The sequence below is a fragment of the Saprospiraceae bacterium genome (assembly GCA_016713025.1).
GTDB lineage: Bacteria > Bacteroidota > Bacteroidia > Chitinophagales > Saprospiraceae > OLB9.
The window spans coordinates 2,825,900-2,941,242 of sequence record JADJPZ010000004.1; the positions used below are offsets into that span (position 1 = coordinate 2,825,900).

Consider the following 115,343-nt stretch of genomic DNA (forward strand, 5'->3'; position numbering starts at 1 on the left):
TCTATTCTTTTTTACGCTAATTGACGCTGATTACGCTAATTATTCATTTTTAAAATTCGTGTAATTTGTGAAAATTCGCGTTTACTTTCTTTTTGGACGCTAATTAACGCTGATTACGCTAATTATTCATTTTTAAAATTCGTGTAATTTGTGAAAATTCGCGTTTACTTTCTTTTTGGACGCTAATTAACGCTGATTTCGCTAATTACTGGGCCGCTTATTTTTATACGCTAATTAACGCTGATTTCGCTAATTATTTTTTTTTAAAATTCGTGTAATTCGTGAAAATTCGCGTCTCTGATTTTTTTAGACGCTAATTGACGCTGATTACGCTAATTATTATTACCTGAATGAAGCAATGGATGGTTGGGCTATTTCTAGCTTAGGATCCTCGCTAAGCTAAATGGCGTTTCATCCTTGTCAAATGGCTTACTCCAGGCAAATAGTACGTCCGGACAAAAGTCTAGTTCGTTAGGCCAAACTAAGGTACCATAAGTATCTAATTTTACTTCTCCAAAAAATTTCTTATTTCTTAAACGATTTATCATTTTACTTTTCGGATACTCTTCAATAATTTTAGTTAAATCGACATAACGTACTTCATTATTGCTGAACAAACAATATATTATCTTTTTATCAGCATCAATTCTAATTATTTCCTTTATATTAACCATAATAAAATAATTATTTTAGAGGCGCAATTTTTTTCCACTTATCAGGAGATTCAGAAAGTTTTAAAAAATTTTCAATTAATTCATCTTCGTGAATGATCGCCCAAGCCTGTACCAATTTCAAGACTTTACCAGGTAAAAATCCATCCAGTACTTCTTTTTCATGTATGTCTACTATGGCTTTATATTCATTATATTCTACATGAAAATGTGGTGGGGCATGATCTTTAAAAAACATTTTTATAATAATCCCATAAAAGCGACTTATTTCTGGCATAAATACAAATATATTGGTTTTTATTAAATTTTTTATTCCTTTTGAGTCAAAATATTTCATAGAATGATTAAAATTCATTACATCTGCTTCATAAAGAAAAAACCATTCATTTTCAAGGGTGCCCAGCAGAGCTGGATGATAAGTTGAACGCATCCGTCGGGCTGGAGAAGCCGAAACCACTTTAGGGGACTCCCTTTTGCTACAACCTATAATCTACCATCCACCATCTCCTTAGGTAGCACCGCCTTGACATCAAAGACCACGGATCTGTTCTTTTTTATGCTCTCTAAAGGTAGAGACTCGAAAGTCTTGTGTGCCACTGCTAATATCACAGCGTCATATTTTGTATCAGGTAATTTACTGTACGATGAGATGCCATATTCATGCCTGACTTCTTCAGGATTGGCCCAAGGATCGTAGATATCAACGTTCAGGTTATAGGTCTTGAGTTCATGATAGATGTCAATCGCTTTGGTATTACGTATATCGGGACAATTCTCTTTGAAGGTAATACCCAGCATGAGGATATTGCTTCCTTTTACAGGAATTTCTTTTTTTACCATCAACTTGATGACTTCGGTAGCCACATGCTGGCCCATAGAGTCGTTCAGCCTTCGTCCGGCCAGGATAATTTCCGGGTGGTAACCTACCTCCTGGGCCTTCTGGGCCAGATAATATGGATCCACTCCGATACAGTGTCCGCCCACCAGGCCCGGTTTAAACGGGAGAAAGTTCCACTTGGTACCTGCCGCAGCTAGCACTTCATGGGTATCTATGCCCATACGATTAAATATTTTGCTCAGTTCATTGACAAAAGCGATATTTATATCCCGTTGACTGTTTTCGATCACTTTGGCAGCTTCAGCAACCTTGAGGGATGTCGCTTTGTAGGTCCCTGCGGTAATAACCGATTTATACAATTGGTCTACTAATTCGGCGGCTTCAGGCGTAGAGCCGGAAGTTACTTTGAGTATTTTAGATACGGTATGCTCTTTGTCACCGGGATTGATCCGTTCAGGGCTATACCCTACAAAAAAGTCTATATTAAATTTTAATCCGGATACACGTTCCAAAACAGGTACACACTCATCTTCCGTCACCCCGGGGTATACAGTAGATTCGTATATGACATAATCTCCCTTTTTGAGTACCTTACCTACGGATTCACTGGCTTTGTATAAGGGCGTGAGCACTGGTCTATTGTTTTTATCTGTAGGTGTAGGTACAGTAACCACAAAAGTATTGCACAAGGCTATATCGTTTAGTTCATCCGAAACATACAATCCGTCGTGATCAAAATCTAGTGATGATGCTAATACTTCATTTAATAAATCATCTTCCACTTCTAGTGTGGAATCCTTTCCACTTCTTAATTCCTGAATACGGTTTTTGTTGATATCAAATCCTACAGTTACGTATTTTTTGGCAAATTCTACGGCTAGTGGAAGTCCTACGTAGCCTAGACCAATGACTGCTATTTTGTGATTCATTTATTTTTATTAATTTTTAACGCTAATTTCGCTAATTTTATGTTTTGTAATTTGCGTAATCTGTGAAAATTTGCGTATTAAGTTGTTTTGTAATGATCAGAATTTATTACACGTTTATGCTCCAGAGATGAAGCACCAAAATTAATTATTAAACCTAGCGGACTTTTAGCAATAGAAATATAATTTAAAGTGATTGGGATAAAATCTTCGTGAATAAACTCGCATGCTTTTACTTCAAGAATTAAATCATCATACACTACAAAAGCTGCATAAAACTTATGTTTTAAAACAGTGTTTTTATATGCTACATTATACTCAACCTCACGACGAAAAGGAATTTTATTAAGTTTAAACTCATATTCCATTGCGTCTTTGTAAACAACTTCTCTTAGCCCACGACCCAAAATTCTATGAATTTCCAAACAAATACCGATAACTTTGTAACATTCGGTTTTATATATGAGCTCGTTTTTGTACATAAATTAGTTTTTCTATAATTCGAGTAATCTGCGAAAATTCGCGTTGAACTTCCATTAAGCCATTACCTTAATTTTTATAAAAATGAAAAGCCCTTTCCAATCCTTCTTTTAATTTTATCTTTCCTGAATATCCAAGAAGATTTTCAGCTTTCTCAATACTGGCCAGACTATGTGGTATGTCACCTGATCTATTTGGACCATGTATAGCATCTACCTTACACTGAGTCACAGCTTTGATATTTTGCCAAAGTTCATTCAAAGTGGTTCGTTCGCCACATGCGATGTTATATACTTGATTAATAGCAGCTCCATTATCTGTAAATAGACCTAAAATATTGGCTTCAACCGCATTGTCTACGTAGGTAAAGTCCCGGCTATTATTACCATCACCGTTAATAGTCGGACCTTTGCCTTCTATAGCAGCTTTAAAAAACAAAGGTATTACAGCTGCATAAGCACCATTGGGATCTTGTTTTGGCCCATAAACATTAAAATACCTTAAGCCGATGTATTCAAAATTAAAAGACCTGGCAAAAACATCAGCATAAAGTTCATTTACGTATTTAGTTACTGCATAAGGAGACAAAGGCTTACCTATAATATGTTCTACTTTGGGCAAGCCTTCACTGTCACCATAAGTAGATGACGAAACTGCAAAAACAACCCTTTTTACTCTGTTTTCAACTGCAGCATTAAAAATATGGAGTGTACCATCTACATTTACGGCATTAGTAGTTACAGGATCTTTGATGCTTCTTGGAACAGATCCCAAAGCTGCTTGGTGACTGATGAGATCGACCCCTTCTGTAGCTGTCAGACAAGCATCATAATCTCTGATATCACCTTCAAAAAACTCAAACTTAGGATGCCCAATAAACGCTTCGATATTTTTTTTAAAACCTGTTGCAAAATTGTCCATCACCCTGACCAACCCTACCCGTTCATCTTCTAACAGGGCTGCAACTAAATTGGATCCTATAAATCCGGCACCACCTGTGACTAAAATGTTTTGCATTTAATTTTTTATTATGGATTTAGGCAATTTGCCAAACGGCTGATTTATTGATTTGGTGAACTGTACAATTGGTACATTTTCTTTTTTACAACATTCATCTCAGCAGTTCCGCAGTTCTTTTAATGATCTGATTATCTGCTATTTTGAACATTTCAGCATCAGATCATTTGTAAGGCTTCGCCGCTGATAAGTCGCAAGGACTTGATCTATAATGTGTTAGAAATGATACCACTTTTGGACTGAAAACGAGTAGTAAAGTTACTCATTTTTGGGTGATGGTGTTTTTGGGGTAATTAACGCTATCTATGGTTTTAATTTGTGTATTCGTGAAAATTCCGTCTATCTTTACGCTTTGACGCTGATTACGCTAAATACTGGGCCGCTTATTTTTATATGCTAATTAACGCTGATTGCGCTAATTATGGATTTTTAAATTTGTGTAATTCGTGAATATTCGCGTTTACTTTCTTTTTGGACGCTAATTGACGCTGATTTCGCTAATTATTGGTTTATAAATGGTCTGAGTTTATTACTCTTTTGTACTCTAGGGATGGGCCGCCAAAATTAATTATCAATCCTAAAGGACTTTTTGCAATTGAGATATAATTTAAAGTAATTGGTATAAAGTCATCATGAATGAATTCGCAGGCTTTAACCTCTAAAATCAAGTTATTATGTACGACAAAGTCAGCATAAAAATTATGTTTTAAAATGATGTCTTTATATCCAACCTGAAACTCCTTTTCCCTTTCAAATGGAACTTGATGTTGCTTAAATTCATACTCCATAGCATCTTTATATACAACTTCTCTGAGTCCTCGTCCTAATACCCTATGTATTTCCATACAAATTCCAATAATGTTATAGCATTCATGCTTCATTATTAGGTCAGACTTCATCATAATATCATTTTTTTGGAGACGCTAATTAACGCTGATTACGCTAAAATTATTTATCTAAATGAAGAGTGGATGGCTGGGCTTATGGAAGCTTTGACGTGGTACATAATGAAGGGTAATTTATTATGCTACTTCATATTCTACTTTCAACGGAGATAGGTTAGACTTTGATGCATTGAGTACTTCAATGCCGATCAGCTCTCCGGTTGATGCAAAATCAAGGATAACACCATTTCTTTCGTCTGTATCTGCAATTGTCAATTCATTTAATTGTATGTACAGTATATCAGTCTCTTTATCATATTTAACTTTCATATCACAAGGTTAATAATATTTAGAAATTTTTGATGTACGATATAAGGTTTTAATTAGTCCGGGATTTCTGTTCCCATTAACAAATATTCTGATAAGAAATCTACTATCTTCATCTGTCACAAATATTTTTTGATAAACATATTGCTCATCTTCAAGCTTAATAACATCATCAGGATATTGTAAAGTTCCCAAAGCTTCATCCATTGATATATGTCTTAATAACATCTGATCATGAGCATGTTTTGAAAAAGTAAATTCTGTCATTAATAATTTTTTTCCTTTTAGTTAATGGATACTTCTTTTTTTAAATCTGAAGGGCCATAGTCACAACTTCCAATAATTTTCGAATTCTTTACCATTCTTTACCCCTTTGATATCAAAAAGCAACACTTCGCCATTGGATAATTGCACCAGATCAGCTTTACTTAAAAGCCTGTATTCTTTATGCCCAACAGCGATCACTACAGCGTCATATGTGCCTACAGGAGCATCGATCATAGAGATTCCATATTCGTGAGCCACCTCATTAGCGGACTCCACAAACCCGCATATTTGTACTTTAGTGGTTCAGGTTTGCCTATGCCTTTGAATGGGTTTTGTTCAATAGAATGTAACAAATTTGTAATTTTAAGAAGGATTGATTTATTATTCTACTCTTTCCAATACTTTATGTCAGACAGAACTTGTTGAGTATAAGCTATTTCCACAAATCTTCAGTTTTAATAAACTGAATCTTGCCTTCTTGTCCTTCCCGAATACTTTTGTCCAATTTATCAGCGAATTCTTTATTATAAGAATCTATTTCTTCCGATTCTATAGTATATGTTATTTTCATCTTCTTTAAGAGTTCTTTTAACAGATGTATGTCCTTAGAATTAGATTTTACAATTAAAGTTTCCAAATCGTTATTTTTATTTTGAATAAAATTATGAATTTTAAAATTTTGTTTTTAAAATGCTAAAGTTGGTTTCTAGTGCTTACTGCTAGGGTACATTTAAAGCCTCCCATCCACCATCTCCTTTGGCAACACCGCCTTGACATCAAAGACCACGGATTTGTTCTTTTTTATGCTCTCTATAGGTAGTGACTCAAAAGTCTTGTGTGCCACTGCCAAAATCACTGCGTCATATTTTGTATCAGGTAGTTTATTGTATGATGAGATTCCATATTCATGCCTGACTTCTTCAGGATTGGCCCACGGATCATAGATATCCACGTACAGGTTATAGGTCTTGAGTTCATGATAGATGTCTATGACCTTAGTATTGCGGATATCGGGATACTTCTTTAATGAGATATTCATTTTTTATCTCCTATGCTACTAAGCCAAAAGACGATAAAATTTATTCATGGAAAACAATTAATTCTGAATTTAATTCGATAAATGAATAGGTATTGAAATGATTCAGGATATTGACTAAGTTATCATTCAATAGAGTTAAAAGTTGATTATTGTCTAAATTCCCTGTTGATATGTAAAGTAATTTTTTTGGCTTGCCAGATACTATGTAGGAATTAATAAAATCTTTATCTTTAGTTACTACAATCCGATTTTGATTTTCTGCAAATCTGATAATCTCATGATCAGGTGTTCTATCTCTCTGAGGTAGTTGATTAACATGCATAACATCAAATCCCTTTTGCGAAAAATATTTAGATACTTTGTAGGAAATTTGGGCGTCAATCAAAAATTTCATTAGACCGCGTACTGAAAAGTTTTATATCTTACTATGTTATTAGCAAACATGATGCAGGCTAAAATATCTTCTTTTTCTAAAGACGGATAGTCATCAAGAATTTCTTGATAAGTCATCCCGCTTGATAACAATTCGAGAATTAACTCCACTGAATACCTCATGCCTCTGATAGTTGGTTTACCAAAACATATATTTGGATCAATGGTGATTCGATTTTTTTATATCTAAGGCCATATTTGCTGGACTTTACATGAATTAATAAACTCAATAACAATGATCTACAACGGTTTGTTTTTCAATCCGATTCGTAATGCGTTTGCTTTACCACTTATCAGTGCAATAATTTTTTTTATTCATTGGAATTCTCTTAAATCCGTCGTAACTTCCAAGCTCAGATGCAGTATCTTTAGGCTTCTTGCTTAAATTGTATGAGGGGCTCATTTTTATTATCCAGGATAGTGCTAAAAGCAGATCACTTATCCAAAATTTGTTGTGCTAATGCCACTAATTCTTGAATATCTATATCCGAAGATTCATTCAATAGCACATCATCATTAACAGGCTCGAATTCCAAAGCGCCCATACCTCGCTTTCCAATATAACAAAGTCTATCTATTGGGGTAATTTCTACGGTTTTACCTCTTATGGAAAACCACTCATCTATGACACTATTGCCATAATCATCTGGCAGAGCGTCTGCAATCAATCCCGGAAGTCCTTTAAATGTTTTTGATTTAAGATTTGAAAAAGAAAAAAACAGGGCTGCAACTAAATTGGATCCTATAAATCCTGCACCACCAGTGACTAAAATGTTTTGCATTTAATTTTTTATTATGGATTTAGGCAATTTGCCAAACGGCTGATTTATTGATTTGGTGAACTGTAAAATTGGTACATTTTCTTTTTTACAACATTCATCTCAGCAGTTCCGCAGTTCTTTTAATGATCTGATTATCTGCTATTTTGAACATTTCAGCATCAGATCATTTGTAAGGCTTCGCCGCTGATAAGTCGCAAGTACTTGATCTGTAATGGGTTAAAAAAGATACCACTTTTGGACTGAAAACGAGTAGTAAAGTTACTCGATCTTAAGAAGATTTTTTAAAATAATCAGGTTTTTTTTTACCACAAAGAGCAGGAGGGTTCTTTATGTGTTCATTTTCGGTATCGTTGTATAAACAGGTATTGAAGGTTTAATCTTCTTTTTTGATAAAACTCAGATAATTATCTGTATTCACCGTTTCGAACGCAGAATCGTATTCTTGCTTCCATGTTTTTGGAGCTGTTACAGTTTTATTATTAAATTTGAATTCATAAGCTTTTATTTCGGTATTTGATTCCTCTATGTAGTCTATCTCTGCACCGGTATATGTTCTCCAGAAGTATGTATTAGGATAAAATTGATGACAAGCATTGGTCTTCATTCTTTCAGAAATTAAGAAGTTTTCCCAAAGGCTGCCACTGTCGTTCCTACTTGATAAATCAAGAAAATTATTAAGCACAGCATTTCTAATACCTATATCATAGAAATAAATTTTGTCTTGTTTTGATATTTCTTTTGAAAGATTCTTACTAAAGCCCTGTAGTTTGAATATTACAAAACTTTGTTCTAGCTTTAGGATATAATCTTCGACGGTTTTTGCATTTAGGTTTAGGGCAATCGCCAGTTTATGAATGGATACTGTACTTCCTACCTGAAGTGCTAATAATTTTAGCAAATCATGCAGCTTTTTGTGGTGTCTTATTTCAGTAAGCATGAGTATATCACGATATAGATAGGAAGAACTCAATTCTCTGAGGACCTCTTGTTTGGTCTTCAAATCAGTTGCCTTATAGACTTCTGGATATAAGCCGTATCTTAGTATTGAACTCAATTTTTGTTTTAACTCAAAAGGGGTCAGATGATCTTCCACTAACTCTTCACAAGAGAATGGATATAGGGTAAATACCTTTTTTCTGCCAGTCAAGGGCTCTTGAAGTTTGTTGGCTAATTCAAATGAAGAGGATCCAGACAATATTATTTTTAAATGAGGATTTTTGTCGTACAATATTTTTATGGCTCTACCTATATGCTCTATGGTCTGAGCTTTGTCTACAAATAGGACTGAGCTGTTTCCTACCACCTCCATCATTCTGTCGTATGAAAGCTGGTTAAACGCATAGCTTACTTCAGCCTCTTCCCCATTAACTGAGACGTGCGAAAGTTTAGATTCAGAAATGATTTGCTTTATCAGGGTAGTTTTCCCTACTTGTCTCGCACCAAAAACAATGATTACCTTATTTGAATATAGTAATTCGTCTTTGATTTTGGACTTTAGCTTTCGATTTGTTAATGTCATGGAAAGTAAATACTTATTACTACTCAAAAATAGGACAATTCATTTGAAATACCAAAATTAACGTTAATATTCATAATAAATCACCAATATTTAGGCCAAAATACATACCAAAGTATAAAAATTATCTTTAAAATTTGTAACTTTTTTAATAAAACAAAAATTTAATTTTATCACCGTGGTTTTTGGTTTTACAACTAAGGACACTGAGCTTTTTTTACCACTAAGTGCACGAAGATTTTTTCTTTATCTTTTCAACGAATTTGACCATATTCTGAATTGTGTGCCATTTTTTGATTATACTCTATACTCTATACCCAACAGATATTATAACATCAAGATTGTATCATTGTAATTTTCTGTTGACAGATCTTCCTCCTTCGTTTCGAACTGTCAAGTAATCCTTGACGGTTGAATGTTCTTGCAGCTCTTCTTCTTGAAAAATATTGTTAATGTGTAAACTTTTATTTTGTTTTGTTGCACCAAACAATTCAGCCATCTGGGCCTGTGTGAGCCAAACAGTCTCATCTTCAACCCTTACTTCTATATGAAAGTCATCATGACTGTCCAATTGATATAAAACAATTTCACCTTTCAAAACTATTCGGGCTTTTCTTTAGATATGTAATAATGACGAATGATAAAATTCAAATGCCCTATCCAAACCTTCCTTCAATATAATTGCTCTCATGGCAATAGGTTTATTCCACTCTATGTCTGGATTATTTTTCCTGAATTCTCCCGGAACTTTATTTGATGCTTCTCCGATGATTTCAATCTTCCTTTCGACTGCATTCCTTAGCATGCTATTATTTGAAAATGTATTGAAATCAATCTTCATCATCAGTGGTAATTTTTTTTACGCTCCCAATGAAGCCAACGATATCACGTTTATTCCGTCCGGTCGGCGATAGCTCATGCCTGTTCCGGTAATGATGTTTAATGATTTTGGGAGTTCCATTTTAGTAGTGTCTATATTGATGGCAAATTTTTTTAAGTTTTCGGCGGCTGCCTCAATATAACCCACGCCGAGTTTTATTTCAAAAGCTGCGTAATCACCATTCCGTTTCTGTACAATAGCGTCAACCTCAAGCCCGTATGAATCAAGGTAATGAAAAACATGGGCATCATTTGCTTTGGCGTATACGTTTAACTCGTGTGTAGCCAATGATTCAAACAAAAATCCTGTATAATTTAAATCTCTCATTAAAGCTTCTTCGTCCAATCCTAATACTGCTGTAGCCAATGATGTATCACACAGGTGTCTTTTGGGAGCCTTGCGCAAGGAAGCTGCTGAGCGAATATGAGGATTGAATGCGGGTTGTTCATACAAAATCATTAAACGTGACAATGCGTCAAGATATTCGGCTATGGTATTTCGCGACAACTCATTTCTATCAGAAGTTTTAACATCTTGCTCCAATGTTTTGTTATCTACCAATGTTGCTGTGTTCCTTGCAATAGAACGCATTAAGCTACGCACTTTGCGTGGGTCGCGTTTTACCCCTGTCGCTCTGCTCATATCTGCTTCACAAAGTAAATCAATATAGCCGCAGTTCAGTTGGATGGCATTTTTTTGGCTTTGATTTAATAAAGTGGGCCATCCCCCTATCAGCATTTTATTTATAATGAATTCAAGCGAAACTCCTTCAGCGAAGAAGTCCGGCACAGTTCCTTGGAGCAATTCTGAGACCTTCACCAAGCCTGTAGAATAACCTAGTTCCTGCCAGGTCATCGTATCCATTTGGACAACCGTAAACCGCCCTGCACCACTATGCAATTTGACATCATCATTTGGATGGGCAGATCCTGTAAGAATGAATTGGCCCTTTGTTTTGCGATCGTCTACCTCGTGCCTGATATAATTCCAAATCTCAGGTTGTTCCTGCCATTCATCAATCAATCTTGGGGCATCACCTATCAATAAAAGCCTGGGATTTGTTGCCATAATAACCGGAACCTGTTTATCACGGTCCATTTCTAAAACGCTTTTTGCAAATTGCTTTGCTGTTAATGTTTTACCGCACGATTTTGGTCCTTTTATGAGCACCGCACCGGAAGCTGACATTTTGTCTATCAAATCCTTTTCTATGATTCGGTTTAAATATCCCATAATGGCCTATATCAATTCAGATCAAAGGTATGAATAAATTTTAGAATTGTGCATAATTTAGACAACTCATTGTGCGCATTTTAGAATATATATTGCGCATAATTTAGAATATTTATTGTGCAAAATTGAGAATTTTTCAATATTTTACTCTGCTCGTCGTAGCTCAAGGTCGAGTTGTCATGTATAAGGCGTCTTGCCAAAGCCATAATCTAATAAAACTGCAATAACTTTCTCGGATGAAGGTAGTTTTGTCATGATACCTTTATCTTCATCTCACCTATTATAGTTTTTCTGATGTTTTGCAAATCAAACCTTTCATTATTATCTTCAACATATATAAATCCAACGCTTCTTTTAAAGCTAAAGCGTCAAAAGAGTGGTAAATTCTCAACCCGCTGTTCACTCAATTCTGTGATATGATAACCATCCTTTTTTTTTACATCTTCCAATTAAATTTGGAAGCCCATGATCATAATCCCAAACTTTTGATAATCTCAATTACCCGCTGTTCACTCAATCCTGTGATATTTGAGATCATTGGAATCTTTATGTCATTTTTCACACAATTTCTTATGACATCAATAGTCTTTTGTTCGATACCTTGTTCGATGCCCTTTCCAATTCCTTTTTCGATTAGACGATCGTATGTACTCATAATTTTATCTTTTAAATTTGGAGTGATGCCTTCTGAAATTTCTAAAATATAACTTTCATCTACTTCTAAAACTTCCAAGATATAAACAAGCCTTAAACCTCCAACACCAACTCCCTTTTAGTTTCCTCCCATGATCATAATCCCAAACTTTTTATAATCTCAATTACCCGCTGTTCACTCAATCCTGTGATATTTGAGATCATTGGAATCTTTATGTCATTTTTGACACAATTTCTTATGACATCAATGGTTTTCTGTTCGATGCCTCGCTCGATACCTTGTTCGATACCTTGTTCGATGCCCTTTCCAATTCCTTTTTCAATTCCTTTTATTGTTTTTTAATTTGGAGTGAGCTTCGAATTTAAAAAAATTTTGGATTATTGGAATCTTGAGTCTTTTGAAATTTTGAAGCTTTTGTTGATACCTTGTTATGCCCTATTCCTTTTTCGATTAGACGATCGTATGTACTCATAATTTTATCTTTTAAATTTGGAGTGATGCCTTCTGAAATTTCTAAAATATAACTTTCGTCTACTTCTAAAACTTCCAAGACATAAACAATGATTGTGAAAAAAAAGTTCCTCTCCGTAGAGTCGGACAAGGTCGTTAATATCTTTTCTATTTCATTTTTAAGTAAGTTGGGATCGGTACTATGTCTTTGAACCATCAAGGCTGACCTTAAAAATACATTGGTTAACGATTCTAGACTATCAGAAGATAATCTGACCAAATCAATGTAAACCATATCATATGATGGTAAAAATGATTTTAAAATAGAAGGGAAACTCTTGAAATAATCATCCAACTGTCTTAATTTCCACCTGCCCTTTCCGTGGTAGTAAACAACAGGTAGGATAATTCGCTTGGGTTCCTTGTTTTTATATTGAAGTTTATATCCATTTGCTAGATAACCTAACACTTGAAAAACAGTCGCATCATCGCGTTTGCTTTTATGTTCGAGCAATACAGATACAAAACATTCTTCTTTGGTCTCATTGAGTTTAAATTTGAAGATGGAATCTGAAAACAACTCATTAAGATCTTCAGTGATATAACTTGCGCCAACATTTTCAAACGTATCAAAATCTACTAGGTCAATGACAGTGGCAGGCAAAAACTTCTTTAAAAAATCAGTTGCGACGGACCTATCTTCCATCATTGCCTTAAAGAATTTGTCGTGTTTGTTGTTTACTCCTTTTTTCAATGCTAAATTTTATGCATTTCTCTAAATTTATGGATGTATCCCATTTTGCACAGAAATCAATATAAAATTCATTTTGTCTCAATTGAAGATGACTTAGGAGTAATACGTAAACCTTTTTTACATTTTCTCAAACGAGACGTTTGTACTAACCCAAGCTTAATGAGGACGTTTACTGCGTACTACGCTGCTAATCTTATCTGGAGCAATTATGTTTTTTACAGATTGATAAATTCTGAATATGCTATTCCTGATTGTTTGCTTATGGACTTTAGTGTACCAATAGGTATTTGCTTTCGCGGAGCCGGCACGATGACTGTTTTTTCTCTATTTTTGTATTTTTGATGGCTACCTTTTTGACTTTTAAATACAAAGCCATAATCTAATAAAACTGAAATAACTTTCTCGGATGAAGGAAGTTTTGTCATGTAACCTTTATCTTCATCTCACCTATTATAGTTTCTGTGATGTTTTGCAAATCAAACCTTTCATTATTATCTTCAAAATATAAATCCAACGCTTCTTTTAGATTAGATTTAGCTTCATCAAGCGTTTTACCAAAACTAGATACTTCAACATTTAAACACCTGGAGACATAAAACTTCCCTTCTTTTGTAATGATATACTTTAACGTCTTCATTGTGTTGATTTTATTTTAAAAAAATATATGGTATGATACAGTGACATTACGGCAGCTGATTGCATTTAAGTAAACAAGCTTTAATGGTAGAGGTTCTTTTATTTTTAAAGAAAGTCTATTCCTTTACTTTGACTACCTATGATTCCTTCAAACAATAACTGCCCACTATTTACTTTGGACATGCTCTATCATAATGGTAATCAGTGGGCGGATACTCCCCTTTGGGCCTGCCCATATTAATCATGATTTTACATGTTCTTAGTTTTAAACTTAAAGTCAAGTAAATTAAATTACAATAATTTACTGTAAATTAACACTATAAATTTTGATTTTGTTTTAAATTATCTTGTTTGTAAACATTTAACCTCTTTTTTCATCAAAGTCAGGTAAACCTCTGACAAAAGCAAGTGATGAAGTCCAAAGTCTATGAATTTTGGACTTTTTAATGCCGGTGTTATGATCGGAAAATTTATTTTACAACCGCTCAAAGACCGGAAGATATATTTAGTCAATTTCAATTAAGACTTTGACGAATATCAGTATCATCTACAATTTCCAATAGTTTTCAAACTCCCTTCCATCCTTGACTCCTTTGATATCGAAAAGCAAAAGATCACCGTTGGACAGGTTTTGCAAAGCATCCTTTGTCAAACTTTTGTACTCCTGATGTCCTACCGCAAGTACTATGGCGTCATATTTTCCTTCAGGCGTATCAAGCATGGAGATACCATATTCATGGGCGACTTCGTTGGCCGAAGCCCATGGATCGACTAAGTGTACATTCAGAGAATACGACATGAGCTCCTTGATCAGGTCTACTACCTTACTGTTGCGGATATCGGCCACATCTTCTTTGAAGGTGATGCCCATGACCAGCACCTTGCATTGTCCGGGATTTTTACCTTTTTCTATCAGGGTCTGCACCACTCTTTTAGCGATAAAGTGCGGGATATAATCATTGACCCTTCGACCGGCAGCGATGACCTGTGGGTCAAGGCCCAATTGTTTTGCTTTGTGTAAAAGATAAAAGGGATCAACGCTGATACAATGTCCTCCCACCAGACCGGGTTGATACTTATGAAAATTCCATTTACTGCCGGCTGCTTCTATGACTTCATTGGTGTCTATATCCATCCTGTCAAAGATGATAGCCAGCTCATTCATAAGCGATATATTGATATCACGCTGTGTATTTTCAATCACTTTTGCAGCTTCAGCTACCTTTACAGATGATGCTCTGAATATACCTGCCTCCAGGATCGTGTCATACACTTCAGCTATGGTTTCTCTGGTTTCAACATCACACCCTGAGACAATTTTCAGGATTTTTGTGAGGGTCCGTACTTTATCTCCCGGAACGATACGCTCAGGACTATACCCGAATTTAAAGTCAATCCCACCTTTTAGTCCGCTTTCATGTTCCATCACAGGTACACAGTCTTCTTCGGTACAACCAGGATAGACGGTACTTTCATATACTACGATATCCCCTTTTTTCAGAGCCTTACCTACGCTGGCAGATGCTCCGAGCAGGGGTTTCAGGTTGGGGACTTTGTGTTCGTCGATGTCTGTAGGTACACCTATGATATGGAAATGGGCTTTTTTAAGATCTGCGGGATTGGTCGTAAACTCAATGTCGCATCCATCAAATGCACTGCCATCCAGCTCTTTGGACGGGTCGATACCTTGCTTCATAAGTGCTACCCGCTCTTCATTGATATCAAATCCGATCACCTTAAAATGTCTGGCAAACTCCAATGCCAATGGTAGTCCTACGTATCCAAGGCCGGTAACTGATATAAGTTTTGATTTGTTTTTTAATTCTGTAAGCATTTTTATTTGTTATTATGGTGTTGTCTTTTGTTAATCCAATCCCATTGATTGATTTCATTCAGGATTTATTTTACAACCCGATGAGTTATCTTTTTTACCACTAAGGTCACTAAGAATTTCACTAAGATCACTGAGGTTATTTAATATTACCACTAAGGTCACTAAGAATTTCACTAAGATCACTAAGTTTTTTTTCTCAGAGTGTACATAGTGGATACCTTTGTGTTTTCTGTGGTTAATTTTTTACCACTGAGATCACAAAGAAGTACACAGAGATCACTAAGTTTTTTTCTAAGTGTCCTAAGTGATTTTCTTTGTGTGGTTATTGGTTATTTTTTACCACGAAGGTCACTAAGAGATGCACTAAGGACACAAAAGCGTAACTCTAAGTGTACTTAGTGTTTATAATTAACAGCCTGACATTAATAATGTCCCAAAGCGGAGATAATCACCACCAGCCTTTCCGGCTCTTCGATAATTTCATAGATAATGCGGTCTTTTTTATTAATTCTTCTGCTCCAGAAACCGGATAGATTATATTTTAGTGGTTCGGGATTGCCTACGCCTGTTTTTGGATGATTTGAAAGTTCGAGCAAAATTTTTTCTATTCTTTTAATAGTCATCCGATCCCCGGATCTATATATTTTACGAAAGTGAATTTTTGCTTCTTCCTTAATGTCTACAAAATACTTTCCCATATATTTTGTGGATTTATCCTGGTAGATTTTCCTTCTTTTGCTTTCAAAACCATCTCTACAAACTCAGGATCATATGGGCTTTCATCCTTTTTTTCCTTTTCAGAAGATGTAATCTCATACTGCACATTTTGTTTATCGAGAAAATCCTTGATGATATTGCACTTTGACTTTTTAGCTTTTATGATGATGGTTTCCATGAGTTGAATTTGTCTTAAAATAAACGATATGCTTTGATAAATAGTTCAAAGTTTTTTTTTACCACTGAGGTCACTGAGAATTTCACTAAGATCACTAAGTTTTTTTCTCAGAGTACTTAGTGTCTGCCTTTGTGTACTTAGTGGTTAATCTTTTTTTTTACCACTGATGTCAATGAGAGATGCACTTAGAGCATTGATGGGTATTTCTTAGTGTACTTAGTGATTACCTTTGTGTACTTAGTGGTTATTTTTTCATTTTACCACTTAGGTCACTGAGAGATGCACTTAGAGCACTAAGGGGTATTTCTAAGTGTACTTATTGTTTAATCTTTTACATCCAAGGTTAGTCTTTCAGCTTTTCGAAATACCTATTCACTAATGGAATCAGGCCTTCTGATGTGATGTTCAAAACGTTGTAATTGATTAAGAGCCCTTTAGGTTTTTCCAGAATATTCATATAGCTTAATAATTGTGCCTGATCGATCGGAGTAAATCCATTGGTGGATTTATTTTCCACTAATATCACATCTTCTACCAAAATATCAAATCTCAGCCTGGTCTTGCACTCTATTCCCTTATATGTAGGTATGATATGTTGCTGGGAAACAACATGTAAGCCGTTATTCAAAAGTTCAAATATAAGACACTCTTCATATAAACTTTCCAACAAACCCGGGCCTACCTCTTTATGCACTTCAATGGCACATCCTATGATCTGGTAAGCTATTTGATTTACATATTTTTTTGTTAGTTCCATAGGAGATTTTTTTACCATTAATTTTATTTAACCATTTGTGTGACGCTTTAAAGTTATAGGTGTGTATAACATATTTCACTTTTGTGAAAAAAATTAACTTGCTACATTTGCCTATACTTACCCCCAACCCCTTAAAGGGGAGACCAGCACTAATATTGAAAGCATTGGCGTGGGTCGTCTCAAGCGTAGCTTGACAGGCTCTTTAGGGAATGAGGGTAGCGAGGGAATTTAAGTATTTGTGCAGTTTGTTATACACACACGTTATAGGTCACTGGGATTTTACCACTAAGTTCACAAAGAGATACACAGAGATCACTGAGGTTATTTAATATTACCACTAAGGTCACTAAGATTTTTTTAAGTGTCCTAAGTGATTTTCTTTGTGTGCTTAGTTGTTAATCTTTTACCACGCTTGTGAAGCTTCAGCGTTAAAGGTCACTAAGATTTTTTTGTTGTTGTCACGGTAACTTATTATGATGTGATATCAGGTCAAATCCTTAATGATCTTTTTTGCTAAGATTTCATTAATTTCATTGTGTCTAGGTACCGGTTGAGTAGTACCTTTTTGGGGATTGTGATAAATATCGTGTTTCGACCCATTTCGCAAAAGAATACACCTATTATTGTTCAAGATTTTTAATAAATCTTTGCGCTTCATATAATAATGAGTTCCTCCACTTTTTTAATTCCTATTATTTTACCTTCAGTAAACATTTTAAATAAATCCAGAAGATGTTCTTTTAAATCTTCTATGGAAACACCTTGTGTCCAATGGTCAGGATAATCATTTAAATATCCCAAATATTTTCCATCTGATTCTAACCAATAGGTAAAATTTACCTTATTCTTCATAAGTATGGTTTACAAAAGTTACTAAAAAGATAACATTAGGTATATGGAAATTGTTTGCATCAAAGTTTTATTCAACTAAAAGCACTAAGTAATTTTTCTCTGAGTATACTTAGTGGTTACCTTTGTGTGCTTAGTGGTTATTTTTTCATTTTACCACTTAGGTCACTGAGAGATGCACTTAGAGCACTAAGGGGTATTTCTGAGTGTACTTAGTGATTATCTTTGTGTCCTTGATGGTTAATTTTACTTTTATTGTTACCAGATCATTTACTTTTTGTTAGAAAATAGTCATTTATTTGTCTCACTATGCAGCTTCCGGTCGAGCCATCTCCATATAAATCATTGTTTTTGCAAATGGCTTTGGTTTTGATTTTATCTTTCAATTCACTAAGATCGTAAAACATCAATACATTGTCCTCGTCTTCGAGCGTTTCTGTCCATTCTGTTTCCTTCCTGATCGTGATACATTTTTTTCCAAGCCAGTATGCTTCCTTTTGCATTCCACCGCTGTCAGTGATCAACCCGTCAGCATAAAACAAATAACTCAGGTTATTAAAATATCCTTGCGGATCGATAAATCTGATATTGCTGTAACTATTTTCTGAAAGGTAATAGGTCTTCATAAAATTTCTGGTGCGGGGATGTATAGCAAATACAACTTTTTTATCCAGAGCACTCAATGTATTCAACACGTATACCAACCGATCTTTATCATCTGTATTGTATGGTCTGTGGAGTGTGGCATAATAATATGGTTCTGATACATTATCCACAGGTTTGAGCCAACCGGATTTTACTGATTTAATGACCAGATCTTTCATGATGTCGCCTACGATGCGCACATTTTCCCGGATGCCTTCTTTGTGCAGATTGTCTACAGCTAATTGAGATGGTACAAACAGTATGTCACTGACATGGTCTGTAAGCACCCGATTGATCTCCTCAGGCATCTCTTTATTAAATGATCTCAAGCCTGCTTCGATATGAAAAACAGGAATATGTAGTTTTGAAGCCACCAGAGCACCAGCCAGGGTAGAGTTGGTATCCCCATAAACCAATACTGCATCCGGGTTTTCGTCAAGCACAATTTTTTCGATCTCTATCATCATCTTACCTGTCTGCTCTCCATGGCTTCCACCACCCGATCTTAAGAGATAGTCAGGTTTCTTCATACCCAACTCAACAAAAAATACCTTACTCATGTTTTCATCATAATGCTGTCCTGTATGTACAGTCACAAGATGAAAGGTATCTTTCACTTCAGACTCAAACGCAAAGTGTTTGATAAACTGAGGGCGAGCCCCGATGATGGCGATTACTTTTTTCAAATTTTACTTGATTACGATACAATAATCATTTGCCTATAACCCAAATTTTTATTTTAGAGCCATAGATTACAGAAGTTATCATTGTCCGCCAAATTCATTTAATGTCCAAATCATCCAAAATACCGGCAAGTGTCTTTGTCAGGGATTTGCGGCTGAAGTTTTCAAAATTTGGCCTGGACGGTATATTTACATCAGGATTTTCGTATTTGGATTTAATATACTTTTTAATGTTTTCTTTGTCATAATGATTCAGAAAAATACTTCCGGGAGACTTTGATAAAATGTTTTTTACTTCAAAATTAGTTACTTCATCTCCTAAAGCCAGGATATCAGTCCCTGACCCCAGGTATTCAAAAAACTTACCTGTCAGCACCGGTGTACTTGACTCCAATGGCAATATCAGGATATGGGCAGATTGTTGTGCTTTGGTAATCTCGGCATGTGGTATGTAGGAGACAAATCTGATGTGATCAGCAATTGGAAATTGTGATAACTCTCTGACTTTGTCATCTCCTACTTTTCCGATCAGTCTTATCTCAAAATGTTTTAATAATCCTTCTGATTTCAATTCAACCACTGCTTCCCACAAAGCGCGGACATGCACGTAATTTAAAAGATTTCCCGTATGTACAAAGGTAAATATTTCATCTTTTAATATCTTATCCTGAAAATCATCTTCATCAAATCCATTGGTCAGTACTATACTTTCAACTCCCAATTTGCGGAATCCATCCTGCATGCCTTTTCCGACTACAAGTACCTGATCAGCATTTGAAAGCACTTCATGCTCCAGTGTTTTGTGTCTTTCCCTTGCATATGCAGTAAGATCGAGATCCTTGAAGTAGTATATCTCAGTCCAGGGATCTCTGAAATCAGCAATCCAGGGTATATGCAACTTATTTTTCAACCTCATTGCAATAAGATGTGCAGAATGTGGTGGCCCGGTAGAAATCACGGCTTGTACAGGGTTTTCTCTCAGATACTTTTTCAGAAATCGTACCGAAGGCCTGATCCAAAACATGCGGGCATCCGGGATAAAAACATTTGATCTGATCCACAATGCTATCCTGTCTTTCAAACTCCCCCTTTTTGACTGTTCGATGATACCAACCTGTACCCTATCTTCCTTATTCCTACCCGTAAATTTTTTATATAAACTGAACGGTTCGAAGATTGGCCTGCGTATCACTGTCACATCATCAGGTATATCCTTTGCTAAACTATGATCAAGTACAGGAAACTCCCCATCTGTCACGGTGTAAATGATTGGTTCCCAACCAAAAGATCTGAGATATTTTGTAAACTTCACCCAGCGTTGTACACCGGAACCTCCTGAAGGGGGCCAATAATAGGTGATGATTAGTACTTTTTTCATGACTGCGGGATGGTTTTTCGCCATTCATTGAGTGCTATGAGCCTCCAAACCATTTGGGCATTTGTGTTATCCCCCTTATCAAATTCATGGATTAAGTCATATACTTTATCAAGATTACAAAGATCTCCCAAATGTGTTAAATTTTCAGTTGCTAAAAGATGTTTTAATGGACCTCTTAACCATTTTATTTCGCCAGGGGTTACAAAACCTTTTTTATCTGTACGATGAGCTATTTTTTCCGGCAAAATACCTTTAAGTGCATCCCGTAGTATTTTTTTGGTAATCCCATCATCCAGTTTATAAGTATATGGCAAACTATAGGCCATTTCTACCAGGCGATGATCCAGAAAAGGTACTCTTGACTCAATGGAAAATGCCATAGAATTCCTATCCTCAAAATGAAGCAAAGAAGGTAGTGTATCCAGAAAAAGTGCATTTTGTGTAACACTATCTACGGGCACACCGTTATCAAAACTTTGCCATAGATCTTGCTCTACCTTATCTATTAAAACATTGGGATATTTGTCGGAAAATTCTTTACGTTTATACCCCTGCTCTCCCAAAATGTATTTTGCCCCACTTTTTCCCAGGATTACAAGTAATTCTTTAAAGCTCAGTCCTTGTGTCCTTTTATGATTTTTTAAGGTATTTAAAGCGGTTTTGAATTGTCTCTTTTTAAACAATTGGGCATAAATGCTATAATAAAAATGCAAATACCCCAATAAGTATTCATCTGAACCCTGGCCATCCATGACGACTTTAATCTTATGTTCACCAGCCAGTTGCATTAAAAAGTATTGGGATACGGGAGATGAACCCGGTAATGGAGCATCCTGGTGGTATAATATTTTTGAAAAAGCATGCTGAATATCAGCATCTGAAGGAGTGAAGTAATGAGGGTGTACATTATGATACGCTTCTAAGACCTCTTTGACCCATGGCCGTTCATCAACTGCATCTTGTCCTTCATAATAAATAGTAAAACTCTCTAAAGGAATGGGATCTATAGTGGACATAGTAGCCACAAGGGAAGAACTGTCTATTCCTCCACTCAAACAAGCCCCTACTTTAACATCCGATCGCAAATGGATTCTGACAGTCTCAAAAAATTGAGCTTTGAAAGCATCAACAGCCTGTTTGTAAGATAAGTTAAGTTCCTTTTTTTCCAAGACCCAATAGCTATCCAATGCTATAGTATTGTTATTGAAAATTAAATTATGAGCTGGTGGCAGGGCTTTTACCTGTTCGAAATAGGTTTCATCATGATAAGAAATCCAGCCCAAATTTAACCCCCTGAAGACTTGCTTTTTATTTAATGCAGGATTAAAAAAAGGCAAATCATAAAAGGCTTTTACTTCTGATGCAAAATAGAATTGTTCACCATGATGAATATAATAAAAAGGTTTGATGCCAAATCGATCGCGCGAACAAAAAAGTTGTCCCGAGTTTTTATTATATATGACAAATGCCCACATACCTACAAATCTGTCAACACATGTATCACCCCATTGTATGAAAGATTTCAGGATCACTTCAGTATCGCTGGCAGTGCGGAATTTGTGTCCTAAAGCTTGCAACTCATTACGAATTTCTACATAATTATATACTTCGCCGTTATATACCATCACCCATTGATCCACTACAAAAGGTTGATCTGCTTCAACAGACAGATCAATAATACTCAGTCGATTATGACCCAAACACACCTGATCATCGATATATGCACTACTGGCATCAGGTCCACGGTGACGGATACGCTGCAACATTTTGCTGCCTAATTCCTTTTTCACCGATGATATCAAAGAGCTATCAAAAAATCCTGCTATGCCACACATAATTTTCTATGATATGAAAAATTTGTTTATGAATAAAATAAAGTAGTTATTTCAATACTTATCGTAGTCGAATTTGGATAAAATTTAGGCTTGATTAAGCATTAAAATCATCATAACATTTTAATAGATTTGCTTCACTTATACCCCAATGATATCTATCCGAAACAATCCGCTTATTATTTTCAGCATAAAATTCAAACAAATTTTCGTTAATCAATTCTTGTATTTTTGATGCAAAATCTTCCGGGTCGTCATGAACGTATATCTTACCAGCATTATTTTCAAGAATAATTGGAATTAAAGAATCACAATTAGAGCAAACAACAGGCTTTCCTACATATAAATATTCAAATAATTTATTTGGAGAAGAATTATCAGTTTGTTTGTTTTTAACATGCGGCAATAACAAAATATCAGCTTCATTCAGTTTATTAAATACCAGATGAGAAGCAACCGGATCTTCAAATTCAATTTCCCTTCTAATTACGTCATCCTTTGTCAATGCCAGTTGTTTAAGCTTTGAAATATAATTTGGATTACCGGTACCTACAATTCTTAATTTAACTTTACTGTGTGGATTTCTTTTTCTAAAAATCTCATAGCCATTTATAACAATTTCAACACCTCTAATTTCGTCTATTCCTCCAAGATACATTAGACACAATTGTTCATCTTTTTGGTCATTTTGATTAGAATTCTGTAAATCAATGAAATTTAGGTCAAGATAGTTTGGAACAGTATATATACCAGTTTGTCGTGAAGAACCTGCTTCTATTCTTTTTTTCATAAATTCATTGACCACTATTACTTTATCCGCATTTAACACCTGTTCTGTTTCATATTTATCCCATTGTTCATTATTACTTAGCAGTTTGCCCAATTTTGTATTGGAATATCTAGCCGTTCTTAAATGGTCAGCCCAATTTTCATGCAAATCCAATATGTAATTTAGATGATATTTTTTAGACATATTCAGTCCAACTCTAGCTAATGGCAAATCATGAACATGAATATAGTGGAACGTCTCATTTTTGAGTATCTTATTTAGAAACTTAGTCCAAAATTGAAAATAAAAAGGGAACTTAAGACATCCTACGTGTGTCTTATGCATAAACTCAGAAATATTAATTCTGTTAATGATTATTTCTTTATAATTGTCTTTTAACGGCCTGTTTTGTTTTGTAAAACATGCAATAACGACCTGATAACCATTGTTTATCAAAGATTTAGCTTCCTTTTCTACACGTATATCGTGAGGAAATTCATGATCCAAAACCATTAAAATTTTTTTCATTAATGACAATCTGCATTTTTAAACCCTAAAATTCCATATCCATATAAGGTTGTCCAATTTGTAATCAATGGTTGTCCAAAACCAATATTTAGATACTCTTTATTTTGACTTAACAAATAATTACACAATTATATTAATAATAATAACCAGCCATTAATATTTTCCAAATATTTTCGGGTTCACGACTTTTGTTATTTTTTATAATCTTCTCTTTAATAAGTTTTTCTTCCGATGCATTTATCATCTCATCAAACATACTGGACTCAAACCATTTCTTTTGAGGTGGTTCGTAACCTACTTTGTCCTTTCTGTCCAAAACAATTACTGGTATTAAACCTCTCATAGATTCACGGATAAGCATTTTAGTTACCCCTCCCTTTATTTTGTATTGACTTGGCATTGAAAACATAAACTCTACAAGGTTATGATTTAGAAAAGGTAATCTTACCTCACGCGAAAATGCCATGGAGTTTCTGTCACAATATCGAAGTAAGTCTGGAAGTCCACTATTCAAGGTATTATATTTTAAATCTCTTGCTAAATCAAACATTACTTGATGTGGGTATGTCAGGGCATAATGGTTAGCAAAAAACTCAGTATTTAATAATGGGTTTTTCATAAAATACTTTACTAAGGAATAATTCTTTAATTTTAGGAAAGTGTCAGGATTTTTTGAAATCAATTTATCTAAAAAAGAATGATGATATTTAACACCTTTAAAAGCTTCGTGCATTTGCATTTCAAAAGCATATTTTGTCCTATCTTCACGAAACAATTGACCGTAATATTTTCTGTAATAATGTTCATATCCTCCACCAATCTCGTCTGCTCCCTGGCCATCTAAAAGTACAGTGACTTCGTGCTCCTTTGCCAGTTTCATGACTTCCCATTGTGCAAAAATACTAGCAGACCCAAATGGTTCCTCTTGGTGATAGCACATTTTTTCAAAATCATTCAAAAGTTTGTTCTCATCCGGCCATGTATAATAATCTTTGACTTTTGTGGCTTCCACTATTTGAGAAATATATTTGCCTTCATCTTTTTCAAAATTTGCAAATCTTGCTGAAAAAGTTTTTTGAATCTGACCTTCTTCTTTCAATCTATCGACTAAGACAACAATAGCTGAAGAATCCAAACCCCCAGACAAACTAGAACCCACAGGGACATCTGACCTTAGTCTTCTCTTAATGGACTGAGAAAATAATTCTAAAAATTGCTCTTTTGCATCATCAAAAGTAATATTGCTCTTTACGGATAAATCTATATCCCAATAGCATTTTTTTTCTAAATTTCCTTTTAAATCTATAGTCAAATAATGAGCTGACTCTAATGAAAATATCTCATTATAGAAAGTATGACCTGGATGATTAGGATTGCTAACTATATCATAATTGAGATAATAAAAAAGGTGATTCCGATTCACTGTTTTTGGTACACTTACTGCCCACAGGGCTTTCATTTCAGATGCAAAAACAAATCGGTCTCTACTTCTATAAAAATAGAAAGGCTTTTCGCCAAATCGGTCTCTGGCACAAAATAGCTTTTGCTCCATATCATCCCATATTGCAAAAGCAAACATACCATCCAAGTCTTGAAGGCAATTCTCTTTCTTCTCAGCATACAATGCCAGGAGTACTTCTGTGTCTGACTGGCTTTTAAAGATCTTTCCTTTACTTATAAGTTGATCTCTAAGTTCAATATAGTTGTAGATCTCACCATTAAAGACAATAGTAAATCGCTCATTTGCATAATGCATAGGCTGAGCTCCTGAAGGACTTAAATCAATAATCGCTAATCGCCTGTGGCCTAACCCAATTTGTTTACTGTTATGAAGCCAGATACCATCTCCGTCCGGACCACGATGCTGAATTGCATCAGTCATTTTTCTGACCTCCACCTCAGATGTTGGATGATTAAAAGATATTATGCCTGCAATACCACACATAAATTATAATTTACGATAAATCACATTTAAAAATCTCAAGAAGAATGATAAAGGCCTTCAAACTAACTCCCTAGTCAACTTATATTTGGTTAGCAAAAACAAAACTTTATAGATTAAAACATACTAATAACTAACTTCTATATATTTTAAGTAAATCCTTAACTAGCACTTTTACATCATGGAATTTTTCGACATAATTCCTACTTTGAATTCCGATTTCGTGCCTTAGTTCAGAATTACAAATTAATTCTATTATTTTTTCTTCTAACGTATCAGGATTGACATTTACAATTGGACAGTCTCTTGGCAAACCATTGTCATACACTTCATCCATTATGTAACATAAGGTTGGTTTTCAATTGGCCATTGCTTCTAACGCTGCCATTCCGAAAGAGCCACATATTATTTGATCAATAAATATATCACATTTTTTCATAATGTCAAGAACTTCTGTTCTTGGTTTATTATGTAACATGATAAAATCGAATTCAAACCGCATTTTTAATTTATCAATAATAGATGCAATAATTTGACTACCTTTTGCAATTGGTGCGGAAGGTGAATGAACGATTAAGGGCTTATTATTGAGTTTACTTGGAAATTTGGGAACAAAATCTCGTACATTAATTCTGTTATTAAAGCTAAAAATTTCAGGCAACAAATTATTATCTACATAAAGTTTCATTTCAGGATTCGCCAAAACTTTTGCTCCAATCTCAGAGAATTTTAATTGAACTATTTTTTTATTATTCCCTGACTCTTGTAATTTATACTCGTATCCTTCGTGAAACACTTTTGTATAATATGGATTTAAATTTAAAAGTAAATCAGGATTTCTTATTTCACTTCCAACAAATTCAATGAAGACTTTCTTATTTGAATTAACTATCCACTTTAAGTCCCTATATGATTTTAATCCAGGACATCCGACATAATGTAGGATGTCTGCCCAATCAATAAATTCTTTTAATTTCCTTCTGTATTGAATTTTTGTTTTTATTAACTTAATCGGATTTTTCCATGAATAAGTTCTGGGGAAATAATAAGTATTCTCATTTTTAGTTAAGTATATATGGTCCTGAAAAGTAAAGCATTTAGCTTCAACTCCATCAATTTGATTCATAGCTTGGGCAGTTATGGCTTGCATTGAAGCAACATTCACGGGTAGAAATAAAATTTTCATTTTTATCTTAATTTACGGGCAGGATTTCCTACCCAAGTCTCATTATCCGGAATGTTTTTTGTTACAATAGCACCCATACCTACAATTACATTATTCCCAATCATTAAACCATCTCGAAGTGACGAAGAAGGAGCTATCCAAGTATTAGCTCCGATTTTAGTGCTACCGCCTATCATTGAGTTAGCAATAATCATTGAATTTTCTCCAATTTCAACATTATGAGCGATATGAATTAAGTTATCTATTTTTACAAACTTCCTAATTATTGTATCCCCAATTGTCCCTCTATCTATGGTATTATTAGCACCAATTTCAACGAAATCCTCAATAATAACTCCTCCTATGTGAGGAAATTTTTCCCATTGATTCTGCTCATTTTTTTGATAACCAAAACCCTCTGACCCAATTGTTGTATTTGCTTGTATTGTGACATTTTCACCAATAACCACATTGTCATAAATATAACAATTCCCATGTATTTCTGTATTATCTCTTATTATACATTTCCCTATATAAGTATTTGGTCCAATAGAAACATTTGCACCTATATTTGCTTGAGGATTTATAACGGCCGTATTGTGAATATGTACTATTTTAGTCTCTATAAATAGTGCTTTCACGATTCTTAAAAATGCTAGCCTTGGATTTTCTACAAGAATGTAGTTTTTATCTTTTGGCACTAGACTGAAATCAACAGAAATATCACAAATAATAAAATTTGACATTGATGTTTTGATGATCTCTTCTTTATTAAGTTTTTGAGGGGAAACCCAAACTAAACTTTCAGAATTTGCTTCATGAATCGGTTTGACATTTGTAAAATAACTTTTTCCATTACCACATTTCAGTTTTAAAACAGAAACAATTTCCTTTATCGTTTCTAAAGTGTAGTGTTGTTTCATCACCAGTCTACATTTTTATAATTAAATGAAACTAAAAGATTTTCATAATTATTTAGATTGTTGATAGCTCTTCCATTACAACATCTTTGCACCTTTTCCCATGGACTCATAATATCCTCCGTCCACCACTCAGGATGAGTAAGCAAATGTAAATGTTTCGAATCCGATGTTATTATAACATCCATCATTCGTTTATAGCGCCAATATCCGTTACTGTCTGAACAATATTCCATTTCTTTAATAAAAAAATCTGAATATACATTAATAAGATTTGCATAAGATTCTTTTTTGCAACTCAATGTAAACGGATTTGTATTATGGAAAGAAAATGTCTTGATTTTTGAATTAAAAATCTGTTCCAAAAGCTGTTTTTCAAACATTAACTTTTTTTCAATATCTACTTCATTAATCACATTATGATATTTTACATCAAAATGAACCCCAATTTCATGTCCTAGAAGGAGTATTTGCTTTATAATATGAGTAATTGAATATTCCAACACATTATAAAATTCACTATTTAAATGTATGAAAAAAGTTGATTTTACTCCTTGATTAGCTTCTATCTGTGCTAATCTTAATGCCCTATGTGGTGAAAAATCAATATCATGCCTCCAAAATACACATTTTTCATTCTTATCAAAATCATGATAAAAAGAAAATTTGTATTTTTTCTTGGTTTCTTTTATTGTAACTACTCAGGTATAAAAGCATAAAAATAAAGTTGTAAAAATACAAAAAGAGTTATAACTTTGTACGACCAACCTTAAAGTATTGATATAGAACTTGATTTAAAATCAAGAAAATATCGAAAATTTATCTTCCATATTAGTTTTAGTTGAGCAGCTTCGCCAAGAATTGGTCGAGGTAAAAGAAGAATTACGTCTTACCAAAGAAGAATTACGTCTTACCAAAGAAGATAACGAAAAATTAAAGGCAAGGATAATAGAATTGAGTCATAAAAAGAATAGCTCAAACAGTTCACTTCCTCCTCAACGGATATACAAAGAACAACAAAAAGTCTCAGACAAAAAAGTGGCAAGAAAACAGGAGGCCAAACTGGTCACGAAGGAACTACATTAGAATTTCACTCTGAACCCGAGGTAATTGATCACATTGACCAGACGTGTCCAGTATGCGGAACAATTTATATCGATGTTCCAACATTGAAAGAAAGGCGACAAAGTCTTAGACATACCGCCCATTGCCATACAAACATATGAGCATAGGGTGTACGAAAGACGTTGTAGTTGTGGAGCTTGTTGTGTCAGTTCTTTTCCTGACCATGTAAAGAGTCCGATAAGTTATGGTCGAAACATTGAGACATTATGTGGATACTTTTCAGCCAGACAGTATGTGAGCGTATCCAGAATACGAGAGATGTTTGCAGACGTATTCAATCTAAACATCAGCGAAGGAACAATTGTCAATAAAATAAAGTCTTTGGCACAAAGATGTATGCCACAGTATGAAGAAATACAAAAGAGGTACAACAAAGTAGCTGTGTGGGAACAGATGAAACAGGAGGCAAGGTAAACGGTAAGTTGCGATGGTTGTGGGCATGGCAAACAAGATTAGTCACCTTTATAGTAGTTTCATCAAATAGAGGCTTTGAAACTATTGAGAAGTACTTTGGCGAAGGATTTGTTAATACTATATTGGTCCATGATTGCTGGAAGGCACACTTCATCATAGGGGCAAAAGGACGTCAGATATGCCTAAGCCATATACTTAGAGAATTACAATACTTTATTGAAAAGAGAAATAAATGGGCTTACGAGTTGACTAAATTAATATGGAAAGCCTTGGCTCTAAAAAAATAATGCTTACAAATGCTGAAGCCAACTATGAAACACAAATCAACCAAATTGAAAAAACACTAAACCACATACTGAATAAAGAGATACATTCCAAAGATAAAAAACTACATACTTTACAAAAAAGACTAAACAAACACCAACAATATCTACTTACTTTTCTAAAAGTAATGGAAGTACCACCAGACAACAACTTTAGCGAACAAGCCATCAGAAACGTAAAGGTAAAACTCAAGGTTAGCGGTCAGTTTAGGTCAGACCAAGGTGCTTCATATTATGCAGTCCTAAGATCAGTTATTGATACTGCTATAAAAAGAAATCTAAACGTTCTCCAAGTATTAGCTAATGCTTAACTTTGTACCTGAGTAGTTACCTTTTATTAAATCTATATAGTGATTAATAGTAAAATCAGAAAAATTATAGTATATAGAGTTCTCTGTTTTTTTCATGTTTTAATCTTATTAGTTTATTATAGTGGACAGAAAATATTCTGCGAAAAATTTGAATCATAATATATTGTAAATTAAATAATTATGATTGTAAATTTTCGCAATCAATTTTCTGTTTGGTATATTCTATCAACTCATTATTTTTTTAGTACAACTCTTGCTGGATTCCCGGTTAGTATTAAATTTTCTAAAATAACATCTTTAACAACGTTTGAACCAATACCAATAAGTGTTTTGGAAGCTATTGTAACACCATTTTTTATATTTGATCCAGCACCGATATAGCAAGATGAATTAACTATAACATTTCCTGCTATTAATACATTCCCACAAATGATACTCCCCTTTCCAATATAAGAATCATGGTGAATGGTTGTATTAGGTAATATCATAACATCATCTTCAATAATCACATCTGGAGATATAACAACATTTTGCATTATGAGAAGATTAGTGCCTAGTTTTACACTTTTAGATAGCTGGGCTGAGGGATGAATAATGTTAACAGATTGAAACGAATAGCTTTCTTTAAACTCCTTTATGACTTGCTCTCTTTTCAAAAAGCTCGTTGGACTGCCATGTACCAAGGAGATGTTTTTATTGGGTCCTAAATCTAGTTTTGAGATAATAGGGATCCCACAATAGGATTTACCAATATAGTTCTCATCATCACTAATAAAAGCGTCACAATACTGATTTTCATTGAAACAATCCAAGGCTTCTTTTCCAGTTCCACTGTATGGAAATATACAAATTGGTTGCTTCACAGTTATATTAAATTTGATTTTGGAAATATTCAGCGGTTTTTAAAATTCCTTCATCTAAATCAACTTTTGATTTAAAACCGAGTATTTGCCATGTTTTTTCAACACTTGGAATCCGAATGGCTATATCAGCAGAGAGAGGCGGTTCAAAAATAATTTTTGAATCTGATTTTAACACCCTGCAAACGGTTTGAGCCAAACCTAATATGGTAATCACTGCACGTGCATTACCCAAATTGAAGCTTTCCCCAATTGCTTTAGGGTCTTCAATACAGCGAATCAAACAATCTACAAAGTCATCTACATAACACCAAGCACGAATTTGATTGCCATCTCCATCTATTTTAATATCTTGATTTTGAAGTGCTCGTTTTATAAATATCTGCATAGCTCCCTCCCCCGTTTGACCAGGACCATACACATTAAAAGGTCGTACAGTTACTACGGGTAGTTTGTATTGACTATAATAGGCATGAGCCAAATGCTCTCCTGCAAGCTTACTTACAGCGTAGGTCCACCGTGCTTCACCAGCAGAGCCAGCCACTGTTGCGTCTGATTCAGAAGAACGAAATGCCATTGAGCCAAAAACTTCTGAAGTCGAAAAATCTACAAACCTGTCCTTAACATTATTAATCCTTGCCGCTTCTAATGCATTTGATGTACCGATCATATTTACACGCATTGTATGGACAGGATTCTTAATAACAGTATCAATACCTGCTATCCCTGCTGCGTGAATCACCACGTCTACCCCGGCCATACTTGTTTTGAGTAATTCAAAATCAAGAACATCTCCTTTTATAATCATGATGTTTGGATGATTTGCTATCGAACTACCTGTTAGTGTATCGCGGTGAAAATTATCGTAAACAACTATTTTATTATTCTCTACATAGTGTTTAATAAGGGTGTTGGCTATAAAACCAGCACCACCTGTAATAAATATTTTTTTGTTATAGATCATTTATTTTGAATTGATTAACTGTATGTATTATTCTATGAATTTGTTCTGCAGTTAGTTTTTCATATATTGGCAAAGCCAAACCTTGTGTAAATGCTTTGTACGCGTTTGGAAACTCTACTTCGCTATCGCAAATGTATTTATTTTTGAAGAAAGTTTGGGCTGGCATGCATTGGGCACCATAATTAACCCCAATGCCCTTGTCTTTAAAATATTTAATCGCATCCGCTTGATTTACTGCTTTATGAAGCAAAACATGAAAGGTTTGCCACGCATGGAATTTATTATTTCTGAAAGATGGCAACAAAACCAAAGGATTGGATATTTCTGCCATATATTTACGAGCAATTTCTTGCTTTTTTTCGATAATTGACTCGATTCTTTTCAACTGGTTACTCAATAAGGCAGCTTGAAAATCTGTCATACGATAATTAAAGCCCGCATAAATAAAGTCCATTTTACTTTCCTTGTTTTCCGAATCTATACCATGATTTCGCAATGCTCGCAATTTTGCTGCCAATACTGCATCGTTAGTAACTATTGCTCCACCTTCTCCTGATGTAATGGCTTTTCGCGGGTGAAAAGAAAAAGAACCGGCTATGCCTATGGTGCCAGCATATTTTTGATGCTCTTTAGCTCCTAAAGCACAAGCAGCATCCTCAATTAGAAAAAGTCCATGAGTATCACAAATAGATTTGATTTCGTGCATATCTGCAGCAAGGCCAAACTCATGAACTATCATTACAGCTTTGGTTGCAGGGCTTATTTTTCCTTTAATAAGGTTTTTATCAATATTAAAAGAATCACTTTCTATATCGACAAAAATAGGCTTGGCTCCAACTAATTCAATTACATTGGCTGTTGCCATATATGAAAAAGCAGGAATTATTACCTCATCTCCAGGCCCAATGCCCAAGGCTATTAAAATTAAGTGTAATGTAGCAGTCCCATTACTTACCATTATTGAGTGCTGAATACCAAGGTAGGTGGATAGTTGATGTTCCAGCTTCTCAACTTCTAAGCCCTGAACTAACATCCCAGAACGTAAAACCCTAATTACATTGGATATATCTTCTTCCTGAATATCTGGAGATGCTAGATGGATAAAATTATCATTTTTATTTTTTGTCACTTTTATTCAATTAATAAAATGAAGGGGCAAGTCAGTCTTAATGTATTTACTTTTTTAAAATTTAGCCCATATTTTTATTGATCTATTCAAATGGATGCTTCACCAACTCCAACTTACAAAACGGATGATAATCCCCAACTAACCCAAACGGTGCTTTAGTCCGTATATCATGTACGATCTCGATAGCTTGTCTGGAAGCATCAACCCTGTACCCTCCACCATTTAGGATATCCCGATAGGTATCTGTATGCAACTCCGTAAAGCCATCGCTAAACTCGATTTGTTCTCCTTCTACCTCCATGCTTCTGAATGTACGCTTACCAGTGGCACGAACACCATCTGGTATTGTATCGTAATTGATACTCAAAAACCATCTCACTCTTGCCCTCTCAAATTCAAGATATCCGGCTGCCCGGTCATGCGTGTGGATATGTACGACATTGTCCTTTACTTTTCCAAATACCCACCCTAACATATCAAAAAAATGTACTCCAATATTTGTAGCAATTCCGCCAGACTTGGCCACGTCACCTTCCAGGAAGTATAATACCAGTTGCCCCGTGATGTCTGATATGTCAGGTCAAATTCGAAAACCTTATCTTTTGGTGCAGCATCTACTTTTTTCTTCAGATCTATGATCGCGTTGTGCAATCTCAGCTGCAAAACTGTATAGATATTTTTACCTGTTTCTTTTTCCAGCTCCTGAAGCGCATCTATGTTCCAGGGGTTGAGTACGATCGGTTTTTCGCAAATCACATCAGCACCACTCCGCAAACCAAATCTCATGTGCGCATCATGAAGATAGTTTGGACTACAGATACTGACATAATCTACGGCTTCTCCCCTCCTTCTTAGTTTATCTACATGTCTGTCAAAACGCTCAAACTCTGTAAAAAATGCCGCATTAGGAAAATAACTGTCTATAATACCTACAGAGTCATTAGGGTCATATGCCGCTATTAGCTCATTTTTTGTATCTTTTATGGCCTTCATATGCCTTGGAGCAATATATCCTGCTGCCCCTATTAGTGCAAATTGTTTTGTCATTTTATATTATAATCGAGAAAAAAACCAAATAAAAATAAAGAAAATCAAACCACTTCAACTTTAGAATTCCATTTTATAAATCCTTTATACAGCGCAAAACCTAATAACAGGAGGATCAAAGCCGAGCATACAAGGCTTATTTTTTCTCCTGTGATGTATGATTGCGGTTTGAATTCAAAGGTTATGTTGTGTTTTCCGGCCGGAACTTTCATGCCGCGGAGGATGTAGTTGGCTCTGATATGCTCTACAGGTTTGCCATCGACATAAGCTTGCCATCCAAGGTCAGGACCATACCAAACTTCAGAAAAGACAGCAAACTGATCACTTTGTGTATCGGATTCATACTCCAGTTTATTTGGTGAGTATGTTTTCATTTGGATGGTTCCGTTTTTCTGGGGAACCATTCCGGATATGTAGTCTTTAAATTCCGTGTGGATAAAAGTCTGAGCTGAAGGATCAAAATTTTTCAATGAATCAATTTCAGCATTGGCATCAGACACAAGCTGGATTTTATCCACAAACCATGCATTGCCTGCAGCATCCTGATTTTGCTGGGCTACCGCCAGCCCATCCTGCCCTGCTGAGATAAAATACTTTGTATTCAGCATATTCAAAACCGCCATATTGTTTTGAGAGATATGTCTATCGATTATATCCTGATACCTTTGGAGTTTGGCAGCATGATATCCGCCTATGGTCTTATGAAAGTAGGATGAAGACGATGAATTGAAGGTGTTGATACTAACATCCAGAACTCTGTAACTTAAACTTTTGTCCTGCATGATTTGTAAATCCACTGGTCTTGGCTCAAATTGTTGGTTGTACGTGGATTTGTTTACAAAATCCTTTTTATCCAGATATCCTTTATCAATCTGATACAAATCCACCAATCCTAACACAGAAATGATAGCTATCAAGATTCCAGAAGTGAGCTTTTCTTTGATATACAACCACAAAGTACCGGCTGCCAACAAAATAAAAATCAAACTTCTGAAGGCTGAGCCGCTTGACATTTCTTCTCTCTGCGTTTTCAGTTGTTCAATGATTTGAGCATATTGTTCATCCCCGGGACTGCTATATTCAAAAAATGAACTGTTGGCTGCCCAAAGCAACAAAGATATACCACCCAGAATACCGGTTGCAATATATAATGGTTTAAGGTACTGAGACTTATCAGATGATTTTAATATTTCTGAAATAGCCAATACACCCAATAATGGAATAAATATGGCTGTAATGCTAAGTATGGAACTAGGTGCTCTGAATTTATTATACAATGGCATAAATTCAAAAAGAAAACTATTAAGGACAGCGAAGTTTTTTCCCAATGAAAGCAGCATAGTAATCACCACCACAATCAACAACCACCATTTTTCCGGCCCTTTGATTACGAACAATCCCAAGATAAATAAAAAAACTGCCACAACACCAAAGTAGGTTGGTCCACTGGTGAAAGGCAACGAACCAAAATAGGTTGGAAACTGAAATGGCTGGCGTTGACCTACGGCCTTGGCCAAATAGGATTTATTATCTAACCATTCTCCACTTCCTCCTCCGACAATTTTTGGAATAAAAGTTGCTATCAGGTCACCGTAACCATTGCTCCACTGCATGGCGTATTCCCATTCCAATCCTCCTTGTGAGTTGGCCTGATTATTTGTAACCTCTGTTTCAGCTTTTAATACCTGACCACCTCTCATAGTGCTTTTGGTATATTCATAAGCAGTCCACATTCGTGAAGCAGAAGCACCTACGGCTAGCACACCTATAGCCCCAAGAATGGCTAAAGATGTAATAAATCCTAAAATCTTTTTCTCCTGTACACTTTTGATAAATTCAATCAGTACAAGAATGCCTAAACATAGTCCCAGATAATATGTCATCTGTGGGTGATTGGCCAATATATTCATACCAAAACCTAGCCCAAAAACCGCACTACCTGCAATATAATACCTTTTAAATACGAGCAATACACCGGAAACTACCAACGGGCTGGTCATAATAGTCATTATTTTGGTATTATGACCTGCTTCATAAAGGATATAGTGGTTGGTACTAAAACCAAAAAGCAAAGCACCTAAAAGGCTAAGCCATGGATTTATACCCAGGAGCATCAATAACAAATAAAAACCAAGCATACCCACAATAAAGAAACCTGTGGGCTGATTGAAAAAAAGTGAAGTCACCGGCTGTATATACTGTATGAGGTTAGATTTAGCAGACAAGGAGATCATTGTGGTAGGCATCCCGGAAAACATAGAATTGGTCCAGAATGCTTCTTCACCAGTTTTCTTTTTGTACTCATTGGCCTCTCTTGCTGCACCGTCATATGAAACTATATCTCCTTGTCGCACCACCTTACCCTGAAACTGTGGTAGAAAATAACTTACACTTGCAGCAACGATGATCACCACAGGAATGATATAGGGTAATATTGATTTCAGATTTATCTTCATGGTAGCAAAATTGAATTATGTTTTAACTGATGACTTATATAAAAATCCTATATCTGTAAAATGTTGCAAATGTAGGTTATTTTGTATATAAAAAGTTATCAAATGATTAGATTTTTGAAATGGCTAAGTATATTTTTTGACTCTTTCAAACAAAATAGCTTAAATAAATTTTATTCACTTTTATTTAAAACCATTTTTTGCACCTGAGCATATGAATATATTGCACTTATTGCACCATCTTTCAGTTCATAAATCCTGTCGCACATTTCAAGAGTTGTAAACCTGTGAGCCACTATAATGATGGTTTTATCCAGTTTAGCCAGGTGATTGATGGTAGTAACGATGGCCTTTTCAGTCTCATGATCCAATGCAGATGTGGCCTCGTCAAAAAGTAAAATCTCTGCATCCTTGTACAACGCACGTGCTATACCAACTCTCTGTCTCTGACCTCCTGAAAGTTTGACTCCATTTTCACCCAAATAAATATCAATGCCTTCAGGGTGACTCTCTACTATTTCCGTCAACATCGCATCCGAGACTGCTTTTTTGAGTTTTATTTCATCAATTTCATTATCTGACTGCCCAAAGGCAATATTTTCTCTTAGTGTACCATTTCTGATGTAGACATTTTGTTGAACATATCCAATCATTTTTTGGAATGAAGCTTTATTATCTTCCCCAAGTTGAAGTGAATCCAGAAAAATTGATCCTTTATTTTCCTTTAAAAATCTAAGGAAAAGATGTAATATCGTGGTCTTGCCGGAACCGGATGACCCAATAAAACCTATAGTTTCCCCTTTATGTAAATGAAAGCTAATGTCTTTCAGGACCTCTACATCAGTGCCGGGGTAGGAAAACCCAATCCGATCAAAAACTATTTTTTCATTGAAATGCAAAGAATCAACAGTCTTGTAATGTTTTAACCTTCTTTTATTCAAAACCTTTAGCTCATCAATTACATAACTCACATTTTTTATTGCAAGTGCACTACCCATAATCCTGTTTATAGCAGGCAACATTCGGTAAGCTGCCAGGGCGAATACACTCATCAGTACTAAAATCTCGCTTGAATTTTCTCTGAAAAAATAAGCATATGCCAGCAAAACCATCAAGCCCAAACCGAGTACTATATCATTGAGTCTCTGATGGATTTTGGCAAATATCCCTTGCTGCAAAGCATCAATAGAGTTTAGTTTTTTAATTTGGTCGCTAAAATTTTCATAAAAAGATTGTTCTTTATTTGTCAGCACAACATCATTGTAAGCATTCATACTATCTATCAATACTGAAATAGCTTTGGGTGCGACTGTATTTCGTGCCTCACCCAGTGCCTTTGTTTTGTTTTTTGTCAACTGATATATGATAGCGAGTATTGGTAATGAAAAAATGATCAGAAAAACAATGGCTATCGGATTGTAAATGATTAGCGAAATAAAAATAAGCAATAAAACTACAATCTCCGTTGACATCAGCAATGTCTCCATCAGGTAAGAAGAAGCAAAATAATATGGGACAATGATAACATCATAATTTTTCTTTCCAGTATCCTGATCCGATATATAAAGATATCCCTGATCATAATAATGCTGAAACATCTTCTGACTCAATCTCAAAGAAATATTGAAAGAAAATCTGGATTGAATATATAGAATGATGAGACTGATGAAATTTTTAAAAAGAAAAAATATAAAAATAGAAATTGACAATATCAATAAAAAAGTGATCATATCACTTCCGCCTGTGAGATTATATAAAAATTCCAAATACCATTTTTCTTTAATAGAGTTAGTATCCATGATCACTTGCATAAGAATTGCCATTCCTCCTAATCCTGCAATATCAACAAAGGCATTTATCAGCATTAGCCCAAACATATATGTACTTCTCTTCTTTTGGTCATCATCCAAAATGTCTCTTATATTTTTCAGAGCGTTGAAGTATGGATTGTTGAGTATGTTCATGCAGTGTGTGTATTCCCGAATATTTTTAAAACTAAATATATTTGATATGCTATTACTTCAGTACCTTCAAAAGATATTCTCCATAGCCGCTTTTTACAAGCGGACCAGCTAGTTTGGACAACTGGTCTGAATCTATAAATTTCATACGCCACGCCACTTCTTCAATACAGCCGATCTTATATCCCTGTCTTTTTTCAATGACACGCACAAATTCTGATGCATCATGTAGTGAGTCAAAAGTGCCTGTGTCTAACCATGCGGTGCCGCGGTCCATAATCCCGACTGAGAGTAGGCCTTTCTCAAGATAATGCTGATTAACGGTAGTTATTTCATATTCACCTCTGGAAGATGGTTTGATATTTTTTGCAATATCCACGACCTTATTGTCATAATAATATAAACCGGGAACTGCATAATCTGATTTTGGTTCTTTGGGTTTTTCTTCTATGGAAAGTGCTTTTTTGTTTTCATCAAATTCTACAACACCATATCTCTCAGGGTCATTTACCGGATAAGCAAATACCTTTGCTCCGGATGTGATAGAGGCACTTTGCTGCAGCAATTTTGAAAGCCCTGAACCATAAAATATATTGTCCCCGAGTACTAAACACGAAGTATCATTTCCTATAAAATCTGCTCCTATTACAAATGCCTGTGCCAAGCCATTGGGTACTTCCTGAACTGCATACTCAAAGTTGCATCCCAGTTCAGCTCCATCGCCCAACAATCGGATGAAGCCCGGCTGGTCTTCAGGGGTCGTGATGATCAATATGTCACGGATACCTGAAAGCATAAGGATAGACATCGGATAATAGATCATAGGCTTATCGTAAATAGGCATGAGTTGCTTACTTATAGCCTTAGTTATGGGATAAAGCCTGGTGCCGGAGCCGCCGGCGAGGATGATACCTTTCATTTTATTTGTTGATTTGGTAAAATTGCTGATTTGATCATTTATTGATTTGAAATAATTGCTTATGTATTATTTTCCTTTTAAATATTCTATATCTGACTTATCCTTTGATCTGCCTACAGATATCTTATTTTGGATTAGTTGATTAATATGAATTACATTTATGCTTAAAGAATCATCAATTTTGAATCTGATAGCATTGTTTATTGCTTCAAAAATTGAGACGCCCTTTAATTTAGTTATAATATCTATTGCCATCGGCGGGCGACCATACTCAAATACATCAAAATTTTCAGTATCTAAAAACCTTTCTAAACTCATACCAAAAAGTGGCATGCCAAACTTAATAAATGCCCTTGTTATTTTTTTGTAGTTTTCTTCCGTAGGATTGACAAATAAATCCATATCTCCTGTAGTTCTATTATATCCATGAATAATAACTGAGTAACCACCTACCAACACATATTCAACTCTGCAATCTTCAAAGGCTTTCAGAAATTCCTGAAAATCACTGTTAAAAATATTACTCATCAGAAAATTTTCTGATACGAAAAGTTGTTCGGTCTATTTTATGTTCAGAAGAATATGGTAAATTATAACTCGAACAGGTCAAATACCAGGACGCACACAATCTTTCATACACTGTTTTAGTAAGCCAATATTCAACGTTTTGTCCTTTTTCGTCAAAATCAACTATTCGGAATGAGGTCCTGTCAAACTTTAAAAGTTCAGCCATTTTTACAACTTTATAGTTTAACCAAATTTAAACCATTCAACCGATATTTCTCTCCACTTTCCGGGCAGGTCGCTATATCGTTATCATCAAATGTCAATCTTTGACCAAACTCACTCATCCACCCCATTTGCCTGGCAGGGTTTCCTACTACCAGGGCATAATCAGGTACATGCTTAGTCACCACTGCACCTGCTCCTATAAAAGCATATTTGCCGATGTCATGACCACATACAATGGTAGCATTGGCCCCGATAGATGCACCTTTGCCTACATGGGTTTTTAGATATTCACTTTTGCGGTTGACCGCGCTGCGTGGATTGATCACATTGGTAAACACACACGAAGGACCCAGAAAAACATCATCATCGCACGTAACACCGGTATATATGGATACATTATTTTGTACCTTGACATTATCTCCCAATACAACTTCGGGAGAGATGACTACATTTTGGCCAATATTACAATTTTTACCCAAAGTACAATTAGGCATAATGTGGCTAAAATGCCATATTTTAGTACCTTCTCCTATGGTACATCCTTCATCAATATAAGAAGATTCGTGTGCAAAATAATTTTTCAAATCAGATATCTTTTTGAGAAAAACTAACAATAATTAAGCCATGGCATCCACCACAATCTTTCGGGCAATAAAAAACCCTGCAGCAAGCAAACATCCCAACAAACCACCTTTGATCAGTTCTATCAGCAAAGACATAGCATTTGGCTCAAGCGGTGGCAGTGGTTCATCTATGATGCTGATATCTGGAGTCCCTGATGCAAGTGAAAAATCCGCTGATTCTCTGTTTTTGGTAGCTTCCGCATACATGGTTTTCAGTTTTAGGATCTCAGTTTCAAGCAAACGCTTTTGAGTCAATAAATTCGGGTCTGTAAGATTTCTGTAAGAGTCATTGAATCTCGAAAGCTGAAACTCCTTGCTTCGCAATAATGCAAATATGGAGTCAGTTTTAGCTTCCACAAATTCAAAGGTATTTTGATTGCCTTTGGTGCTACTTTCAGTGTAATATTGCTTCAATTCAGTATAAACAAGGTTTGCAAATATGATGGAAAGCTCCTCGTCCACTGTAGTCGATGTAATGGTAAGAATCCCTGTATCTTCATTAAATCCATTGCTAAAAATGGGGTTTTTGACATTTTTGCCACCTACTACCTTTCCGTACAGCATTTTTAGTGCTGCCAGATCATCACCTTTGAAAGTGGAGATGTCACTTGATTTGAATTTAAATCCAGTCCAGTCCTTTTTCTTATTGGTCCACTCTTTGTCCAGATGGTACAATGTGATCAAATGATTGGCAATAAGGTCTTTTTTGCCTTGAAAAGTATCAAGTGGCACTTCTGTAAATAACACTTTTTGTATGATATTTCTGGATCTGGATAACTCTACGATTCTATCCAAATTGACTTTGCCACCTTTACCCAATCCAAAAGATCCCAAGATCCCACCTAATGCACCACCTCCTCCACTACCATCATTGAGAAGATAGGTCAACTGAGCAGTATAAGTCACTTCAGCTTTTTTGGCTTTGTACCCAAAGTAGGCCATCACAGGGATAGTCAGTGCTATAATCCACCATTTTTTTGCCCACAGCTCCCTCCAGAATTCCAAAAGCTTTTCTATGAGCTCTTTGAGTGTGATCTCATCGTCCTGATAAGTCATCGAATTTGTATTATTTTCCTGATTCACTTATATTTTACTTAAATATTTGTTCAACATCCAAAGAAAAACCATCTATAGCTTTGCTGAAAATCGTATCTCCACTGTAGTATGGCGCACTTCCAATATACTTTTCCTTATGTAACATATACATGATAATAAACTCATGCTCAGGATCTACAATCCAGTATTCCGGAATTCCTGCCTCCTGATAAATTTCAAATTTATCTTTCATTTCCCGGCGTGAATTGCCCGGAGACAATATTTCAATAACTAAATCCGGTGAACCAGCACATCCTTTTTCATCCAACATATCAGGATTACAAATAACACAAATATCGGGCTGCACTACAGTCATGATTTTACCATCCGGCAGTGATTTTGTTTTATTTCTGAATTTTCTGGAAATGTTTATGCCCTTTGAAACTGAAAGCCGGACATCAAAAGGCGCGGAAAACACATCGCAAGAAGAATTTGATAAAAAATTACCAATCCATCTATTCAATTTTCCTGAAATACGTTGATGCCTGGTATTTGGCGACGGCGACATTCTAAATATCCTACCCCTGAGCAATTCGACTCTCTCGTCCAACTGCCATTTCAGATAGTCAGCATAACTATATATGTCATTCATGTCTAATTGATTGATGTCCGTAATCATCATTTTACCAATATAAAAAATAAACTTCTCAACTTATAGTGGACAGAAAATATTCTGCGAAAAATTTAAATCATAATGTATTTCAAATAAAATAATTATGATTGTAAATTTTCGAAATCAATTTTCTGTCTGGTTTAAACGAATTATTCTCATATACAGTTCGTCAAAATAGAAATTTAGTTAGTATACATCTTTTCATAGTACTCCTGATAAGCCCCGGAAGTCACATGATCCAGCCACTCCTGATTATTAAGATACCAGTCTATGGTCTTAGCTATACCGGTTTCAAAAGTTTCCTCAGGCTTCCATCCCAACTCCTGCTCAATTTTGGAGGCATCAATAGCATATCTCAAATCATGACCTGCTCGATCGGTGACATAGGTGATGAGTTTCCGGCTTTCTCCATCCACTCTCCCCAATTTTTTGTCCATAGCATCACATAGATAATGAACGATTTCGATATTTTTCCACTCATTATGACCTCCTATATTGTAAGTTTCACCTGATACACCATTATGCAAAATAGTGTCAATAGCTCTGGCATGATCTTCTACATATAGCCAATCTCTCACATTTTCGCCTTTACCATATACCGGCAGTGGTTTCTTATGAATGATATTATGGAGCATTAACGGTATAAGTTTCTCAGGAAAGTGATTGGGCCCATAGTTATTGCTGCAATTGGAGATGACTACCGGCATATGATATGTATGAAAATAAGCCCTTACTAAATGGTCAGAAGAAGCTTTGGATGCAGAATAGGGAGAACGAGGGTCATATGGGGTATGCTCAGTAAACATTTCTGTCCCCATCTCCAAAGACCCATACACTTCGTCAGTACTGATATGATAAAATAATTTAGCATCGTAATTTCCTGCCCAATGTTTTTTAGCTACTTGCAGCAAATTGGCAGTACCTAAAATATTGGTTTTTAAAAATATCAAGGGATCTTTGATCGATCTGTCCACATGAGATTCAGCTGCAAGGTGGACGACGTGGGTGATATCATATTTTCTGAAAATATCACTGACCAACACTTCATCACCGATATCACCTCTGACAAAAGTATAGTTAGGCAAGTTTTCGACATCTCTAAGATTTTCGAGATTGCCGGCATAGGTCAGTGCGTCGAGATTAATGATTTTATAACCAGGATATTTATTTACTAGTAATCTGACTATGTGTGATCCGATGAAGCCGGCACCTCCTGTAATGAGGATATTCATATTCTATGGTTGATTTGCTTATTTGATAGAACTGCTGAATTGCATATTTGTTGATACCACAAAGGCTGCATATATTTGATGATCTGATTATTTGAGCACTTTGTTATAGCTTAATGGCTACGATTCAGTATATTCAAGCATGTAGCCCGCGCCATATTGCAAGTGAAAAAGTATTACGAAACAGGCTAGAAGCCTTATGATATCGCACCTTAGTGAGACACTAAGACAAATAAAATCAATAATGATCTTTACATGAAATGATGGTAATTTTTTCATCGTCAACTTTATATATCAGCCTATGTTCTTCATTGATGCGCCTAGACCAATATCCTTTTAAATGGTGTCTTAACGGTTCTGGTTTCCCAAGACCTTCAAAGGGAGATTTTCTGCAAAAATGTATTAATTCAATTATCTTTTTTAAAACTTTAAGATTATTTGTAGCCCAATATTCTAAATCATCAGCAGCATTTGGTTCATAAACTAGAACTCTTATATATCTTTAACTAATTCTTCATATTTAGTCAAATCAACATCAATCAACTCACCACCATCCTCTACCCTTCGTATGGCAGCTTCTATGTGTAAAGGCAGCTCTTCTATTGCTTCCACTTCTACATTAAGTCTGACTTTTTGTCCCTTAAAAGCAGCTCTTAGAGACTGGACAAATTTGTTGTCTATTTGACTGACGTGGTCGAATTGATAAGTTATGGTCATGATTTATACTTGATTTGAATAATTAAACTATTTTGATGGGGAAAAAGTTCCACACTTAAAATTAAGGCTGAGACTAAGGTTGAGATTATGGTAAAGGTTGATGAAGATATTTGAGATTAAGATTGTTTTGTCTGCTCTTCACGCTTCGTTATATCCGGTCTTATTTTTTATCCGTCTTTCCATCTTTCAACCATTTTAAAATGGTTCTGGCTTCCTCGAGCGTTGTTTTTTTTTGCTTTAGCTTTGAATATTTTCTGTTTTTCAGCCAAATCTTCAAATAGCTGACAGGGTTTTAATTTTTCTGTACTAATTTCAACCTATCTCCCTATACTATCATAATAAAATCCCAAATCCCTTGTCACTTGCACATCATAAATATTTCTACCATCAAAGATGACAGGAGCCCTCATGATTTGTTTCATCTTGTCAAAATCCGGTGTACGGAATTCGTTCCATTCGGTAACGATAGCCAATGCATCAACATCATGTATAGCATCGTATTCATTGGATGAAAATTCGATTTTATTACCAAATATTTGTTTGACATTGTCCATTGCTTCCGGATCGTAGGCTTTTACTTTGGCTCCTTTGTTGAGCAATCTGGATATGATGGTCAGTGCCGGTGCTTCTCTGATATCATCAGTATTTGGTTTAAATGCAAGGCCCCAGACACCAATGGTTTTCCCTGTCAGGTCGCCATTGAAATATTTCAGTATTTTGGAAGAAAGAATCTCCTTTTGTAACTCATTGACATGCATGACAGCTTTTAGTATCTTAAAATCGTATTCATTTTCTTGAGCCGTTTTGGCGAGTGCCTGTACGTCTTTTGGAAAACAAGATCCTCCATATCCTACACCCGGAAACAAAAATCTTTTGCCAATACGGCTATCAGAACCCATACCTTTACGCACCATGTCCACATCTGCACCTAATCGCTCGCAAAGATTGGCGATTTCATTCATAAAGGTGATGCGGGTAGCGAGATATGAATTGGCTGCATATTTTGTCATTTCTGCACTGCGCTCATCCATGAAGATGATAGGATTGCCCTGACGTACAAATGGTTCATAAAGGGCTGTCATAATTTTCTTAGCTTTATCTGATGACGTGCCTACCACTACCCGATCTGGTTTCATAAAGTCTTCCACAGCGACTCCTTCGCGAAGAAATTCGGGATTGGACACCACATCAAAGAGTGTATGATCCAATTTCTCACGTAAAACGGCTTCAACTCTTTCAGCTGTCCCTACCGGCACCGTACTTTTATCAACAATAACTTTGTAATCAGTGATGATTTCAGAAAGATCCTTCGCTACTTTCAATACAAAAGAAAGATCGGCTGACCCGTCTGCTCCCGGAGGTGTTGGTAGTGCCAGAAATATGATTTTAGCATCTTTGATACCATCTGCCAGATCAGTGGTAAAGTGAAGGCGGCCTGCCTTGGTATTGCGTTCAAAAAGTATCTCTAAACCTGGTTCGTAAATTGGTACATAACCATTTTTCATTTTTTCAACTTTGGTGGCGTCGATGTCCACACACGTCACATAATTTCCTGACTCGGCAAAACAAGTGCCCGATACGAGACCTACATATCCTGTCCCTACTACTGCTATTTTCATTTATTTATTGTATTTGTGGAGTTGTTATTTTTAAACTAGATGCTTGTGCTACAGTTACAATTATCAAAGTATAACTTATATTTAGCGTGGAAACTTTAACTAATTCTAGCTAAGTTCTATGGGGTTTCTTTTTTTAAAAATGATTTTTTCTTCTGCTTGCTTGAATTCAATATCAAATTCGTCAAAGACAACTTCTCTTCCTACTATCAATTCATTAAAACTACTATCCTGAAGCCAAGCTACTGGTGTTTGAATTTCATATTCATCAATTATAAAAGTTAATTTTCTTAATGCATATTTTAAAAGTCCACCACCAACACCACCTACTTCATTTAAAATTTCACCATCGGCAAGTTGCAATCCTAATAATTCTCCAGTTTGTTTTGCAATGCAACTTAAATCTGCACCTGAATCCACTAACATTGATTCAAAAATCTTATTGTCGCCAAAACTTAAACCAACAGAATAATCCGGTGACCATTCCTTTTTCCGAATTCCAAAAATCCTTACTGGCATAATCATTTTCATTTTATATGGCAATTCAGAAGGATGTACATATTTAACAACAAATTCATCTCTAGAAAATCCCTTTAATTCTAATTGGTTGATTAAAGCCTTTAGTGTTAATGCTACATCAATGATGCCATGTTTTGGAGAGAAGGCTACCCATTTTTCAACATGTTCATAAAATGCTGCCTTATTGGCATTTCTCCATGCATTGGCTTCCTTGGCATTCATAGATACTTCATTTTAAATTATTATAGAAAAATAAGGTATTTCTTAGAATTCTATATTCTTATAAACCTTTTCCATCGAAATCGAAATACCAATAGAAGATAATTTTACATCTCCCGTATCGCTAAAAGTAGTCTCTCTCCAAAGATGAGGTTCTTCCCTGAACCAAGTTTCTACTTCTTTGGTCTCTTGCCTGACCATTACATATTCCATAAAAGTAGGGATGTTTTTATAGGACATAAATTTATCATGTCTATCATACTTTTCAGTAGTAGGTGACAATACTTCTACTATGAGAATAGGGTTTAATAATATATCTTTTCTCCCATTCCAAAATTCAGGTTTCTGATAGACGATCAATGCATCGGGATATAATACTTGATTCAATTTTGGAATAAATACTTTTTGGTCACTAGAAATTACTTCAAAAGATAATTGATTAATTTCAAATGACTGACCAAAAGCAATGATAATATTTGCAGCTATTTTATTATGATTATAGGATGATCCGGGTATTTTTCTTATTTTTCCATTATAATATTCATGCTTTTCAGCCGATAAGGATTCCTTATCCAAGTATTTTTCGATACTAAGGTCACGACTTGATCTTCTGAATGGTTTTAAAATGGTCTCCATATGCAAGAATTTAAATTTAATTCAAAATTAATCCTTTTTGACTTCTTTTGCCAAAATTCCTCTGTGCTGTGTGTATAACATATTGCACAAATATTTAAATGGCCCGCTACCCTCATTCCCTAAAGAGCCTGTCAAGCTACGCTTGAGACGACCCGCGCCAATGCTTTCAATATTAGTGCTGGTCTCCCCTTCAGGGGTTGGGGGTAAGTATAGGCAAATGTAGCAAGATAATTTTTTTCACAAAAGTGCAATATGTTATACACACCTCTGTGCTTCCTTTATTGAACTTAGTTGGTATTTCTTTCTCTATGCGGTTATTTAAAAAACGCTTTGACTCTCTCACAAATAAACGTCAACTGATCTTCATCCATCTCCGTATGAATAGGCAATGAAATAACCTCTTTGCAAAGTGATTCTGTATTTTCCAGAAGTTCCAAACCATTGGATGATGCTTTAAAAGCTTCCTGTTTGTACAATGGTACGGGATAATAGATCATGTTTGGTATTTTTTGTTCATCCAGATAGGCTTTCAGAGCGTCACGTCTTCCATCTTTTACTTTTAATGTATATTGATGAAAAACATGTGTTGTGTATGAAGCTCTGAAGGGAGTTTCCAAGACATCAACATTTGCAAATGCGGTATCGTAATAATCTGCCACCTTAATTCTGGCATCACGGTAAGCATCCAAATGTGGCAACTTGGCGGACAATACAACCGCCTGAATGGAATCCAAACGACTATTACAACCTACCACATCATGATAATATCTTACCACCTGGCCATGATTAGCAATTTTATGAAGCAACGTACCCAATGCATCATCATTGGTCATAATGGCTCCACCATCACCATAACATCCAAGATTTTTGGAGGGATAAAAGGAGGTACACCCTATATGTCCTATAGTACCGGTTTTGACTTTACGACCATCACTAAAAGTATAATCAGCACCAATGGCCTGAGCATTGTCTTCTAGCACCCACAGTTTGTGGTGTTCTGCGATCTTCATGATAGCTTCCATTTCTGCAGACTGTCCATAAAGATGAACCGGTACTATGGCCTTTGTCTTAGATGTGATCGCTGAATTGATACCTTCAATATTGATATTAAAAGTATCTGGATCAACATCGACCATGACAGGTACAAGACCCAATAAAGCTATAACTTCTGCAGTTGCCACATAAGTAAAGGCAGGAACAATGACCTCATCACCCGGCTTGAGTCCTACTGCCATCATGGCTATTTGTAGTGCATCTGTTCCGTTGGCACATGGGATGACATGTTTTACATCCAAATAAGCCTCAAATTCCTTTTGGAATTTTTTAACTTGTGGCCCATTTATAAAAGCTGTAGTGTCCAGGACTTCTTGAATACCGCGATCCACTTCTTCTTTAATCTTTTGATATTGGGACTTTACGTCCACCATTTGTATATTCATTTTTAACCTTAATTTAATTGCTTATCTAACAATTCTTGTATCCGCTCTTTGACAAACTTATCACCTTGACAAATACGCAACCAAATTTATGCATGGCTACGCCGCTGATAAGTCGCAGGTACTTGATCAAAATATATAGTTCCTAACTATTATATACAACTGTAAATCAACCAATAAGCATTGCTTGTTTAACAGGTTTTAATATCTTTGGATCAATATTGATCCTAAATTGATAGGCTATCGATTTCAGTTCTATGAGAAAACTCTTTTTCCCTTCTTTTGCGATCAATCTTCCTTTTACGCCCGTAAGATGTCCGGATATGACCTCGACTTCATCACCTTCTTCGAATAAATCTGAATTTAATTCTTTGGCTTCGTCTACATATCCAGCAACTCTTTTCAGGAGTTCAATTTCGTGTTGAGGAATGGCTATTAAGTCCTTCCCTTGCTTCAAAAATTTGACCACATACTCAGTTTCAAGTGTAGGAACATATTGATCTTTTGTAATATGAACAAACACATAACAATTGATCATAGGAACCTCCAAATGCTTGATTTTCCTTGTATACCTTTTTGTTTTATTTATTATTGGCAGGTATGTAGCAATCTGCTTTTTATTTAAATGGTCTTGTACGTATTTTTCACATTTATACTTTGTATACACAGCAAACCATCTGAGCTCAATATCAGACAACTGATTTACAATACTATTCTTATCAACATTTCCCATTTTCATTTTCACCATTTCTTGTCAAGCCTCCCATAAAAGTAGTGAATTGCCATACTCCTTGTCCCAGTTATCATAAGAAAAATCATTCTCTGAAAGTACCTCATACTTTATGTTTCTGGTTATGTGGCTTTCTACTTTTTCTATAAGGTCCTTGAGATATTCCTGATTTAATTCACCAATAAACACTAATTCAATAATTTTATCATCCAGTCCCTGTGCAAATGCACCTGTGACATATACTCGTTTGACTTCACCCAATTTTTCAACAACCCTATCAATGATTTTATCAAAACCTATATATTTGAGCAGTATATTGTGCGTTTCCTTGTACAGTGGATGTTCAATATTAGCTCTGAAATATTTTTTATTTCCTTGTTGAAATGATGTCAGCATACCCGCCTTTTCAAATCTGTTGAGCTCAATCCTTATGGAATTGGTAGAATCACCAAATTCAGATTCCAGCCCTCTCAGATATGATGTGGCTTTGCTGTTGAGAAAAAACTTAAGAAGAAGTTTAATCCTTGTCTTAGATGATATTAACGTCTCAAGCATATTGAGTACAAAAATTACTCAAAGGTACAGATTTTTTCTGATGTTTAAAATGTTTTAAATAAAATTATATTTTGTTTTAATAATTTTGGGGAGCAAATCTGGAATTTATTCCTTAGAGACAATTTACCAACTCAAATAAGGAACATTGTAAGGATTTATGTTGTATCTTTGTTTATGATACTGCTCTGTCGCTTTAGTAAATCTAAAGAGGAAAGTCCGGACAACGTAGGGCACCACACCATCTAACGGATGGGAACATGCCAGGCATGGTACAGAAAGTGTCACAGAAAATAACCGCCCGGCTGTGCTGGGCAAGGGTGAAAATGTGAGGTAAAAGCTCACAGGTTCTTGCAGTAATGCAAGAATCGGATAAACCTTGTGGGTTGAAATGCCATGTATATCCTGGCCTTCTGCTGAAGAAGTCTGATTGGCACCGGTCAGAAGCCCTTTATGGGTAGTCAGGAGGGGTAGGCAGCTTAGATAAATGACAGAGGACACATTTTTTGTGTTACAGAATCCGGCTTACAGGTATCATTTTATTGGGAAGACCTTTTCAGATTCAATTGAATTGGTTTCCCTTTATTTTTCATTGATGCACTTAAAAACATAACCCGGAGGAATATTGACTGCTACAAAATAAGTTTGGACATTGCCGAAAATATTTTTATAAAGCCTTTTAATAGACCTTATATAATGCATCTGAATAAAAATACCCTCAGATTTTAATACCTTTTTGCATGAGTATAATATGGTCTTGGTAAGGTCATCCGGTAAAACTAAAAATGGAATAGCTGATATGATAATATCCGCATGGGTTATATTATTAAGTTTCAAATAGTATTCGATCTGCTCAGCGCTGTCGTTTATTACAATCACTCTGTCGTCTTTTATTTTATTGATCAAATCACAGAGCTCCGGATTTATTTCAAAAACCAAAAGCTTGGCTTTACCCGACATTTTCTCCATGATATATTGAGTAATCACCCCATCTCCCGCTCCTAGTTCGACAATATTCAGGTGATCCTCAGGTATAATAAAATGGGTCATTTTCCTGCACATTGCTTCACTGCTTCTGATGACCGTACCCATTTGCCTGAAGTTTTTTAGACTATGCCAAAGAAATCTGACCTTTTCCATTCTATTATCCTAAAAATATATGATAAGGACGCAATGTACAGATAAATTTTAAAATATCTCTCCCAAACAGATGTGTTCCAAATTTAACGGTCGAAATAATTTGTGCAATATTTATACTCAAATAAATTGGTTTGCGAAAAATTCATCTACTATTGTATTCATTTTGAGTATAATGGCGACAGAATTACTTGAAAAATAAATTCTCGTCGGTATAGATAGAAAGTTACATTTGATTCATCTTTGTGCCAAAATCGTAAATGGATGAAATTTCATTATTTAATCGTTATCTCAGTTATCAGTAGTTTCTGCACTCATGCTCAGTCTCCTTATATTCTTCGCGGCGACCAGGCCTATCACACATATGACAGAGCTGAGATCTTAAGACTATCTGATACTACCCTGATCAATGGTATCAACAATTATGATAGAAATCTGACAGTAGATTTCTTTAAAAACATATGGCAAAATGATGAACTTACAAAAAAAGACCGATATGATTTATTACATATTTTTTCCGATAATTTTGAATTTTTAGTTACGCAGGACTCCATCTTAATGCCCGATAGTCAAAACGAAGTCATTTTCAGAGAAGGTACAAATGAATCATTATCAAGTCATCAGCAAATAAATAAAAGTGTATTTGAGCAAAAGCCAATACTAAAGTATTTTTATAAAACTCCGGCAAATCTTCTGCAGCTGCATACACCATCTTTTGAGCTTATTTTGAATCCAGTCATGCAATTGTCATATCACCATCAGGTAAACAATGAAAATATTGTATTTCAAAATATAAGAGGGCTGGAAGCAAGAGCATACATTGATAAAAAGGTTTATTTTTATACACAATTATTGGAAACGCAAAGAAGTTTCCTTGATTATACAGAGTCTTGGATCAAAAAATATGGCACCATACCCGGACAGGGGTTTTGGAAAAATTACAATTCCGGTGTTATCTCCAATCTTAAAGGATACGACTATTTCAATGCCAGAGCTTATGTAGGTTTTAATCCTGTAAAAAGCATTAATATAGAGTTTGGTCATGGCAATCATTTTATTGGAAATGGTTACAGATCCCTTTTGTTATCAGATTTCAGCCATAATTATTTTTACCTTAAATTCAATACCAGAATTTGGAAATTTCATTATCAAAATATTTTTGCAGAAATGGCTCCTACATCTACCTTATTAAATCCTGGAGACAATTTATTACCTAAAAAATATACAGCTACACACTATCTGGCGTTTAAACCGAACAATAGATTTGAAGTAGGAATTTTTGAAACCGTGGTTTTTGCCAGAGAAAATCATTTTGAGTTCCAATATCTGAATCCTGTCATTTTATATAGGGCAGTCGAGCATTACTTAGATAGTCCTGACAATGTCATCCTTGGTCTTAATGCCAAATGGAATCCTTTGAAAGGCATTTCCATCTATGGTCAGTTTGTCATGGACGAATTTAAACTTTCTGAAGTCAAAAAACAATCCGGATGGTGGGCAAATAAATTTGGTGCTCAGATAGGATTGAAATATGTAAATGCACTTGGCATAGATCATCTTGATTTGCAGGTTGAATACAATGCGGTAAGGCCTTATACCTATGCACATAGAGATACCTTGATGTCTCTTTCTGATTACTCCGTAGCGAACTACAGTCATTCCAATCAGCCGCTGGCGCATCCTCTTGGAGCAAATTTCAGAGAGTTGCTTTGTATAGCCCGATATAAACCTTTCAATCGAATGTACATCCAAGCCAAAGCTTTGCTGACAACTTATGGAGCTGACAGATCTGGCGAAAACTGGGGTGGAAATATACTTGCACCACTGCAAACTATAGAGCAGGAATACGGTAATGTAATAGGTCAAGGTCTTAAAACCAAAGTAGCAGCACTAAATGTGGATGTCAGTTATGAACTTTTCCATAATTACTACATTGATTTACAAGGTATGTGGCGCAAAACTAAATCAGACATCACAACAGATCAACACTATATTGGTGGTGGATTTAGGGTAAACATAGCTAATATCCACTACGATTATTGATTTTATAGATATCATTTCTAAATAATCTTGGGTTTCCGTACCTTTGACCCACTTATGGCAAATTTAAAAAAAATAGCAGAAACCAGAGTTTTGGTTCTTGATGGAGCAATGGGCACCATGATCCAACGATACAAGCTTGAGGAATCTGATTATCGGGGTGAAAGATTCAGAAATCATCATTCAGACCTGAAGGGAAATAACGACCTATTATCTATCACGCGTCCCGACATCATTCTGGAAATCCATAAAGCGTATCTGGAGGCTGGAGCTGACATCATAGAGACCAACACTTTTAATGGTACCCGAATATCACAGTCAGACTATCATCTGGAAGAAGTCACTTATGAGATCAACTTTGAATCTGCAAAAATCGCCAAAAAAGCAGCCCTTGAATTTACTACCAAAAACCCGGATAAACCGAGATTTGTAGCGGGTGCTATGGGCCCAACCAATAAAACGGCTTCGATCTCTCCTGATGTCAACAACCCGGGTTACAGAGCGATCACATTCGACGAGCTTGTGACCAACTATTACGAACAAGCAAAAGGATTGATGGATGGAGGTACCGATATCCTGCTGGTAGAAACTGTATTTGATACTTTAAATTGTAAAGCAGCATTATTCGCTATTCAAAATCTAAAAGAAGAAAGAAACAGCAATATTCCTGTCATGGTATCCGGTACGATCACTGATGCTTCCGGCAGAACTCTAAGTGGTCAAACCGCAGATGCTTTTTATATATCTATAGCCCATGCTGATCTTTTTAGCGTAGGACTCAATTGTGCATTGGGAGCAAAAGAATTGCGCCCTCACCTTGAAGACTTAAGTGCGATTGCTGACTGTTTGGTCAGTGCCTATCCCAATGCTGGTCTTCCCAATGAATTAGGAGCCTATGATCAAAGTCCGGACGAAATGAAAGCATTTATCCAAGAGTTTGTGTCTTCAGGACTGGTCAATATCATAGGCGGATGTTGTGGCACTACACCTGATCATATCAGAGCTATGGCTGAAGCCGTACAAGGAATGCAACCCAGGTCCTTGTCACAGAGAAAAAAGCTGTCAGCCTATTCAGGCTTAGAACCATTGATCGTAAGAGACGACCTCAATTTTATCAATATAGGTGAAAGAACCAATGTCACAGGCTCCAGAAAATTTGCCAAACTTATAGCTGACAATAAATATAACGAAGCTCTGTCGGTGGCCTTGCAACAAGTAGAAAGTGGTGCTCAGATCATTGATGTCAATATGGATGAGGGGCTTTTGGATTCCAAAGAAGCGATGAAGACATTCCTAAATCTGGTGATGTCAGAACCTGATATCGCCAAAGTACCTGTGATGATAGACTCTTCCAAATTTGAAGTCATCGAGGCAGGACTGAAATGTGTACAAGGCAAATGCATCGTCAATTCCATCTCCATGAAGGAAGGAGAAACAGAATTTAGAAGGCAAGCAAACCTTTTGCGGAAGTACGGAGCAGCGACTGTAGTTATGGCTTTTGACGAGCAGGGACAAGCTGATACCATCGAAAGGAAAGTGGAAATTTGCAAGCGTGCGTATAAGATCCTGACTGAAGAAATTCATTTTCCTGCGGAGGATATCATTTTTGACCCTAACATCTTTGCTGTGGCTACGGGCATCAAAGAACATAACGAATATGCCATCAATTTTATAGAAGCTACCCGCCAGATCAAAGCAGCTTGTCCTGGAGTCAAAGTCAGTGGTGGTGTGAGCAATATCTCGTTTTCCTACAGGGGCAATGACAAAGTAAGAGAAGCGATGCACTCAGCATTTTTATACCATGCGATACAAGCTGGTATGGATATGGGTATTGTCAATGCCGGTATGATCGAAGTATATGAAGAAGTGGACAAAGAGTTGCTGACACTTGTAGAAGACGTACTGTTCAACAGAAACGAAAAGGCCACTGAAGAACTTACCAACTATGCAGAACGTGTAGCAGGCGGTGGCAAAGTCATCCAAAAAGATCTGAGATGGAGAGAAAGCAGTGTGGAAGAACGTCTGTCTCACGCATTAGTCAAAGGAATCACCGATTACATTGACGAAGATACAGAAGAAGCAAGACAAAAATATACGTCACCGCTGCAAGTGATAGAAGGTCCGCTGATGGATGGGATGAATGTAGTGGGAGATTTATTTGGAGCCGGAAAAATGTTTTTGCCGCAGGTAGTAAAGAGTGCACGCGTTATGAAAAAATCTGTGGCTTACCTTACACCATACATAGATGCTGAAAAAGCCCTATCCGGAGGATCGGCCAAAGGCAAGATCCTTATGGCTACAGTGAAAGGAGATGTGCACGACATTGGAAAAAACATAGTTGGCGTAGTGCTCGCTTGCAATAATTATGAGATCATTGACTTAGGCGTCATGGTGTCAGCAGATCGTATACTCACCGCGGCTAAAGAGTATGGTGTAGATATTATAGGTTTGAGTGGGTTGATTACTCCATCATTGGACGAAATGGTCCACGTGGCAAAGGAGATGCAACGACAAGGATTCACTACACCATTATTGATAGGAGGTGCTACTACCTCCAAAACCCATACAGCACTCAAAATAGACCCACAGTATGAAGGTCCTGTGATATATGTATTGGATGCCAGTCGAAGTGTTGGAGTCGTTAGTCAGCTATTGACCAAAGAGGAAAATACAGCAGATCAGTTCATCAGCAATACCAAAACAGAATACTCGGACCTAAGAAACAAAAGAGCAGCGACAGCTTCAGACAAAGAATATATAAGCATCGATGAAGCCAGAGCACAAAAAGTACAGTTGGAGTGGGACAATTATGACCCGGTGAAACCTGCTCACTTAGGTATCAAGGTCTGGAATGATATTAGTCTCGAGACGTTGATTCCTTACATAGACTGGACGCCATTTTTCGCCAGCTGGCAGCTGAAAGGGAAATATCCCGCGATTTTTAGAGATGCTTTTGTAGGTGATGAAGCTCAAAAATTATATGATCATGACAAGGAAATGCTTGATTTGATCGTGAAAGAAAACAGACTCAGTGTAAAGGCTGTAACAGGTATATTTGAAGCCAATAGCAAAGGCGATGATGTAGTCATTTATGACCATCAATCAGGAGCAATAAGTGACACGATTCATTTTTTACGTCAACAAAGAAAGAAGAGTGATGGATTGCCATATCAATGCCTTGCGGACTATGTGACTCCGATAGGGTCTTCAAAAAAGGATTATTTTGGTGCTTTTGCCGTCAGTGCAGGATTCGGAATAGAGCCTTGGGTCAAGATGTACGAAGATCAGCATGATGATTACAATGCCATCATGATGAAAGCACTGGCAGATAGATTTGCTGAAGCTTTGGCAGAGTATTTGCATCAAGTGATTCGTACCGATATTTGGGGCTGCAATAAAGGTGAGACCTTAAGCAACGAAGCACTGATTGCTGAAAATTATAAAGGTATAAGACCGGCACCCGGATACCCCGCTTGTCCTGATCATACAGAAAAGGATATCTTGTGGAAGATTTTGGATGCAGAAAAGCACACCGGTATCTTCCTGACAGAAAGCAAAGCGATGCATCCTGCAGCTTCAGTAAGTGGTTGGTATATCGGTCATCCTGAGTCCAAATACTTTGGTTTAGGAAATATTACAAAAGATCAGGTCATAGATTATGCTAAAAGAAAGCAAATGGACGTTAAAGAGATAGAAAAATGGCTTTCGCCAAATTTGAATTATTAATGATTTCTCAAATGGGAATAGACAGATACGATTTATTTAATTGAATACGAATACAATAAATACAACAATGTATAGATTTTTACTTTTTATATTTTTAAGTTTTATTTCAATCACAGCTTATAGCCAAAATATCAACGAAGCTGCGGCAAGAGCAGAGCTGGAAAAGAGAGGATATGATGCTGATCGATTTAAACAGGAAATGATCAAAAAAGGAGTTAATCCTGACGCTATCAATCCTGAAAACCCTGCTGATGTAGCTCGAGCTAAAAAAGCTGCCGAAGAAGTGATGGCGATACTTGATGCAGAAAAAAAGGCCAAGGAAAAACCAGCTAATCCTGCACCAGCTCCAACGACCACACCGCCGCAATCCAAAATAGATGACACGCGAAGTGTAGATGAGCCTTCAAAAGTATCTGTTCAGACTAAGGATATCCAAAAGGCTGTAAAAGATGGAGCTACGATAGAAGAAGCGGTATCAGAAAAACTTCAGGAAGCTAGCAAAGACAAACTTCCGCAAGCAGTAACTTATGGTCAGCATATATTTAGAGATAAGTCTATACAATTGTTCAGAACTTCGGAAGATGCAAAGCCTACCAAAGCATATGTACTTGGACCAGGGGATAAAGTAGCTATTTCGATTTGGGGACCTACACAGGAAAACTTTGCCCTTGAAATCCAAAAAGATGGCTATATTCAACCTACAGGACTTCCACGTTATTATCTTGCTGGCCTTACAGTTGAAGCTGCAGAACAATTGATGGCGTCGAGACTGAGAAATTATTATTATTTCCAAAAGGAAAATTTTGCTCTCACTGTTGCCACTTCCAGAACACTGAATGTCAATATCCTGGGAGAGGTATTCAATAATGGAACTTACAATATTTCTGCAGTGAATACGGCATTCAACGCATTGATAGCTGCTGGTGGCCCCAATAATATCGGTAGTGTGCGTAAAATCCAGCTATTGAGAGCAGGTAAAAAGTCCAAAACGATAGATGTATATCAGTATTTGCAAAACCCCGTTATTAGTCAGGAGTTTTTTCTGGCTGAAAATGACTTCATCAATGTACCCGTAGCAGAGAAGTTAGTGGTAGTAAAAGGGGCCATCAATCGGCCATTTCAGTACGAACTGATTGATAATGAAGGTCTTGCAGAATTGATCAAATATGCAGGAGGCTTAAAAGCAAATGCTTTGAAAAGTACTATTCAGGTAAAAAGGATAGAGTCAGACTCTGTGCGTGTCATAGATGTCAACTGGAGCGATCTTGAAAAATCCAATCAGAAGTTTCCCCTTCTAAACGGTGACGAAATCACAGTCCTGGAAATCAATGACCTTATCAAAAATGAAGTATCTATCTCAGGGGCTGTTGAAAATCCAGGCAAGTACGCAATGACAGCGAATGAAAAGCTTTCCGATCTGATTAAAAAAGCAAAACTGGCTGATCATGCCATCACGAGCATTGCTTACCTTAGGAGATTTAATGATGACTTCAAAACCGTAAGATACGAATTTGTAAATCTGGATAACATCATTTCAAATCTAGGCGGCAGCAGTAATTTAGCACTTCGTAAAGGCGATGAGTTGATCATTTCATCTAAATCTACTTATGCGGATGCTTATGAAGTCAATGTCGAAGGTGCGGTCAGAAACCCTGCAAAATTTGCTTTAGGAGCTGAAAAAAACATGAAAGTCTCCGATGCTATATTTTTTTCCGGAGGCTTACGGGATGATGCGATCGAAGACTTTGCTTATATATTCAGGAATAAAGGAGATGCTGCCAAAACTGTAGAGTATATACCAGTAAATCTAAAAGAAGCACTCAACAATCCTTCATCATCTTCCAATATCAGTTTGGAACCCAAAGACAGGTTGGTGGTTTATTCCAAAAATAATTATACGGACGAATCATTCATCAGGATCGCAGGAGCTGTGAGAAGCCCCGGAGAGTTTTTGTACAACCCTACACTTAAACTTAAGGATGTCTTGCTTCTGGCAGGTGGTTTTAGGAGAGAAGCATCTTTGGATCGTATCGATGTTTATCGGTTGTATTTTGAAGAAAATAAAGCCACAAGGGTACTTGCCGCCAATCTAAGAGTTGACGAAAATTATAATATCAAAGCAGGGGATACAAATTTTGAATTACAGCCATTTGATCAGATATTTGTACGTACAGCTCCTGAGTTTGAGTTGCAAAGAAATGTATTTGTTTCTGGAGAAGTAAAATATCCGGGTACTTATGCATTGATGAGTGACAATACCAAACTCGCCACAGTAATCCGGGAATCCGGCGGCACCACTGATGAAGCCTTTCTCTCCGGAGCCACTTTGCGAAGAGGTCTAGATAATGTAGGATTTGTAATCATCGATCTGGAGAAAGCTATTAAAAATCCGAAGTCATTTGAAAACATCATCCTTCAGGAAGGCGATGAAATCAATATTCCTAAAATCAATAACATCGTCTCTATTACAGGAGCTACCAAGGCATATGAAGTGTATCCCGAAAAAATCACTGCACAAGGCAGGATCCAGGTGCCGTACAATAAAGGTAAGTCAGCCAAATATTATATAGATGAGTATGCAGGTGGTCTTGCAAAGGAAGCGGGAAAGATCACAGTAGTCGATGCTTCAGGAAAGGTCACTAAAGCCAAAGGTTTTTTATTTTTTAAAAGCTACCCAAAAGTTGGACCTGGAGCAGAGATCAAGGTGAGTTATAAAGAGAAAAAAGAAGAAAAATTGAAGAATGGCGAAAAAGAAGATGTAAAATGGGGAGATGTTCTTGCCAATTCCATAGCACAAGCCACAGCTATTCTTTCTTTGATTTTACTGATACAAAATGTCAATTAGTCCAACTAAGCAATCAGGATTCAATAACTAATTTAAATCCAACCCCATGGATATTGTCCAATTTGATTTTTGGGTCACCTGACAGATATTTTCGCAATCTACTGATGAATACATCCATACTTCTGCCTAGGAAATAATCATCTTCTCCCCACAGTTTTTCAAGGATAAGGCTTCTTTTTACTACATTGTTTTTGTGATCCAGAAGCATCTTAAGAAGGTCAGCTTCCTTTTGGGTAAGATTTCTGCTATCTCCATCCAAAGACAAAACAAGATTTCTGTAATCAAAACTATAGTTACCTACTTTATATTGGTCATTGATGGAGACAGATACATATTTCCTTCGGAGGAATACTTCAATTTTTAATATCAGCTCCTCTATGCTAAATGGTTTTGTGATATAGTCATCTGCTCCCAACCTCAAACCCTGTATCCTGTCTTCTTTCATACTTTTAGCAGTAAGAAATAAAATGGGAACATTGGGATCAGTTGATCTGATCTTTTCAGCAACAGCAAATCCATCCATTTTAGGCAGCATCACATCCAAAATACACAAGTCATATGTTGACTTAAAAAAAGATTCAATGGCACTTTCGCCATCCAGACAATGATCTACTGCATATCCGTGTATTTCAAGATTGTCTTTAGTCACAAAACTTAATGTTTCGTCATCTTCGACATATAATATTCTGGGTTTTTCGTTCATCTTTTTATAATTTTGGCATTCTGATTATAAACTCCGTACCTGATCCTGATTCTGATATCACCTGGATTTGCCATCCATGGGCAAGACATATATTCTTAACGTAATACAAACCTAATCCAAATCCTTTTACATTGTGTACATCTCCTGTAGATACTCTGTAAAATTTATCAAATAATTTCTTCTGATTTTCTTTATCTATCCCAATCCCATGGTCCTTGATATGTAACAACACATCTTTTGCATCTTCGTTTAAAAAAATATTAACAACCGGTTCATCTTTACTATATTTCACACCATTATCAATAATATTTGCCACTACATTTACAAAGTGGAGCTTATCTGCATTGATGTAGACTTCAGGTTTCAAAGGGGCAAATGTTATATTTCCCTGTTTAAGTTTTAATGATTCATTAATTATTATTTCATTTAACGTTTCATTGACTTCAAATATTTCCTTTTTCAATTCAATACTATCTTTTTCCAATCGGGCTATATTAAGCACTTTTTCTACCTGATTGTTCAAACGTTGATTTTGCTCCCGGATTATCTGAGCATATTTACTAAGCCGGGCATCACTTTGTAGTGTTTTGTCATTGGCTAAAAAATCTGAAGCTATCTTTATTGATGATATTGGAGTCTTAAATTCATGAGTCATATTGTTGATAAAATCCTTCTGCAATTCAGAAAGTCTTTTTTGCTCAAGAATGATCCACATACTATATAAAAAAAATGCTATCGCCAAAACAGATAATAAAGTGAGTGTCAAAGCCATATTCTTATTGGCCAAAAGAAAGTTTTCCCTTTGCGGAAATCTGACAACAAAATAATAAGTAAGGTTTTGAAACTTAGGTAAATTCTTATTTTTTTTCAATTTTGAATCTTCTGTATTTTCAACTGAGCAATAATTTCCGTACACAAGTTCATCCGTAGTACAGTCAAAAACGGCATATTCGAAATCTATAATTAATGATTGTTTTGCCATTTCCTGAAGCAGATATTGCTCCAAAAGACCTGCATCGATTCCACTGTTGATGTTGACAGCATAGTAGTTGGATGATCTTCTTTGGACAACTTCAGACTTGGGAAGTATTGTCTTATTAAACTTACTCATTCGCTCAGCTACATTTCGCAAAACGATGTTGACGGATTGATCAAATTCTTTATCCTTGATGTCCCATGTTTTGAGTAGCCAATAGGATTGAACAAATATAATAAGAATAATGGATAAGCCTCCAAGTATAACAAGTCGTCTTATTAGGGCATTTGGCATTGTTCTCTGATACTTCAGCCCAAAGATAACACTATATTTATTTTTTTTTTAATATAGTAGCCATTTCAGCCTATACATCCTTTCAAATATAGGGCAAAATCTCTTCCCACATTGGTAAAATTTTGGTTTTTGATTACTTAATTATCTAAATATTGAATTTGGTTTAACTATAAATTTATAAATTTGACCCGCAATGCAGAAATGGTGTAAATATATATTCCCTTTGGGGATTGTTTTTGTGATATTTATGTCACTTCATTATGATGTGTGTGCGCAATCGAGATCAAATCCGTTTGAAATAAAACCAAGGTTAAAGGAAATACCGATCAGTGATACTCTTATCAGAGATACTCTTTCGAAAGTTCAGGCAAAACTTCAATCCGATACATTATCCTTATCAATAGATAGCATTAGCTTAGTAAGTTCTCCACCTTCTGCCAACTCAAAAGCCAACCCATTCGAAGTAGACCATGTGCCTATCAGAAAGTCCATTGTAGATAAAAAAACTGAAGATATAAAGACGATAACAGAAAGTACAAAAGGTTCAACCAGATTCCTGTTTTTTTTCCTGATACTTGGATGTGCTTTACTTGCCATCGTTTTGGGTACTGGCCGGAAGATTCTAAATTTAATATCAAAATCTCTGATCAATGAAAATATCTTAAAACTGTATTATCGTGAAGACCTATTCAGACCATCTACTTTTATCCTGTACCTAATATTTGTGATTAACTTTTCCGCTTTTTTGTACTTAGCAGCTACACAATATGGTGGACCATCAGGAATTGTTACTTACGGCCTTATTATGGCAGTAGTTTTTGCTGTATACCTGATCAGACACACCACTCTTTTGTTTCTGGGTATAGTCTTTCCCGTTTCAAAGCCTGCAGGAATATTTAGTTTTACTGTGATGGTATTCAATCACTTTATTGGACTCATCCTAATTCCAATCAATTTATTTTTAGCTTTAGGTCCTGTCGAATACAAGTACTATGTACTTATTTTTACTATATTTTTATTGGCATTTTTGTATTTACTCAGAACGTTCAGAGGCGTTTTTATTTTATCTGAATATTTTATTGAGAGATTTTTCCAAATAATTATTTACCTTTGCGCTTTCGAAATTGTTCCCATGTTAATTCTGTGGAAAACGATTTCAAATTTTCTGGAATAATTTTTGCATTAAGTAAGATAATTCTGGTGTAAAAAATTGTTGAGTAAACTTATTTGGAGTTAAATGGCAAATAAAAGTTCAGCGTCACAAACAGTGGCAAAATACGTAGAAAAGTACGGTCCTGTAAAATCGCTCCTGATATCCCAACCCAAACCCGAAGACAAGTCTCCTTATTACGACATGGAGCAAAAGTGGAATCTAAAGATCGACTGGAGGCCCTTTATTCAAGTAGCTCCTGTTACAGAAAAAGAATTTCGAAAAAACAGGATAAATCTTGGTGAGTTTCCATGTATTATTTTTAACAGCAAGGGTGCTATTGACAATTTTTTCAGACTTGCAGAAGAAACCAGAGCAAGAATAAGTCAGGAAACAAGATATTTTTGTCTTACCGAAGCCATTGCAAATTACCTTCAGAAATTTATACTTTACAGAAAAAGGAAAGTTTTTTGTTGGTAAGAGGATAGCTGAAGATCTTGCTCATTATTTTAATAAATATAAAAGTGAAAAATTTCTTCTCCCCTGTTCAAACCTTGGTTCAACAGAGATAGTGAATTATCTTGAAAAACTCGGAATCAACCATACACAAATAGTGATGTACAAAACAGTCTCTGCAGATCTTTCCGATCTTAGTGATGTATATTACGATGTATTAGCGTTTTTTAGTCCACAAGGTATAGAATCACTGTTCGAGAACTTTCCCGAATTTCAACAAAACAAAACAAGAATTGCCGTTTTTGGAAATACTACACTTAAGGCCGCTGAAGATAAAGGGCTTTTTGTCAATATAAAAGCACCGTCACCTGAAGCACCATCCATGACCAAGGCATTAGAAAATTATATTGTAAAAGCCAATGGGCCGAAATAACCTTCATCTTCTTTTATATTTTTTTTCCTAAACATTCATAACTCTATGGATGTCAACTTTATACATAGACTTGAAAAAAGGTTGTATAACGATCTGCCTGGCGAACAATTTCAAAATATCATGGCCCCTGTAGGTAGTGAAAAATACAGAGTTATTGCCCCGGACCATAAAGTTGCATGCGTTTTGGCTCTTTTATTTCCAAAAGATGACGAATGGCACATTTGCTTTATAGAACGGTCAAGCCAGCATCAGGAAGATAAACATGCAGGGCAAATAAGTTTTCCAGGTGGTAAATTTGATCAAAATGACTATTCCTTTGAAGATTGTGCACTCAGAGAAACTTACGAAGAAATTGGAGTTCCTCCGGACAATATAGGAATCCTCGGCGGATTGACCCCCTTGTATGTTTATGTGAGCAATTTTTTAGTGCACCCGTTTGTAGGCTTTACATCTGAATATCCTGACTTCAAACCACAGATCTCGGAAGTAAGCAATATTATAGAGTTGCCTTTGTCCCACCTTATGAAAGAAAAGAATAAGGGGAAAACAGATATCTCAATAAGAAATATCACCTTACCTGATACTCCTTACTATAATATCGGGGGTAAAAAAATGTGGGGAGCAACGGCTATGATAGTTAGCGAACTAGAACAAATAATATTGAGTATTACCTTATCAGATTAAAGTTATTAATATTGATCTTTTGCACTCCTTTGCAGGTGTATTTGACTTTATATAAATACATTCCGTTTGAAAGCAGCTGACCCTTGAATGTTCCGTCCCATTTTTCTTCTGGTTGATTGGTTTCCCAGACTTTTGCTCCCCATCGGTCAAATATTTCAAAAGACTCCATTTGATCAATGATAAATATATTGCTGATCCCAAATGTTTCATTCAATCCATCGTTGTTTGGTGTAAATGCTTTTGGGAGAAGTAATTTATCACAATCCAGTTCATCCTTATCAGCTACAAAAATGGTAACAGAATCTCTACTGATACAGGTACCATTATCTAATGTTACTGTATATGTGGTGGTTTTTTGAGGAGAAGCTATTGGGTCCAACTCATCCGAAACATCCAAAGAAGATCCCGGACTCCATTGCACCCGACTTGAACATGATTCGCCTACTTCTAATTGTATAGTTTGTCCTTTGAATATGGTGCTGTTTGGAGTCACAATCTGATCCGGAAATTTATATATACTCTTTAACTCCAGATCTGAAAGAGCCCTGTTATACAGAGTAATTTCATCAATCACACCCTTAAATCTGCGTACACCATTAATTATATTGCAGGGACTGTCTCCGACTGACATCCTGGCATTTCGAGATAAAACAATGTTTTCTCTTGCCAAAATATTACTTATGAGTTGATTGTCTAAATATACTAAATAAGTCAAACCAAATTTCACCAAAGTAAACCTATGCCAACATATTTCTTTTGAAACAGACTTTTTAACTGAATAGTAATTACTCACATTGCTACCAATTTCAAATAGAATCTCATCAGTAGCATGGATGTACCTTAAAGCCCATAATGAATCAAGATTTGTACATCCATTTCTTAAACTAAAAATATCTGATTCGCCAACCTGATCTTCTATATTGAAATAAAAATCAAACGTAAAATCAGTATCAAAAAGCTGATTGACTTGTGTACTGAACTTCAGAAAATCATTCACTCCATTTAAAGAAATTGCTTTTTCTCCTAATCCACACAAACAATTTGGGTTGCCTCCTGGTGTAAGACCAGGAATTCTTGTTGATTCATCTTCATATGAACAATCATCAAACCTAAAACTAAAGTGACTGACTTGCCCCGTACATGTAAGACCAATAAAACAAAAAAGTAAAAATTTCAAACTTTTAAAGCTCCGTTTCAAAATGCCACAAAATTTATTTAAACAAATCGCCGAATCCCGGTGGTAACATTTCATTCATCATACTTTGAGTTTCATTAGCCTCAGCCTTTTGAGCATCTTCTATAAATCTGTTGATAGATGTCACAAGCAGGTCTTCCAACATCTCTATATCTTGGGAGTCAATTAATTCATTACTTATCAACACATTAGTCAGTTTTTTTGCTGCATTACCTGTAATAGTAAGTCCTTCCTGCTTGACTTCAATAACAATAGCTGAAAGCTTCTTTTGAATTTCAGTCTGTTGTTTTTCCAGATTCCCCATTAAATCATCTAACATAAACTATATTATTTTTCACAAATGTATATATAACAACACTATAACTAAAATTCATCCATTCCTATTTTGCAAAACTATAATTATCTTTTTCATTATCGATTAATTATTTTTACATAGCCATTTAAAAAATGAAAATACCATTAAGTTTTTATGCAAAATGGAAAGTGAGTAGTATACCTTTAAGCATGTTGATCATTCGTTTGGTCTCGCTTTTTGTCGAAAATCTTGAAAATAGTTATTCAATAGCTAAAGAACTTAAATAATGGCTGCCACGTGTTGGGTAGTCCATTGAAAGATGTAACACGGCAGAAAACAAAATTATGTATTTGGAGTCAAATAAATAAAAAATAAAACTGAACTTGAATATTGTGCTAGAAAATATCCATCATTTGATTTCAAAATTCTTAAAAAGTAAATATCGATCAATACTGATTGCTGAGACATAAATATTATTTTAAGACTATTTATTACTTAAAACATCAAATCTTTAGCTAAATTTGGCCTTCAAAATCAGATATAATAAAAATGGCAGAAATTATAAGAATGCCCCGCCTAAGTGATACAATGGAAGAGGGCAATATCGTAGCATGGTTAAAAAAAGAAGGTGAAAAGGTAAAAGCCGGAGATGTTCTTGCAGAAGTGGAGACTGACAAGGCGACAATGGAACTGGAAAGTTTCTTTGATGGAGTTTTATTATATATCGGTGTTCCTTCAGGCCCCGTGGTTGTTGATGGTATTATTGCCATCATTGGTAAGGAAGGTGAAGAGTTCAAGCATTTATTGGGGGAACCAAAAGTATCTCAAGATGAAAAAAAACCAGCTGGACCAACAGAAGTCAAAATTCCACAACAGGCTTCATCTATTGAAACTACAGCTGAAGTGGTGACAATTAATACAAAAATCGAAGAGTCACCTGTAATAATGGAGACTTCAAATAGAGTAAAAGCATCACCACTTGCAAAAAATCTTGCAGCAGATGCAGGTTTACCAATAAATCAAATACAGGGAAGCGGAGATCAGGGGCGTATCATCAAAAAAGATGTAGAAAATTTTCTGGCAAATAAACCGCAGGTCCAGGTAGCACCAGTCGTGCCGTCTCAGCAATATGTCGCACCTGTAAGTACTTTTGTGTACGGAGATGTTCCCGTGACACAAATGAGAAAAACCATAGCAAGGCGTTTGGGTGAAAGCAAGTTTACAGCACCGCACTTTTATCTTACTATCGAGATAAATATGGATAATGCCGTTGATTCAAGAACAGCCATTAATGCATCCGCACCTGTCAAAATTTCTTTTAATGATTTTGTAATAAAAGCAAGTGCCACCGCTCTTCGCAAGCATCCAACCATTAACTCATCTTGGTTTGGAGATAAAATTACTTATCACAAAGACATCAACATTGGTGTTGCAGTAGCTGTAGAAGAAGGTTTACTTGTCCCTGTAATTAATTACGCAGACCTCAAATCAATGTCACAAATAAATCAGGAGGTAAAGGAACTGGCTGGTAAAGCCAAAACAAAAAAATTAACCCCACTGGAAATGCAGGGAAATACTTTCACTATTTCTAATTTAGGTATGTTTGACATTGAAGAATTTACTGCGATAATTAATCCACCTGACGCATGCATTCTTGCAGTGGGTTCCATTATAAAAAAACCAATAGTAAAAAATGATCAGATAGTCATAGGCAATATGATGAGAGTGACTCTGTCGTGTGACCATAGAGTCGTTGATGGAGCAACTGCAGCACAGTTTCTTCAAACTTTGAAATCTATGTTGGAAAATCCTGTCCTGATGCTTGTTTGATACCAGTTATACAAAATCAGAACATAAACCCGGTTTTATCGAAAGATGGATCGTGTTTTGACATTTATTCATGTTTTAAAACCTCAGAAATGATTATTGTGCATTGTCCTCAGATGTTCCAATATAAAACTTGTCGTTGATCATCCTATGATTAAAAACCTGGATGACCTTGAGCATATTTTCTTCAGAATGAACTATTGCAGCTTTTATCCCTGCTTTATCCATTAAATTGTTCTTCTGTAACTGATCATCTTGCCAGTTGTATACACCAACAATGGTTTCTCCATTATATTGAAGGTAATACTTTTGATCCATGAAGTGATAGATACTACCATGATATGTGATTGACTTTCCACTACATTTGGTAGAAAAAAGATCTCTACCCAATGAAAAATAGGATGTTTTAGTATTTACATAATTGAGAAGAGTAGGCATGATATCTATTTGGGCAGCAACACTATCAGACACACCTTTGAACTCACCCTTGGGACTATAAAATATGATTGGTATTCGAAAGTCATCCATTTTACTACCTTTTTTTATGTTTGGACCTGTATGGTCACCAGTAATAACAAATATAGTATTTTGATACCAATCTTTTTTGTTTATTGAGTCAAAGAATGTCAGCAAAGCCGCATCTTCATATTTGAGTAGCGCTTTTACCGGATGTCCTTTTGTAGCAAATTTGTCTTTCTCTTCGGCAGGAAGTTTAAAAGGAGAGTGCGGATTCATGGTCAGTACCGCAGCTACGAAGGGTGGAGACATGGTTGATAGTTTACTTGCCATAAAAGGGAAAAATTTATGATCCCAAATACCCCATGAACCATCAAAATCCTTTGGCTCCGGATAATCTTCTTTTCCATAATACTTATCAAAGCCAGTACTGGAACAGAATGAACTGAAACCCATTGTACCGGTCATACCTCCATGAAAAAAAGCAGAAGAATATCCATCAATTTTCAGGATCGAAGCCAAACTATTGACTTTATTGGAAGAATATCGTGAAAAAACGTAAGGGTTTTTCATCATAGATGGCACTGATGCCAGTATTGCAGGCACTCCATTGACTGATTCCTTGGCATTGGCAAAAGCATTGGTAAAGACCATCCCATTTTTCATCAGCGAATCCAAAAAAGGAGTTTCAACGTCACCACCAAAGTATTTCAAATATGATTTTGATAAACTCTCTACTATGATGATGACTATATTGGGTTTATCTGTCAAGGTATCCTGACCCGTCGATATATGTACTCCTGATTGACAATCTTCAATATCTTCCACATTATAATACTGTACATCAGTGAGTGATTCTTTGTCTAATGTCTGTAAAACAGAGAAAGGTGTATTCATAACTACCGGACTATTTACAGCTCCCGCTACTTCTGATGCTTGTATGACACCTAGAGGTCTAAGCTGAAACCCGCCACGTGCCCCCAACACAAATATGCAGCTCGCCATCAGTGGAAACATAGCCGATGCATAAGAAAGTTTGATATCTTGTGGTTGATGACTTAGTTTTTGAAATTCCTTAATACTGACCCTGACAAAAACAAATATCAACAGGCCAAATGCGAGCCAGACAGGTGAATACTCCATCAAAAATGTAGGTAATAGATCGAATAATTCGCTTCCTTTATCTCCTGTAACAAATAGAAATGCGTCTGATTGCATCCTTTTTTGAGAAAACGGAAAATAAACTATATCAACACTATTGATGAGTATAAAAAATATGTTAATTCCTAAAAATAAATACTTGATGATGGAATGAAAAGATTTCAACGCCAATACTTTTAAAGGCAGCATCAGCATTAAGACAAATAAGATATTGACAAAGAAAATAGCAGATATGTCAAATCGCAAACCATTGATCATGACTATAAAAAATGTCTTAAAATCATCTATAGCAAGATCCTGTTTGTTGTAGACTATAAAACCAAGCCTGCAAACTGTATAAATCAGCAGCAATGAAACCATAAGGCGCATCAAAATACCAGCTCTAAATTTGAATTCTTTGAGTTTTTGCATGGTTTAGGAACCAATTTTCGTTTTTAGCTTAGTGTACATACTAATGAACAAAGGTAAATTTTTTAGTCATAAAAATCTCAAAAAGCGTCAAGTTACACCATGATTTAAATGTAAATTTTATCGTAACTACTTAGGTATATGCTTTCAAATCACAAAAATCAGTTAATTTTTCGTCAGATGAAGCTACTTTTTGAGTTAATAGCAGCGCTATTGACGAAAAAAGAGCTGAAATATCACGGAAAATTAGCATTTTTTGATTGAAATTGATCGTTCCTAAATAGTTACATTTTATCTAATAAAGATGCATATTCAAGCCTGCTCGTTAAGATTGGAAGACAGGTATAGATACTATATCCTTCACCTCCAAAACTTTTACACTTATTTTTTGTACATAATGGAGTTAAAAATTTATACGTATGTCTTTGGGATTGTTATCCTCATCATTGGGCAGGTTTCGTTTGGTGGCTTTTGCAGAAGGATGTTCTTACCTGTTACTCGGCATCACGATGGTGCTCAAATATCAATACGGAATGCCGAAACCCAACTATATAGTAGGTATGGCACACGGCATACTTTTTATATTGTACGTTTTCCTGTTATTACAGGTCGGATGGCGTTACAAATGGAGTCGATGGAAGATGGCGGCAGCTTTTGTAGCCTCTCTCCTACCCTTCGGCACTTTTTATGCCGATGTCAAGTGGTTTAGAGAGTAGATTTTAAAATCACTGGAATTTCCTATGCAAAAATTATCACTTATCATCATTTATCATCTGAAATAAATGGATTTGTAATAGATCCTCACTTCACCCACACTTCATCCACAAAAAACCAGGCAGGTAACCCACGTCCATCATGCCAGTCAGGGATGGATGATACCGGCTCGATGACCAATTTTAGATGCTTATACTTTGTTTTTGGGACTGTTAAAGATGTTATTGCATGATTTGAAGCTTGCTTTTGAGTACTATCACCAAAGTTTTTTTGGTGGAGCAACTTATTATTTTCATCAAAGACTGAAATCTTGGATGGACCAAATATCCATGCGCCCTGATTGGCGAGATACGAGACGTGAATGCTGGAAATCGTGTAATTGGCGTCTGCCTCAACTTTAATTTCTATCGGTCCTTTGTCGTACCCTAAATAGTTTTTTGCATAAGACATATCTCCAAACTGACCATCAAATAATGTTTTGGAACCTTCGGCAGCATACTTAGGATTGTGCTCAGAAACAATATAATTCCTTACCTTCTTCCCACTAGATACAAAAGTTGCTGTGACCGTTTCTGATGGAGTAAAATCTTTATGAAAAACTTTGGCTTTAATTATCATAGGTTTACTCACTTTGATAGGTATTTTATACCCTTTACTTTTTTTGGTAGGTTCGGTCCCATCTTGAGTAAATCTAATTTCAGTGCCATCCATTCTGAAATCCAATATCAGTTTTCGTGGGTTATCCTTGCTAACCATGGCCATTTGAATATTAGCTTTAGGTTGACTAAGTTGTAGTGGTTGAGCAAAACTAAAATGGTAAAGCCCACAAAACAGTATCCATACCAGCCTTCTAAACATAAGGTGTAAATTTATAAGGTAAAACTTGCCCGCTATTCCATTGACATACGTAAAGACTACCTTCATCATCCACCAAAACATCATGAGGATGCTTAAAGAGATGGACTGTCTGATAACTTTCTTTACACATATTTCCTTCATAGGCCGGAGTAGAACCGCCCGGAGCAGAAATCAGTTTATTGTCTTTATCCAAAATGATGACAAAGCCTGTCTCTGCATTGCCTGTGCTGCCTGAAGTCAATACTGCAGCAAATAGATAATCACCTTTGATCACCGGTCTGCAAACATTCGCTCCGGGCAATGAGATTGTTTCTAAATACTTGCCATCCATACTGAATCTTTTGAAACAACAACGGTTTCTGTCTGTAATGATCAATGTAGGTGCAGTATTTCTGGTGTCGATACAGATGCCATGAGCATTGTCGAGATGTTTTGGCTCAGAACCTCGACCACCAAAGATATTTTTTATTTTTCCATCTGCTCCATAATGCATAATATATTGCGCTCCATATCCATCAGCTACATATATTTCACCATTTGATGTAACAGCTGTTTCTGTAGGGATGAATTCGGTTTCATTTTGATATTTTTCGGATTCACGCGGATAATTCCATGACTGAATGATCTTCCCTTCCAGTGTCGTTTTGAAAAATTGATGTCTATCCGTATCCGTTACCAATAGAAATTCATCTCCTTTGACACCACCTATCGTTAGACCATGCCCACCGGGAAATTCATTGCCATAAGAAGACAAGATTTTCCCGCTTTTGGACATTCTGATAAAGTTGTTTGGGGTATCGTTGGTAAGGAGGATGATTTCTCTATTTGCTGTAAATACCATTTCATGGCAATCTTTTACTTTGGGTAGATTTACATTGCCAGACAGCCAGTTTTTGTCCCATGAATATTTTTTATTGTTGTGTCCAAAGACGGGTTTGGATGCCTCCAATGGCATTGATATCAATGGCAAAGTGGCTAGCATGGTGGTGGATTGGGTTAGGAAGGTTCGTCGGTGCATGAGGGTGAGTATCTATTAAGTTAATTTGTTTTTTAAGTGATTTTTCATAACTTGTAATGACCTAAAAATGAATGAATTTTAATATGATCAATTTCAACTTCATAAATAAGTCTGTTCTCTTTATCAATTCTTCTTGACCATTTACCCTTCCAATTATATTTCAATGGTTCAGGTTTTCCAGTCCTTTGAATGGAGAGATTAATATAGATTTTATCAACATATCAATTCGATTAAGAATCTTTTTATTACGATTTTTTTTAATGTAAATAAGATCTTCAACAGCTTCTGAGCCTAACCTTATTTCCATAAGTCTTCGGTTGTAATTACCGTATATTCTTCTTTTGCAAAAGACGCATCACTTCTTTTTAATTTTTCTTCAAATGCTTCATTATAAATTCTATCTGAAGTAGTTTCAAATGGGATTTCCATTTTCTTTAACATTTCTTTGACCGCTTTCAACTTCTTTTTATCAGGTCGAACTATTAACGTATCCATATTTGATATTTTAATTTTATACAAATGTAAGTCAAATTGTTTATTGTTAAAAATATTTTATCATAATCGGGCATTTTCACTCCAGTTGGATTAATATGTGAAGTGTCTTATGTATTTGATCAAAAATATCAATAACTTATTACATAATGGATTCGTATTTATTAGAACTTTTACAAGCATTCAATAATTAAATAGTGAAATCAAATGGTAAACCAATGAAAAGTATAAACCCGCAATTTTTGGTCGATGATTTAGGTAATAGAACTTCTGTTTTACTTTCTTTATCAGATTATGAAGCCCTTTTGGAAGAAATTGAAGACGCTGAGGATACTAAATTATTTGAAGAATCTATGCAAGAACCCAATGAAGATAGTATAAGCTTGGACGAATATATGATAAAAAGAGGTTTGATGAATGAGTAATTATCAAATCAGGCTATCGAAAAAAGCGGAAAAATCTTTAGATAGCTTACCTAATCAAGTTGTCTTGTGAATCTATGATGCTCTAAAAAATCTCTCTACAAACCCTAAGCCATTTAGGTATAAAAAATTGAAAAAGCATGAGGGGTATAGGATTAAAATAGGTGATTACAGATCAATATACACAATTAAGGAAAATGAATTAATTATATTAGTGCTAACTATTGGCTGGCCATAGAAAAGAAATTTATGAATAATTTTAAAACTCCAAAAAAATAATTGCACTTTTTTGCCGAAAAGCAATTTAATCTTATATCCCAAATTAATAAATTGATATCAAAATAGCTCACCTATTCATAAAAAAAGATCTCATCTATAAACAACCAACCTCTTTCTCCTTTGCCTGGATGCCAATCGGGTATGCGTGGGAGATTTTGAGCTTCTATCTTGTAGTATTTGTATGACTGACCTTTCAGTGGAATATGAATAACCTCAGACTTGACCTGATCTTTCCTGTTTTTATTGAGCGGAGCTATTTTTTGATTGGATAAAACTTGAAAGTCCTTCTTATCATTACTTCCGAAAACACTTACAGCAACAGGTGGAAATACATACTGTGGCACCTGGAGTCCATAACAAAAAGATATTTTAGTTAATGCTATTGGATTTTCATATTCAAAAATAGCTGAAAAAGGATTTTCTCTGAATGCTATCCAGTTGGGATCAGGGAGATTGCTGATAGGTGCTCTCTTTCCGTTGATAAATGTAAGAGGACCTTCGCCTTTGTACTGAGCATTTGCTTGGTTGAGTAAGATACAATGATCCGGTGTAGCACCACTTTCAAAGAGTGAAAACGTCACCACATCACTTGCAAACCAACCATCCTTGACTGCCACAGCTTTGACATCTGTAGATGACCGGATGGTAAATGGTTTAGTATATACCGTTCCATTCAATGAATCGGGTTCTGTGCCATCAAGTGTATATTTGATCTGAGTTCCTTTGATATAGTGTTTTAATTGAATTTCTTCGCTTGATTTCACTAAGTAACTTTCATTGATCATCAAAGGAGGTGAGAGTTTGATTTTCAAATCTTCACTTGTTAATTTATTGAAAGTGATAGTGGGATATTTTTTTTGCCATTCACTTACAGTGTGATCGGCAATTTTGGTGTCAGAAATAAAGATTTGTTTCAATGTCTTCATTTTTCCGAATAGAGGCTCTATTGCTTTGGTGACACCCGTATTGGCCAATGAAAGACCTTCCAAATGACCCAAAGAAGCCAGCTTAAGCACGCCCTGATCAGTGATTTTTGTACCATTGAGAATCAATTTTTCCAAAGCTGAAAATTGCGAAACATTTTCAAGGTCGGCATCAGTCACAGGCATGTCAGCCAGGTGAAGATGGATGAGTTGTTGTTTTGCCTTAAGCAGTGTTTTCAGATGCTCTGGCGAGTATGCTGATGCCAAAAATAATGATGCCTTTACCGCAGGACTTCCTGCATTCAATGGCCTCACTGACATGTAGTGCGTATTTAAAGAAGCCACTGTTTTGCTGTCCAAATCAGAAAAAGTGTAAAGCTTATCTTTTTTAGCTTTTACTTTTGCTTCGTACAATTTTCTGAGAGGTTCGTCTGCGGCATAAGCACTTGCGGTTTTTGAGTAAGACGCTCCGGCATTGATCCATGCTATCAATATCTCTTTTTCCTGAGTTGTAAGTTGTGGTTTGCCATCAGGTGGCATATGTTTTTCATCTTCTATGGGCAACAAAAAACTCTGAACCATAAAACTGCTGTCAGCGTTGCCCGGTATCAGTATACGACCTGATTCTCCACCTTTCATCATGGATACTGAGTCAGTCATAATGAGTTCACCTTTGGTTTTTTCTTCATTATGGCACGTATAGCATTTCTTTTCCAAAATAGGCTCTACCAATACATTAAATACAGTTGTGGTACTGTCGATGGCCATCTCATTACTGTCGCTTTTGGGAAATAAAAACGATTTGCCATGAGTGATTTCGGCACCTTTGTGTCCGGCTATAATAAGTAGGATGGTATTGATAGCAAGTAAAACTTTGCCTAATGCAGAGAACTTGCTCCCAATAGTGTACAAGAGATAAACACCCATTGCAAATCCAAACCCTGTATTGCGATGAAAAGCCAGCTCAGAAATATCATATGCTTCCGGCTCATGTGAAAGTAATGATCCTGAAATAGCAGTAATAAAAGCAAAAAAACCAGTGACTAATAGTATAAAATCCAATACCCGATCAAAATCCGGCGCAGAAAAACTATTCTTAAACAAATATAAAAGTAAATATATCACAAACATGCCTATAGGCAAATGCAACATCAACGGATGCATCCTTCCTGCGACCTTCAATATTTCCGGCACTCCGACAAATGTATCAAAGCCCCAAATAATTGTGGCAAGAATCGCCAGAGCAAAATTAGCGGTAGTGAGAATGTTTTTAATCTGCTGCATCACACTAAAATATCTTTTACAACATGACCTGCCACATCCGTTAGTTTGTATCTCCGCCCAAGATGTTTATATATCAGTTTTTCATGATCGAGTCCCAAAAGATTCAATACAGTAGCATGAAAATCATTGATGTGCATCGGATTCTCAATGATATTGTAGCCGAATTCGTCTGTTTCGCCATATACCATTCCCGGTTTTACGCCTCCACCAGCCATCCATATACTGTAAGCCCGAGGATGATGATCCCTGCCATAGGTATCTGATGAAAGTGGTCCCTGACAGTAATTGGTTCGCCCAAATTCTCCGCCCCAGATGACCAGGGTTTCGTCGAGTAATCCTCTTTGTTTCAAATCCTGAACCAAAGCAGCCGATGCACGATCTACATCCATAGCCTGTCCGGGCATCTCACCTACTAAATTGGAGTGTTGGTCCCATCCCTGATGATAGATCTGAACAAATCTTACGCCTGATTCTGAGAGTTTTCTGGCCAGCAGACAATTACTCGCATATGAACCAGGCACCAGGCAATCGGGTCCATATAGCTTAACCACCGAATCGGGTTCCTTGGTGATGTCCGTGATTTCGGGTACGGCGGTCTGCATCCGATAAGCCAACTCATATTGTTCGATTTTGGTTTTGATTTCCGGATCGCCTGTATCTTCAAAATTCATAGCATTGAGCTCATTGAGATTATCAAGCATCTTCCTTCTGTCGTCACGGGATACACCATCCTGGTCATTTAGATACAAAACCCTTTCTTCACTATTGCTGAACTGGACTCCTTGATGTTTGCTATCCAGAAAACCATTTGTCCACAATTTGGAATATACACCTTGTCCATTTCCTTTGCCTTTGGACAACAAGACACAAAAGGCCGGAAGATTCTGATTTTCTGACCCCAAGCCATAACTCAGCCATGCGCCCATACTCGGACGATTGCCCTGCTGTGCTCCGGTCTGCATGAAAGTCAATGCTGGATCATGATTGATAGCTTCGGTATGCATAGACTTGATGACACAAATATCATCTGCAATTTTGGCTATATTGGGGAAAAGATCACTGATCCATGTGCCCGCATTGCCATATTGTTTGAATGGGAAATAAGAACCTACCAATGGGAACTTATCCTGATTGGCAGTCATGCCTGTGAGGCGCTGACCGTTTCTGATGGAATCCGGCAGATCCTGACCAAACATTTTATTGAGTGTAGGTTTATAATCGAATGACTCCAATTGTGAAGGTGCACCATTCTGAAAAAGGTAGATCACTCTTTTAGCCCTGGGTGCAAAGTGCGGCAAGCCATTGATGATACTATCAGCAGCATTTGCAGGGTCATTAAATAGGTCTTTGATCATCAAAGAACCTAAAGCTACACTACCCAATCCAACACTCATCTTACTCAGAAAGTGTCTTCGGTTGATATTCAGTCTGTGTTCAAAAAATGGATTACTCATCTGGTGGATGTTTCTTCGAGGTTGAATAATAACTGTACAGTTTGCATTATAGCTGCTGTGGCTTTGATGTCCACGTCTTTTTCTATGGGATAATTGCCAAACAGCAAGATTTCGTTGGCTTTTTTATCGTCCATAGAAGTCAATGTGGTCTGGTGAAATTCTTTAATTTTTTTGATTTCGTTGGGTTTTGGTGTCCTGCAGACGATTTTTCTGAATAATTGCTCAAACTTGGCATCAGGTGCTTCTTTGATCTTTTGTGTATTTATGGCCAAATGCCTGGCCGCTTCCAATACCTGATAATCATTCATCAATACCAATGATTGCAGTGGTGTATTGGTAGATGTTCGTTTGACTTCGCATTGATCTCGATTGGAAGCATCAAATATGAGCATCGACGGTGGTGGTACTGTACGTTTTATAAAATGGTAAAGGCCTCGTCGATATCTTTTGTCACCCTGATCTTCCACATATGCAGCCAATTGGCCTCTACCTGATGTAGCACTTTCCCATAGTCCTTTGGGCTGATATGGTTTTACACTCGGGCCACCAATCACAGGATTTAAAAGGTCACTGGAAGCCAGAATATGATCTTTGAGCAATTCTGCTGACAATTTTAACCTTGGCCCACGTGCCAAAAATACATTTTCAGGATCTTTATTGATATGCTCCTTAGCGACATTAGAAGATTGTTTATAAGTAGAAGACATAGCTATCTGTTTGATCAATCTCTTGATATCCCATCCATGAGACATAAAATCATAAGCCAGCCAATCCAAGAGCTCAGGATGCGATGGCAAATCTCCCTGCAAACCAAAATCCCCTGACGTCTTTACGATGCCTTTTCCAAAGAATTCCTGCCAGATAAAGTTGACAAATACCCGTGATGTCAGAGGATTTTGTGGGTCAAACATCCATTTGGCAAGTCCCAATCTACTGGGTTCAAATTTTTTGGGATCATACTTCAAGATCGCCTGAGGAGTGCCATGAGAAACAACTTCCGATGGCCTGTCATACATACCTCTGTCCAATAGTTTTGTCTGCCTGATACTCATACTATCTTTCATGATCATGACATTGACCATGCCGGTATCCAGCTTGCTGATAAAATTCAGGATACCTTCACGATCTTCTTTGGTTATCGTCATGTATGGTGGATCGGCGAGTGATGCCAATGAAATATCACCAACCAAACCTTTTTCGTCTATCTGATTGAAAAAAGCAAAAGTGGAAAAATAATCCTTTTGTGAAATGGGATCATATTTGTGATCGTGACACTTGGCACACTCAAAAGTCATGGCCAATAATCCTTTACCAAAAGTATTGGTGCGGTCAGTGACATACTCTATACGGTACTCTTCGTCAATGACACCTCCTTCTTGTGTGATCTTATGATTTCTATTGAATCCTGTAGCAAGGATGGTTTCTTTATTTTTATCAGGCAAAAGATCTCCTGCCAGCTGCCAGCTAACAAATTTTTTTTAATCATAATTACTATTGAAAGCATGTATCACCCAATCTCTCCATGGCCACATCGTTCGCAGACCATCATCCTGATAGCCATGACTATCTGCATATCTGGCCACATCCATCCAAAATATGGCCATCTTCTCACCATATTGTGGACTTGCCAATGCCTTATCAAGTAACTTTTCGTAAGATTCTGAGTCAGGCTTTTTTGCAAATTCATCCTGTTGAGACAGAGTTGGTGGCAAACCTGTGATATCATGCATCATACGTTTTAGCAGGGTCGCATCATATTGTACATCGGATGGCTCCATTCCAATATCATCCAATTTTTGAAGGATGAAGTGGTCTATTTCGTTGCTTACCCATCCATCTTTAGTATTCGGTACAGGTATTTCTTTTAATGGAATAAATGCCCAATGTTTTTGATAAACAGCGCCTTTTTTGATCCATTTTTCTATCAATGTGATTTCTTCCTTAGTAAGTGAAAGATTTGACTCGGGCGGCGGCATCATATAGTCAGGATCTTGTGAAGTGATGCGCAGATACACATCTGATTTCTCGGGGTGACCCGCCACAATTCCAAACTTGTCTTTATGATCCTTCAGCGCAGCATAAGCTCCTTCCTCAGTATCCAATCTATAACCTGATTTGCGCTTATTGGCATCAGGGCCATGACATTTGAAGCATTTGTCAGAGAGAATGGGGCGGATATGGGTATTAAATGAAATATCACTACCTGAAACCCTATCATCAGCACAGCTGATCATAAAAGTGCAGATTGCAAATGCCATAAATAACCCAAATAAGATTATGAATAATTTTTTATCCTTAAAATTTGTGTTGTGCGTCATTTAATACTGGCTTTATTGTGGCAATAAAAATAATGTGCGTAAATATATTTATTCTTTGAATTTAAAAGGCAAAAGAATTAATAAAATATTTAAAAATTATTTTTTTTACTTAATCTGAGGAAAATACTTTAATATAACTTAAAAGAACTTTAAGTCCGAATTTCTGTTTTTCAGTCAGAGTAAATTATTAAGTACATGCAATCCAATTCTCTTGAAGGCAAACTGGTAAGCCAATCCAAAACCGTAATGACCGAAATGATCATGCCCAATGACACCAATCCGATGGGAAATCTGATGGGCGGGTATCTTATGAGATGGATGGACATAGCGTGTGCAGTATGTGCTGCAAGGCATTGTGGTTCACAAGTAGCAACAGCATCCGTTGACCATATATCTTTTCATGAGCCGATAAAATTGGGAGATGTCATAACACTTACCGCCACAGTCACTAGGGCTTTTAACACATCAGTGGAGATCTATGTGGAAGTTTCGGCAGCAGAAATAACCGGAGCAAACCCAAGGCAATCCAATCATGCCTATTTTACTTTTGTAGCTATAGACACATCTACTGGTAAGCCTATGGAGGTGCCACCGGTAATACCGCTCACCAATGATGAAAAAAAACAATTTGAGGTAGCAAGCAGAAGAAGAGAATTACGGCTGATACTTGCAGGAAAAATTAAGCCGGAAGAAGCAAAAGAATTGAGATCATTTTTTAATGAAATCGATAAAGTCAAAATTCCTGTGTAATAGAGCACTGTTGCTATGGAGTCACAAATAAATCCTGGCTCTCCATGTCAGAAAAGTCCGGGTAAACAGTCCTGAATAAAGTGATCACAGCATTTTTACCCTCAGTTCCAAAGCTTTTAGTAAACTCATTTACATAAAGATTGATGTGTGCGTACATCACCTTATCGTCCATTTCCTGTGCATGTTCGCGTATATACTCCAAACCTGATTGTGGATGACTGAAAGCATATCGAACACTTTGAGCCATAATGGAATCTATTTTGGACTTGATGTGATCAGGTAAAGATCTTTTGACAGCGATGCCACCAAGCGGAATCGGAGACCCTGTTTTACTCTCCCAGTGTTCACCCAAGTCCAATATTTTTACTAATCCTTTACTCTCAAATGTAAACCTGTTTTCATGGATGATCACTCCTGCATCAGCCCTTCCTTCTAAAACAGCATTTTCGATATCTGAAAAAATTGTCTCCATAAAAAATTCAGCTTTAGGAAATGCATATTTCAGAAGAAGAAATGCTGTGGTATAGTAACCCGGAATGGCAATTCTTAATTTTCTAACCTCTGAATCCATTTTTTCAGGGAGCGTAATGAGCAATGGTCCACAATTTCGGCCGAGTGCACTACCACTATTCAACATTTGATATTGATCATACAGACGAGTGAAAGCATTAAAACTGAGCTTTGTAACATCAGGCAAGCCACTAAATGCAGCTTTATTCAATTGTTCCACATCATTTAAAGTTGTTTCAAACTCCAGGTCGCCTGTATCAATCCTTCTATTGACAATAGGTTCGAATATAAATGTATCATTGGGACAAGGGGAGAATGACAGAGTTAGCTTCATGATTGACTTGATTTAACATTTAGTGATCTTGTAGTATCATATGTGAGAAATTGAACGAATATATAGTCAAAAGAAATTAGATTGCGAAAAATTGTAACTGTTTAGGTGCTTAGTCAAATGAATAGTTTTTGTCACGATTTTTGCAACTTTCAGGCAAAAATAGCGCCAAAACTAAGAGTTCTATTCTTTTAACGACGGGCTTTACCCGTCGTTACTAATATTTTGCCCCTACAGGGCAATGACCTAAATAGTTGCGAAAAATTTTAATTTTAATTCATTGGAAATGTGTCAATTAAAATTCTAAATTTTTGAAATCAAATTTACTTTAAGTATAAAAAAAAACACCGAATAAATCCTAAAGTTTACTCGGTGTCTGAAAAGGTTTTTGGGAGATATTTGGGATGTATATAAAAATAAGGAAACTTCTAAAAAATAAAATGGTCGCCCCCCAGCGACCATTTCAGATTATAACCCATGAACATAATTCTTTTTACAGAGGTCTCAATCTCTGCAACTCAATCTCTTTTAAAAACTAATTTATTGTAACCAAAACATTTACCATTTTGAGTTATGATATTGGGTTGGTCCTGAAGACCCTGACAAAACCAACCCAAATACCATCTTTGTTTTTAATCCCATGAACAAATTCGAATTTCTGACCGATTCTTTAACCGGAAGTGAATGTTATTTTTATTACTTGATTGAATCTTTAATAACTTTCACGATACAAAGATGCAGCATGAAATCCGGGACTCAAAATACAAAAATAATACATTATAACATATATATTTTTATAACTTATATATCGTTGTTATTCAATTAATTATAATTATTGTTTTTCTAATTTTTGTAGCTTTCATGATTTTGTATATTTTCTTTTTTCAAATAATATTTTTTTTTAAGAGTAATGCTCTATCAAAGTTCTATGTCCCTGGCTCCTCTCTAATAAATTTTTATTGCCTATGAGTATGATTTGCTCTTTTGCTCTCGTTAATGTTACATTTAGTTTTCTATCTATACCTTCCTGCGACAATGACACCAAAGAGTCAAGCTGACTGATCCGGTTGACACAAAACGAAATAATGATGATGTCTCTCGCTCCTCCCTGATACCTCTCGACAGTATCCACCGTGATGATTGCAGAATATCTTTCAGGAAGCTCCTCCATACATTTCCGAATTAAGGCAATCTGTGCCCTGTAAGGAGTGATAATTCCTATGGAAGTAGTGTTTATTTCCATATTGTTCAATTCGTATAAGGATATTATATCTTTCAAAATATCCACACACTTTTGGGCTTCATGGATATTGGTCTTCCAATTGATGTCCTGATCTTCGGGAGTATCAAAATAATTTTTTCTGCTTAATAAATATTTTGTCTCTTCGCTTGCTTTTTGAAAAAGGCAGCTGCCATCTGGCGATTTGTGTGAGGCAACAATGCCAGTTGGTTTTCATAAAAATGAAGGTTGGGGAACGTCATAAGCATATCATGCATCCTACCCTGCTGATGCAAAATCCCATAAGCGTGATCCCAATTATGTTCTTTGACCTGATGAAATAGTCGTTCAAAAAGAGAAGTTCTGGTATTGACAAATCCTTGGGCAGTTAACTTTTCATTTTTTATTTTACTATCTACAGCATCTTGCCCAACTACCGCAGGCAATTGCTTATGATCTCCTATCAGTATCAAGCGTTTGAATTTTGACAATAAGCCCGCAAGCATAGGTTCCAGAATCTGGGAAGCTTCATCTATGATTACAGTGTCAAATTCTTTAAGCTGAAAAAGTTCTGTTTTGCCTGAAATGCTGGAAACAGTGGAAACAAAAATTCGATTTTCTTTTAATAAAGCCAAAATTTCATGTCTGGTTTTAAGGCTTTTTACTTTTTGATCCAACAACTGAGTGGCAAATTTTTCATTAGTGGCCATCCTGCTTCCTATGCGCAGATATTGATTTCTATATGTATCGTCAATGCTGATGATGGCTTCACAAATCTCATCTACTGCACGATTTGTATATGCCAGCAGCAAGATATTTTCCTTTGTATTATGGTGCAAATACTTCACCAGATTTTTTAGCATTACTGATGTTTTGCCTGTGCCAGGTGGTCCCCAAAGCAAAAAATAGTCTTTAGCACAGATCATTCTTTTTAGTAAAGCCACCTGATGGTCAGTCATGTAGTCGTCAACATCAGGATTTACTTCAGATTCATCCGTCTTCGCAGGTATCATCATGCCGGAAAACATCTTTCTATACTCAAATGGTGCTGCAGCCCACAAAAAAAGATTTTTGTACATCTGATTAAATCCACTATCCAGATTGTCCAATTCAAGGCACCATCTTTCGTTTCCTTCGAAAAGTGATTGATTATATTGCCTGTTTCTAAGTTTTATTTCAACATGATTGGAATTGATTTCTGTGATGGTACATTTAAAAATCTGATTTTTTAAAACCGGTCTGGTTTGGTCCTCCAGCATTGGATATAACACTGCGATATCCCCACTCCTGAAATTTACGAGCGTAAAATCATTTTGATCCCTGGAGAATGTAATGTATGGATCAATTTGGTTTGATTGATTGGAATTAATGACCAAACCAGACAATAGTTCAAATCGCTCTCTTTTTTCATCATCTGATTCGAGCCACATCGCTGCATGTCCATTGGATTTGTTCAAGCCATGTACTCCTGTCTTTGCCAAAGACTGTTCGCGGGCTATAAATGCCGTATAGTGATCAAAATATGCTTTTTCAACTTCATTCAGAGTACTATAAATATTATGAAAATTTTGAATATCTTTTAGATTAAATCCCTTAAGCTTAGGAAAATTTTCTGGTCTTATATAATTAAGAATGGTGTGGTCAATATCAGCATGTTTTAACTTTTGTTCTATAGCCATCAGGTCGTTTCTGAGTTTCATGGCTTCATATTGCTGAGCTCTCACAGGCGGCGCAAAACGCATAGGCTTATCTGATTCCTTTGAGTACAAAATATAATTAAAGGATTTAGCACGGGTTTGAAATACAGACCTGATCAGCAAATCATAGAGCAGGGTCTGTATATAATGACTTGCATTGATGCCATAAACATTAGGTCTGAATGTTTTACCACTTTTTAGCTCAACAATATCATAAACAGGTTTGCCTTCTTTCTGGTGCAACAAGTCAAGTCTCCCCTGGATACCATAATCACGGGAGTAAAATGATGGTTCAAGAAAAATTTGACTCCTATGGATTCCAAATCTATTGAATTCACTTTTTACAGCATATCGAAGATTTTTAAAATGTTCCTTCAATTTTTTTACAACATCCATCACCTCAGTATCATCCATCATGGCCCAACCCAGTGGTTGCGACCTGAACAACGCTGGTAATATGGTACCGAATTCTATATCAGGAGAAGTGATTAGTTCATCAAGCAGTTGATTGACCATATTTCCTGTCAGCAGGGCAGAAGTTGCTTCAGATGGTTTGAATTTTGAAATCAGATATAAAAATGGCTCCGTACCAAAATCTTTGAAACACTCTGTTATAGCTGTCACATCTACCAGATGATCCGGCTGTACTATCAATGCTGAAGGAATATATATACCATCGTCCCTTATTTCAACATCGATCAGGTTGATATGTATCGGGAGTACAAATGTCTTGCAAAGTGAATCTACATTGGTATTGAAAAGTTCATTTTTATCATGTACGTCATAAAGAGCCTCCTTTTGAGTGTCCGGATCGGCATCATCATAAAACAAAAGATGCTTTTTATCAGTATCAACTTCAAACAACACAGCTTCTACAACATGTCGGAATCCTACGATTTTTTTCTTGTCTTTTTTGAAAGTTTGTACAACCTGTTGCTCTGTATCTTTGAAACTTTCATGAACGGGGACTTGCCAGATTTCCTGCAATAATTTGGTACAAATATAAATTCCAAGAATAACGTAAGTCTCTTCATTATATTTCCTGATAATGCTTCGTTCATGTCCCTTTCTGAAAACATGGCTCAAATGTAAAGTTTGACCTGACAGCTGATATTTTGCACCCACAAAGGCTAACCTGGAAAATAAGGTCGTAAAATTAAGTCTGTCGGTTGATGTTGCTTCTTCAAGAATTAATGTAAAACACTCGAATAAAGCCTTATTTTTCTGAAATGAAGTCCAGGCGTCCTGCCTCCATATTGTCAGCAGATTCTGATGTAACACTTGTATATTTTCAGCCTGTTCCATACATTTTTATCCGTAAAATTAATCAAATTAGCCATTTTCTGGTAGTACACAGAATAAATATAAGAATAGGAATGTTTTCCCTTTTCTTTTTTTATTTAGAAAACAGGAGACCAGTTGCCTTTACGACCTCCGGTCTCCTGCCATTTATTATGCTGATCGTGCTATTCTGAAAAACTCATTGACTACAATCTCTGTAACGTATTTTGTATTTCCATCTTTATCTGTATAAGATCTGTTGGTCAGCTTGCCCTGGATAGCCACTTCCGATCCTTTACTGAGTGATTCAGCCATAAGTTCTGCTGTTTTGCCCCATGCTACCAGATTGTGCCATTCGGTTTGTTTTACTTTTTCGCCTTTGTTGTTGGTATAGTAATCATTGGTAGCGAGTACTAAGGCAGCTTTTTTATTTCCATTGTCAAAATTGGTGAGTACTACATCTTTACCCATGTTACCTATTAGCTGAACTGAATTTTTAAGTGAACTTGTCATTGTATTACGATTTTATATTTTTAAAAAATTAATGATGATAAATAAAGATTTTTGAAATGATGAGTTAAAACGGAACAGCTTCTTTTACTTCTTCCACTTTTTTTGTGAGCTTGAAAAAATCATTTACAATGACTTCTGTCACATATCTGGTAGTGCCCGCAGTGTCTGTAAATGTTCTGTTGGCTAATTTGCCATGCACTGAGATTTCCGTTCCTTTCTTTACTGATGCTGCAAGCTCATCTGCAGTCTTGCCCCATGCGACCAACTTGTGCCAATCTGTCTGCTTTACCTTTTCACCATTTTTGTTGGTGAAGTACTCATTTGTAGCAAGGATGAGCGTGGCTTTTTTATTGCCATTTTCAAAAGATGTAAGTACTACGTCTTTGCCTGCGTTACCTACCAACTGCACTGTGTTTTTAATGTTTGTATTCATGATTTAAAAAAATTTGTGTCCGTGATACGTGTATGATTTTTTATTAGTAGCCCGGACGGGTTAAACAAAATTTTGATCTTTCGATCGGTTGACGATGCAAAGATGTGGGGAGCCGAATTCCAGATCCGTTTAATATACGTTTATATACGTTTGTATTCGTATCTATATGTGTACAAATTATTTATATAAGACATATTCCACTGATTACGTGTATGTTATATAACTTTTTACTAACTTATGGAAAATAAATATTTTTTCCATTTTTTATAAAAAAAATTTCAGAGATATAAAATTTGGGCTTTGAATTAAAATTTGGACAGGCATAATGATACTCTTTGATAGTGGGATCAAGGATAATAAGATAGAAAATGTTTGGGTTTTCTATTGATGTAGAATACTTTTGCGATACCATTAAGTATGGTTTTATACCAATATGGTGATACTAAAAATAAATAACCAAAAAACGGCTGATGTTCTTTGAAGACTTCTTCTTATGATACAAATAAAAACCTGTACTAAAAACAATATTGATGAATTATTAAAGGTGTTTACACAATCTTACCTGGAGCATTATACACATTTCTGGACTGACCACGGAGATGCTTACATAAAAGCGAATTTTAATCCTGATCAACTAAGTAAGGAGATCGCTCATCCAAATTCTACTTTCTTTCTTATCAGTCATGGTTCAAGATCAGTAGGAATAATAAAGATCAACATGGATCAATCAATGAATCCATATACTGCAGGTGAAGCTTTAGAAATAGAAAGGATATACTTGCTTAAAGATGTTTCAGGAAAAGGTGTGGGTAAAGCGGCAATACACTTTGTAAAAGACTTAGCTATAGAAAAAGGAAAAAAATGTATTTGGCTCAAGACTATGGAAAAAAGCCCCGCTATAAATTTTTACATAAAACTGGGCTTCAGAGTTATAGAAGAGATGAATCTGAATTTTAAGTATATCAAACCGGAATATCGGAAGATGTTTGTGATGCTACTTGAGATGTAGTATTAATGATTGAGGAATTGTAAAAAATGAAAAAGCCCGGACCACTTATCTATCAGCAATCCGGACTTTTATTTTTCAAAAAAAAATAGAGTATTTGACGAAATCATACTTACACTTTGATCTTACAAAACTTGCCAACAATAAAGTAAGTGTAATGCTTATTTCTTGAGGTTATCTATCTTTTTGTATAATTTAATGATTTAAGTTGACTTTCATTGCCTATTTTTATCTGACACTAAAAATACTGCATAGCTTTCTCTAACATGATATCCCGACCAGCTTTGATATCATCTATTGAATTGATAATCTCTACATCCGGACTAACACCAATCTCAGTTGATATACCACCCTTGTCCAGAAAATCGCTGACCGAAACCCTGATCTGCCAGCCATTTGACAATTGATATCCAAGATGCCCACCTGCCCCACCACCTGTTACCTGACCGATCAATGTGACATTGGGAAGACCTTTGGTCATTGCTGCAAAGTATGTCGTAGCACTATAACAACCCCGATTGATAAGTACAACTACAGGTATGTCAAAGTGAAAGTCAGCTCTCGGATGAGCATACATCGGTATTGGTTTTACCATATCATTATGAGCAGGTCCTATTTTTTCAACATATGAGCCGAGCAATGTTTTCTCCTGAACTAAAGTACCTATTAATCCGGGTACAGGATTCGAATTTCCGCCTCCATTGTTTCTGACGTCGATGATCAGCTTTGTGACTTTTGCAGCTTTGAATGCACGCAACACTTGTTCGAAAGCATTGAAATCATTAAATTTTGGCAAAAAAATGTATCCAATATTGCCATCCAATATCGCCCAATAGAGATTGCCTGACTGACCAAGCGAATCCTTTACATATCTTTTTTTAATAAGATTAGGGTCAAAATGTATGTCATAGCCATTCTTGAAGTCGTATTGCGAGCCAACTTTTTTGGGTTTGACCAGAAGGCTGTGTGCATCTTTTAGTTCGACCACCGCTGCATCCATGATAGCAAATAGTTCATCATCGGTGGTTTGTTCTTTAATTTGCGAGCTATATTTTTTATACCCTACATTCCAATCCACTTTTTTAGGCCCAAAATAGATATAGTTTTTGTCAACAAAAGTCCAAAATTCATCAAAAAGCACTTTAGGTTCGTTAGTTGGTGACTGTGCAAATGATAGTAATGAAGATGATAGAATAAATAGAGTTGCAATTATAAATGTTCTCATGAGATTATACTTTTTATTTTAGTGATTAATAGAGATAACTTGGATTTATGATAAAGTCATTGGATTGCAATTGGACAGATTTGCCATTGGCATTAGCATACATCAGCTCTCCTTGATAACTTGCCCCAATTTTAAACCTATCGGATGCATAATAGTACAAACCCAACTCGATTCTTAGACCTCGGTATCTTGAAAAGCTCACAAATTTACCACTTTTTAACATCGGAATCGCCATACCGGCTCTTGTGGGATCGAAAGTCCCTTCTTCCATATATCTACTCGGATATGGATGGCCATAGATTGGTTGAATCAAGTAAGCCAGTATGGGTGTTTCTATTGATGTTTGAACCGCAATATCTTCATCTTTTATTGTATTCGTATAACTTAGTTTCGGTCCTATAGATTGGACAATAGTATAACTTATAGCATTGTTGGTAAACATACTGCTATATACTGATTTTGGAAAATTAAGCGTGGTATTGTGGTTAGTGAAGCCGCCTATCCACAATTGATTACCTGCCTTTCTTTGATAAGAGTATCGGTGTGAAATAATCATTGAATTTAATGTGAAATAGGGATCTTTTTATGCCCTTTAACATATGTAAAATCCAAATGATGATGACTCCAGCTATTTTCTTTTCTTGATCCGAACACCATCCCATATTTTGGTGACCAATTGCTAAATGATTTTGCACTCAATCGTTGGTCATTGATTTTTGTTTTGGATATCCCGAGTCTTAGGCCAATTTCTTTACCATAAGGTATAAACGCAGCATCATTCTGCCCAAAACCTGAAGAAATCGGAAGCAAAGAGACAAATAAGAATACAATGATAGCAAAAAAGCTTCCTTCAGGTTTTTTAAGCTTGCCGATGATCTCTATTTTTCGTAAGTTAAAAGCTATAAAAATCCCGCCGATAATACCGGGTACAAACCAATTAAACACACCCGATAAAAAGTTATTAACCACAACAAATGCTGTTACAGATGCTATATATCCGCCTGATATATTGCCTATGTGCATTGTTAGCCAGTTCTTTTTGACAAAATCAATGTTCCGTAGTTGATAAAAATTTCTAATGGCAAATATCAATCCCACAAGACCTAAAACTCCAGCTACCATGTGGAAGGAACCAGAAAATATAAGCGGAACTGTGACCATCAGAATGCAAGTCACCACCATGATGATGTGAATGAGTCTGTCAGCTGAAAAAGAATGTGTAGTACTTTTATATTTTATCGCCCGTTTGCCGATGATGATAAAATAGCTGCTAAATACCCCAATTGAAAACAAAAATGGATTGTAATGATCAGGCATGTTTGCTACTATCAAAGACAATAAAATTGAACTGCCAAGTGTGTAATAAAATACTCGTCCACTAATGATGTGTGATTTGCTGCCTTTTTGCGTAATTGCAGCTACAAAACCAGCTAAAAGTGATACACCACCTAGTGCTGCATGTGCAATGATCAAGATTCTGAAAAATTCTTCGTTGTTCATACTAATTGTTTTTAGATAATTAAAATTTGATGTGTTATGACAGACTTTTGACTCTTCTCAACCTAATTCCTTTTCTTGTCTGAAAGTCAGGCAAGCATTAAAAAGAAAGACTTGAAGATGGCGCCATAACACAGCGCAAAGATGCAGGCCAAAATTTAAGTAAAAAAATGGAAGGGGTTTTTGGCAATGTTTTGTGGTGAATGGTAAGCATTGCTATTCACGTCAATCCTTGCAGTTTGCCACAAGTATATTGATATTCAATTATTTATACATCCCACAAGTAGTTGAATAAAAATTAAAAGAAAGTATGTAAAAACTCAAATCAGCATCTTCACTTTCTCCACCATGGACCTTGAGACCGGAATTTTGGTATCAATATCTGTCAGGCTAATTTTGGTATTGGTGATATTTCCTTCTATTTCTGCAATTTTGGCAGGATTGATGATAAAAGATCGATGACATCTTAAAAAAGAAGACCCAATCTGTTGTTCAACTTCACTCATGGTATTTCTCATCATTCTTTTTATGATTTTACCATTTTCATTAAGGAATAGAATGACATAATTGTCTTCTGATTTTACCAAAAAAAGATTTTCGGGAGCCACTTTTATGATTTCGTTTTTTCCTGCGCCAAAAATGGTTAAATGTTGGTATTCCATTTTGGGTTCCAAGTTTTGTATTGGTCTGTCGTCAGAAGTTACAAATTTAACTTCCTTATATTTTTGATAAATAAATAATAAATAAACAGCAACAGGCACCAATGAAATCAAGGATGCGATCCTAAAAAAATTTAAAAACTGCAACCAATTCAGAGCACCTGCAAACATGGCTGCCCAATAAAAGTAACAGGACACCTGGCATATCAAAATGATGAAAAATAGAAAAATAACTTCATCCACGACTGACCATCTACTCAATCTTAATTCACTAGTAATCAAATTAACAAAAAAATAGACCATCAATCCTGACAAAAAAGTAATACAACCATAACCAATCAGTATCCAAAATTTGTAAGGATGATCAAAATCTGATGTGCCAAATGGCTGGAAAACGACCAATACAAACACAATAGTCAAACTAATTGCAGATATAACATTCAAAAATGAGAGAAACGAAGGCTTTGGAAATGGTGTTTGTCGCAGACTCATGTTTATCATTGAAGCTCCAAAAGTAGTGAAAAGTATCTGTAGCGACGTGAATTTTTTTGAATTTACAAGCAAGAGCCACATTGGTCAATGTTGCTGATTTAGCATTTACTTATTACCTAAATATCTAAATATCTAAAATGAGTTCCGTAATGAAGATCAAAAGTACAATAAAATAAGCATTTTTGACGACAAATCATAGCATCGCTATGGTGCGAAGTCAAAAATGAACGTAGTGCCTTATTTTGCAGTAATTTTGGTCTGGAATAGGAAATTCATTTTAGATTTTTAGGTAGTATAAAATACTAGCCAAATTATTTTCCTTCCAAAGAAATATACCTGCATTACCTTCTTTTATGTAATAGAAATAACGTTCGGTTGAATTTTGAGATTTAATAATTTCATCTTTCTTATGTCACACAACTTCGCATTTGTCGACAAAATCCTCCCAAGCATCTTTGGGTGCATCAAAAAATACATCAAAGGAAGATTTTAAAAGTGGTACAAATTGACGAGTTTCATTCATTGTCTGTTTATTAACTATAAAACTATTCGAGGTTTCTATCTTACAAGCATTGGTGGTAACGCCAAGCACTGGCGACAGACGCAGCGATAGCAAGTCTGTCCGTCCAGTGCATTGTTCTCACCAGTATTTTTATTTAACATATGTTTCATCGATTGTTTTCTTTATTTTTCCTATTGTTTCAATTTCTAGGCTTCCTATGATTTTAACAATTCTCAGCTTATCAATCGTTCTTATTTGATCGACTGCTGCCATTCCCTTTACATTATGATTTGATATGCTAATCCTTGTGGGATATTTCTTAGGCGTTGACGTGATTGGAATAATTACAATTGTGTTTAGATAGTGATTCATTTCATCGGGTGATATTACCACACATGGTCTTGTTTTACTTATTTCGCATCCCAGAGTTGGCTCTAAATTAACAAGGACAATTTCATATTGATTAATTTTCATTCCCATTTTGATTCTTCTTCAAAGATATCTTGAATCAATAACTCATCATGTCCATTTTTTCGCATTTCTTTGAAAGATTTTGCCCAATCGCTTCGTGGTTTTGTAATTGGTTCTATTATGATGAAGTTTTCTTCCATCCTCATATTTACAGTATCCCCGATTTCATACTTTTCTAGAATAGTTTTACTTAACCGTAGTCCCTTTGAATTACCTATTTGAATTATTTTGGTTAGCATATTAAATTTTTTTTTGCAAAGTTATTACATTGTAATCACATATCCAAATTTATTTTAATGGTGAGAAAGAGATGATTGACACCAAATGGCGTATATCCCTGATACAAATGTAATCTCTTTTTTCAAATACCCAAGTCATAGATAGGACTTTTTGCTTCAGATTACATTTATCCTGTAATCCCGCTAAAGACGGGACAAGTTATGGGTATATATGGCTGAGGTTTCAGGAGAGCTATAACCTAGTGTTCTGACTAGATAATAAGCCACAAAGCCCAATTCTGATAACAACTATTACGATGGCGCGACTAAGGATATGTGGCCATCAATCACTTTTGGATATGTACTTTAACCGAACCCATCAGGTTACGAACTGTGAATGATTGGTAGTTTTTTTATAAAAACTACTGATCAGACTAAATGTCACATCAAAATGAGAGTACCACAATATCAATTGCGGCTAGAGAAGAATTTGTGTTTGTACGTACTGTGGTGTGAGACCTGCCTGCCGGCAAGGCAGGGGAGCTCCCTATCAGCTTAGGTTTGTTCTCTTCTATTGTTCGTTGAAAAAGTCTTCATCTATTTGTTTTATTTCATAAGTATTGTCTTTACTTGAATTCCAACATTAAATTCATGCATTAATGTCACTAATTTTTGTCCGTCAATACAAATTATTTTGTGATGAGCAGAACGTGCTTTTTCAAGGGCTTTTTCATCAAATTCTGAAGTAGTCACGAATACACCTTTATTTGTGTCACCGCTCATTGCTCCAATGAAATTTCTAATATCCTTTTCTCTTACTTTTCCTTCATTAAATCTTTTAGCTTGAATATAAATTTTGTCAAGTCCGAGTTTGTCTTCATTTATTATTCCATCAATTCCACCGTCATTTGATTTTGGTGTTTCTATAAACTCTCCATAACCCATTTTTTTTAGCAAACGAAGCACAACTTTTTCAAAGAAATAAGGGTCAATGTTTTTCAGTTTTTGCAATAACTCAATTTTGATTTCACTTTCGATTCTGTTAAATCCTTCGTCTATCAGGTCTTGTGGAGATGAAATATTTATGTTTTGTTCGTTTTCGTTTGAGTTGGAATTTTTTTCTTGTTTGTAAAAGTCAAATAATGAACTTTCATTTTCAAGATCCCTAACAGTTAAGTTCGATGAATGATTTTTACCTTTATCTGTAATTTGGACTTGACCACGTTCCGGAAAAGAAATGTAGCCACCTTTTTTAAGGTAAGATTTTCCCCAAGCAATTCTGTTGTCGATAAGTAAGTCACCTGATTTTGTCTCTAACTTCAATTGTACTTCGCTTAGCCCTAAGTAAAATCTTGCTTTTACTTCTTCAATTAATTCCCTTGATTTTAGAATCCTACCATCTTTTAAAACTTCAAGAATTGGAATGAACGTTTCGTTAAATTTTGGTATATCCATTATACAATTTGGCTATCATTTTTATAATGTCCTACAACTTTATATCACACGCACAAAACTAATCAGAACTTTCGGGTTTTTCAAAATGCATGTATACGATTTTGAAACGGTTATATTCTTTACAGTTTGAAAGTATCACCCATTTTTGCTATATTAAAACCTTTTAAAAGCAGATCTTTTGTTTGGGCACTTTCAGGATCCAGCAATGGGTTTGTATGATTGAAATGCAAAAAATGAATCTTTGACTTTTCTCTTTCCGGAAGGTTCTTAAATAGTTCCAAACTCTCCACGACAAATGGATGGGGTATCTCCGCGATATTTCTATTATTGACTTCCGTGCTGTCATAGAATGTAGCATCAAGAAATGCTATGTCCACTTTTTTGATTTCTTCAACAATATTTTTTCCCCACAGATGCCATTTGTCAATATCGGGTATGAACAAGGCCTTTTTGTTTTTTCCTGATATGAGCAGTCCGATGGTTTCAGAATACTCGGCCCTGTGTGGTACCAGAAATGGTGTCAATGTCAGACCTGAAGATATCGGTATGGCAGTCTCATGACCTATGATTTTTAAATCAATGTTTTTGAGCTTTACTAATTGATTCCAGGGTCCATTGTTTGTTATGAACTGATACATGCCGGGCATGACAGAGACAGGAACATTTTTTGTGTTCATGGCTTCTCTGCCGAGGTACATCAATCCGGTATAGTGACCTATGTGCGCATGTGTGATGATGATGTGTTCAGGAATGTCATTTTTTGTTTCGGGTGCGAGCTTTGAAAGTATTTTTATCTGATGTGATATGTCAGGTGTGGCATCTATCAGAGTCCTGCTATTGGATATGGGGTCATAGATGCCCAGCGACACCACCTTTCGGCTTGGGTCAGGATGGTCCCACAGGTGATTACAGCATTTTTTTCTGCACCCTATATGTGGTGATCCTGCATCCTGCAAAGTGCCTAAAACTATCAGTGTAGCCGCAGAATCTCTTGTTCCGCCCGTGGATTGTGCCACCATTGTTCCTGTTATAATCAGTAGCAGGCAACAATAGCTCATCGTGCGGATCAATGGTTTACTTTTCAGGTGCATACAATTGTTCAAAACACTTTTCAATCAGTTTTTTTGTGGCAGCTATACCTTCATCTTCACTGAGTGTATTTCCTTCATACTCTACACCTACAAAACCATTGTATCCGGCATTTTTTACGATTTCCATCATACGCAGGTAGTCTCTTTACCTGGTTTGACACAAAAGTTTCCGAAATCAGGTAGAGTACCTACATTCGGCTTATCAATCCTGGACATAACGGAAGCCAGCCATGTGCCATCTGATGAATAACCACCATGATTTTCCACGATGACATTGATATTTTTAGTTACAGCATAGTCAGCGAGGGCTGATAAACCTTTGACTGCGGCGTCAGCTACCTGCTCTCTGCTGCCTTCGCCATGTGCATTGACTCTGATGGAGTGGCATCCCAGATATGCAGCCGCATCTACCCATTTGTGGTGATTTTGGACAGCAGCTTCTCTTTTAGTGTCGTCGAGATCCGCAAGATATCCTTCACCATCTATCATGATGAGCAGTTGCTTCACACCAGCTTTTTTGGCATTTTCTGTCATTTTTTGAAGATATGCAGTATCGGTCGCTTTGTCCTTAAAAAAGACATTGACATATTCGATTCCTTCAAAACCCATTGAGCCTGCTTTGGCAGCAAAATCCAGATTGTCCATTTTATTGCCTTGCAGAGCTTTGTGAAAAGACCATTGGGCAAGAGAGATTTTCATTTTAGTGGTATCGGCTGTATTATCTGACATATCTGAGTTTTTTTGTTCTCCCATATTTTTACATGATATCATCGATAATATTATTACAAAGAGTGGTACAAATTTTATCATTTTGATTATTTTTTAGGTTTATGATATATATAAATTTTAAAATGTGATTAGTTATTGTAAAAAAGCTATGGTTCAGGGCTCTCAATACTATAAGACATACACTTTGCCTACAGTGTCATACCCGATACATCCCTGATAAGGACCCGGTACAGCAAGAAATGCGCCTAAACCGCCTTGAGCACCAACTTCACTTGTAAAATAGCCAGTGATAGTTGCATCTTTTATCTGTGTAAAGATATGTTTTTTATCATTTTCTTTTGGGCCTTTTGTATTACTATTTTCTTTATCAGTTTTTATTTCATCCACGATCATTCCCAATATTGATTCTCTTTCTTCAGGGGTAAGGGCAATAAATGCTTTAGAAAATTTAAGTTTGGACTTTTCATCAAAAATCATCAGGTCTCCTAAAAACTTACTTTTTTCTTCTTTACTGTAAAAATTATTTAATAATTCATCTATATACCTATGGCAAAGGGCATCTTTTGCCCCAGGTGTATCTGTCGAAGGAAGGATTGTTTCACATAAATCTGCCAATAAATCTGACTGCCCCATACTCAGTGTCTTCGGAGTCCAGTCCGGGCTTTTGTCTGCTTTGCATCCCTGAAGTATTGCCATCGCAGTGCCTCCTGCCAATGAATAGCCCAGGATTATGCTGGATATTTTAAGGATTTCTCTTCTGTCCATCTTGCAAAATACTTTTAAATTATAAATTACCTTTTTTAAGTTCTTCTACTGCAAAGTTTGCAGCTCTTGCAGTAAAAGCCATGTAAGTGAGCGATGGATTGACACATGCTGATGATGTCATAAATGAACCATCTGTGGCAAATACATTTAGCACAGAGTGTACCTGATTCCATTTGTTGAGCACAGATGTTTTGGGATCCTTACCCATTCTGGCAGTACCCATCTCATGTATACCCAAACCGGGATTGTATTTATTTTCCCATGTCTGAACATCTTTCAGTCCTGCGGCTTCAAGCATTTCAGCAGCGGCTCCAGGCATATCTTTTCTCATTTCGAGTTCATTGGTTTTTAGCTCTACATCCATCACCAATGTAGGCAAGCCATATATATCTTTGAGGGCTTTGTTTAACGATATTTTGTTGTCGTGGTAAGGCAGCATCTCTCCGAAACCATTGATGCCAAATACCCAATCACCAGCCTGACCTATCGCATCCTTAAGTTCTTTTCCATAATTGGCTTCTGCTACATATCTTCCCCATCCTTCTCTGCTACCACCTCCCTGATATCCATAACCTCTTATGAAGTTGGGCATTTTGGAAGCTGCGTCAATATTTCTGAATCTTGGTATATAAATTCCATTGGGTCTCCTGCCATGATAGTACTTATCCTTAAACTCGTCAGAACGCCCCCGGGCCCCAAGGCTAAAATGATGGTCCATCACATTGCAACCCAGCTCTCCGCTGTCATTTCCAAATCCCTGAGGAAATCTGTCTGAAGTGGAGTTGAGAAGAATCTGAGCCGTTCCAAAAGCCGAGGCACACAAGAAGATGACTTTGGCATAATATTCCTTCACTTCTTTTGTCTCTGAGTCAAGTATTCTGACACCTTTTGCCTTTTTGCCGGATTCATCCAGGATGATGTCGGTGACGATGGAGTATGGTCTCAGAGTCATATTACCCGTAGCTTCGGCTGCGGGTAGAGTAGCGGCATTGCTGCTGAAATAGGCTCCAAATGGACACCCACGCATACATCTGTTTCTTGTTTGGCATGTACCTCGTCCGTTATGACCCCCTTCTGAGGTGATATGCGCCGTGCGACCGATCGTCATATCCCGACCCAACTTTTGTTTGATTCGTTCTTTTACTTGCTTTTCGAGACAGTTGAATTCCATAGGAGGCAAAAACTTGCCATCCGGAAGCTGCTTATATCCTTCATTTGAACCCGAAATACCTGCAAAAGTCTCCACATAATCATACCATGGGGCTATATCTTTATATCTCACAGGCCAGTCTACGGCGATTCCATCTTTCAGGTTGGCTTCGAAGTCCATATCACCCAACCGATACGATTGTCTACCCCACAATAGGGATCTGCCTCCCACATGATATGCTCTGATCCAGTCGAAAGGTTTGGTTTCCGTATATGGGTGTTCTGTGTCCTTGGGCCACCAGTGCTGATACGCCGGTGTGATGGTGTACCCGGTTCTTTCCTGAATTTTGTAATCCTTCATTTCTTCAGGCGTCAATCGGTTGCGGTTTGGCAATTCCCAGGTTTCGAGATTTGCAGTAGGGTAGTCAAGATGCCTGACCATTCGCCCTCTCTCCAAAACCAGAGTTTTTAATCCTTTTTCGCATAGCTCCTTGGCTGCCCATCCGCCACTGATACCTGAGCCCACTACGATAGCGTCATATGTCACTTCATTTTGTCCTTCGCTGTTGAAATACATTTTTATGGCTTTTGGCTCTCAGTCATTTGCCTTGAGCATTTTAAAAAATTAATGGATAAAAGTACTGCTTGATTTGATAAAAAGTTTCCGATTTTCAGGCACAGTAAAAATTCAATTTTTACACATCACAGATTCTGATGGCTTTCTCAAGAGCCTTTTCTTTTTCTTTTTCTGTCTTACCTGTAGGCAGGAATTCCTGAGCAACATATCCCTTATATCCGGTTTTTGCGATGGCCTTCATGATGGCTGGATAGTAGAGTTCTTGTGTTTCGTCTATTTCATTCCGGCCGGGAACACCTGCTGTATGATAGTGGCCAAAATATTGATGGTGGTCTCTGATCGTCCTTATGATATCGCCCTCGCTGATCTGCATATGATAGATATCGTACAGCAATTTAAAGTTAGGTGATCCGAGTTTTTTACAAAGTTCAATGCCCCATTGGCTGGTATCACACATATAGTCTTTATGATCTACCTTACTATTGAAGAGTTCCATTTGTATGATCACTCCTTTTTTTTCTGCAAGACCTATTATTTTTTTCAGACCTTCTACACAAGTATTCATACCTGTCTCGTCCGCCATTCCATTTCTGTTACCACTGAAGCATATAAGATTTTTGTATCCGGCTTTGGATACCAATTCGATGTGTTCTGTATAATTTTTTATCAATTGCTCATGATATTGTTTGTCATTCCAACCTTTGGTCAGGCCTATTTCTGCACCATTGCACATAGATGAATCTATTCCGTGCTTTTTGAGAATATCCCACTCCTTGGGACCTATCAGGTCGATAGCGTTGAAGCCCATCTTTTTTACAAGGAGACATAATTTTTCGAGAGAAAGATGGCCATATGTCCACCTGCAGACAGAATGGTTGATGTTATTTTTCAGTTTACTATCCAATGTCTCCGGAAGTGAGTATAATGTACTCCCTGCTGTGATCATGGCACTTGCTGCTATCATGCTGTTTTTGATTACCTTTCGTCTGTTCATTGTGAAAAATGATTGTATTTAAATATGGTGGCGAAAGGTATTTAATTCTGAATTAAAACAGATAATTATGAACAAAAATTTTATAAATAAAAAATCATATGAGCCGGAGTTTTAAAACATTAGATAATAAACATCGGTTTTAATGTGCATTAAACTTATTCAAACTTGAATACATACCACATTTTAAACGGAGATTGTTTGGCTGATAAGCTAAAGAAAACAAACTTGAATCATAACTTCATTATATTCAGAGAGTGTCTGATAGCAGGAGATGTTGATGCTTCAAATATTAATGAACTATGGGAAATTAGGGCAAATTTTATTGCAGGATCATATGATACCACCAAAGAAATGTATTTTGAACATACGGTAAAGGAATTTGAAAAGCTTAACTCATTGCCCGATTGTGCAGACGTGTGCCTGTGGTTTGAAGATGATTTATTTTGTCAGGTCAATATGTGGTTCATTTTGTCGTACCTTGCCGAACAACCGACTTTGAATCTTTTCAGAATATTTCCTTTAATAGTCGATGACAAGGATCGTTGGAAAGGATTTGGCCTGTCCCAACCTGAACAACTTGAACAAGCATATGACTCAAGAGTTAAGTTTTGTGTATATGATATATTGTTGGGAAAAAATTTATGGAAGGCATATTGTTCTAATGACCGGGAGCAGCTTAAAATATTATCAAAAACGAACTCCACATGTTTCAGATATCTTGAGGAAGTTTGCCAGGCGCAATTGGATAGATTTGCGGACGATGGCAGTTTGGATCGACCACATAAACTCATTAAAGAATTAATAAAATCTGGTAATAGTGATTTTGATGAAGTTTTTTTTGAATTTTCAAGCAGGGAAGGCATATATGGCTTCGGAGATTTGCAGGTAAAAGAGATGATAAAATACTTTTTAGATCAAAGTAAATAAGATGTTTAAATTTTTATTGCCTTAAAATCAATGTATTATGTACCTGACTTCAAAACAATCGCCTTATTTAGCTCGCGAAATGCGTTGATTATTTTATTGCCAGAACCATAATCTCTTGATTTACAACTAAGAAAAATTTTAAACATACTCTAATGGGTTAAAATATGTAGTTCTTATGACAAAGTGAAATCGTTCCGAATAATTTATTTTTCGACTTTCTGGCGCATACTAAGTAGAAAAGCTTAGTTTTACATTTCATACAGTGGGTGTTGTCCAATAAATTAGAACCAATCAATATTCAAATAATGGTCATAGCGAGTAAAATTCTCATTGCTTTAGTTGCTTTAGAGCACTTATATATCCTGTACATCGAAATGTTTGCATGGGAGACTATAGGGAGAGCAGCCTTCAAATCTATACCAAACAACCTGTTCAAACCTACTAAAGTAATGGCGGCCAATCAGGGATTGTACAATGGTTTTTTGGCTGCAGGCTTGTTTTGGGCTATCTCCATCAGTGATGCAGATTGGTCAAAAAACGTTGCAATTTTCTTTTTAACCTGTGTAATTGTAGCAGGAATTTATGGCGCATATACAGTGAGCAGAAGGATATTCATCTTTCAATCTGTTCCTGCTATAGTTGCATTGATTGTTGTGCTATTGAGCTAATGATTCAATGTAACAGTTGTAAGGTAAGACTTTTACTATAAGTACTTACACAGAACAATTTGTAAAAATAATTCCTACTCACCGCCACCTGCTGCTTCGGCGGCGATGACTTCCTGATTTATTTTTTCTACTTCCTTATCTATGTAATAAAGACTTGCTCCACCTTGACCAATGATTTTTATCCTGTCCAGGATGGTTCTGATCACAGCTTCTTCTTCTCTTTGTTCGTCCACATACCACTGTAAAAACTGTTGAGTATTGTAGTCATTTTCCTGCTGCGCCAGGAGCAAAAGATTATGTATCGATTGAGTAACTGATCTTTCCTGATCAAAAACCTTGCTGAATGCTGTCTGTATACTCTCATAATCTAAAGGGGGCTGAGGTATCGCAGATGTCTTTGGGTGTACTCCTGATTCGCTCATATATTCGTATATCTTCAGCATGTGCATCCTTTCTTCTTCCGACTGACGCATAAAGAATTTTTTGCAACCCTGCAAAGCCTGATCATCACACCAGTAAGCAAGTGCAAGATAAAAATTGGATGCATATCCTTCATATGCTATTTGGTTGTTGAGTGCTTCCTGTATTTTTGGACTTAGATCTATCATTACCGAAATTGATTTTTTTGTTGTTAACTGAATAATTACGTATTAACTTATGCTAATGTAAATTGTTTTAATCTTATTCCCGATGTCTATAATTTAGAATTAATCTACTTACAAAAACGAATTAAAAAATCTAATAAACTGACATTTACATATTAAATATAAATTTAATTTAAATTTTATACAATCGCTAACTCATTGATTTTTTAAGTTGATGTCCTATGCTCAATACCTCTTGCACAAGTATATCAAAATCTTCTCTGATACTTCTATGGTTGGTGATAGCCACTCTGATGGCGTATCGTCCATTCAATATAGTCGAAGATGGTGACGCAATACCTTGCTCCTGCAGAGACATGACGATCTCTTTGTTCAGTCTGTCAAGGATGACTGGATCCGATATCTTTTCCGGTTCGAACCTGAAACATACGATATTTAACGGTACCGGTGCCAGAAGCGATAGTTCTTTGTTTTGAGTTATAAGTTTGGCCAGATATCTGGCCTGCAATATGTTTTTTTCGATTTGATCCGCATATTTCTGCATCCCGTTTTCCATGATACTCATCCAGACTTTAAGTGCCTTAAAGCCACGTGATAGCTCTATACCATAATTGTTAAGGCTTTCGGGGCCTGCGGCAAGACCACGTTCATGGTTCAATAGATATGACGGCTGTATGTAAAATGAATCCTGATGAGAATTTTTGTTTTTTATCAGGACGCATGCCACTTCATAGGGCATATACATCCATTTATGTAAATCAAATGCAACACTATCAGCATCCTCAATATAACGAAGTTGAGTTTGATACTCAGGTACTAATTTGGCCAAAGCTCCGAATGCACCGTCAATATGAAACCATAGATTGTATTTCGTGCAGATATCTCTGATCGACTCCAGATCGTCAATAGATCCTGTATTGACCGTGCCTACATTGGCAACAACACAATATGGGAGATATCCCTGAGAAATATCCGATTCGATGGCTTCTATCAATAGATCTGTTCTGATTTTATATTCTTCGTCGACTTTTATTCGTCTCAGATTTTCTGAACCAATTCCTGTGACTTCCACCGCCTTGGTGATACAGCTATGTGTTTCTGTACTGGCATAAATTACAGGTTTTTGATCCATACCGGCAAGACCGTTTTTTCTTACAGACCCCAACATTTGATTGCGGGCCACAATAAGGGCTGTGGTGTTGGCCAGTGATGCACCACTGACCAGCATTCCGGATGCTTCAGCTGGAAAACCCATCATTTCCTTACACCAGTTGATCACCTGAGCATCTACATACACTGCACTTTGTTCGCCTATCGTCACGTTTGGGTTCATAGCGGAAGCCAGCATATCTGCCATCACACCCGTGATAGTGCCTGTACCCTGAACCCAAGCCCAAAATCTCGGATGAATATTTCCCTTAGTGTAGGGAAAAATATGTTTCTGAAATGTTTTGTAAACAACATCTAAAGGCATACCGGAAACAGGCAGTTTTTCCTGAAGCGCAGTTTTGGAATGATCGGGAAAACTTTGCCAAACAGGACGTGATCTTACATCTTTAAGGTAGTCAATGACATCATCCATCATTCGATGGCCTGTCTTTCTTATGGTTTCCCAGTCTTCCGGGTCAAGTGTGTTATCTGTCATTTTTTGAATTACTAATGAATAATTACAAATGAAAAATTACAATGTCGTTTCGATAAGGAATTTTTCTTAGTTTTTACCCTATCTAAATCTTTCTCTTACAAGGGTAAGACTTCATAAAGATATCTTAACTAAACGACTTTGTGAATAAATAATTACGAATTACGATCTTTTTTGGCTTTAAAAATAATATTACATATACTGAACTGTCAGCCTTTTATTCCGCTGATTTTCTAGTGTACTTTATTCATACTTAATTATCTCTGCTTCGGAAGCCGATGGTTTTTTTATCTGTGACTTCAGCTTCTCTGATTTGAGTCAGAGTAGAGAGATCTTCAGGTTGTATGGTAAAATGTATCGTTTTTTTTCTCACATTTTGGGGCATAGATGCCAGTCTGAGGTTTTGATTCTTAATGATTTCCTGTATGATTTTTCTGACATCACGCGCATTTCCAAAATATTTATCCCTTTTGTGATACATATCTTTTAGTACCGCGTGCAGTACATCTTTTGCTTTTTGAGATAAATGATACCCTTCATCAGTAAGCATGCTGTGCCCAATAGATTCAAGTTCTGTTGTGGTATAATCTTTAAATTTGAGTGTTTTGTCAAATCTGGAACTCAAACCCGGATTTGCTTTCAGAAATACTTCCATATTGTCCGGATAACCCGCTACGATTACAAAAAACTTTCCTCTCAAATCTTCCATCCGCTTCAATAAAGTCTGAATGGCCTCATTGCCAAAGTCTCCCTGAAGGCCATTAAAATTGCTGAGTGCATAGGCTTCATCGATGAATAATACGCCTCCTATTGCTTCATCGATTTTTTCACTGGTTTTAATGGCTGTTTGACCTACAAATCCGGCTACAAGGCCTTGTCGGTCAGTTTCGACTATATGTCCGCGTTCAAGGATTCCTAAAGCTTTATATATCTTGGCCAGGATACGGGCTACTGTGGTTTTTCCTGTACCCGGATTACCGACAAGCACCGTATGAAGTGAAAATGCTGAAAGTACATTTTTGCCCGTCTCTCTGTAATACCTCACAAGATTGGCCATTTCGGATATCTGAGTCTTAATATTTTCAATACCGGTCATTCTGTCGAGTTCACTCAAAGCTTCCTTGAGTAAGGCTTCATCTACAGGAATATGAGGCAAAATGTTTAGCGATTCGGGCTTCAGGTCAACTACGTCAGATACCTGTATTTCTGATAGTTCGGCTTTTGAAAGCCGCAAAGGATTTTTCCTCGCCATGACGCGCAGGGCCATATTGAGTTTGGCTTTTTCGAGCAGGTCATGTACAAATCTTGCATTTCCAAAAGACTTATCTCTGTCTCTGTATGCATTGATGATGATCTCTTTTATGATTTCCAGACTTTCCGGTGTGAAGTGTATTTCTTTGCTTTCTGCTGAAGTTGACGCAATTCTGATCAATTCCTGAGGTAGATAATCAGGAAATTCATAATAGTGCTTAAATCGTGATCTGAGACCAGGGTTGGATTGGACAAAATTTTTCATCTCTTTGGGATAGCCGGCCACAATTACGGCGAGGTCGCCTTTGCCATTTGACATTTCTTTGATCAAAATTTCGATCACTTCACGACCGAAATCTTTACTGTCATCATTGGTTCTGGCCAATGCGTATGCTTCATCTATAAAAAGTACGCCACCTCTGGCTTTTTCAATGACTTCCTTGACTTTGGGTGCAGTTTGTCCTATATATTCGCCTACCAGTTCTGCCCTGTCGACTTCAGTTACATGTCCTTTTGAAAGAAGCCCCATTTTTTTATAGAGTAGCCCCATCATTTTGGCTACTGTAGTTTTACCCGTTCCCGGATTTCCGGTAAATACTGAGTGAATATCGGTTTTTTCGATTTCTTTAAATCCTTTTTCCTTTCTTAGTTTTAAAAACTCAAGATACCTGGCATGGTCTTGCACCTTTTTTTTGATTTCTGAAAGCCCGATAAGTTGATTCATTTTTTCAAAGACATCTTCAAAACTTTCTTCAGTTTGGTCCAAAGTTGTGAAAACCTGACTTCCATTGCCTGGAATTATCACTTCTGCTGCACCTTCGATGTTTTCATCTGCCACTTCAAACTGCACAGCGGCTATCAATGTATCCATAAAAACGATCTCAAGGCTGTAAAATCCTGTTTTCCACGATCCCTTTGTATTGGCACCCCAGCCGGCTGTAATTTTGATAAATTCATCTTCCTTTTTGACATTCTGCAGCCTGGTGACCTGACCTTTGAGGTCCCGGCTTTCGTTATAAAATCTCACAAACAGCTCACAGTGCCAATGATCAGTTTTTATCTTGTTCTCCAGGATTATTTCACTATAGATATATCGCGTCTCCTCACCTGAAAATGTATGGTAATAAGTCCTGTCTTCTTCCATCACATCATCATATTGTCCTTCATAGAGTTTTACTGATTGGAGTGATACATAGGGTGAAAGACTATCTATATGGGTATTTTCTCCGATATCTTCCACATAAAAATATTTGGTACTTGCTTTTTCTCCATTTATCCAGGCTTCCCAATAATAGGTGCCTTTTTTCCAGAATGATCCTTCTTTTTTATTCCCCCAACCTTCTCTGATGAAAACTACATTGTCAAATTTGCTTATTTTTTTCTTGAAGTTCAGAGCGCAGACTTGTTTTTTATTATTTTTTATTTCATAACATCTCAGTTCAATATCAGCATCCCATGTATCTCTGTCAAATAGTTTGTTGTAAAAAGATAACTCCGCATAAATGTATGTAGTCTCAAATCTGTCAAAGACTTGCCTGTATTTTTTTTTATTGTCAGCAAGCCATTCAGTAGATGAATAGACCCTGAGTTCCTTAAATTTATAATTTTTACTTTCAGACGACTGATTTTGCTCTTCCATCATTTCTTTTAGTATTATTAATAAACATACTCTAATACGAAAATACACTCTTTGAAACAAAAATCAATATTCCTGAAACATTTTTCTAATTATTTTTTGAAAATATAATAAATACATCTTATTTTTGAAAAAAACTTTTTGACAATCATCATGTCCAAGATAGTCACCTTTATTAAACTTTTGCCAAGTGATCTGTTTCACACACTTTTTCCTGATATTTGTCTTGCTTGTGATACACAACCCAAGATTAGGCAAGGTGACTTTTGTGTCGAATGTTTGCATAAAATGCCTTATACTGATCATTTTTCTCTACCGGATAATGTTGTAACAAAACATTTCAAAGGTAGAGTTAAACTGGAATACGGGGCAGCTTTATTGAGGTTTAGAGAAGGTGGTATCGTTCAAAACATGCTCCATAAGCTGAAATACAAAAAAAGAAAAGAAATAGGAGAAATATTGGGAGAAATAGCAGGCCAAAAATTGATGTCTTCACCTCTTTTTCAAAAACCGGACTTGATTATTCCTATACCCATTCACTATCTTAAAGAGAAGAAAAGAGGATACAACCAAAGTAGTATTTTTGGGAAAGCTGTGGGCAGAGTTTTGGGCGTGGAGTGCAGAGAAGATATCATTATAAAATCAAAATGGTCGGAATCCCAGACTGGTAAATCCAGAACGCAACGTGTTGATAATGTGGAAGAAGTTTTCGAGTTGATCAAACCTGAACTTATCCAGTCAAGGCATGTACTCATAGTGGACGATGTGGTGACTACCGGAGCTACTATTGAGGCATGTTGTATGAAATTGAAAGCATCTCAGGTAGGTAAAATGTCCATCTTAACTATCGCTGCTGCCAGTTAAAAATAACAAAATTTATTGCTATTGCTCAAAAGTAGCCTAAATTTATGACATGATTTTGAATGTAAGCCATCAAATGTAATGTGAATCATTTTGAAATGTATTTCAAGAACGGTCTGGATTTTATATGTAGTTAGTTAGTTAGCTTGCTGACAGACACTGCAAACAATGTAAGAGAATCCTTCTCTTACCTACCCGCTGTATTTACAACCCAAATTGCCAATTATCCTGACTACCTTTGAATTGATACCTTTTAGTCGTGGAAGATAAACCTATGACCAATCCGCCAACCACTTGTATCCCGCTGGCAATGAGCAGATTTTTCCGATGACCTTTTTCGACAAATATAAATGTATTTAGAGCCGTCAGGGCGCCTCCAATCAATAGAAGACCGCCTGTGGCACTCATCGCTTCATTCCTTTTTCTTTTTCTTTCCGATTTAATGATTTTCAATAAAGCAATATCGTCTTTGGCAAAAGTCTTTTTATAATTCTGATTTTGCCAGTCATACGAAAGTTGGGTTTGAAATGCTGCTTCCTTGCTAAATACCTGAATCTTAGTGACATCAATGGTAATACTGTCATTGACCATAGAAATTAATCTTCCTGTGACCAACGAATAATTGCAAATGTTTTTTGAAGGCAACTCCTTGCTGATATACACATCAAGAATATCAGTATGAGATATTTTCTTTTTTCCTGTTTGATTGAAAATTGAAAATTCCTGGCCTTGTGCTTGAAATCCAAGGCAGATTAGAAAGAATGTGATAGTTTTCATAAAATATGATTTTTATTTTTTTTTGTACAATTACACTAAGAATACAACTTCACAATGATCTTTTTTACAATTTCTTCCGGCATCCCTGCCGCCTTGATTTTGATGACAGACTGTTCATAATATGGTTTGCGGATTTTCATCAGATCACTGATCGTTTTTTTGACCTGGGGTTTTGTTTTGCGTTTCACCAAAGGTCTGTTTTGGTCCTGCCATATACGATCAGTGATTTCATCTGTACTTGCTTTCAGATACACCGTTTTTCCTTTTTCATTGAGCAATTTCATGTTTTCATGAAAACAAGGCAAGCCGCCACCTGTGGCCACAATGGCACTTGAAATTTTCCATGTAGCCACCAAAGTATGCTCTGCCTGCCTGAAATAAGGTTCCCCTTTGGAAGAAAATATATCTTTGACTTCCATGCCTTCTATACTTGAGATGATCTCATCTGTATCAAAAAACGGCAGTTGCAACTCTTCAGCCAGTAATTTGCCTATGGTAGACTTTCCACTGCCCATCATACCTGTCAGAAATATAAGCATAATACTCTTGTATTTATCAGGCTTAACAATTAATTCATTTCAATTTTGGTCAATACTCCGTAATGATCAGAAACAGTGCCGATGACGTTTTCTGTAAATATTATTTGCGATGCCTTGACTTTGATTCGGTCATTTTTTTTCAGGAATATGTAGTCAATCCGTCCCGGCAATGAACCACCTACGGTGTAGTATTTGCTGTTTGGTGGAGTTGTATTTGCATCCGGATTCTTTTCAAGGAATGTGTCGGTATATTCGCCATTATTGACCATAGTATTATATCCTTCACTATATGGAAATGCGCTGGTAGGATTTCCATTAAAATCTCCACAAACCATTGATACTACATTACTGTTTGATTTTTCCTTTTCACTGACCATTTTTTTCACTGCTTTTATTTGATTATTTTGCTCTTCATCTTCAGCAGAAACTCTCCAGTGCAGATGAGCAGAAAATATATTGAATTGTACATTTTTCCATCTGTATCCACCGAAAATTACTTTCCTGCTTGTGATATCATTCTTTGATGATGCTGCAGAGACCAATCTTGCTTCGTGTTCCAGGAGCTCATGTTTTGAAATGACACAGACACCCTCTTCATAAATCTGCCATCCGTAATGTGCCCAATCCCACACCATATTGTATTTTTGTTTATATTTTTTATTGATGATTTCTGTAATCTTGATAGCCATGTTATCATTTCTCAAGGCTCCGGAGCTGATGGGTGCATTTCTGTTTTGGGCACATTCCTGAAAAGCTACAAAGTCAACATCAAGCTTTCCTATGACGTCTGCCACCATATACAATTTTTGATTTTGTTCTGTTTCCTGGTAGGTGTGCAGATTGATTGTAAGTATAGTCAGTTCATTTTCCTTTTTATCTAAGAATTCATTCTGAATATTAGCAAATGAAGTCTCTGAATAATTCAAGTCAACAACAATTGAATCGGTAACTATGATTTCGGTCAGGCTGAGCATTTTGATAGTGATAGTATAGGTACCTGGTAGATTGTATTGATGTTTTTTAGTAAATGTACTTAAGTCAGTCTTGGACAAATAAGAAATATCATCATCACCCCAATGAATTTCTGCGCCTTGGACTTGATTTTCCTGATCGGTTACAACTCCCTTCAACTCCACATTCAAACCCATTTTTTGGATTTCAAAAGATATAGAAGGACGATTGTCTGTTTTTTGGCAACATAACAGACAAATGATACATATAAAGCTTAAACTAGTATTTCTCCACACTATATATAATTGCAATTTTTGTTAAAATTGATAATATCTGAAAGATCCTTTTTGAGAATTAAGTTCAAAGATAGGCAAATTAATGATTTTCATTTTCTTTTTTCGGAGTAGGTGTGTATAACAGCACTTTTTCAGTGTTCTTTTTAATAATTGGTAAAAAACGTGGTTGAATTTGGGTGGGTCGTCTCAAGCGTAGCTTGACAGGCTCTTTAGGGAATGAGGGTAGCGAGGAAGAAAATATGAATTTGTGCAGTTTGTTATACAGACTCGGAACAGAGTAGGTGAAAGAGTATGTTTGGATTACTATGTTTTAGCGAAAAACAGAATATTTTTGTTTTACAATCAGAAAATTTAATGCAATTTATCTTTCGGTTATACAGAATATATTAAATAATATCATATGTATATCTTATTTATATTCAATAAGTAATTGAATTGATGTATTTTTCAGTAAAGTCTTCGTATAAAATCTTAAAAAAAAGTTAAATAAAAAGTGGCAAAATGGTAAAAATTTTCGTTCTATTGATATACTAAGTAAAGTTAAAGTAGTATCTTTACGGAAAATTTAAAAGTGTCATTTTGACACGATGATTTTTTAAATTATTAGCCACATGAAACGTTTAGGGTCGGATGTATCCTTTATTTTATTTGATTTTCATGGTTTGTGCTATTAAAGATATGGCTTTAAAAACAAAATAATAAACACATGGAAATCAAGTTAAAATCTAAAAGTTTTATTTTAATTTTGGCGGCATTGTTTTTTAGCGCATCAGCTGCATTTTCGCAAAAAACTATCAAAGGTGTAGTTAAAGATGCTTCAAACAATGAAACACTCATAGGCGCCAATATTCTTATCCCAGGTACTTCTATCGGTACTATTACTGATCTGGATGGGGCTTTTACTCTGGATGTGGCCAGTACAGACAAGACGATTGAAATTAGTTACACAGGTTACACCACTTATGTATTAAATTTAACCAATGAAAGTGAGTATACTATACTACTTTCACCCGGTCAAATCATCGAAGAAGTTTTGGTTATAGGTTATGGTACCATCAAGAAGTCAGACAAAACAGGTGCTGTAACTTCAGTAAATTCTGGTGAGCTCAACACAGGTCGTCTTTCTGATCCGATAGAAGGCCTTCAGGGTAAAGCTGCCGGTGTTACCATTTCAAAACAAGGTGGTGACCCCAACAGTGGTTTTTCAGTAAATATCAGGAGTGCTTCAAGTTTTACCTCAGGCACAGGACCATTATTTGTCGTGGATGGTGTACCGGGTGTAGACCCCACTACGATTGCTCCTTCCGATATTGAATCTTACAACGTACTGAAAGATGCATCTTCCACGGCTATATATGGATCAAGAGGTGCCAATGGTGTAGTCATCATCACTACAAAAAGTGCTTCTAAAAAAGAAGGAGATAACTTAGTCATCGATTATTCATCTCAGGTATCTATAGACAATGTTGCGAGAAGATATGACCTATTGACGGGTGATCAAATAAGAGATTTTGCTAAAAAAACGGGACGAACATTTATAGATAATGGTGCAAACGTGGACTGGCAAGACGAAATTTACAGAACAGGATTGACCCAAGATCACAACTTGTCCTTTATGAATGGAACAAAAAATGCAAGTTTCAGAGCTTCTATTTCTCATATGAATATAGAGGGAGTCATCAAAGGGTCTTCAAAAACCAGAAATATCGCAAGACTAAACTATACTCAGAAAGCTTTTGATGATGTTGTTACCATCAACACAAGATTAGCGGGAACGATAGAAAAAAATGATTATATCAATTATGGCGGAGGTTCATCACCGACCAATGTAATTTATCAGGCTCTCCGAAGATCTCCTACTGACAAAACGCACAATGACAATGGTACCTTCTACGAAACAGATAGATCTTTCCAGTATTTCAATCCTTTGGCCATCATAAACGACATTCAAAATGAAAGAGATGCCAAAAGACTGCTCGGAAATATCTCCGTAGATGTAAACTTCCATAAAAATGTAAAAGGATGGGTGAATTTAGCTTATACCAGAGATGATGATGAATCAATATACTTTGAACCTAAGTCTACTGCATCCAATCAAACAAGCGGTTTTGGTCGAAGGTCATACAATAACAAAAACAACCGACTTTTAGAAAGTACCTTGACGTATGTAAATACATTCAAAGAGAAACACAATTTTTCATTGATGGGAGGATATTCATGGCAAATAGATCAATTCAATGGATTTCGTGTTTCAGCCAGAAATGCTACTTCAGACTATATTGGTGCTAATAATCTTGGAACTTTCCTTGATTTAGAAACAGATAGGCCTTTCGGATATAAAAGAGAGGATTTATTGATTTCATTCTTCTCACGTGCCATGTACGATTATCAGGGCAAATATCTGGCATCACTTAGCTTGAGAAGGGACGGGTCGAGTAAGTTTGGTGCCAACAATGATTGGGGTTGGTTCCCTTCAGCATCTTTCGGATGGAATATCATTGAAGAACCTTTTATGAAAAATCAGAAGGTATTGGACTTGCTAAAACTCAGAGTAAGTTATGGATTGGCTGGTAATCAGAATATTCCAAGTGACGCTGAGAAAATTTTATTCGGACCGGGAGGAGTTGCAATAAATCCGGAAACAGGGGCTGAAGTTATCAATTATGTTGTCTCAGGTGGTACCAACCCAAATCCAAATCTGAAATGGGAAACCAACGCTGAAACAAATTTTGGGATTGACTTTGGTCTTTGGAATAGTAAGCTTTCTGGCTCTATCGAATTATATCAAAGACGCACCTATGACCTGGTATATGGATTTCAGGTACCGGTACCACCAAATAAACAACGAACTACAATAGGTAATGCAGGAGAGATTAAAAACCAGGGTATAGAACTTACAGCCCAATATTTTGCAATAAATAAGCAGAATCTGAAATGGAAATCTCTTGTAACATTCAGCACCAACAGGCAGGAAACGGTCTCTTTGGGTAATGAAGAATTTCCGTTAGGAGAAATTCCGACTCTATTTGTCTCAGGTAGAGGATTGGTAGGTGGTATTAATAATGCTCAAGTGATCAGACCAGGTCTCGCAGTGGGTACATTTGTAATGCCGGAATTTGCTGGCTTGAGCGATGATGGCAAATTTTTATTCTTAACTGCTGCAGGAGGGGTGACCAGAGATGTATCAAAAGCAGAGAGAAGAGTTGTAGGTAGTGCTCAGCCTGATTTTCAGCTTGGATGGTCTAACTTTTTTAATATTGGAAAAAATGTAGATATCAGTTTTTCATTACGAGGGATCTTTGGTTACGATGTGTTGAACGTCACCAGAATGGTATTTAGCAATCCTGCGGATCTTCCGACTCTAAATGTTCTTCAGGACGCTTTAACCGAGTTTGACAAAGGTCTTACATCCAATCCTACACTGAGTAGCTATTATCTGGAAGATGCCAGTTTTGTAAGATTGGACAATGTTTCAGTTGGGTACAATATTCCTGTGAAAAACAAGTTTATAAAAAATGTAAGATTTTATGCAACAGGAACAAACCTTCTTTTGTTCACCGGCTATAAGGGAATAGATCCTGAAATATCATTTGGTGGTTCTGAGTTTGGTAGAGATCAGTATGATGTTTATCCACGTACCAGAACGATCACATTTGGACTGAATGCTAAACTTTAATTTAATAAAAAAATAATAAATTTTTCAAGATATGAAAAAGTTTTTAGTGTTATTTATTTTAACAAGCACATTTGCTTGTACTAACCTGGAAGAAAATATTTATGATAGAATACCGAGTGACAGATTCCCTGAAAACGCAGATCAGGCAGCACTTAAGGTCCTTCCTGCTTATAGGGAATTGAGTGACTTAATTGATGATGCCGGCTGGTGGTTTTGGGCTCAGGAAGTGACAAGTGATGAAATAGTTTTTCCGGTAAGGCTCACAGACTGGGAAGATGGTGGCAAATGGTATTTGCTGCATCAGCACCAATGGACCAACAATATAGATGCTGTCAATAGCATGTGGTCAAATCTTTATGATGGTGTGACAGAAGCCAATAGAGCTATTGATGAGCTGGAAGGAAGTAAAGACCTTGTCACCGTAGCAAAATTGAAAACTTTGAGGGCTTTTTATTATTATCTTCTTATTGATAATTACGGAAATGTGCCATTAGTGACTTCATTTTCAAAAGCTGACAAACAGCCCAAAAAGACTGATAGAAAAGTAATTTATGACTTTATTGTAAAGGACGTCAGAGAGAGTTTGCCTTCATTGCCTGCTTCAGCTCAGAAGTTTGCGGTTTCCAAAGGTATGGCTTATACATTGCTTGCAAAATTGTATCTCAATGCCGGTATTTATACAGGAACACCTGCATGGGCTGACGCTGAAAGATATTGCGACAGTGTCATACTCAGCAATACATATACTTTGGAAAGTGATGCATTGGGGCCTTTCAAAACCAATAATGAAAATTCTCCTGAAAACATTTTCACAATACCTTTTGATGAAAAAAATCTTCAGGGTTTCAGACTACATATGCGCACCTTGCATTATCAGCACAATCTTACTTATGATATGCCGGTTGGAACCTGGAATGGTTTTGGAGCAATAGAAGATCATTACAATACATTTGAAGATATTGATGCCAGGAAAAAGGGTTTTATAGTGGGTCCACAGTTTGACTCCAAAGGCCAGGCTTTGTTTGATGGAACTGCCGGAGCTCCGGTAGTGATCAATCCTAAAATTCCAAAACTGATCATTGATGGTTCTTTTTCTTTCCAGCAAATAAGAATGTCTGGGGCTAGAGTTGGTAAATTTGAGATAAAAAAAGGAGCTCTTCAAAACCTGAGCAATGATTTTCCGTTATTCCGATATGCAGATGTGCTCTTGATGAAGGCTGAAGCATTAGTGAGACAAGGTAAAAACGGAGATCAATTTATCAATCAGGTAAGAAAAAGAGCCAAAGTCTCTGATTTTAACAATGCCACTTTACCAATGATTTTGGCTGAGAGAGGCAGGGAAATGTTTTGTGAAGGACACAGAAGACAAGACTTAATACGTTTTGGTAGGTTTTTGGATGCATGGTGGGAAAAACCAGCTTCTGATTCAAAAAGAACAACCTTTCCTATACCACAGTGGGCAATAGATGCTAATCCAAATTTAGCTAATTAATTTTGTAATTTTATCTAATTATTAATTGTATAAATATTAAATCATGAAGTCTTTAAAATTGAATTTTTTATCCAAAACACTCTCGATTTTATTATTGATGAGTTTTGTTTTTGTTAGCTGCAGTGATGATGATCCTGATGATGTTACCCCTACTCCAAAAGTGGAAGATGGTGTATATATTAAAGGAGCAGGTACTGCATTTGCTGAATTCAGCACCAAAGCACTCTTCAAAGTTACCAGAAATGAAGTCCTGCAGAAGGACAGACCTGAACTATTGGAGGTATTTATGGCTATTAAGAAAGGTACTGATGGGTTCAACATAATAGATGTGAAAGGTACCACTCAGACTGTGTACGGACCAGGATCCGACTGGAAACTTGAAGCAACCCCAGGAGTTGATGATCCTAAGGATGGACTTTGGAAAGGCAATCTGGCTGCAAGTGCGAGCAAGTTTACTGTTCCTGAAGATGGGTTGTATCACATTGTTGTGGACTTTGGTGTTAAAAAAGTAACCATGGCAAGAGTGAAGTGGGGCGTCATCGGTGGTGCAACTCCAGATGGTTGGAGCGGTAGTACAGCAATGACACAAAGTGCTTTTGATCTCAACAAAATTTCTTTCAAAGTAGAGAAATTGGTATTGCTTAAAAATGAGTGGAAATTCCGTTATTCCAGTGGATGGAAAATTGAACTGGATGCGAATCTA

Annotated in this window: 111 protein-coding genes, 1 other RNA gene and 5 pseudogenes (1 of these 117 cut by a window edge); 23 read left to right on the top strand and 94 right to left on the bottom strand. The window is 36.2% G+C overall.

What is annotated here, in order from left to right; translation table 11 throughout:
* Window positions 1–377 precede the first annotated feature (377 nt).
* From IPK35_18315 to IPK35_18490, 36 genes are all read right to left on the bottom strand, one after another.
* Window positions 378–674: a DUF2442 domain-containing protein gene (locus tag IPK35_18315; GenBank protein MBK8055167.1), complete on the bottom strand. Its 297-nt coding sequence runs from the start codon at window positions 672–674 to the stop codon at window positions 378–380.
* A gap of 10 nt (window positions 675–684) precedes the next feature.
* Window positions 685–948: a DUF4160 domain-containing protein gene (locus IPK35_18320; GenBank protein MBK8055168.1), complete on the bottom strand. Its 264-nt coding sequence runs from the start codon at window positions 946–948 to the stop codon at window positions 685–687.
* 206 nt (window positions 949–1,154) lie between these two features.
* Window positions 1,155–2,438, bottom strand: a complete 1,284-nt coding sequence (locus IPK35_18325) for a nucleotide sugar dehydrogenase (protein ID MBK8055169.1) — start codon at window positions 2,436–2,438, stop codon at window positions 1,155–1,157.
* 77 nt (window positions 2,439–2,515) lie between these two features.
* Entirely contained in the window at window positions 2,516–2,917 is a 402-nt protein-coding gene (locus IPK35_18330; GenBank protein MBK8055170.1) for a GxxExxY protein, read from the bottom strand.
* Window positions 2,918–2,984: 67 nt separating this feature from the next.
* Window positions 2,985–3,932 carry an SDR family oxidoreductase gene (locus IPK35_18335; GenBank protein MBK8055171.1) on the bottom strand — a complete coding sequence of 316 codons (948 nt, stop codon included), beginning with the start codon at window positions 3,930–3,932 and terminating at the stop codon, window positions 2,985–2,987.
* 509 nt (window positions 3,933–4,441) lie between these two features.
* Window positions 4,442–4,831, bottom strand: coding sequence for a GxxExxY protein (locus IPK35_18340; GenBank protein ID MBK8055172.1), 390 nt, complete (start codon window positions 4,829–4,831; stop codon window positions 4,442–4,444).
* A 123-nt stretch (window positions 4,832–4,954) separates the two neighbouring features.
* Window positions 4,955–5,146 carry a DUF2283 domain-containing protein gene (locus tag IPK35_18345; protein MBK8055173.1) on the bottom strand — a complete coding sequence of 64 codons (192 nt, stop codon included), beginning with the start codon at window positions 5,144–5,146 and terminating at the stop codon, window positions 4,955–4,957.
* 9 nt (window positions 5,147–5,155) lie between these two features.
* The gene (locus IPK35_18350) at window positions 5,156–5,410 is read right to left on the bottom strand and encodes a DUF4258 domain-containing protein (GenBank protein ID MBK8055174.1); all 255 of its coding nucleotides are present in this window, start codon (window positions 5,408–5,410) and stop codon (window positions 5,156–5,158) included.
* Window positions 5,411–5,470: 60 nt separating this feature from the next.
* Window positions 5,471–5,686 carry a hypothetical protein gene (locus IPK35_18355; protein MBK8055175.1) on the bottom strand — a complete coding sequence of 72 codons (216 nt, stop codon included), beginning with the start codon at window positions 5,684–5,686 and terminating at the stop codon, window positions 5,471–5,473.
* A complete protein-coding gene (locus IPK35_18360) occupies window positions 5,641–5,784 on the bottom strand; it encodes a type II toxin-antitoxin system YoeB family toxin (protein MBK8055176.1) in 144 nt (47 codons plus the stop codon). Before IPK35_18360 ends, IPK35_18355 begins: the two co-directional genes overlap by 46 nt.
* 356 nt (window positions 5,785–6,140) lie before the next feature.
* On the bottom strand, window positions 6,141–6,449 hold the full coding sequence (locus tag IPK35_18365) for a hypothetical protein (GenBank protein MBK8055177.1): 309 nt from the start codon (window positions 6,447–6,449) through the stop codon (window positions 6,141–6,143).
* A gap of 40 nt (window positions 6,450–6,489) precedes the next feature.
* Window positions 6,490–6,843: a DUF5615 family PIN-like protein gene (locus IPK35_18370; GenBank protein ID MBK8055178.1), complete on the bottom strand. Its 354-nt coding sequence runs from the start codon at window positions 6,841–6,843 to the stop codon at window positions 6,490–6,492.
* Window positions 6,843–7,052, bottom strand: a complete 210-nt coding sequence (locus IPK35_18375) for a DUF433 domain-containing protein (GenBank protein MBK8055179.1) — start codon at window positions 7,050–7,052, stop codon at window positions 6,843–6,845. Before IPK35_18375 ends, IPK35_18370 begins: the two co-directional genes overlap by 1 nt.
* Before the next feature lie 263 nt (window positions 7,053–7,315).
* Window positions 7,316–7,663 carry a HipA N-terminal domain-containing protein gene (locus tag IPK35_18380; protein ID MBK8055180.1) on the bottom strand — a complete coding sequence of 116 codons (348 nt, stop codon included), beginning with the start codon at window positions 7,661–7,663 and terminating at the stop codon, window positions 7,316–7,318.
* 373 nt (window positions 7,664–8,036) lie between these two features.
* Window positions 8,037–9,182, bottom strand: coding sequence for an ATP-binding protein (locus IPK35_18385; protein ID MBK8055181.1), 1,146 nt, complete (start codon window positions 9,180–9,182; stop codon window positions 8,037–8,039).
* A gap of 343 nt (window positions 9,183–9,525) precedes the next feature.
* Window positions 9,526–9,777, bottom strand: a complete 252-nt coding sequence (locus tag IPK35_18390) for a hypothetical protein (protein MBK8055182.1) — start codon at window positions 9,775–9,777, stop codon at window positions 9,526–9,528.
* An 18-nt stretch (window positions 9,778–9,795) separates the two neighbouring features.
* Window positions 9,796–10,023 carry a DUF86 domain-containing protein gene (locus IPK35_18395; protein ID MBK8055183.1) on the bottom strand — a complete coding sequence of 76 codons (228 nt, stop codon included), beginning with the start codon at window positions 10,021–10,023 and terminating at the stop codon, window positions 9,796–9,798.
* Between the two features lie 15 nt (window positions 10,024–10,038).
* Window positions 10,039–11,292, bottom strand: a complete 1,254-nt coding sequence (locus IPK35_18400) for an ATP-binding protein (protein MBK8055184.1) — start codon at window positions 11,290–11,292, stop codon at window positions 10,039–10,041.
* A gap of 469 nt (window positions 11,293–11,761) precedes the next feature.
* The gene (locus IPK35_18405) at window positions 11,762–12,025 is read right to left on the bottom strand and encodes a hypothetical protein (GenBank protein ID MBK8055185.1); all 264 of its coding nucleotides are present in this window, start codon (window positions 12,023–12,025) and stop codon (window positions 11,762–11,764) included.
* A 283-nt stretch (window positions 12,026–12,308) separates the two neighbouring features.
* Window positions 12,309–13,151: an Rpn family recombination-promoting nuclease/putative transposase gene (locus tag IPK35_18410; GenBank protein MBK8055186.1), complete on the bottom strand. Its 843-nt coding sequence runs from the start codon at window positions 13,149–13,151 to the stop codon at window positions 12,309–12,311.
* A 215-nt stretch (window positions 13,152–13,366) separates the two neighbouring features.
* The gene (locus IPK35_18415) at window positions 13,367–13,576 is read right to left on the bottom strand and encodes a type II toxin-antitoxin system HicA family toxin (GenBank protein ID MBK8055187.1); all 210 of its coding nucleotides are present in this window, start codon (window positions 13,574–13,576) and stop codon (window positions 13,367–13,369) included.
* Complete coding sequence (locus IPK35_18420; GenBank protein MBK8055188.1) at window positions 13,573–13,788, bottom strand: type II toxin-antitoxin system HicB family antitoxin; 216 nt, start codon at window positions 13,786–13,788, stop codon at window positions 13,573–13,575. Before IPK35_18420 ends, IPK35_18415 begins: the two co-directional genes overlap by 4 nt.
* 546 nt (window positions 13,789–14,334) lie before the next feature.
* Window positions 14,335–15,621: a nucleotide sugar dehydrogenase gene (locus IPK35_18425; GenBank protein MBK8055189.1), complete on the bottom strand. Its 1,287-nt coding sequence runs from the start codon at window positions 15,619–15,621 to the stop codon at window positions 14,335–14,337.
* Window positions 15,622–16,043: 422 nt separating this feature from the next.
* Entirely contained in the window at window positions 16,044–16,319 is a 276-nt protein-coding gene (locus IPK35_18430) for a Txe/YoeB family addiction module toxin (protein ID MBK8055190.1), read from the bottom strand.
* Window positions 16,301–16,516 (bottom strand): hypothetical protein, encoded by a 216-nt coding sequence (locus tag IPK35_18435; GenBank protein MBK8055191.1) that lies wholly within the window; start codon window positions 16,514–16,516, stop codon window positions 16,301–16,303. The genes IPK35_18430 and IPK35_18435 overlap by 19 nt, the downstream gene beginning before the upstream one ends.
* Before the next feature lie 343 nt (window positions 16,517–16,859).
* A complete protein-coding gene (locus IPK35_18440; GenBank protein ID MBK8055192.1) occupies window positions 16,860–17,273 on the bottom strand; it encodes a GxxExxY protein in 414 nt (137 codons plus the stop codon).
* A 484-nt stretch (window positions 17,274–17,757) separates the two neighbouring features.
* Window positions 17,758–17,931, bottom strand: coding sequence for a type II toxin-antitoxin system HicA family toxin (locus IPK35_18445; GenBank protein ID MBK8055193.1), 174 nt, complete (start codon window positions 17,929–17,931; stop codon window positions 17,758–17,760).
* A complete protein-coding gene (locus tag IPK35_18450) occupies window positions 17,928–18,125 on the bottom strand; it encodes a type II toxin-antitoxin system HicB family antitoxin (GenBank protein MBK8055194.1) in 198 nt (65 codons plus the stop codon). Before IPK35_18450 ends, IPK35_18445 begins: the two co-directional genes overlap by 4 nt.
* A 263-nt stretch (window positions 18,126–18,388) precedes the next feature.
* The gene (wecB, locus tag IPK35_18455; protein ID MBK8055195.1) at window positions 18,389–19,453 is read right to left on the bottom strand and encodes a UDP-N-acetylglucosamine 2-epimerase (non-hydrolyzing); all 1,065 of its coding nucleotides are present in this window, start codon (window positions 19,451–19,453) and stop codon (window positions 18,389–18,391) included.
* A 94-nt stretch (window positions 19,454–19,547) separates the two neighbouring features.
* Entirely contained in the window at window positions 19,548–20,828 is a 1,281-nt protein-coding gene (locus tag IPK35_18460) for a glycosyl transferase family 1 (protein ID MBK8055196.1), read from the bottom strand.
* Window positions 20,825–22,663: an asparagine synthase (glutamine-hydrolyzing) gene (gene asnB, locus IPK35_18465; GenBank protein MBK8055197.1), complete on the bottom strand. Its 1,839-nt coding sequence runs from the start codon at window positions 22,661–22,663 to the stop codon at window positions 20,825–20,827. The genes IPK35_18460 and asnB (IPK35_18465) overlap by 4 nt, the downstream gene beginning before the upstream one ends.
* Window positions 22,664–22,757: 94 nt before the next feature.
* On the bottom strand, window positions 22,758–23,957 hold the full coding sequence (locus tag IPK35_18470) for a glycosyltransferase (protein ID MBK8055198.1): 1,200 nt from the start codon (window positions 23,955–23,957) through the stop codon (window positions 22,758–22,760).
* Window positions 23,958–24,090: 133 nt separating this feature from the next.
* Window positions 24,091–25,902, bottom strand: a complete 1,812-nt coding sequence (asnB, locus tag IPK35_18475; protein ID MBK8055199.1) for an asparagine synthase (glutamine-hydrolyzing) — start codon at window positions 25,900–25,902, stop codon at window positions 24,091–24,093.
* Between the two features lie 355 nt (window positions 25,903–26,257).
* Entirely contained in the window at window positions 26,258–27,085 is an 828-nt protein-coding gene (locus tag IPK35_18480; GenBank protein ID MBK8055200.1) for a hypothetical protein, read from the bottom strand.
* A 2-nt stretch (window positions 27,086–27,087) separates the two neighbouring features.
* Window positions 27,088–27,987, bottom strand: coding sequence for a UDP-3-O-(3-hydroxymyristoyl)glucosamine N-acyltransferase (locus IPK35_18485; protein ID MBK8055201.1), 900 nt, complete (start codon window positions 27,985–27,987; stop codon window positions 27,088–27,090).
* The gene (locus tag IPK35_18490) at window positions 27,987–28,487 is read right to left on the bottom strand and encodes a hypothetical protein (GenBank protein ID MBK8055202.1); all 501 of its coding nucleotides are present in this window, start codon (window positions 28,485–28,487) and stop codon (window positions 27,987–27,989) included. Before IPK35_18490 ends, IPK35_18485 begins: the two co-directional genes overlap by 1 nt.
* Window positions 28,488–28,845: 358 nt before the next feature.
* Here IPK35_18490 and IPK35_18495 point away from each other — a divergent pair, with 358 nt between their 5' ends.
* From IPK35_18495 to IPK35_18510, 4 genes are all read left to right on the top strand, one after another.
* Window positions 28,846–29,070, top strand: a complete 225-nt coding sequence (locus IPK35_18495) for a hypothetical protein (protein MBK8055203.1) — start codon at window positions 28,846–28,848, stop codon at window positions 29,068–29,070.
* Between the two features lie 147 nt (window positions 29,071–29,217).
* A complete protein-coding gene (locus tag IPK35_18500) occupies window positions 29,218–29,523 on the top strand; it encodes a hypothetical protein (GenBank protein MBK8055204.1) in 306 nt (101 codons plus the stop codon).
* Window positions 29,493–29,810, top strand: coding sequence for a transposase (locus tag IPK35_18505; GenBank protein ID MBK8055205.1), 318 nt, complete (start codon window positions 29,493–29,495; stop codon window positions 29,808–29,810). The genes IPK35_18500 and IPK35_18505 overlap by 31 nt, the downstream gene beginning before the upstream one ends.
* A complete protein-coding gene (locus IPK35_18510; GenBank protein ID MBK8055206.1) occupies window positions 29,810–30,157 on the top strand; it encodes a transposase in 348 nt (115 codons plus the stop codon). Before IPK35_18505 ends, IPK35_18510 begins: the two co-directional genes overlap by 1 nt.
* 233 nt (window positions 30,158–30,390) lie before the next feature.
* Here the strand turns inward: IPK35_18510 and IPK35_18515 are convergent, their stop codons facing one another.
* From IPK35_18515 to IPK35_18615, 21 genes and pseudogenes are all read right to left on the bottom strand, one after another.
* Window positions 30,391–31,020 carry an acetyltransferase gene (locus tag IPK35_18515; protein MBK8055207.1) on the bottom strand — a complete coding sequence of 210 codons (630 nt, stop codon included), beginning with the start codon at window positions 31,018–31,020 and terminating at the stop codon, window positions 30,391–30,393.
* A gap of 7 nt (window positions 31,021–31,027) precedes the next feature.
* Window positions 31,028–31,981 carry an NAD-dependent epimerase/dehydratase family protein gene (locus IPK35_18520; protein MBK8055208.1) on the bottom strand — a complete coding sequence of 318 codons (954 nt, stop codon included), beginning with the start codon at window positions 31,979–31,981 and terminating at the stop codon, window positions 31,028–31,030.
* The gene (locus IPK35_18525; GenBank protein MBK8055209.1) at window positions 31,971–33,083 is read right to left on the bottom strand and encodes a DegT/DnrJ/EryC1/StrS family aminotransferase; all 1,113 of its coding nucleotides are present in this window, start codon (window positions 33,081–33,083) and stop codon (window positions 31,971–31,973) included. The genes IPK35_18520 and IPK35_18525 overlap by 11 nt, the downstream gene beginning before the upstream one ends.
* A 109-nt stretch (window positions 33,084–33,192) precedes the next feature.
* Window positions 33,193–34,157, bottom strand: a pseudogene (locus IPK35_18530) (Gfo/Idh/MocA family oxidoreductase).
* A gap of 44 nt (window positions 34,158–34,201) precedes the next feature.
* Complete coding sequence (locus IPK35_18535) at window positions 34,202–36,613, bottom strand: YfhO family protein (protein ID MBK8055210.1); 2,412 nt, start codon at window positions 36,611–36,613, stop codon at window positions 34,202–34,204.
* Window positions 36,614–36,783: 170 nt separating this feature from the next.
* Window positions 36,784–38,574 (bottom strand): ABC transporter ATP-binding protein/permease, encoded by a 1,791-nt coding sequence (locus tag IPK35_18540; protein ID MBK8055211.1) that lies wholly within the window; start codon window positions 38,572–38,574, stop codon window positions 36,784–36,786.
* Between the two features lie 52 nt (window positions 38,575–38,626).
* Complete coding sequence (rfbA, locus tag IPK35_18545; protein MBK8055212.1) at window positions 38,627–39,490, bottom strand: glucose-1-phosphate thymidylyltransferase RfbA; 864 nt, start codon at window positions 39,488–39,490, stop codon at window positions 38,627–38,629.
* A 66-nt stretch (window positions 39,491–39,556) separates the two neighbouring features.
* Window positions 39,557–40,018 (bottom strand): hypothetical protein, encoded by a 462-nt coding sequence (locus IPK35_18550; protein MBK8055213.1) that lies wholly within the window; start codon window positions 40,016–40,018, stop codon window positions 39,557–39,559.
* Window positions 40,011–40,223, bottom strand: a complete 213-nt coding sequence (locus IPK35_18555) for a hypothetical protein (GenBank protein MBK8055214.1) — start codon at window positions 40,221–40,223, stop codon at window positions 40,011–40,013. The genes IPK35_18550 and IPK35_18555 overlap by 8 nt, the downstream gene beginning before the upstream one ends.
* A 10-nt stretch (window positions 40,224–40,233) precedes the next feature.
* On the bottom strand, window positions 40,234–40,806 hold the full coding sequence (locus IPK35_18560) for an N-acetyltransferase (GenBank protein MBK8055215.1): 573 nt from the start codon (window positions 40,804–40,806) through the stop codon (window positions 40,234–40,236).
* Between the two features lie 33 nt (window positions 40,807–40,839).
* Window positions 40,840–41,901 carry a hypothetical protein gene (locus IPK35_18565; protein ID MBK8055216.1) on the bottom strand — a complete coding sequence of 354 codons (1,062 nt, stop codon included), beginning with the start codon at window positions 41,899–41,901 and terminating at the stop codon, window positions 40,840–40,842.
* Window positions 41,902–41,935: 34 nt separating this feature from the next.
* Window positions 41,936–42,559 carry a Uma2 family endonuclease gene (locus IPK35_18570; GenBank protein ID MBK8055217.1) on the bottom strand — a complete coding sequence of 208 codons (624 nt, stop codon included), beginning with the start codon at window positions 42,557–42,559 and terminating at the stop codon, window positions 41,936–41,938.
* 176 nt (window positions 42,560–42,735) lie between these two features.
* On the bottom strand, window positions 42,736–43,785 hold the full coding sequence (rfbB, locus tag IPK35_18575) for a dTDP-glucose 4,6-dehydratase (protein MBK8055218.1): 1,050 nt from the start codon (window positions 43,783–43,785) through the stop codon (window positions 42,736–42,738).
* Window positions 43,786–44,020: 235 nt separating this feature from the next.
* Complete coding sequence (locus IPK35_18580) at window positions 44,021–44,278, bottom strand: Txe/YoeB family addiction module toxin (protein MBK8055219.1); 258 nt, start codon at window positions 44,276–44,278, stop codon at window positions 44,021–44,023.
* Window positions 44,275–44,499 carry a hypothetical protein gene (locus tag IPK35_18585; GenBank protein ID MBK8055220.1) on the bottom strand — a complete coding sequence of 75 codons (225 nt, stop codon included), beginning with the start codon at window positions 44,497–44,499 and terminating at the stop codon, window positions 44,275–44,277. The genes IPK35_18580 and IPK35_18585 overlap by 4 nt, the downstream gene beginning before the upstream one ends.
* 317 nt (window positions 44,500–44,816) lie before the next feature.
* On the bottom strand, window positions 44,817–46,118 hold the full coding sequence (locus tag IPK35_18590; GenBank protein ID MBK8055221.1) for a UDP-glucose/GDP-mannose dehydrogenase family protein: 1,302 nt from the start codon (window positions 46,116–46,118) through the stop codon (window positions 44,817–44,819).
* A gap of 105 nt (window positions 46,119–46,223) precedes the next feature.
* On the bottom strand, window positions 46,224–46,856 hold the full coding sequence (locus IPK35_18595) for a hypothetical protein (GenBank protein MBK8055222.1): 633 nt from the start codon (window positions 46,854–46,856) through the stop codon (window positions 46,224–46,226).
* Window positions 46,857–46,898: 42 nt separating this feature from the next.
* Window positions 46,899–47,489 (bottom strand): Uma2 family endonuclease, encoded by a 591-nt coding sequence (locus tag IPK35_18600; protein MBK8055223.1) that lies wholly within the window; start codon window positions 47,487–47,489, stop codon window positions 46,899–46,901.
* 314 nt (window positions 47,490–47,803) lie between these two features.
* On the bottom strand, window positions 47,804–48,928 hold the full coding sequence (locus IPK35_18605; protein MBK8055224.1) for a DegT/DnrJ/EryC1/StrS family aminotransferase: 1,125 nt from the start codon (window positions 48,926–48,928) through the stop codon (window positions 47,804–47,806).
* 166 nt (window positions 48,929–49,094) lie between these two features.
* A complete protein-coding gene (locus IPK35_18610; GenBank protein ID MBK8055225.1) occupies window positions 49,095–49,658 on the bottom strand; it encodes a UpxY family transcription antiterminator in 564 nt (187 codons plus the stop codon).
* Between the two features lie 21 nt (window positions 49,659–49,679).
* Window positions 49,680–50,210, bottom strand: a complete 531-nt coding sequence (locus tag IPK35_18615) for an ArsR family transcriptional regulator (protein ID MBK8055226.1) — start codon at window positions 50,208–50,210, stop codon at window positions 49,680–49,682.
* A gap of 172 nt (window positions 50,211–50,382) precedes the next feature.
* On the opposite strand from IPK35_18615, the gene rnpB reads away from it, so the two are divergent.
* Window positions 50,383–50,751, top strand: an RNA gene (rnpB, locus tag IPK35_18620) — RNase P RNA component class A.
* Between the two features lie 38 nt (window positions 50,752–50,789).
* Here the strand turns inward: rnpB and IPK35_18625 are convergent.
* Window positions 50,790–51,347, bottom strand: coding sequence for a hypothetical protein (locus IPK35_18625; protein MBK8055227.1), 558 nt, complete (start codon window positions 51,345–51,347; stop codon window positions 50,790–50,792).
* Between the two features lie 261 nt (window positions 51,348–51,608).
* Between IPK35_18625 and IPK35_18630 the strand changes: the two genes are divergently transcribed.
* From IPK35_18630 to IPK35_18640, 3 genes are all read left to right on the top strand, one after another.
* Window positions 51,609–53,387 (top strand): hypothetical protein, encoded by a 1,779-nt coding sequence (locus IPK35_18630; protein MBK8055228.1) that lies wholly within the window; start codon window positions 51,609–51,611, stop codon window positions 53,385–53,387.
* A gap of 54 nt (window positions 53,388–53,441) precedes the next feature.
* Window positions 53,442–57,110, top strand: coding sequence for a methionine synthase (gene metH / locus IPK35_18635; protein ID MBK8055229.1), 3,669 nt, complete (start codon window positions 53,442–53,444; stop codon window positions 57,108–57,110).
* Between the two features lie 67 nt (window positions 57,111–57,177).
* A complete protein-coding gene (locus tag IPK35_18640) occupies window positions 57,178–59,955 on the top strand; it encodes an SLBB domain-containing protein (GenBank protein MBK8055230.1) in 2,778 nt (925 codons plus the stop codon).
* A 13-nt stretch (window positions 59,956–59,968) separates the two neighbouring features.
* Here the strand turns inward: IPK35_18640 and IPK35_18645 are convergent, their stop codons facing one another.
* Together IPK35_18645 and IPK35_18650 are read right to left on the bottom strand one after the other, a co-directional pair.
* On the bottom strand, window positions 59,969–60,658 hold the full coding sequence (locus IPK35_18645; GenBank protein ID MBK8055231.1) for a response regulator transcription factor: 690 nt from the start codon (window positions 60,656–60,658) through the stop codon (window positions 59,969–59,971).
* A 4-nt stretch (window positions 60,659–60,662) separates the two neighbouring features.
* The gene (locus IPK35_18650; protein ID MBK8055232.1) at window positions 60,663–61,928 is read right to left on the bottom strand and encodes a HAMP domain-containing histidine kinase; all 1,266 of its coding nucleotides are present in this window, start codon (window positions 61,926–61,928) and stop codon (window positions 60,663–60,665) included.
* Window positions 61,929–62,121: 193 nt separating this feature from the next.
* Here IPK35_18650 and IPK35_18655 point away from each other — a divergent pair, with 193 nt between their 5' ends.
* The 3 genes and pseudogenes from IPK35_18655 (at window position 62,122) to IPK35_18665 (ending at window position 64,651) form a co-directional block, all read left to right on the top strand.
* Window positions 62,122–63,102, top strand: a complete 981-nt coding sequence (locus tag IPK35_18655; protein ID MBK8055233.1) for a DUF4271 domain-containing protein — start codon at window positions 62,122–62,124, stop codon at window positions 63,100–63,102.
* Window positions 63,103–63,165: 63 nt separating this feature from the next.
* A pseudogene (locus IPK35_18660) lies at window positions 63,166–63,967 on the top strand (uroporphyrinogen-III synthase).
* Between the two features lie 45 nt (window positions 63,968–64,012).
* Window positions 64,013–64,651, top strand: coding sequence for a CoA pyrophosphatase (locus IPK35_18665; protein MBK8055234.1), 639 nt, complete (start codon window positions 64,013–64,015; stop codon window positions 64,649–64,651).
* Here IPK35_18665 and IPK35_18670 read toward each other — a convergent pair.
* Both IPK35_18670 and IPK35_18675 read right to left on the bottom strand, forming a co-directional pair.
* Window positions 64,635–65,828: a gliding motility-associated C-terminal domain-containing protein gene (locus IPK35_18670; protein MBK8055235.1), complete on the bottom strand. Its 1,194-nt coding sequence runs from the start codon at window positions 65,826–65,828 to the stop codon at window positions 64,635–64,637. The two genes, IPK35_18665 and IPK35_18670, sit on opposite strands and share 17 nt — an antisense overlap.
* 34 nt (window positions 65,829–65,862) lie before the next feature.
* Entirely contained in the window at window positions 65,863–66,165 is a 303-nt protein-coding gene (locus IPK35_18675; GenBank protein ID MBK8055236.1) for a YbaB/EbfC family nucleoid-associated protein, read from the bottom strand.
* Between the two features lie 525 nt (window positions 66,166–66,690).
* Here IPK35_18675 and IPK35_18680 point away from each other — a divergent pair.
* Window positions 66,691–67,971, top strand: coding sequence for a pyruvate dehydrogenase complex dihydrolipoamide acetyltransferase (locus tag IPK35_18680; GenBank protein ID MBK8055237.1), 1,281 nt, complete (start codon window positions 66,691–66,693; stop codon window positions 67,969–67,971).
* A gap of 93 nt (window positions 67,972–68,064) precedes the next feature.
* Here the strand turns inward: IPK35_18680 and IPK35_18685 are convergent, their stop codons facing one another.
* The gene (locus IPK35_18685; GenBank protein ID MBK8055238.1) at window positions 68,065–69,996 is read right to left on the bottom strand and encodes a sulfatase-like hydrolase/transferase; all 1,932 of its coding nucleotides are present in this window, start codon (window positions 69,994–69,996) and stop codon (window positions 68,065–68,067) included.
* Between the two features lie 416 nt (window positions 69,997–70,412).
* Between IPK35_18685 and IPK35_18690 the strand changes: the two genes are divergently transcribed.
* Window positions 70,413–70,709 (top strand): DUF3817 domain-containing protein, encoded by a 297-nt coding sequence (locus IPK35_18690; protein ID MBK8055239.1) that lies wholly within the window; start codon window positions 70,413–70,415, stop codon window positions 70,707–70,709.
* A gap of 85 nt (window positions 70,710–70,794) precedes the next feature.
* Here the strand turns inward: IPK35_18690 and IPK35_18695 are convergent, their stop codons facing one another.
* From IPK35_18695 to IPK35_18710, 4 genes and pseudogenes are all read right to left on the bottom strand, one after another.
* Complete coding sequence (locus IPK35_18695) at window positions 70,795–71,565, bottom strand: chitobiase/beta-hexosaminidase C-terminal domain-containing protein (GenBank protein ID MBK8055240.1); 771 nt, start codon at window positions 71,563–71,565, stop codon at window positions 70,795–70,797.
* Window positions 71,558–72,583 carry a 6-bladed beta-propeller gene (locus IPK35_18700; protein MBK8055241.1) on the bottom strand — a complete coding sequence of 342 codons (1,026 nt, stop codon included), beginning with the start codon at window positions 72,581–72,583 and terminating at the stop codon, window positions 71,558–71,560. Before IPK35_18700 ends, IPK35_18695 begins: the two co-directional genes overlap by 8 nt.
* 44 nt (window positions 72,584–72,627) lie before the next feature.
* A pseudogene (locus IPK35_18705) lies at window positions 72,628–72,890 on the bottom strand (Txe/YoeB family addiction module toxin).
* Complete coding sequence (locus IPK35_18710) at window positions 72,881–73,078, bottom strand: hypothetical protein (GenBank protein ID MBK8055242.1); 198 nt, start codon at window positions 73,076–73,078, stop codon at window positions 72,881–72,883. The pseudogene IPK35_18705 and the gene IPK35_18710 overlap by 10 nt, the downstream one beginning before the upstream one ends.
* A gap of 215 nt (window positions 73,079–73,293) precedes the next feature.
* Between IPK35_18710 and IPK35_18715 the strand changes: the two genes are divergently transcribed.
* Both IPK35_18715 and IPK35_18720 read left to right on the top strand, forming a co-directional pair.
* Complete coding sequence (locus tag IPK35_18715; GenBank protein MBK8055243.1) at window positions 73,294–73,500, top strand: hypothetical protein; 207 nt, start codon at window positions 73,294–73,296, stop codon at window positions 73,498–73,500.
* Between the two features lie 70 nt (window positions 73,501–73,570).
* Window positions 73,571–73,735: a type II toxin-antitoxin system RelE/ParE family toxin gene (locus IPK35_18720; GenBank protein MBK8055244.1), complete on the top strand. Its 165-nt coding sequence runs from the start codon at window positions 73,571–73,573 to the stop codon at window positions 73,733–73,735.
* Between the two features lie 112 nt (window positions 73,736–73,847).
* Here the strand turns inward: IPK35_18720 and IPK35_18725 are convergent, their stop codons facing one another.
* The 3 genes and pseudogenes from IPK35_18725 to IPK35_18735 form a co-directional block, all read right to left on the bottom strand.
* Window positions 73,848–75,986 carry a chitobiase/beta-hexosaminidase C-terminal domain-containing protein gene (locus IPK35_18725; GenBank protein ID MBK8055245.1) on the bottom strand — a complete coding sequence of 713 codons (2,139 nt, stop codon included), beginning with the start codon at window positions 75,984–75,986 and terminating at the stop codon, window positions 73,848–73,850.
* A complete protein-coding gene (locus IPK35_18730; GenBank protein MBK8055246.1) occupies window positions 75,983–77,437 on the bottom strand; it encodes a DUF1501 domain-containing protein in 1,455 nt (484 codons plus the stop codon). Before IPK35_18730 ends, IPK35_18725 begins: the two co-directional genes overlap by 4 nt.
* A pseudogene (locus IPK35_18735) lies at window positions 77,434–79,755 on the bottom strand (PSD1 domain-containing protein). The gene IPK35_18730 and the pseudogene IPK35_18735 overlap by 4 nt, the downstream one beginning before the upstream one ends.
* 195 nt (window positions 79,756–79,950) lie before the next feature.
* Between IPK35_18735 and IPK35_18740 the strand changes: the two are divergent.
* Window positions 79,951–80,505 carry an acyl-CoA thioesterase gene (locus IPK35_18740; protein ID MBK8055247.1) on the top strand — a complete coding sequence of 185 codons (555 nt, stop codon included), beginning with the start codon at window positions 79,951–79,953 and terminating at the stop codon, window positions 80,503–80,505.
* A 13-nt stretch (window positions 80,506–80,518) separates the two neighbouring features.
* Here IPK35_18740 and IPK35_18745 read toward each other — a convergent pair whose 3' ends face one another.
* The 5 genes from IPK35_18745 to ssb (IPK35_18765) all read right to left on the bottom strand — a co-directional run bounded on the left by IPK35_18745 (window position 80,519) and on the right by ssb (IPK35_18765) (window position 86,489).
* Window positions 80,519–81,349, bottom strand: a complete 831-nt coding sequence (locus IPK35_18745) for a 1,4-dihydroxy-6-naphthoate synthase (GenBank protein MBK8055248.1) — start codon at window positions 81,347–81,349, stop codon at window positions 80,519–80,521.
* Between the two features lie 898 nt (window positions 81,350–82,247).
* Window positions 82,248–82,787, bottom strand: coding sequence for a hypothetical protein (locus tag IPK35_18750; protein MBK8055249.1), 540 nt, complete (start codon window positions 82,785–82,787; stop codon window positions 82,248–82,250).
* Window positions 82,712–85,567 (bottom strand): AAA family ATPase, encoded by a 2,856-nt coding sequence (locus IPK35_18755; GenBank protein ID MBK8055250.1) that lies wholly within the window; start codon window positions 85,565–85,567, stop codon window positions 82,712–82,714. Before IPK35_18755 ends, IPK35_18750 begins: the two co-directional genes overlap by 76 nt.
* Before the next feature lie 147 nt (window positions 85,568–85,714).
* Window positions 85,715–86,056: a single-stranded DNA-binding protein gene (gene ssb, locus IPK35_18760; GenBank protein ID MBK8055251.1), complete on the bottom strand. Its 342-nt coding sequence runs from the start codon at window positions 86,054–86,056 to the stop codon at window positions 85,715–85,717.
* 64 nt (window positions 86,057–86,120) lie between these two features.
* Entirely contained in the window at window positions 86,121–86,489 is a 369-nt protein-coding gene (gene ssb, locus IPK35_18765) for a single-stranded DNA-binding protein (GenBank protein MBK8055252.1), read from the bottom strand.
* A 493-nt stretch (window positions 86,490–86,982) separates the two neighbouring features.
* Here ssb (IPK35_18765) and IPK35_18770 point away from each other — a divergent pair, with 493 nt between their 5' ends.
* Entirely contained in the window at window positions 86,983–87,498 is a 516-nt protein-coding gene (locus tag IPK35_18770; GenBank protein ID MBK8055253.1) for a GNAT family N-acetyltransferase, read from the top strand.
* A gap of 235 nt (window positions 87,499–87,733) precedes the next feature.
* On the opposite strand, the gene IPK35_18775 is transcribed toward IPK35_18770, so the two are convergent.
* From IPK35_18775 to IPK35_18835, 13 genes and pseudogenes are all read right to left on the bottom strand, one after another.
* Window positions 87,734–88,720 carry a hypothetical protein gene (locus IPK35_18775; protein MBK8055254.1) on the bottom strand — a complete coding sequence of 329 codons (987 nt, stop codon included), beginning with the start codon at window positions 88,718–88,720 and terminating at the stop codon, window positions 87,734–87,736.
* A gap of 25 nt (window positions 88,721–88,745) precedes the next feature.
* Window positions 88,746–89,276 (bottom strand): hypothetical protein, encoded by a 531-nt coding sequence (locus tag IPK35_18780; protein MBK8055255.1) that lies wholly within the window; start codon window positions 89,274–89,276, stop codon window positions 88,746–88,748.
* Window positions 89,277–89,281: 5 nt separating this feature from the next.
* The gene (locus IPK35_18785) at window positions 89,282–90,220 is read right to left on the bottom strand and encodes a hypothetical protein (GenBank protein MBK8055256.1); all 939 of its coding nucleotides are present in this window, start codon (window positions 90,218–90,220) and stop codon (window positions 89,282–89,284) included.
* 317 nt (window positions 90,221–90,537) lie between these two features.
* On the bottom strand, window positions 90,538–91,368 hold the full coding sequence (locus tag IPK35_18790; GenBank protein ID MBK8055257.1) for a LytTR family transcriptional regulator DNA-binding domain-containing protein: 831 nt from the start codon (window positions 91,366–91,368) through the stop codon (window positions 90,538–90,540).
* A 652-nt stretch (window positions 91,369–92,020) separates the two neighbouring features.
* On the bottom strand, window positions 92,021–92,344 hold the full coding sequence (locus IPK35_18795) for a type II toxin-antitoxin system PemK/MazF family toxin (GenBank protein ID MBK8055258.1): 324 nt from the start codon (window positions 92,342–92,344) through the stop codon (window positions 92,021–92,023).
* Window positions 92,341–92,580: an AbrB/MazE/SpoVT family DNA-binding domain-containing protein gene (locus IPK35_18800; GenBank protein ID MBK8055259.1), complete on the bottom strand. Its 240-nt coding sequence runs from the start codon at window positions 92,578–92,580 to the stop codon at window positions 92,341–92,343. The genes IPK35_18795 and IPK35_18800 overlap by 4 nt, the downstream gene beginning before the upstream one ends.
* Before the next feature lie 550 nt (window positions 92,581–93,130).
* A pseudogene (locus IPK35_18805) lies at window positions 93,131–94,014 on the bottom strand (restriction endonuclease).
* A gap of 119 nt (window positions 94,015–94,133) precedes the next feature.
* Window positions 94,134–95,072 (bottom strand): pyrroloquinoline quinone biosynthesis protein PqqB, encoded by a 939-nt coding sequence (locus IPK35_18810; protein ID MBK8055260.1) that lies wholly within the window; start codon window positions 95,070–95,072, stop codon window positions 94,134–94,136.
* A gap of 16 nt (window positions 95,073–95,088) precedes the next feature.
* Window positions 95,089–95,235, bottom strand: a complete 147-nt coding sequence (locus IPK35_18815; GenBank protein ID MBK8055261.1) for a hypothetical protein — start codon at window positions 95,233–95,235, stop codon at window positions 95,089–95,091.
* A complete protein-coding gene (locus IPK35_18820) occupies window positions 95,232–95,915 on the bottom strand; it encodes a sugar phosphate isomerase/epimerase (GenBank protein MBK8055262.1) in 684 nt (227 codons plus the stop codon). The genes IPK35_18815 and IPK35_18820 overlap by 4 nt, the downstream gene beginning before the upstream one ends.
* An 87-nt stretch (window positions 95,916–96,002) precedes the next feature.
* Window positions 96,003–96,599, bottom strand: coding sequence for a gluconate 2-dehydrogenase subunit 3 family protein (locus IPK35_18825; GenBank protein ID MBK8055263.1), 597 nt, complete (start codon window positions 96,597–96,599; stop codon window positions 96,003–96,005).
* Between the two features lie 19 nt (window positions 96,600–96,618).
* On the bottom strand, window positions 96,619–98,325 hold the full coding sequence (locus IPK35_18830) for a GMC family oxidoreductase (GenBank protein ID MBK8055264.1): 1,707 nt from the start codon (window positions 98,323–98,325) through the stop codon (window positions 96,619–96,621).
* A 118-nt stretch (window positions 98,326–98,443) separates the two neighbouring features.
* Window positions 98,444–99,319, bottom strand: coding sequence for a TIM barrel protein (locus tag IPK35_18835; protein MBK8055265.1), 876 nt, complete (start codon window positions 99,317–99,319; stop codon window positions 98,444–98,446).
* A gap of 165 nt (window positions 99,320–99,484) precedes the next feature.
* Between IPK35_18835 and IPK35_18840 the strand changes: the two genes are divergently transcribed.
* Complete coding sequence (locus IPK35_18840; GenBank protein ID MBK8055266.1) at window positions 99,485–100,246, top strand: DUF1835 domain-containing protein; 762 nt, start codon at window positions 99,485–99,487, stop codon at window positions 100,244–100,246.
* Between the two features lie 305 nt (window positions 100,247–100,551).
* Window positions 100,552–100,914 (top strand): DUF1304 domain-containing protein, encoded by a 363-nt coding sequence (locus tag IPK35_18845; GenBank protein MBK8055267.1) that lies wholly within the window; start codon window positions 100,552–100,554, stop codon window positions 100,912–100,914.
* Window positions 100,915–100,988: 74 nt separating this feature from the next.
* Here the strand turns inward: IPK35_18845 and IPK35_18850 are convergent, their stop codons facing one another.
* The 3 genes from IPK35_18850 to IPK35_18860 form a co-directional block, all read right to left on the bottom strand.
* Complete coding sequence (locus IPK35_18850) at window positions 100,989–101,522, bottom strand: ferritin (protein ID MBK8055268.1); 534 nt, start codon at window positions 101,520–101,522, stop codon at window positions 100,989–100,991.
* A 187-nt stretch (window positions 101,523–101,709) separates the two neighbouring features.
* Entirely contained in the window at window positions 101,710–103,164 is a 1,455-nt protein-coding gene (locus IPK35_18855) for an aminotransferase class V-fold PLP-dependent enzyme (GenBank protein MBK8055269.1), read from the bottom strand.
* 250 nt (window positions 103,165–103,414) lie between these two features.
* Window positions 103,415–106,051, bottom strand: a complete 2,637-nt coding sequence (locus tag IPK35_18860; GenBank protein MBK8055270.1) for an AAA family ATPase — start codon at window positions 106,049–106,051, stop codon at window positions 103,415–103,417.
* A gap of 150 nt (window positions 106,052–106,201) precedes the next feature.
* On the opposite strand from IPK35_18860, the gene IPK35_18865 reads away from it, so the two are divergent.
* Window positions 106,202–106,912 (top strand): ComF family protein, encoded by a 711-nt coding sequence (locus tag IPK35_18865; protein ID MBK8055271.1) that lies wholly within the window; start codon window positions 106,202–106,204, stop codon window positions 106,910–106,912.
* Window positions 106,913–107,113: 201 nt separating this feature from the next.
* Here IPK35_18865 and IPK35_18870 read toward each other — a convergent pair whose 3' ends face one another.
* Genes IPK35_18870 through IPK35_18880 form a run of 3 tightly spaced genes read right to left on the bottom strand, consistent with a single transcriptional unit; the run spans window position 107,114 to window position 109,373 of the window.
* The gene (locus IPK35_18870) at window positions 107,114–107,686 is read right to left on the bottom strand and encodes a hypothetical protein (protein MBK8055272.1); all 573 of its coding nucleotides are present in this window, start codon (window positions 107,684–107,686) and stop codon (window positions 107,114–107,116) included.
* 35 nt (window positions 107,687–107,721) lie between these two features.
* Complete coding sequence (locus IPK35_18875; protein ID MBK8055273.1) at window positions 107,722–108,225, bottom strand: shikimate kinase; 504 nt, start codon at window positions 108,223–108,225, stop codon at window positions 107,722–107,724.
* Window positions 108,226–108,254: 29 nt separating this feature from the next.
* Window positions 108,255–109,373, bottom strand: coding sequence for an endonuclease/exonuclease/phosphatase family protein (locus IPK35_18880; protein MBK8055274.1), 1,119 nt, complete (start codon window positions 109,371–109,373; stop codon window positions 108,255–108,257).
* Between the two features lie 805 nt (window positions 109,374–110,178).
* Here IPK35_18880 and IPK35_18885 point away from each other — a divergent pair.
* The 3 genes in view from IPK35_18885 to IPK35_18895 are tightly spaced (at most 43 nt apart) and all read left to right on the top strand, a layout consistent with a single transcriptional unit that may run on beyond the window.
* On the top strand, window positions 110,179–113,148 hold the full coding sequence (locus IPK35_18885) for a SusC/RagA family TonB-linked outer membrane protein (protein MBK8055275.1): 2,970 nt from the start codon (window positions 110,179–110,181) through the stop codon (window positions 113,146–113,148).
* A gap of 31 nt (window positions 113,149–113,179) precedes the next feature.
* A complete protein-coding gene (locus IPK35_18890) occupies window positions 113,180–114,640 on the top strand; it encodes a RagB/SusD family nutrient uptake outer membrane protein (GenBank protein ID MBK8055276.1) in 1,461 nt (486 codons plus the stop codon).
* A 43-nt stretch (window positions 114,641–114,683) separates the two neighbouring features.
* Window positions 114,684–115,343: the beginning of a SusF/SusE family outer membrane protein gene (locus tag IPK35_18895; protein MBK8055277.1), read on the top strand. 816 nt of this gene lie beyond the right edge of the window; only the first 660 of its 1,476 coding nucleotides appear in the window; the start codon lies at window positions 114,684–114,686; the stop codon falls past the right edge of the window.

Bases quoted from the DNA above. Each gene is read 5' to 3' on its own strand.
- IPK35_18315 (MBK8055167.1), bottom strand. From the start codon at position 674: ATGGTTAATATAAAGGAAATAATTAGAATTGATGCTGATAAAAAGATA.
- IPK35_18320 (MBK8055168.1), bottom strand. From the start codon at position 948: ATGCCAGAAATAAGTCGCTTTTATGGGATTATTATAAAAATGTTTTTT.
- IPK35_18325 (MBK8055169.1), bottom strand. From the start codon at position 2,438: ATGAATCACAAAATAGCAGTCATTGGTCTAGGCTACGTAGGACTTCCA.
- IPK35_18330 (MBK8055170.1), bottom strand. From the start codon at position 2,917: ATGTACAAAAACGAGCTCATATATAAAACCGAATGTTACAAAGTTATC.
- IPK35_18335 (MBK8055171.1), bottom strand. From the start codon at position 3,932: ATGCAAAACATTTTAGTCACAGGTGGTGCCGGATTTATAGGATCCAAT.
- IPK35_18340 (MBK8055172.1), bottom strand. From the start codon at position 4,831: ATGAAGTCTGACCTAATAATGAAGCATGAATGCTATAACATTATTGGA.
- IPK35_18345 (MBK8055173.1), bottom strand. From the start codon at position 5,146: ATGAAAGTTAAATATGATAAAGAGACTGATATACTGTACATACAATTA.
- IPK35_18350 (MBK8055174.1), bottom strand. From the start codon at position 5,410: ATGACAGAATTTACTTTTTCAAAACATGCTCATGATCAGATGTTATTA.
- IPK35_18365 (MBK8055177.1), bottom strand. From the start codon at position 6,449: ATGAATATCTCATTAAAGAAGTATCCCGATATCCGCAATACTAAGGTC.
- IPK35_18370 (MBK8055178.1), bottom strand. From the start codon at position 6,843: ATGAAATTTTTGATTGACGCCCAAATTTCCTACAAAGTATCTAAATAT.
- IPK35_18380 (MBK8055180.1), bottom strand. From the start codon at position 7,663: ATGCAAAACATTTTAGTCACTGGTGGTGCAGGATTTATAGGATCCAAT.
- IPK35_18385 (MBK8055181.1), bottom strand. From the start codon at position 9,182: ATGACATTAACAAATCGAAAGCTAAAGTCCAAAATCAAAGACGAATTA.
- IPK35_18395 (MBK8055183.1), bottom strand. From the start codon at position 10,023: ATGATGAAGATTGATTTCAATACATTTTCAAATAATAGCATGCTAAGG.
- IPK35_18400 (MBK8055184.1), bottom strand. From the start codon at position 11,292: ATGGGATATTTAAACCGAATCATAGAAAAGGATTTGATAGACAAAATG.
- IPK35_18415 (MBK8055187.1), bottom strand. From the start codon at position 13,576: ATGACAAAACTTCCTTCATCCGAGAAAGTTATTTCAGTTTTATTAGAT.
- IPK35_18420 (MBK8055188.1), bottom strand. From the start codon at position 13,788: ATGAAGACGTTAAAGTATATCATTACAAAAGAAGGGAAGTTTTATGTC.
- IPK35_18425 (MBK8055189.1), bottom strand. From the start codon at position 15,621: ATGCTTACAGAATTAAAAAACAAATCAAAACTTATATCAGTTACCGGC.
- IPK35_18430 (MBK8055190.1), bottom strand. From the start codon at position 16,319: ATGGGAAAGTATTTTGTAGACATTAAGGAAGAAGCAAAAATTCACTTT.
- IPK35_18435 (MBK8055191.1), bottom strand. From the start codon at position 16,516: ATGGAAACCATCATCATAAAAGCTAAAAAGTCAAAGTGCAATATCATC.
- IPK35_18440 (MBK8055192.1), bottom strand. From the start codon at position 17,273: ATGGAACTAACAAAAAAATATGTAAATCAAATAGCTTACCAGATCATA.
- IPK35_18445 (MBK8055193.1), bottom strand. From the start codon at position 17,931: ATGAAGCGCAAAGATTTATTAAAAATCTTGAACAATAATAGGTGTATT.
- IPK35_18450 (MBK8055194.1), bottom strand. From the start codon at position 18,125: ATGAAGAATAAGGTAAATTTTACCTATTGGTTAGAATCAGATGGAAAA.
- IPK35_18460 (MBK8055196.1), bottom strand. From the start codon at position 20,828: ATGAAAAAAGTACTAATCATCACCTATTATTGGCCCCCTTCAGGAGGT.
- asnB (MBK8055197.1), bottom strand. From the start codon at position 22,663: ATGTGTGGCATAGCAGGATTTTTTGATAGCTCTTTGATATCATCGGTG.
- IPK35_18470 (MBK8055198.1), bottom strand. From the start codon at position 23,957: ATGAAAAAAATTTTAATGGTTTTGGATCATGAATTTCCTCACGATATA.
- asnB (MBK8055199.1), bottom strand. From the start codon at position 25,902: ATGTGTGGTATTGCAGGCATAATATCTTTTAATCATCCAACATCTGAG.
- IPK35_18480 (MBK8055200.1), bottom strand. From the start codon at position 27,085: ATGAAAATTTTATTTCTACCCGTGAATGTTGCTTCAATGCAAGCCATA.
- IPK35_18485 (MBK8055201.1), bottom strand. From the start codon at position 27,987: ATGAAACAACACTACACTTTAGAAACGATAAAGGAAATTGTTTCTGTT.
- IPK35_18510 (MBK8055206.1), top strand. From the start codon at position 29,810: ATGCTTACAAATGCTGAAGCCAACTATGAAACACAAATCAACCAAATT.
- IPK35_18520 (MBK8055208.1), bottom strand. From the start codon at position 31,981: ATGATCTATAACAAAAAAATATTTATTACAGGTGGTGCTGGTTTTATA.
- IPK35_18535 (MBK8055210.1), bottom strand. From the start codon at position 36,613: ATGAAGATAAATCTGAAATCAATATTACCCTATATCATTCCTGTGGTG.
- IPK35_18540 (MBK8055211.1), bottom strand. From the start codon at position 38,574: ATGAACATACTCAACAATCCATACTTCAACGCTCTGAAAAATATAAGA.
- rfbA (MBK8055212.1), bottom strand. From the start codon at position 39,490: ATGAAAGGTATCATCCTCGCCGGCGGCTCCGGCACCAGGCTTTATCCC.
- IPK35_18550 (MBK8055213.1), bottom strand. From the start codon at position 40,018: ATGAGTAATATTTTTAACAGTGATTTTCAGGAATTTCTGAAAGCCTTT.
- IPK35_18555 (MBK8055214.1), bottom strand. From the start codon at position 40,223: ATGGCTGAACTTTTAAAGTTTGACAGGACCTCATTCCGAATAGTTGAT.
- IPK35_18565 (MBK8055216.1), bottom strand. From the start codon at position 41,901: ATGACTTATCAGGACGATGAGATCACACTCAAAGAGCTCATAGAAAAG.
- IPK35_18570 (MBK8055217.1), bottom strand. From the start codon at position 42,559: ATGATTACGGACATCAATCAATTAGACATGAATGACATATATAGTTAT.
- rfbB (MBK8055218.1), bottom strand. From the start codon at position 43,785: ATGAATATCCTCATTACAGGAGGTGCCGGCTTCATCGGATCACACATA.
- IPK35_18585 (MBK8055220.1), bottom strand. From the start codon at position 44,499: ATGACCATAACTTATCAATTCGACCACGTCAGTCAAATAGACAACAAA.
- IPK35_18590 (MBK8055221.1), bottom strand. From the start codon at position 46,118: ATGAAAATAGCAGTAGTAGGGACAGGATATGTAGGTCTCGTATCGGGC.
- IPK35_18595 (MBK8055222.1), bottom strand. From the start codon at position 46,856: ATGAATGCCAAGGAAGCCAATGCATGGAGAAATGCCAATAAGGCAGCA.
- IPK35_18600 (MBK8055223.1), bottom strand. From the start codon at position 47,489: ATGGAGACCATTTTAAAACCATTCAGAAGATCAAGTCGTGACCTTAGT.
- IPK35_18605 (MBK8055224.1), bottom strand. From the start codon at position 48,928: ATGAATATACAAATGGTGGACGTAAAGTCCCAATATCAAAAGATTAAA.
- IPK35_18610 (MBK8055225.1), bottom strand. From the start codon at position 49,658: ATGGGAAATGTTGATAAGAATAGTATTGTAAATCAGTTGTCTGATATT.
- IPK35_18615 (MBK8055226.1), bottom strand. From the start codon at position 50,210: ATGCTTGAGACGTTAATATCATCTAAGACAAGGATTAAACTTCTTCTT.
- IPK35_18625 (MBK8055227.1), bottom strand. From the start codon at position 51,347: ATGGAAAAGGTCAGATTTCTTTGGCATAGTCTAAAAAACTTCAGGCAA.
- IPK35_18630 (MBK8055228.1), top strand. From the start codon at position 51,609: ATGAAATTTCATTATTTAATCGTTATCTCAGTTATCAGTAGTTTCTGC.
- metH (MBK8055229.1), top strand. From the start codon at position 53,442: ATGGCAAATTTAAAAAAAATAGCAGAAACCAGAGTTTTGGTTCTTGAT.
- IPK35_18640 (MBK8055230.1), top strand. From the start codon at position 57,178: ATGTATAGATTTTTACTTTTTATATTTTTAAGTTTTATTTCAATCACA.
- IPK35_18645 (MBK8055231.1), bottom strand. From the start codon at position 60,658: ATGAACGAAAAACCCAGAATATTATATGTCGAAGATGACGAAACATTA.
- IPK35_18650 (MBK8055232.1), bottom strand. From the start codon at position 61,928: ATGCCAAATGCCCTAATAAGACGACTTGTTATACTTGGAGGCTTATCC.
- IPK35_18655 (MBK8055233.1), top strand. From the start codon at position 62,122: ATGCAGAAATGGTGTAAATATATATTCCCTTTGGGGATTGTTTTTGTG.
- IPK35_18665 (MBK8055234.1), top strand. From the start codon at position 64,013: ATGGATGTCAACTTTATACATAGACTTGAAAAAAGGTTGTATAACGAT.
- IPK35_18675 (MBK8055236.1), bottom strand. From the start codon at position 66,165: ATGTTAGATGATTTAATGGGGAATCTGGAAAAACAACAGACTGAAATT.
- IPK35_18680 (MBK8055237.1), top strand. From the start codon at position 66,691: ATGGCAGAAATTATAAGAATGCCCCGCCTAAGTGATACAATGGAAGAG.
- IPK35_18685 (MBK8055238.1), bottom strand. From the start codon at position 69,996: ATGCAAAAACTCAAAGAATTCAAATTTAGAGCTGGTATTTTGATGCGC.
- IPK35_18690 (MBK8055239.1), top strand. From the start codon at position 70,413: ATGTCTTTGGGATTGTTATCCTCATCATTGGGCAGGTTTCGTTTGGTG.
- IPK35_18695 (MBK8055240.1), bottom strand. From the start codon at position 71,565: ATGTTTAGAAGGCTGGTATGGATACTGTTTTGTGGGCTTTACCATTTT.
- IPK35_18700 (MBK8055241.1), bottom strand. From the start codon at position 72,583: ATGCACCGACGAACCTTCCTAACCCAATCCACCACCATGCTAGCCACT.
- IPK35_18710 (MBK8055242.1), bottom strand. From the start codon at position 73,078: ATGGATACGTTAATAGTTCGACCTGATAAAAAGAAGTTGAAAGCGGTC.
- IPK35_18715 (MBK8055243.1), top strand. From the start codon at position 73,294: ATGAAAAGTATAAACCCGCAATTTTTGGTCGATGATTTAGGTAATAGA.
- IPK35_18730 (MBK8055246.1), bottom strand. From the start codon at position 77,437: ATGAGTAATCCATTTTTTGAACACAGACTGAATATCAACCGAAGACAC.
- IPK35_18740 (MBK8055247.1), top strand. From the start codon at position 79,951: ATGCAATCCAATTCTCTTGAAGGCAAACTGGTAAGCCAATCCAAAACC.
- IPK35_18745 (MBK8055248.1), bottom strand. From the start codon at position 81,349: ATGAAGCTAACTCTGTCATTCTCCCCTTGTCCCAATGATACATTTATA.
- IPK35_18755 (MBK8055250.1), bottom strand. From the start codon at position 85,567: ATGGAACAGGCTGAAAATATACAAGTGTTACATCAGAATCTGCTGACA.
- ssb (MBK8055251.1), bottom strand. From the start codon at position 86,056: ATGACAAGTTCACTTAAAAATTCAGTTCAGCTAATAGGTAACATGGGT.
- ssb (MBK8055252.1), bottom strand. From the start codon at position 86,489: ATGAATACAAACATTAAAAACACAGTGCAGTTGGTAGGTAACGCAGGC.
- IPK35_18770 (MBK8055253.1), top strand. From the start codon at position 86,983: ATGATACAAATAAAAACCTGTACTAAAAACAATATTGATGAATTATTA.
- IPK35_18775 (MBK8055254.1), bottom strand. From the start codon at position 88,720: ATGAGAACATTTATAATTGCAACTCTATTTATTCTATCATCTTCATTA.
- IPK35_18780 (MBK8055255.1), bottom strand. From the start codon at position 89,276: ATGATTATTTCACACCGATACTCTTATCAAAGAAAGGCAGGTAATCAA.
- IPK35_18785 (MBK8055256.1), bottom strand. From the start codon at position 90,220: ATGAACAACGAAGAATTTTTCAGAATCTTGATCATTGCACATGCAGCA.
- IPK35_18790 (MBK8055257.1), bottom strand. From the start codon at position 91,368: ATGAGTCTGCGACAAACACCATTTCCAAAGCCTTCGTTTCTCTCATTT.
- IPK35_18795 (MBK8055258.1), bottom strand. From the start codon at position 92,344: ATGAAAATTAATCAATATGAAATTGTCCTTGTTAATTTAGAGCCAACT.
- IPK35_18800 (MBK8055259.1), bottom strand. From the start codon at position 92,580: ATGCTAACCAAAATAATTCAAATAGGTAATTCAAAGGGACTACGGTTA.
- IPK35_18810 (MBK8055260.1), bottom strand. From the start codon at position 95,072: ATGAGCTATTGTTGCCTGCTACTGATTATAACAGGAACAATGGTGGCA.
- IPK35_18815 (MBK8055261.1), bottom strand. From the start codon at position 95,235: ATGATGGAAATCGTAAAAAATGCCGGATACAATGGTTTTGTAGGTGTA.
- IPK35_18820 (MBK8055262.1), bottom strand. From the start codon at position 95,915: ATGATAAAATTTGTACCACTCTTTGTAATAATATTATCGATGATATCA.
- IPK35_18825 (MBK8055263.1), bottom strand. From the start codon at position 96,599: ATGGACAGAAGAGAAATCCTTAAAATATCCAGCATAATCCTGGGCTAT.
- IPK35_18830 (MBK8055264.1), bottom strand. From the start codon at position 98,325: ATGTATTTCAACAGCGAAGGACAAAATGAAGTGACATATGACGCTATC.
- IPK35_18835 (MBK8055265.1), bottom strand. From the start codon at position 99,319: ATGAACAGACGAAAGGTAATCAAAAACAGCATGATAGCAGCAAGTGCC.
- IPK35_18845 (MBK8055267.1), top strand. From the start codon at position 100,552: ATGGTCATAGCGAGTAAAATTCTCATTGCTTTAGTTGCTTTAGAGCAC.
- IPK35_18850 (MBK8055268.1), bottom strand. From the start codon at position 101,522: ATGATAGATCTAAGTCCAAAAATACAGGAAGCACTCAACAACCAAATA.
- IPK35_18855 (MBK8055269.1), bottom strand. From the start codon at position 103,164: ATGACAGATAACACACTTGACCCGGAAGACTGGGAAACCATAAGAAAG.
- IPK35_18860 (MBK8055270.1), bottom strand. From the start codon at position 106,051: ATGGAAGAGCAAAATCAGTCGTCTGAAAGTAAAAATTATAAATTTAAG.
- IPK35_18865 (MBK8055271.1), top strand. From the start codon at position 106,202: ATGTCCAAGATAGTCACCTTTATTAAACTTTTGCCAAGTGATCTGTTT.
- IPK35_18870 (MBK8055272.1), bottom strand. From the start codon at position 107,686: ATGAAAACTATCACATTCTTTCTAATCTGCCTTGGATTTCAAGCACAA.
- IPK35_18875 (MBK8055273.1), bottom strand. From the start codon at position 108,225: ATGCTTATATTTCTGACAGGTATGATGGGCAGTGGAAAGTCTACCATA.
- IPK35_18880 (MBK8055274.1), bottom strand. From the start codon at position 109,373: ATGGGTTTGAATGTGGAGTTGAAGGGAGTTGTAACCGATCAGGAAAAT.
- IPK35_18885 (MBK8055275.1), top strand. From the start codon at position 110,179: ATGGAAATCAAGTTAAAATCTAAAAGTTTTATTTTAATTTTGGCGGCA.
- IPK35_18890 (MBK8055276.1), top strand. From the start codon at position 113,180: ATGAAAAAGTTTTTAGTGTTATTTATTTTAACAAGCACATTTGCTTGT.